We start from the raw sequence: 115343 nt of genomic DNA, 5'->3' as shown, positions 1-115343 counted from the left end.
TGTTGTGGATTTTGGAATGTCTCCTGTCGAGGCTGTGACTGTGCCTCGCATTCATTGCGAAGGTTTAGGTATTCATACAGAGGCGACCGTGCCACGTTCGGTCATCAGAGAGTTGCGCGCGCTGGGCCATGTCGTACATCAGAGTGCGCATAGTTTCGAGCCCAGTATGTCGCGCGCGCACGTGATTTCAACAATTGGTGGTCGCATGCGGGGCGGTGCGGATCCAAGAGGTGGAGCAGGTGTGGTGGTGGCGAGGTCGTGAGTCAAGATCTTGTTAGACAATTGCTTTAAACAGCGTGGTCAAAATTTTGAGTAATGGAATCTGAGTGGCCGCCACAATAATCATCGGCAGCGCAATTGGAACAATGATCGGCATGATGCAGCTTTTTCCGATCGGAATCAGACTCATTTTTTTGACGGCAGCATAAATCGTTTCAATATCAGCCGAAGGTCCAAGCTCTGGAGAATCAAGGATGCCACGTTCGCCAATATTCTGGCCGAGAATCCATTTATGGTGAACGAGTCGCCCGTGCTCTGACAGAAGCGCACTATATTGCCGCATGGCTTTCTTGCGGGTTGAAATCATTTTTGCAGTAAATACAAATAGTGGCGCGACGACTGTGAGCCCCCAAAGTACGGCAAAAGAAAGAAGGGGGAGCTTGAGTGTGTCGAGTGCGATCTGATGATAGAGCGAGTCATGTACCCAGCGTGAGGCCAAGACGGCCGACATGGCGAGCGTCACGAGAATAAAAGCCTTTGGCAATTTTTGCAGAAAGCCCAAGCCGCCCATTGCATCAGGGTGTGCGGGAACCAGTGCGAGATCCAGTTTTGAAATTAAATAAAATAAGCGGAATATCAGGCCGATTCGCCATAGCCATCCAAGTAACAGAATAGTAAAGATGGGTCTCACGACATAGAGAAACCACCAGCCTCCAAAACCCATGCCTGTCTCGAGCGTTGCCCAAGAGAGCTCATGCTCATGCACGTTTTCTGGTACGCCGACTAACCAGAGCAGCGTGAGCGCAAAGACGATGGCCCAGGGAAAAGCTTTGTCACGCAGTTGCGTTGTGTCTTGGATGATCTTGAAAAAACGGTCACGCTGACTGTCGATAATCAGGCCATTTTCAATAAACTGTGACACGATAGTGCGTACGACTCTGAGCGCCATACTTTCGGCGAGAATCAAAAGCGGAATCGCGACCAGGCAGCGAACATGCACGCCATAATGCGCTAACAACGGCTCCCCTGCGGCCCGGTCGAGCAGCCTACTTTCAAGCGCAGCCCAAATCACGATGGGTAACCAAGTAAACATCGCAAAAAACAATGCGCGTCTTGTCACGCCTAAACCGTTGTCAGGCGCCAGTCCAACCTTGCGTTGCCACCGGATCGGCAGATCATTTCTCACGATGATGAAGTCAATCGGATCTTTAGAGGGTGTGGCTTTAGAGGGTGTGGCTTTAGAGGGTGTGGCGTGTGATTCTTTCATTGAGCTGTGTTTGATTGCAGGTTGAGCAGTGCGGAGCACAGCAGAGCACCTAGATGTCGGGCTGTCTCAATATGTTCGGGCTGTATGCGAGGGTGCTTCATCAAAATATTGAGCGTACCCAAGCATGCTGAATTGCTCGTGATAGGAATATTGATGACGGATTGCAGACCTAAGCGAACAATCGTTTCGTGGTCATCAAACGATTGCTTGATCGCTTCAGTTCCTTCACCAATAAAGATCTCTTTGTCGATGAGGACATGTTGCCCCCATGACGTACCCTTTTTTTTCTTTCGTCCGCCAGGCGGGTAAGCCTCAGGGTTTGAGCTGAACAGTCGCTCAAGCTCCATTTGTTGTGGATGAAAGATGTTGATGGTCAGCAGTTCGCGATCCAACAATGCCATGGCGATCTGATCGATGCCATGGCAAAGCTGCTGCACTTTCTTGTGGTGTGCGTGGTTCAAACTCGCCTCGCGTTTTACTCAGCTGAAATGTTCAGCTCTTTGATGAGCTTGGTATAGCGATCGGTATCCGCCTTGAGGGTTTTAGAGAAACCTTCTGGGGTGGACTGAACGACTTCGACGCCAATGCCGCGCATTTTTTCAATCACGGCGGCTTGGGCGAGCGTTTTGTTGATCTCTGCATTCAGTTTGGCAGTGATGTCCGCAGGTAAGTTTTTCGGGCCAAACACACCATACCAAACGACCATTTCGTAACCGGGCAGTGTTTCCGCAACAGTTGGTGTGTTGGGCAATAACTCTGCACGTTTATCTTCAGTGACGGCAACGAGGTTGAGCTTGCCCGTCTTGACATGAGGCAAAGTCTGCGTGCCTGCGCTAAAAAGCACCTGAGTTTGGCCAGAGACTGTATCGAGCACTGCTGGTGCGCCACCTTTGTACGGTACGTGATTCATCGTGATGCCAGCGGCTTTCTCAAACATGGCGGCGCTAATGTGATTTGTGGAGCCGACGCCAGCGGAGGCGTAATTGAGTTTGCCAGGATTGGCTTTTGCGTAGGCAATCAGGTCAGGCACGGTTTTGGCGGGGACGGCAGCATTGGTCACCATGGTGTTGGTGACCAGAGCGATCAGAGCAATGGGCGTGAAATCATCGACAGGATGAAAAGGCATTTTTGAAAACAGTGCGCCGTTCATGGCATGGGTACTCATCGAGCCCACGAGCAAGGTGTAGCCGTCGGGCTTGGCTTTGGCAACCGTGTTGGAGCCAATGTTGCCGGAGGCACCGGGCTTGTTTTCAACGACAAATGTTTGACCCAGTGTTTTTGTCAAATTTTCTGACAACATACGCGCCAAAATGTCTGTAGAGCCGCCCGGTGCCCAGGGCACCACAACGGATACGGTCTTGTCTGGGTATGCTGCATAAGCGGTCGTGAGGGCTGCGCAAGAAAATACGCTTGCAGCGAACAGGCGAGTGAGATGTTTGTTCATATGTAACTCCGTCTTTAACTAAATTTAAAAAATAAGTACTGCAATGTTTGTGCGTGTCAGCGACCGACTGCATAGCCTTGCATACCGCGAGGATTGGCGCCTGCGCGTAATAGGAGTTGACCATTCAACCCCGGCTCGCGTGTGCAAGCTGAAATACGACCTTCGGACCATGCCGCACCGACCTTGACGTCGTGGCCAGCTTGTTTGAGTTGTGCAATCGTCGCTTCGGGCATGCGCGCTTCGAGCGTGATTTTGTTGAGTGTAGTGGTGCGCGGCCAAAATGACGAGGGGTAGTGATCCAAATGCCACGATGGCGCCTCAATGGCTTCTTGCAGATTCATGCCATAGAGTGCATGACGCAAAAAGAAAATCAATGTCCACTGGTCTTGTTGGTCTCCGCCTGGCGTACCAAACGCCATATAGGGTTTGCCATCGCGTAAAGCCATTGAGGGTGACAGCGTGGTGGTGGGGCGCTTGCCGGGCTGGAGCTGGCTTGCGAGGCCTTCATCAATCCAGGTCATCTGTAGTCGAGTATTGATGGAAAATCCCAGCTCTGGAATGACCGGGCTGGAGGAAAGCCACCCTCCAGAGGGCGTGGACGAAACCATATTGCCCTGTTGATCGATCACACTTAAATGACAGGTGTCACCGACGAAAATTTCTTTGTCTGCCCATTCGCGCACGGGTGGCAGAGCTGCAAAGGTGGGCTCGCCAATGCCATAGCGTGTATCCGAGATTGCCAGGATGCGTTCGCCGAGTTCCAGGTCAGGCATCGCGGGCTGACGACCGTCAGGCTGGCCAGGTCGTAAGTCTTTAGATGCAAGTGCCGCAATTTGCGCAAAGCGTTGCTTGCCATAGTCCGTGCTCAGCATTGTTGCAAGCGGGACGTCAACAAAATCCGGATCACCGAGCCAGACCATTCTGTCTGCCAGTGCGAGTTTGGCTGCTTCGGCGACATGGTGCACAAACTCGAAAGAGTCTGGCGCATGTTTTTGTAACTCTGCATTTCGCAGGATCGTGAGCTGTTGCAAGAAGGTCGCGCCTTGCGACCATACGCCGCATTTCGCGACGGTATAGCGACCAAACTCGACAGTGATCGGCTCATCATAGGTGGCTTGCCAGTTGGCGAGATCGTCATAACGCAAAAGACCTTTGTTGCGTTCGCCGGTGGTATCTCTGATTTCTGCATACGTGTAGTAATCGTCGATCGCCCGCGCCACAAAACCGCGATACCAAATGTCTAGCGCAGCCTCGATTTGTTTGACGCGATCTGTGCCGCCTTGCGTTTCAGCTTGTTCGATTATTTTCCGGTACGTCTTGGCAAGTGCAGTGGACTGAAAGAGTGAACCAGGTGCGGGCACCTTGTCCTTGGGAAGCCAGACATCGCGGGAACTATGCCATTCGGAGCGAAAGAGATCTTGCACCGCAGTGATGGCTTGAACGACGCGCGGGACAAGTGGAAATCCTTTTTCCGCATAACCAATGGCGGGTGCCAGCACCTCGGCAAGAGACATGCTGCCGTAGTCGCGCAGCATCGTCATCCAGGCACCCCAGGCACCCGGAACGGTTGCGGGCAATAGACCGATTCCTGGAATGAGTCCCAGTCCCTTTTTCCGAAAGTACTCGGGCGTTGCCAGTGCAGGCGCGCACCCTTGGCCGCAAATCACCCGCATCCGCTGTTCTTTTTCACTCCACAGCATTAAAGGGACTTCACCACCTGGTCCGTTGAGGTGGGGCTCGACGACCTGCAGGACAAATCCACCGGCCACGGCTGCATCGAAGGCATTGCCGCCACGCTCCAAGATTGACATCGCAGTTTGAGAAGCCAGCCAGTGTGTCGATGAGACCACACCAAAAGTGCCAACAATTTCCGGACGGGTGGTAAATGAATCCATAAGGCAGTATCACTTGATTTCGACGGTGGATATATAGCGGTCGATGCGACCGATCATAGTTCTTGGTAACTGCAGTCCGAAGTATAGAGTCTGAAGTGTGTGTCTAGATAGGTTTTTGCATAGCTCTTTAGAGATAGGGAAAAGCATCCCGCTGTTGAATTTTCATATTTAACTCTGCGGCTCACAATGAATCGACTGTTACGACATTGTCGCGGTCAGCTTCGATTGAAATCAAGGAGATATCGAATGAAAAAGCAAATGAATTCGCTGAAAGGTCATCACAACGGTTCAGCGAAGGAGCCTGGTGATTTGGAATATGTGTCACCTTACGAAAGTGTGAGCATTGCCGCCCGAGGTCCAGGTAGCGGAGGTGGTGGAGGCGGCGGCGGTGGAAGTGGAAGTGGCGGTGGCGGTGGTGGTGGCGGTGAGGGGGGTGGTGGTGGGATGGGGGGCGGAAAGCCACCTGGTGCAGGAACTAAAAAAGGAGATCTTTTTGGGGATCAGTATGTGCTGCTCAGAGACGTTGATCCCGCGAATGGGGGTGGAAGTGGTGAGCCAGTCTTGGATGAAAATGGTCAGTTCATTCTCGTAGGTAGCAATGGAAGTTTGATTTACTTCGAACAAAACGTTGATGGAGATTATGAAATTCCCGCAGCTTCATTACCCTATGTGCAAGAGGTGGAGCTTGAGCGAGCAAACGTTGCGAGAGCTCCAGACAAAGTCATGGATAAATCTCTCGCTGCCGCCTTGGAAAAAATTGAGGCCGCAGCTGTGATTGATACCGATCCTGCAGGTCGGATTGTCTGTGATGGCACAACAATTGATTCACCCCTTGAAAATCTTGCCCTTTACAAATATTTGATGACTGCGGGTGGTGAGTCATCTTGGCCGGATGTAGTGGAGTTTTGGCCAGAGGAGTTTCAAGCATTGGCAGGACCAAACTTGCTCGACCCGGCTTGGGATCCCTCTAGTTTGTTAGGCGCCGCATTTTCTAAATCTCTGCCAGTATCTCTGGATGCAGTGCTGTATGAGAATACAACGCTTGGGGTAAACGAAGTGACTCAAGTCGGCGGACAAATTGCCGTGGACTATTTCGATTTTTCAAATGTATCGGGTGAAACTTATCACTATGACCGCGTGGCACAGTACGAAAACATTTGGTTGCAGTGGTATGAGGATACCGATGGTGACCCAAGCAACCTTGAACGTGTACAGGCGACAGTCATGGATGCGGTGTTTGCGAATGCGGATTGGTTGGATCAGTATATTCAGGCTTCTGCAGACCCAGCAGTGTTTGAGATAGCAGATGCAACTTCTTCAGGCGTGAATGATTTTGCTCAGGCTGTTGATGATGCGCGAGCAGTCATTAATTTCATGCACGAGATGGTTGCCGTCGAGATCGACCCTCCTGTCACGCTCGCGTCTCCTGAACTTTCTCTGGCGTCCTCAGAGGTGTTGGCTTCTGCAGTGACGGATGATGGCGGTGATGAGCATGAGGATCATGAAGATCATGAAGATCATGAAGATCATGAGACACAGATCATTTATGGCACCAATCAAGCTGATACGATCATCGCCGGTGGTGGCGCTCAGACCGTTATTGCAAGTAACGGAAAAGACACCGTGTCCGGCGGTGGGGGGCCAGATATCTTATTTGGTGAAAATGGCAAAGACACGCTGATGGGTGATGGTGGTCCAGATATCTTGAATGGAGGTAATGGTCAGGACATCCTGACAGGTGGAGCAGGTCCTGACATGCTGATAGGCGGAAATGGTCCGGACACCTTTGTGTACACCTCACGTTCTGATGCGCCTGCACGTGGTGGTGAGGGTGGTGGTGATCATGGAGACGACCACGATGATCATGAGCATGATGAGGGCAGCGAGAGCGATGTACAGCTCGCATCATCAGAGCAGAGAATTGAGACGATTGCCGATTTTCAAAGCTGTGAGGACGTCATCGACTTGGTATCTCTTGGTTCTGTTTTGCAGTTTGCTCAAGAGCCGACAGCTTTTTCAGTTTGGGCAGAGTCTGATGCCAATGGCACCATGGTGATGATTGACCTAGACGGAAATGTTTCTGGAGGTCATCCTGCCGAAATGGCGATTGCCTTGCCGGGTGTCGATCCGGTGACACTGACATCGGGTGACTTTGCCTTGTCCTAAACCCCTTGATTGGAGTGAGGCAAATTGTTGTTCCCCCCGCCTGCCAATTGGTATGCGGGGGGAATGTAAATAGTACTTTCCGTCCAAAACCTAGGGTTTTCCTAGGTTTTGCTTTAATCAAGCGCAATATAATGACGGTTGATTAATCATTCCTTTTTACATTTTTGGGACGACGGAGATACCGCCATGATGAACCGCAGATCATTTATTACTAAAGCAGGTATTGCCGGCGCTGCCGGTCTTTCAACGGTTGCAGCACCTGCAGTCGCACAACGTAAAATCACATGGCGCATGGTCACCACATGGCCCAAGAACTTCCCCGGCATGGGCGTCGGTGCCCAGCGTTTGGCTGATCGGATTACCGCAGCCTCGGGTGGTCAACTGACTGTACAGGTGTATTCAGCTGGTGAATTGGTTCCCGCACTGCAATCCATTGACGCTGTCATTGATGGTGGTGCCGAGATGTCACACGGCGCGGCTTACTACTGGCAAAACAAGAGTGTTGGTCTGTCTTTTTTTACAGGCGTGCCCTTCGGTATGACCAGCCGCGAACTCGCAGCGTGGATTCGTTATTTGGGCGGCCAGCAAATTTGGGATGAGGTCTATGACCAGTTCGGTCTCCAGGGCTTTTTGTCCGGCGATACGGGCACCCAAGCAGGCGGCTGGTTCCCTAAAGAGATCCAGAGCTTGGATGACATCAAAGGTTTGCGTTTCCGTACTCCGGGCCTAGGTGGTCAGGTGTGGGGCAAGTTGGGTGCTTCTGTCACGAACATGGCGGCTGGTGAAATTTTCCAGGCCCTGCAGTCTGGCGCCTTGGACGCCGCTGAGTTTGTGGGCCCCTATAACGATCTCGCGCTTGGTTTTTACAAAGCACGCAAGATTTATTACACCTCAAGCTTCATTGAGCCAGGTCTGGCAACAGAGTTGGTGGTGAACAAAAAGAAATACCAAGCTTTGCCAAAGAGCTTGCAAGACTTGGTGCGTGACGTATGCCAGGCCGAATACGATCAAGTCGCATCGGACTTTGCTGCAAATGATCCGCGTGCGCTCGAGGTGCTGATTAAAGAGCACGGCGTGAAAGCGATTCCCCAGTTTCCTGACAGCGTTGTTGAGGCGGCTGCAAAAGCTTCTGCAGAGCTGATGACATCGATTCGCGACAAGGGTGACGCCTTGACCAAGAAGACAGCTGAAAGCTACGTAAAGGCGCTGAATACTGTCCGCATTAAGACTGAAGGTACGGACGCGCAGTTCATTGCAGCTCGCAGCAAGTACTTTAAGATTTAATATCGTTAAATTAGTAACAAAAAGCCCTGCGATCTGTTGGATCGCAGGGCTTTTTGTTGTCGTGCGCGAGCTTGAGGGCTCGCGCAAAACCTGACTAGTAGAGCAGCTTAGGGAGCCAGGTGACAAGCTCGGGAAAGATGAACAGTAGGGCGACAGCCACCACCTGCAAACAAACAAAGGGGATCACACCTTTGTAAATCATGCCGGTCGATACGCTATTGGGCGCAACACCTCTCAGGTAAAAAAGCGAGAAACCGAACGGAGGTGTCAGAAAGCTTGTTTGCAAGTTGACACCGACCATCACACCCAGCCAGATAGGATCGAGTCCCAGCATGAGCAGGATTGGGGCTGTAATTGGAATCACGATAAAGATGATTTCAAATGTGTCCAAGATGAAGCCGAGGACGAACATGATGAGCATCACAACGACCATTGCGCCAATCGCACCGCCGGGCAGTCCTGAGAGAAACTCATGCACCAGATTGTCACCGCCCATTTGACGGAAAACAATCGAAAATACAGAGGCACCGAACAAGATGATGAAAATCATCGAGGTAATGGTGGCCGTTGAGATCGCGGCCTCTCGCAACACTGTCCAGGATAAGCGCCAACGAAGTGCTGCTAAGAGCGTTGCACCAACAGCACCAACAGATGCCGCTTCCGTTGGTGTTGCGATACCCGCAAGAATGGAGCCCAGCACTGCAATGATGAGCATCAGTGGCGGCACCATCGCCGTCATGACTTCTTTGAAAATGCCTTTTTTCTCTTCGTCACTGAATGGAGTGGCGGGGCAAGATTTTGGGTCGGTGATGGCTTTAAAAATCATCCATCCGAGGTAAAGCAACACAAGCATCATGCCTGGGATAAACGCGCCTGCGAACAGATCGCCGACTGAGACGGGATTGGGTGCAAAGTTACCTTTCGCCATCTGTACTTGAGAATTGATCCCTGCCAACATGTCGGCCATAAAGATCAGCACGGTCGAGGGCGGAATGATCTGGCCTAAGGTGCCTGAGGCACAAATCACGCCACTTGCGAGCTTGGGGTCATATCCCGCTCTAAGCATGGCGGGCAAAGAGATCAGGCCCATCGTCACGACAGTTGCGCCGACGACACCTGTTGAGGCCGCCAGCAGTGCACCCACCAAAATGACTGAAATTCCTAGGCCGCCGCGAATATTGCCAAACAGTTTGCCCATTGTCAGCAGTAATTGTTCAGCAATTTTTGACCGCTCAAGCATCACGCCCATGAAAACAAAAAGCGGGACGGACACCAGCACTTCGTTGGTCATAAAGCCAATATAGCGTCCAGCAAGGGACGCGAGGTTTGAAAAATCAAAAACCTCAAAGTAGTAGCCGACTGCGCCAAAAATAAGGGAAGTGCCAGCAAGTGAAAAAGCGACAGGAAAGCCGAGCATCAGCATGCCAATCACGCCGAAAAACATCAGTCCTGCAAGAATCTCGCCAATGAGTACGTAATCCATTTCCATTACTCCTTGCCTGTCGCTTGCGCGATCGTGGGGTAACGGAAATCTTGAGGAATGAGATCCTCACGTTTGGCCAGTACAAGTATTGATCGGATCGCCATGGCAAGACCTTGCAGGGCGACTAGCGCCACAAAAACGAGAATAAAAGTTTTCAAGACGTAGAGCCCTGGCATGCCGCCAACGTTGGCTGAATTTTCCATGAGGCGCCAAGAGCGCTGTACGTATGGCATACCGATGAAGTAAACCGCGAACATAAATGGAAAAAGAAAAAAGCAAACTCCGACTAAGTCGGCAATGGCTTTTTTCTTCGGGGCGGCGGGACGATAAAAAATATCAACCCTGACGTGATCTTCTCTAAATAATGCAAAGCCTGCTACTGCGGTGAACATGACACCATTGAGCCAGACATATAAGTCTTGCATCCAGAGTCGGGTCGTTGAAAAAAAGTAGCGTTCAACGACAACTGCAAAGCAGACCAAGACGACTGCAACAGAGAGCCAGGCAAAAATGTTGCCCACGGCTTTGTTCACAGTATTAATGGACCGCATCATCGCTGCTAGGATCGTTAGCATGCGGAATCTCCAATTGGACTTTCGAACTGTTAATTTTAAAGCAGCCCGAGACAGGACGCTGTCCTATCGGGTATGTCCTAGGTTTTAAACAAGAAAAAGCGCCAGGAGGTAAGAAACTCCTGGCGCGCATACTTGGACGTTCAGGCTATTTTATTGAGCCTCGACGCCTGCTTTCTTGAACAACTCAGCCCATTGTGGGACTTGCTGCTTCACTTTTGCATCCAGTGCGGCTGGGTTGGCATCTTTGGTCAAGACCTGTGCACCCAGACCGGACATGCGTTCCTGGAACTTTGGATCAGCCAATCCGGCTTGGAGGGCTTCGAGCAGCTTGGCACGAACGGGAGCGGGGGTGTTTTTAGGTACCCACATACCGTGCCAGATACCGACTTGGAAGTCTTTAAAGCCTGACTCATCCATGGTGGGCAGGTCTGGCAATGTTGCCACACGCTCTTTGCTGGTGACAGCATATGCTTTGATTGTTTTGGCTTTGATTTGCTGAGTGGTGTTGGTCGTCTGGTCGCACAACAAATCAACTTGCTTGCCCACCAGGTCGTTCATTGCTGGGCCCGTGCCTTTGTAAGGAACCGTCAACAAATCGACGCCCACGCCGTTGGCAAACATCACGCCGCACAAATGTGAGGCAGCACCAATACCGGCATTCGCCAGCGACACTTTGTCTTTGTTCTTTTTGACGTACTCAACCAACTCTTTAATGTTGTTGGCGGGGAAGTCTGAACGTCCGACGATTGTCATCGGGACGTCCACGACCAAACCGATTGGCTCAAAACCGTCGATAGGGTTGTAGTTAGGCTTTTTGTAGAGCGAAGGCGCTGTGGTGAAGCCTACGTGCATCAGCAAAACGGTATAGCCGTCTGGATTGGCACGGGAAACGTAGGAGCTGCCCACTGTGCCGCCGGCACCGGCTTTGTTCTCAACGACCACGCTTTGCTTAAGTGTCGGGCGCATCGCTTCAGCGAGTGAACGGGCAACACTGTCAGTCGGGCCGCCAGCGGCGAAGGGCACCACCATGTTGATGGGCTTGCTTGGATAGTTGTCAGCATTTTGTGCCACGGCGGAGAACGCCAGTGTGGACAACAAAGCGCCAATTGAAAGACTGAACGTTTTCATGGTTTCTCCGGGGTCAATGTTAAATCTTGGGAAGTGAGTGCTCTAAGTCAATCTAAGCATTTGTTCACTGGCAAAAGTTACCAATTTGGTATTAAAAGCCTATTGAAACTGGCACTTAATTGTTAAAAATTATAACGAATGTGTGACAAATGTTGATTTAAGTACGCAAAAAGTAGGGTTTTAGTCTTGTTTGTGTCCATTAGTCATGAAGATAGGTATATTTGCCTGCTTGCAATTCAAACATTCCAATAAAGAGACTTTTGCTTATGACGATCCAGTTTTTTTCGTTTGACACCCCCAATGGGCGCAAAATTTCCGTGGCACTCGAGGAAATGGGTTTGCCCTATACCGTGAGTCCAATCGACATCGGGAAGGATGAGCAGTTCAAACCGGCTTTTTTGAAAATCAGCCCGAACAACAAAATCCCCGCCATCATTGATAGTGATGGTCCGGAGGGTCAACCAATCAGTGTCTTTGAATCTGGCGCGATTTTGATTTATTTGGCTGAAAAAACAGGCAAATTCTTGCCTGCAAAAGGGGCGGCACGCGTTTCTGTTCTGGAGTGGCTAATGTTTCAGATGGCTGGCTTTGGTCCGATTCCAGGTCAAGTCCACCATTTCTTGGGTCTGGCCAATGAGGATGACAAGCGTTATGGCGTCCAACGGTTTATGAATGAGACGCGCCGTTTGTACGGCGTGATGGATCGTCGTTTGGCCGAACAGACGTATTTTGCGGGTGAGATCTCAATCGCTGATTTTGCGATCTTGGGCTGGGTCTGGAGACATCCGCGCCACCAAGTGGATTTGGCTGATTTCCCGAACGTTAAACGCTGGTACGAAATGATCATGGCGCGCCCCGCTGTTGAGCGTGGTTTTGCTGTTGCATTGAAATAAAAATTTGTTGAGGAGACAAAATTGAAGCTGCAATCTTTTAACATCAAAAAAATCTGTGTCGCGATGCTGGCAATGACTGGCGCGATGCTGACGAATGGCCATGCGCTTGCTCAAGCGACAGACGCTTACCCAACCAAAACGATCAAGCTTGTCGTGCCCTTTGCGCCAGGTGGTGTGACGGACACGAGCGGCCGCATCTTGGCGGAGGGTTTGTCCAAGAGACTCGGGCAGCAAGTCATCGTTGAAAACAAGCCGGGTGCTTCGGGCAACATCGGCGCGCAACAGGTGGCGACTGCGGCTCCTGACGGCTATACGCTTTTCTTGGCCTTGGATGGTACCTTGGTCATTAATCCGCATGCGTATTCAAAAATTGGTTTTGATACCCTGAAAGATTTTGAACCTGTTGCCAAAATTGGTAACTCGGTCATCATCTTGGCGGCTAATCCAAGTGTCAACGCTAAAAATCTGAAAGAGCTCGCGGCGCTAGCTAACTCAACGCCGGGCGGTATGTCGTACGGCACGTCAGGCAATGCAAGTATTGTTCATTTGGCGGGTGAGTTACTCAAGCAACAGTCGAATTCCAACTTTGTGCACGTCCCTTACAAAGGCGGTGGTCCAGCCGTTGCGGATGCTTTGGCGGGACATATTCCTTTGACGTTTGCATCTGCGGCGTCGATTAATCAGCATTTGAAAGCAGGCAAGCTTGTGGCGATAGGTGTACCAAGTGCGACGCGATCTGCTGCCTATCCTGATATTCCAACCTTTAAAGAGTCGGGTATTCCCGGTATCGAGTTGAACTCATGGGTGGGTATCATGGCTCCAGCAAAAACACCTGCTGCGATTGTCGCGAAACTGAACAAAGAAATTAATGCTGTGCTGCAAGATCCTGCAGTCAAGGCCAAACTGCTTGGCTCTGGTATCGAGGCGGCGAACGCAACGTCTGCGCAATTTGGCGATGAGATCAAGCGTGATTTGGCAATGTACAAGCCAGTCGTTGAAAAAGCTGGCATCAAAGTCAATTAAAAAATTGAACGGATGCAGTATCAATAGGAGACAAAAGAATGAAAAGAAAGACACTCAAACCTTTATCCACATTTAAAAATGTTGGACGTGGCATTGCAGCATTGGTCGCGGGAGGCATGTTTGTTGCGATGCCGATGACTGCGAGTGCGCAGGACTTTCCAAATAAACCGATCAAAATTGTGGTGGGTTTCCCGCCGGGTGGTGGATCGGATTTGATGGCGCGATCGGTTGGAGATAAGCTTTCGATTGCCTTAAATCAGCCAGTCATTGTCGAAAATAAGCCTGGCGCAGGATCTTCAATTGCAGCTTCGTATGTGGCGCAATCAAAGCCTGATGGCTACACCATCCTGTTTGGCCAAGCTGCGAATCTAGGAATTGCGCCTGCACTGAGAAGCGGTTTGAACTATGACCCCATTAAAAGCTTTGCACCGATTACGCGTTTAGTTTCAGCGCCACTTGTGATCGTTGGTCCGGCAACGCTTCAAGCCAAAACGCTGAAAGAGTTAATCGCCATGGCTGCGGCAAAACCAGGTGCATTGAGTTATGGTTCACCTGGCGCAGGAACGGCAGGTCATTTGGCGGGTGAAATGTTTGGCTCAGAAGCCAAAATCAAAATTGTGCATGTGCCCTACAAAGGTCAATCTGCTGCGATTACAGACATGATCGGTGGTCGTATTGAGATGTACTTCAGCACACTGGCTGTGATTAAACCTCATGTCGAGGGCGGCAAAATACGTGCGTTTGCGGTGACCTCTGGTCAGAGATCGCCAGCGTTTCCAAACGTACCCACCGTGGCTGAGGCTGGAGTACCGGGCTTTGAAATTGAGAACTGGTATGGCTTGGTGGCTCCTGCAGGCACACCACCTGCCATCATCAGTCGCCTCAACACAGAAGTTGTCAAAATCCTGAAAGATCCAAAGCTTGTTGAGGAGCTTTCCAAGGAGGGCGGGAATATCAAGACCGATACGCCTGAGCAGTTCGCTAAATTCCTCGAAGTCGATGTGCCGCGCTGGAAAAAAATCGTCAAAGATGCAAATCTGCAGACGAACTGATCAAGCGACATCTCTCGCATGATTGTTCGCCAGCCGCTGTCCTATTTTGGGTATAGTTCACTTTTTTCACGGAGACACTAATGAAAAGCAATTGTTCGACTCCCTTTGCTAGGACAGCTAAATGGGCCGTTGGCGCCTTGTCCGCGGTTGCGTTGACCTTCGGTATGTCAGGTGCACACGCCCAACAAGCTTATCCAAATGGCCCGATCCGTTTGGTGGTCGGCTATGCCGCAGGCGGTACGACCGACATTTTGGCGCGCTCACTGGGTGAACAGTTGGGTAAGATTTTGGGTCAAACCATCATCGTTGACAATAAGCCAGGTGCCGCGAGCAACATTGGTGCAGCGTTTGTCGCTCAATCAAAGCCAGATGGCTACACCCTTTACATGGCAACAGTGGCCAGCCACGGGATTAATCCCGCGTTGTATCGCGGAAAAATGACGTTTGACCCGATTAAGGATTTTGCGCCGGTTTCATTGGTTGCCTCTATTCCTTTGATGTTGGTCATCAATCCAAGCTTGCCCGTGAAGTCAATCAAAGAGTTGATTGAGTACGCGAAAAAGAACCCAGGCAAGCTGAATTACGCATCAAGCGGTAATGGTTCACCTGGACACTTGGCTGCAGCAGTGTTTAACGACGCCACAAAAATCCAGATTGAGCATATTCCCTTCAAGGGCGGTAATCCTGCCAACACGTCCGTGCTAGCAGGCGAAACACAAATGACGTTCGCAACAGTGCCGGGTGCGTTGCCGCATGTTGTGGGTGGAAAACTGATCGCGCTGGGTGTGACCACCAAGCAGCGTTCGAGCGAGTTGCCGAATGTACCGACGATTGCCGAGGCTGCTAATTTGCCAACGTATGACATCAGTACTTGGAACGCAATCCTCGCACCAAAGGGCACACCTGAGGCCATCGTGGCAAAATTAAATGCAGCGATTGGCCAGGCAATGAAGTCGCCTGAGTTGCGTCAGCGTTTTGAGAAAGAAGGTGCGATGCCGCAGACTAGCACCCCCCAAGAGCTCAATAACTTTATCGTGGCAGAAGTAGAACGTTGGGGCAAGGTTGTCGACAAAACCCCCATGAGCACCAATTAAACAAACTTGCCCGTCAGTCCGCCGTCGACGACTATTTCTGTACCGGTGATGTAAGACGCATCATCTGAAGCCAGAAAAGTCGCGACGGATGCGATTTCCCAGGGCGTTCCCATACGCCCCATCGGGACCTGTTGGTCGCGCGCCCGACGTGTTTTGTCCATGTCGGCGTTGGCATCAAAGACCTTGGCCACGTTTTTTTGAATACGTGGCGTATCGATCAGCCCCGGAACAATCGTGTTGGCACGAATCCCATCACTCGCGTACTGTTGCGCGAGCATCTTGATGAAGTGAATGACGGCTGCTTTTGTGACACTGTAAGCAAGATGGGGATAGCCAAGATAGCGCATGCCCGCGACCGATGACACACCAATAATCGAGCCAGAGCCTTGCTTGACCATAATAGGGGCCACGAGCTTGGCAGCGATCAGGATACTTTCAACGTTGACCTTTTGAATGCGATCCCAATCTTCGAGCGAAGTTTCGGCGGGACCACCCACGCGTCCAATGCCCGCATTGATTTGCAAGATATCGATACGACCAAAATCCTGCATGACTCGCTCGATGGCCGTTTGCATCGCAACGAAGTCCGCGACGTCTGCCTGATAAGCGATGGCCTTGCCACCGAAAGCATAAATCTCTTGGGTGACGTCCTGAGCAGTGTCAACATTGAAGTCGAGCGCGGCCACTGAAGCACCCGCGCAGGCCATTGCGATTGAGCTGGCTTTCCCAATGCTGATCCCCGGCGCGCTTGTACCAGCCCCAAGTATCAAGGCGACACGACCTTTGAGTCTTTCTGTACGCTCGGGTCGCATGGCGGCCGTGGTGTTTGCATTCATGCGACTTGTCCGAGTCCGACTGTCATGCCACCACAGACGTAGAGCACTTGGCCCGTGATGAAACCTGCACGATCGTCAAGCAGTGAGGCCACTGCGTGCGCGATGTCTTCTGGTTCGCCCATGCGTTTGACCGGAATCGATTCCAGAATTTTTTTCGTTTTGGGCGATTCGGGAGGATTGCCGGAGAGGAACAGTTCGGTAGCAATGGGTCCTGGACCAATGGCATTGACTGTCACGCCAAAGGGTGCAAGCTCAAGCGCCCATGTACGCGTCATGCCAAGCAGACCAGCTTTAGTCGCTGAATAGACCGTGCGTAGTTCTTTACCAAGGGCAGCGCGGCTCGAGATATTGATGATTCGACCAAAGCGAGCTGCCTGCATCAAGGGTTGGAGACCTTGAGCCACCAGCATGGGGGCACGCAGATTGAGCGCGCAGACCGCATCAAAGTCCTCAAGGGTCGCGTCTTCGAGCGTGCCGGGACGAATAAAGCCAGCATTGTTGATGACACGCAGCACATTGTGATCGCGCGTGATCCTTTGCAAGACGTCACGCGTTGCCTGCGCATCCGTGAGGTCCGCTTGATAATGCGTTTCACCGGTGAGTAAAGTGGCGGGGGCGACGCGGTCGAGGTTGATGATCTGATAGCCATCCTCAAGGCATCTGCGAATGATGGCGCGACCAATACCGCCGCTGCCGCCTGTGACAAGAACGCTACGCTCAGCCATGTGATTTGTCTCCTGTACCTGGACCGTTTCCGACATAGGGAATCATTTCATCAATGGTGTCCCAGATAAAGCGACCTGCTGGATCTTGTTGCTCTTCGGCAATGTGTGACACCAGGCCTGCCGCGCGAGAAATCACGGCAAAACCTCGCATCAGTTTTGGGGGGATGCCGATTTCACCCAGCATCGCAGCGACAGCGCCTGTCGCATTGATCGTGATGTGGCGACCATAGACGCGATCGACCGTCGCGGATAACAAACGCAAGGCGCGAACATGCTTTTGCTCCAGATCGGGCTCGGCTTCAGTGAGCGCGAGTAACTTGATAGAACGTGGATCATCTGGCTTGTGCAAGTGATGCCCAAAGCCAGGAAGGTTTTGCTTGTTTTTGCGAATCTCAAGCACTAAGGCTTCTGTGAATTTTTCTGGCTCGGCAGCGTCGACAATCTGTTGAAGAATGACGGCGTTATTTTCCATGGTGCCGACGAACTGACTGCCCACAGCCATCAAGCCTGCAGCCACCGCACCTTGCAGGTTTTCAGGTGCACTCATATAAATCATTCGGGTCGCGATCGCGCTGGGTGTAAAGCCGTGTTCCATCAGTGTGATGAGTACAGCATCCATGATGCGCATATCGACGGGACGTGGTTCGCGCCCCAGGATCTGCATGAACATCACTTCTGAGAATGTTTTTTTACCAATCAGATCTTCAACAAGATCTGCATCGCGGTAATTCATGCTCGTCAAAGTGTGTGTGCACAACTTTGTTGTTGGGGTCGGCTTGTTGGATGAGGAGGACATGTTGAGTTCTTCTTTTAGTGAAAGAGATGAAATTAGTTTAAATGTTCACGGATGGCTGTCTTGAGGACTTTTCCAACCGAAGAGCGCGGAAGCTGATCAAAAAAGTGAATCTTTTTAGGCGCGTGTACTGAACCGAGTAAATGTTTGACATGCGCAATCAAGACTTCGGGTTCACAAGTTACACCAGGGTGCAGTTGAACCGCGGCATGGACCGCTTCACCCCATTTTTCGTCAGGCATACCAAACACCGCACACTCGTATACAACTGCGTGTTGTGACAATACATTTTCAACATCAGTCGGGTAGATGTTAAAGCCGCCGGTGATGATCACATCGCGAATACGATCCTTTAGAAATAGATAGCCTCGCTCATCGACTAGGCCCACATCGCCAGTATGCAACCAGCCATCAATGATTGTTTCCGCAGTCTTTTCAGGTAGGCGCCAGTAGCCTGCCATCACGAGATGTCCACGCACGACGACTTCGCCGACCTCGCCGTTTGGCAATAGTTTGCCCTCGGGCGACATGATCGCCATGTCGGTGAGCCAAGTGCAGCGACCGACAGAGCCACGATTGAGCGGATCTTTAAAGCCACTTGGACGCATCATTGTGACGATCTGAGGTGCTTCTGTTTGGCCGTAGGTGGTGCCCACCACGTCGCCAAAGAACGCTCTGAGTTGATCGACTTTTTCTGCGGGCATTGGTGCGCCGCCATAGATCAAGTTGCGCAACTTTGGAAAATCAGAACGCGACACGCCCGGATGCGCCATCACCATATAGATCAAGGTGGGTGGCATAAAGCTCATCGTCCCCTCTTGTTCACGGAATGCTTGAATGACAGAAGCAGGATCTGTCTTGTCCAAGAACAAGAGTTTCGCGCCTTCTGCCAACAAGGGAAGCAAATAAGTAGAGGTGCCATGCGTCACCGGAGCGGTCACCACAAAGCAATCGTCTTGGGTAATCTGCCAGCCACTGACCTGATTGATGATGCCAGCTGTCCATGCGCGATATGGCTGCATAACGCCTTTTGGAAGACCCGTGGTGCCACCAGTAAATTTAATGGCTTGCGTAGCGTTTTCACCTGCTTCATTGGCGCTCGGTGTTTGACCGGCATAACGAGAAATGAGGTGTTCGACATTGTGTTCAGGCTCGGTGCCAGTGTCGTCGAGTCGTAACCAGCAAGCTGCGCTGGCTTCGAGTAGCTCCGCTCCTTTTGCATCTGAGATGACGATGGAGGGCTCGATGATGTCCGTGATGCGTTTGAGCTCAGATTGCGTGCTGCGAGCGTTGAGCGGTACCCAAATCTTGCCAGAAGCGAGAACCGCCAGAATTACAGTCGCATGATCGACAGTATTGGCGGCACAAATTGCCACACGCGTTTGAGGGTGTGGATCAATGGCCTGTAGGGCGGTTGCGAGAGCGTTGACTTTTTCTGCTAGTGCTTGATAGGTGAGCGTGCACGAGCGACTTTGCAGGGCAATGCGTTCAGGGTAGAGTTTTGCGGATCTAAAAAAGAAGTCAATTGGATACACCAGAGTTTCCTGTCACGTACTTAAAGCGTACATATTAAATGAATCAAAAAAGCGGGTCGGCATATGCTTTTACAAACGGTATGCCTAGTGCAGCTTGACGGCAGTCATGACTGTTGTTGGTGATTCTTTGAGACTGGCATGTATTTTCTTGCCAGCGACGTCACCGATAAAGGTTTGTTCTTTGTCGTTGGCATCCTTGAAGGTCAATGTGAGTTGAGCGCCATTGAGTTTTCCGATTACGCGTTGCGAACGATTGTCACCAAAAGTCAGAGTGCCTTCTGTTTTTTGAAATTTTTGCTGAAGGCTCAAGTGTGCGGTGGTGATGCCCGGCAGGCCGGTGAGAGACCATTCGCCCTGAACTTTGGCTGGCACGATCCAATAATAGCCACGCCCGCCGGTTGCGGGACTGATGACGCCGCGTCCGCCTACCTCAGGGTTGATAATCAGGTCGGGTTCCCAGGCCCCCATCATGAAGGAATTCGACACAACGCGTGTGCCGGGTTTCATATTTAATAGCGTGGGTTTGAGCTTGAGGTTCAAGCTCGTTAATAAATAAAGCGTGACAACGGTCGCATTTGAAAAGTCCTCTTCGAAAATATCGCCCGTGACGATGGTGACCTTGTCGGCAACACCAGTGCGCTGTGCGTGTTGTCGTGCCAAATTTGCCATGTCGGGATTGAACTCAATGCCAACCGCTCTTGCACCTAATTGACGGGCGGCTTGGATAGGAATTTTTCCATCACCCGCACCGAGGTCATAGACCAAGTCATTCGGCGTAACCTTGGCGGTCTCGAGCATTTTGACGACCAGATCATTGGGTGTCGGGACCCAAATCACATCCTTGCCTGCCTGAGCAATCGTCGGCTCATAGGTTTTTTTGTCGGCTTGCGCATGTGCGCCATTAGATAAGAAAAAGCCAAGCGCAAAGGAGGAGAGGAGTAGTCGTCCTAAAGTATGGCGGAGCTTAAAATCTTGGCGCATCGACATTACTCCTGAAAAGGTTGCCATTATTCATATTAATCATGATTATGCTATGTTTTAACAAGTAACATTGTCTAGCAGATTTGTTTGATTTTATGGGGTTTTATATGCGTATTGGTTTGCGTTTCCTTGTTGCGGCGTTTGCTGCACTCACGATTGTTGGTACTGCTCAGGCACAAGTTTTTCCTTCGAAGTCTCTTTCTTTTATTGTGCCCTTTGCTGCAGGCGGACCTGCTGATCTCGTGGCGCGGGAAGTGGCTCGGTTATTGGGCGAGGACCTTGGTAAGCCAGTAGTGGTGGAAAATCAGCCTGGTGGATCTGGTGTGGTCGCACTCAACAGCATGAACCGTGCGACGGCTGACGGCCATACGCTTTTGTTTGCGGCTTCTGGAACAGTGGTGATTCATCCCTTGTTGACCGGAAAATTTGACGAGGTCACCAAGCAATTGGCACCCGTAAGTCTGATTTCAACGAGCCCACATGTGCTGGTCGTGACCTCAAAAATTGGCGTCAAATCGGTGAAGGGACTGATCGAGTATGCGAAAGCCAATCCTGGTAAGTTGAATTTTGGTTCAGCTGGTACAGGTGGCGCAGCGCACTTGGGTATGGAAATGTTCAAGTCACAAGCCAACATTGATGCCGTTCATATTCCTTACAAAGGAACTTCGCAGGTGATCGCCGATCTGGCTTCTGGTGAAGTGCAGGCTTTGTTCAGCAGCATGCCCTCGCTCAAGCCGTTGATTGATCGTGGCGCGGTGGTTGCGATCGGGATGAGTGGTCCCAGTGCAGGTGCTGAAAAAATGGGTATTCCCGAGATCTCCAAGGCAGGTCTGGCTGAGTTTGGTTACACCACTTGGTATGGATTGTTTGCACCAGCAGGCACGCCTCAGGAAACAGTCAACAAGCTCAACGAAGTATTGAAAAAAGTGTTGGCCAATCCTGCGCTTGCTGAGAAACTCAGTCCTCAAGGACTCGATGTGCGCTACAGCACCCCCGCTGCTTTGGGTGAGCTCGTTCAGTCCGAGGCTGCGGCCTGGTCAAAGATTATCAAAGCAGCAGCCATCAGCATTAAGTAGTCAATGAATCAATGCTCGTGCTCAGTCGTCATTGCGCTTTCGTGGCAATGACGACGCTGCCGGGAATCTGTTTGATCGTCCCATGTATTTTCTTTGCGCTGACGATCCCGACAAACGTTTGTGGCTGCTCGCGATCATCTTTGAAATCAAAGCTGATTTGAGCGCCTCGTAAATGGCCTTCAATACGCTGTGAGAGCGTTTGATCAAGGACCATGTCAGCATCAAATTTTTGACTTTTTTGCTTGATGCGGACTTGCGCTTCTGGCCAGTCAGGGAAACCTGAGAATGTCCAGGTACCTTCAACTTTTGCTGGCACCACCCAGAAGAATCCCGAGACCTCACCGTCTGCAAGGATGGTGGCATCTGGCTCCCACGAGCCCATCGCAAAGGTGTTGGAAACAATGCGCGTCCCGGGCTTCATTGCAAGCAATGTGGGTTTGAGCTTGATATTCAGTTGTGTCAGTAAATAGAGCGTGACAACAGTCGCGTGAGAAAAATCTTCTTGGAATATGTCGCCAGTCACAATGGTGACGCGATCAGAAACACCTGCTTGCTGAGCATTGCGCCTCGCCAATGCAGCGAGGTCGGGATTGAACTCGATCCCGACAGCGCGGGCACCAAAGCGTCTAGCCGCTTCAATGGGTATTTTGCCATCGCCCGCGCCGAGGTCAACCACCACATCGGTGGAAGTGACCTGGGCTGCCTCGAGCATTTCGGTGACAAGATTGTTGGCGGTTGGCATCCACATGACGTCTTTGCCACCCTGCGCCATCAGAGGTTGGTACTGCTCCGTTCCTGCATGTTGGGTTGCGCAGCCGCTAACAAGAACGATCAATACGCTCGCGGCTACGCTAATCCTGAACATGGACGTGAATTACTGCTTTGAAGCGGCGTTCGAATCCTCAACTACTTTTTTCCATTTGGCAGTTTCTTTTGCCATGAATTCGCCGAAGAACGCTGGTGTTTTACCAACGGGATCTGCACCTGCAACGATGAAACGTTGCTCGAGGTTTGGCATAATGGCATTGACTTCTGCATTCAGTTTGTCAACGATCGCTTGTGGTGTGCCCTTGGGCGCGAGCAAGCCGAACCATGAGCCAGAGGAGTAGCCTGGAAAGCCGCTTTCGGCAATAGTGGGGACCTCAGGCATGGAGCGTGAACGCTCTAAGCTAGACACAGCGATTGGGATGAGTTTGCCTGATTTGATGGGCGCAATAACAGAGGGAATTGTTGCAAACATAAAGTCTGTGCGACCCGCTAACAAGTCGTTGAGTGCCTCGGCACCCTTATAAGGAATATGTTGCGCGTCAATGCCCATGCGTTGCATCAACATAAAGCTCGACAGGTGTGCAGAGGTACCGACACCGGTTGAGGCGTAGTTGAGTTTGCCTGAGTTGGCTTTTGCATAAGCCTCAAACTCTTTAAAGTTTTTGATACCTTTTTCAGGATTGACCACCAAGACATTCGGGACGTCCGCAACCAAGATGATTGGCACTAAGTCCTTCATTGGGTCATAGGCAAGCTTTTGCAAAGAAGGGTTGATGGTCAAAGGACCCACGGAAGCCATCAAAATGCTGTAGCCATCAGGGGCTGCTTTGACGATATCGGCCGTACCAATGTTGCCGCCTGCGCCTGGCTTGTTTTCAACGATGAAATTGGCGCCTTTCATGCGGCTTGGCAGTTCGTTGGCGATTGCACGTGCGATCACGTCTGTTGTGCCGCCAGCAGTAAAACCAACCATGATCTTGACTGGACGATCAGGATAAGTGGCTGCTGTTTGTGCCTGCGCGAAAAGGGCAGTGCTGGCAGTTACAACGCCTAGTGCAACTGTCGTGGCGATGCGCTTAAATGTTGAGTGGGTCAAAAGAATCTCCTTCGTGCGTAATTTGTATGAAAAGCATTGTTTAAATAGTCAGCCTAATGAGTATACGTGAGGATGGCTGGGGTGTTTAAGAGGTTTTTTGAGCTGTAATGGGCGAGGAGGGCTGACCCTTCAAAAATCCCTTGAGTTCACCGTTCTTCAATGTCGCCTCCACTGTACGAAGCATCCCTGTTTGATCACGATACTCAAACGATAAGCTGGAGCCGTTGAGTCGACCTGAGATGGGTTGACTGGATTTGCCATCATTTGAGAGCAGGGTGCCGTTGAGTGCTTGGAACTGTTGTCGGATGGTGAGTTGAACCGGCGATGATCCGAGGTCGGGTAGCCCCGTGATCGACCATTGCCCTTCAACGTTTGCAGGGACGATCCACAAGTATCCAATATTGCCATTGTCCCCTTGGATGGTCTGGTCGGCCATCCACAATCCCATCGTAAAGGTATTGGAAACCACGCGTGTGCCTGGCTTCATTGCAAGCAATGTTGGCCTGAGCTTGAGGTTAAGCGCAGGTAAGAGATAGAGCGTCACTACAGATGCTTTGGAGAAATCTTCTTTGAAAATATCGCCTGTAATGATGGTGACTTTGTCAGAGACTCCGGCTCGTTGAACATTTTTCCTCGCATATTCAGCCATATCCGGGTTGAATTCAACACCCACTGCAGTCGCTTTAAATTGTTGCGCAGCTATGATCGCAATTTTCCCATCCCCGGCACCAAGGTCGTAAACGAGGTCATTGGGAGTGACCTTAGCGGCCTTCAGTAGGCGTTCAGCTAGGTCCGTAGGTGTTGGAATCCAAACAACGTCTTTACCTTCTTGTGCGATGGTTGGCTGATAGGCCTCGACGACGGGAGTGGGGGCTCCGCATCCTGCTAACAAGAGAGACAGAACCGAGCTAGCGAAGAGTCTCTGCGTCAATGTCCGACTATGCATGATGTGATCCCGTGGCCTGAGTTAAGCCGTAACAAATCTGAGTTCCTGCGCAGGAATGCGCAAATGAATCTGAGCGCCAATCTGTAAAGGCGCTGCGCCGCGCGCATGAGGAATATCTGCTTTGACCATCGCCTGACCAACACGCACCTCGTAGCGGATAAATTCGCCGAGAAACTCAGAGTCTTCAATCACGCCTTGTAGGGCAAGATTATCTTGTAATTGAGTATGTGCATCCTCCACAAAGCGAACAGCGTGGGGTCTAAAGGCAAGATCCATTTCAGTGCTTTGCAACTCTAAGCCTTTTGGCAGAGTGAGAAGACCAATTGTTGGAGAGTCAAACCGTAGGTGATCGCCTTCAGTAATAAAACGTCCAGAAAACAGATTGACCGAGCCCACAAACTGAGCCACAAACCGATTAACCGGAAAATCGAAAAGATCCATCGGAGAACCGACTTGCTGAATCACACCTTGATCCATGACTGCGATGCGGTGGCATGTCGTCAAGGCTTCTTCTTGATCGTGTGTCACAAAAATCGTGGTGATCCCCAAACGCCGCTGCAAGAGAACAAGCTCTTGACGCGTTTGCGTACGAAGCTTAGCGTCAAGGTTAGAGAGTGGCTCGTCGAGTAATAAAACCTGAGGTTCAATCGCGAGGGTTCTAGCGATGGCGACACGCTGTTGCTGACCACCGGACAGTTGACCAGGTCTGCGATTAGCAAGACTTCCCATATCAACGAGGTCAAGTGCACTCGCCACCTTGGTACGAATTTCTGCTGCAGGGAGTTTGCGCGCTTCGAGACCAAAGGCTACGTTTTGAGCAACCGTCATGTGGGGCCATAGCGCATAGTTTTGAAACACCATGCCAACGTTTCGCAACCAAGGTTGAGTACCCGTCACATCTTTGCCGTCAATCAACAGCTCTCCATGCTGATGTTGGTTAAAGCCAGCGATTAGACGCAAGAGCGTTGATTTACCAGAACCAGATGGCCCCAAGAGTGCAAAAAATTCTCCTGGCTGAATGCTCAGAGAGATGTCTTTTAACACTGCAGTAGAGCCAAACGACAGCGCAATATTTTTAATCTCGATACCGACCGATTTCATGTTCGATTTCCAACGTTTTGATGAGGGGTAGCGGCGGCCGCCAGTCGATGTGTCATGTAGGTGCCGAGCGCAACGATTGAGATGGCGACCACGCTCAGCGCAGCGCCGGGTCCCCGTCCTGCGATGGACTGAAAATATAAATAAATTCCATAGGACATGGGCGCCAGGCTTTCTCTGCTAGTCAGCAAAATAGTTTCTGAAATTTCAGCTGCCGCAGTAATAAAACTGGTGACAAAGCCTGCGAGTAGACCGCCCATCATTAAGGGGATGACGATCTTACGAATCGTGCGCCAACGACCCGCACCGATATTTTCAGCGGCCTCTTCGAGCGCAGGATGGACTTGGGTGAGTGCTGCCATACAAGATCGGAGCGCATAAGGAAGGCGTCGCACAGAATATGCCACCACAAAAATTAACCAGCTTGCGGTAAATGCTCCGGCGCCGAAAGGTAACTCGATGCCACGGAAGGCCCGTAGATAGCCGATACCAAGCACTAGGCCTGGCATGGCTAAGGCAACGGTCACCAAGTGATCGAGAATCTGCCGACCTGGAATGGTGGTTCTGATGACGATATAGGCGATCGCGCCACCAATGATGATGTCGACAAACGCGGCCAGGCCACAATACAAAATTGTGTTCCAGATCATTTGTTTTGCATCGGTAAAGATGGTGGCGTAGTGCACAAGCGTGAATTGTTCGGGCAGTACGCTAAAGCTCCAGACTTTAAAGAGCGACATCAACAAGATACCTAAATGCGGTGACAGAACAAGCATCAGAATGCCAATAATCCAGCCATAGGCCAGAGCTGTTTGCCAGTTGGTGAGTTTGCGTTTGGGGGCTTGCGCACCTCCTCGTGAAACCAAGGCGTAGTCACGACGTTTGACAAACCACCAAGAGCCGGCCATCGCCGCGATCGAAAATATTACAAGGATCACACAGATCACATAGCCGATAGGATCTTCGATACCAATGGACGTGACGCGCAGATAGGCCTGTGGGGCCAGCATATTGGTGACATTGAGCACGAGTGGCGTGCCGAGATCATCGAATACCTTGATAAATACAAGAGAGGCTCCGGCGATATAGCCAGGTAGCGCAAGTGGAAAAATGACTTTTCTAAATAGACGCCAACCAGAGGCGCCCAGATTTTGACCTGCCTCTTCCATGGAGGAGTCGATCGTCGCCAGTGAAGCAGAAAGATTCAGCAAGATAAAAGGGAAGTAATGCAGGGTTTCAACAAAAATAATGCCACTTAACCCTTCCATGACGGGAATGCTGATCCCGAAGTTGTCCATCAGAATCAGATTGACCGCACCCGAACGTCCGAAGATCAATTGCATGGCAGCTGCACCCACAAAGGCGGGCATGACTAAGGGCAGTACACCGAGTGTCTGGATCAAGACCGCGCCCCGGAATTGAAAGCGCATCGTCAAATAGGCAAGCGGAATGGCAATGACTGTTGCGCACGCAACGGTGGTGCCGGCTACAAACAGGCTGTTAGCAAAAGATTCCCGCATGAGAGAAATTTCAGCGAACGCGAGAAAGTGGGAGAGCGTAAAGCCGCCTTGACCATCCGTAAACGCCGTGTATATGACGCTTAGAATCGGACCAATTAAAAAGAGGAATAAAAATAAAGCAATGGCGATTGCAATCGCAATCAAACCCGGATGGTTGCGCTTCACGGTGATCGAGTACCTTTAAAAAAGGCCCCGAAGGGCCTTGTCTGAATTACTTAGCCGAGTTTGCGAGCGTGACTGCGCGCGCGTAATTGTCTTTTGCTCGGTTGGCCCATTCTTCTTCGACCTTTGCTTTAGCGCGTGTGGCATCGGCATCAGATTTTTTGGCTTTAAATAATTGGAGCAATTGTGGATCTTTAATTTGGTTTTCATCGACAGCGGGTGAAAAAGCAAGTTGACGTGCTTGATCGAGTTGCGCGTTTGGTTTGCCGGCCAAACGTTTTTCAGCTTCGTGGATGGCCTTGGTCGCGGCGACTAATTCTTTATGACGGAAGGTGATCATTTGGTCGAACATCGATCGAACAACCATGTAGCGCGACTCAGAAAGTTCAGAGTCGAAATTCACTTTTGCCTGAATCTTGCCGCTAAAGGGATTGGGGTAGTCTGCGGGCGCCTGTTTATAGATGGCTGGCAGCACTGGCAGTCGGCTGATGTCTTTTTGCAGTAGTAGTTTTTGACCTTCTTCAGAGAGCGTAAATTCGATAAAACGTTTGCCGGCTTCTGGTGATTTGGCGCCGTCAATCAATGCGATATTGGCTGGGACGATTGAGGTCACGGAGGGGTAAACAAAGTCTACGGGCATGCCAGAGTTTTTAGCCGCCAGTCCAAAAAAGTCGATGACCAGGCCAATGCCAAACTGACCGTTTGAGACGCCGTCAGGCACGCCAAAGCTGCGTTCTGTGATGGCAGCGCTATTGCCACCAATTTTTAATACTTGTTCCCAACCTTTCGTCCAGCCTTCACCCTGCAGGATGGTTTCAACCGTCAGATGGGTCGTGCCGGAGCGCGAAGGGCTTGAGATTGCAAGATGGCTAAAGTAGATGGGTTTGACCAAGTCTGCCCATTCTTTTGGGGCAGGTAACTTGTTGGCTTTCATATAGCGTGTGTTCCACATCATGCCGTAGCCAGCAAGGGCTTGGCCACGATAGAAACCTTGTGGATCGTTGACGGGATAGTTCCCCACCTTGGCTGGAATATCTGGATTGCCCGGGCCGATGTTGACTAACAATTTTTGATTAGAGAGGACCTCAAACGCATCTGGAGCTGAGGCCCAAAAGATTTCTGGACGTGCGCCTGCAGTTTGTTCACGCACATAGGCAATACCCGCCGAGGTGTTTTTGTTCAGAATCTCAACCTTGTCGTTCGGATACTTGGCCTCATATGCTTTTTTGTAGGCCGTCGTGAGCTCCTTGGGGAAGGAGGTCACGACTGAAATGGTTTCTGCGTGCGCGGCGATCGGCATAAAAAGAGCGATTAGGGCAGACACGACTGAAGTGCGAGCGAAGGTGAGATGCATGATTGCCTCTTTGTTATTGGGGTGACACACGAATAAATCTTAACAGGACGCTAGCGGTAATTAATACAAATTTCAGTTGTTTAGCGTATCCCAACTGGCGTATTGAGAATTATTGTTAAACATTCTACCGTTTCGCCATTGTTAAAGGAGTATTAAATCAATGGAAAAAGCGGACTTCGCACGTTATCAAGAGCTGATCATTTCGACAGCAACGAACGTGGGTATTAAGGTGTTGGCAGCGATCGTTTTTTGGGTATTGGGTCGTTGGTTGATCGGGACGGCGGTCTCTTTGGTGAGACGCTCGCTTGAAAAACAAAAGATGGATCCAACTGTTTTGCGCTATGTAGGTTCCGTCATCACGGTCACGCTCAACGTATTGTTAGTGATTGGCATTCTGGGATACTTTGGAATTCAGACGACCACCTTCGCGGCCTTGATCGCGGCGGCTGGTGTGGCCATCGGTGTGGCCTGGTCTGGCTTGTTGGCAAACTTTGCTGCGGGTGCGTTCATGGTGGTGCTGCGTCCACTCAAGGTCGGTGACTTTGTGACGGTGGCGGGTGTGACCGGTACAGTGATGGAATTGGGCTTGTTTACGACCACGATCAATACGCCTGACAATGTGCAGGTGATGGTGGGTAACAACAAGGTATTTGCTGACAATATTCAAAACTTTAGTCACAACGCGTACCGTCGCGTGGATTTAAAGTGTCAATTGTCGGGTGCGGCGGACCACAATGCGGCCATGCAGCTGTTGCGTGAAAAGGTCGCTGCTATTCCAAATGTGTTGGCCGAGCCCGGTGTGGTGGTCGAGATTTTGGAGTTCAGTCCGCTGGGGCCTGTTCTGGCTGTGCGTCCGTTTTGTAGCAACAATGATTATTGGCAAGTTTATTTTGATACGAACCGTGTGATTCGTGAGAGCCTGATTGCGGCTGGTTTTCCAGCGCCTATGCCTGCCCAAACGGTGTTTGTTTCGCAGCAGAGTTAAGTGGTTTTAGTTTTTTTTGAGGTTTGAACGTTCTTGTTGAGTTTTGAACGTTCTTTTTGAGTTTTGAACGTTCTTGTTGAGTTTTGAAAACTGGAGTGTTTGATTTTGCTGAGCAAAATTCAAATCACTCCATTTTCTATGGGTTCTAAGCACCGAGATCTAATTAAGTTTTTTATTTAACTTGATCTGATGAGATTGGTTAGAGACGACTCTTTCAATGACTCTAATCTTGATTAAGAAGTGACAAAAGGGGTGCTTTGAATTTTGCTCAGCAAAATCAAACACCCCTTTCGTCACCTCACCTCAAAGCTATACAGACTCACCTCAAAGCTATACAGCCTTCAAAGCTATACAGCTCAACCTAACTCTTTAGAAACAATCTCAGCACCCGCCACAAGCGACTGGAGCTTGGCATTGGCAATCGCGCGCGAAAGAGGGACCATTCCGCAGTTGGTGCAACCATACAAATGCTCAGGCTTCACGAACTTTAGAGCGCGACGCAACACGTCTGCCACCTGTTCTGGCGTCTCGACCTTGTTGGATGCCACGTCAATCGCGCCGACCAACACATCCTTGCCACGCAGCAACTCAATCAAGTCCATTGGGACGCGTGAGTTTTGACATTCAAGACTGACTTGGCTGATGGTGCTTTGCGCCAAAAGAGGAAAAACTTTTTCGTACTGACGCCACTCGTCGCCCAAGCTTTCTTTCCATTTGATATTGGCTTCGATGCCATAGCCATAGCAAATATGGACCGCACTCTTGCAGGTCAGGCCTTGCGCGGCACGCTCTAGAGTTTTGACACCCCAGTCACGCACTTCATCAAAGTAAACGTTGAAAGCAGGCTCGTCGAACTGCACAACATCGACGCCGACTGCAGCAAGTTCTTTGGCCTCTTCATTCAAAATTTCCGCAAACGTCCAGGCCAGTTTTTCACGGCTGTGATAGTAGTCATCGTAAAGTGTGTCGATCATGGTCATAGGACCAGGAAGGGTGAACTTGATAGGTCCCTTAGTCAGCATACGAAGACGCTTAGCATCCTCGACAAAGACAGGTCCCCCGCGGCTGACACGATCCACCACGACAGGGACGTCTGCGTCATAACGGTTACGGATACGCACTGTTTTGCGGTTGACGAAATCGACGCCTTTTAGGCTGTCGATAAAGGTCGTCACAAAATGCTGGCGAGTTTGTTCACCATCACCAATCACTGTAATGCCCGCGCGCAATTGGTCATCAACAGATAAGCGCATGGCGTCAACTTTTGCTTGCGCGAGGGCTTCGCCTTGCAGCTGCCAAGGAGCCCAGAGCTTTTCTGGTTCGGCGAGCCATGCGGGTTTGGGTAAGCTGCCAGCGATGGCGGTATTGATTATTTTGGACATGGTGTGATGAGGACAAAAGTGTTAAGTGAATATTGCCGCAATTAGACAATAACTTGACCACTTAAATCGTAGAGTCACACCATGTCTAGGGTAATCCCTTTGTCTTTACTTTGGGAACAGGAACGTCATGCTCAAACGACCGCCCCAACCGGAAGGTCCGCCTGGAACAGAACTGGCGTAATAGCGCGCACCAGCGGAGAGAGAAACAGGTGTATCCCCAAATTTGACGATTTTGGAAACAGTTGCATTGACAGGGTTTTCTGCGCGTCTGGCATCCCAGTTAAAGGTTGACTGTGTATTGATTGAAAAGGTCCAAGCTGTTGGTGTGACGTAAGACACAAAAGGCTGATAGAAAAGATTGTTCGCCGTACCGTAGGTGGAATTGCCACCTGCATCCCAGGTGTTATAGGTCAGTAAGCCAGCAGTCCAAGGTTTTTTCATCACTAAGGCCACTGCGCTAACTCCCACACCGGTCTGTGCCGTGCCGAAATTGTTGCCGGATAAAGACGGCGTACTGACGATAGGACCCACACCCCAAATAAAATCACCCGTGTTGCTTGGCGAGAAAAAGGTTTCAATCAATATTGGACCAGCGCCCGTTCCGCTGAATCCATTGATGTTGTTCTGCTGCTGAAGCGTGACAACAGGTCTTAGGATGTAATTCCAGCTGCTATTGAGCTTGACGGGTATAACAGGTTGCACCACAAAGGAATTGCTTGTGCCCTTTTTGTCGAGGCCGATATTGGCGTCGTAATTGTATTGAAAGGGTACGGAAATCAAATCGGCGACCGGGTTGGTCAGCTTTGCAGCGAGTTCAGAAGCGCTTGCTTTAGCAGCGGCTGAGGTCGCTGCGGTGGGTGCGGGCTGGGTGGGTTGCGCAAAAGCACTAGCCGCACACAGACTGAGTGCAAGACTTGCAGATATCGACCAAGCCGTGTGTGTGTTCTTGAGCGATGCGTGTGTGATTTTCATTCAGTTAACCGTCATATTTAAAAAAGTTAAAGCGACTATAAGTTCAATTTCCCAGTCGGTCTACGTCATTAAATATGTAGGCCCGCGCGGGGTGGCGCTATTGGTGGTTGAAAGTCAACGGCTTGAGCGCGTACCTGTGGGTCGGCCCTCAAGGCGGATTTTAATATTTTATGGGTGGGTGTGAGTGGTAATTCCGTTAAGAAACTCACAAATCGGGGAACTTTGACGGCCGTCAGGCGTGTGCGACACCAGTCAACCACATCTTGTTCAGTGAGGCTGGCATCTGATTTTTTTACGGCGGCAATCAGAATCTCGTCCTCGCCAAGTTCCGAGGGTACGGCAATGGCTGCGACCTGATAGATACCCGGAAGCTCAGCAATCACCATTTCAAGTTCAGCGGCGGCGATATTTTCACCACGTCTGCGGATGATGTCTTTTTTGCGAGACAGATGATAGTAGTACCCATCTTCGTCGCATTTGACGAGATCGCCGGTTTTGAGCCAACCATCGTGCAACGCCTGTTCAGTCTGTTCCGGATCTCTAAAATAACCTTGCATCACGATGGGGGTCTTGACCCATAGCTCGCCCGCGACGCCGACAGGAACATCCAGGCCCTCATCATCGACAATGCGGCAGGTTGCCCAAGGGCGGTTTGGGTCAGGATGTTTGCCCGGTAAGCCCATGCTGCCGGGTTTGTCCGGACCTTCCCAAGGGTTGCATGTGACGCCAGGAATCTCGGTCATCCCGAAGCCTGAAAAGAGTTTGTGAATACCGAACGCTTGACGAAAGACTGGTGCGGCACCTTTACGCACGCCGTATGCCACCCGGATTTTGTGATCAGGTCGGTATTCGCTGCGATCACGCGCGCACAGTATGGTACCGATGGCCTCAATGACATTCACAACGGTTGCGCCGTGATCGGCAGCACTGTGCCAGAAGTTGGAGGCGGAAAAGCGTGGAATCAGGATCATGCAGGCACCACTCGCGAGCACGCCACTTAAAGAATAAAACACTGCATTGACATGGAAGAACGGCAGAATAATCATGACCCGATCTTCAGGCTGTAAGTGGAGGCGTTCAACATTGGCTTCGCCTGCAGTCACCAGATTGAATTGGCTGTGCATGACACCCTTAGGAAAGCCTGTGGTGCCGGAGGTATAGATAATGATGCAGGTATCGCTGGGTTTGCCCTGAGGGGATTGCTGCGTCGCACAAGATTGATTGATGGCGCCTGACAAAGAGTCTGCGTCCTCAGTTGCCGCGTCAAGTTTGAGGATCCAGGAGGAGCTCTCGATATTTTTCAACGCGCTTTCAACGACTGGCATGGCTGCAATGTCTGCGATCACACCACAGACCTCTGCATGTTTGAAGACATAACCCGCTTCGCGTTCACCAAAATCTGGATTGACCGGCACCATAATGGCGCCTAGGTAGGCGAGCGCAAACAGAGTCAGCGCATGTGCCGCGTCGTTGCGTCCCATGATCGCTACGCGCATGCCATGACGCACACCCCGAAGATGTAATGCCTGCGCGAGTTTTTTATATTTTTGATCAAACTCAGACCAAGAAAGCGTATTGCCCTCTTTGATGATGAAAGGCGCACCGCCCTTGACATCTAAGCGGCTCGCAAAGGCATCGTGCAAACTTCCATCGTGGGGGCGAAAGGTGTTGAGTACGGCGAGCGGTGTTTTCATATTGGCGTAAAGACTTCGTTGTGTTCTGGTCTGCAGTTGCGTAAGCTTATTACAGATCGTGCAGACGTTAATCGTCAAAACCAATATCAGAATACGTATCAGGAGATAAGAATGTATCGAAAGGTCTCGGCTTTGCTATGCGGCATGTTGCTTGGGTGTAGCGCAGTGTTCGCAAGCCCTGCAGACAATTATCCCGAGCGCCCCATCCGCATTGTGGTGCCTTTTGTAGCAGGCGGGGGCGGTGACTTTATCGCCAGGGCATGGTCTGACAAGTTTTCCGATACGCTCAAACAACCTGTGATTGTCGAGAATCGAGGCGGTGGCAATACCGTTGTGGGAACCGAGCTTGTCACCAAGGCCGCGCCTGATGGCTACACGTTGTTGTTAGTCAGTCCGACGATTTCCACAAATCCAACCTTGTTGCCAAATCTCCCCTACAAAACACCAGAGGCCTTTGCTCCAGTGGGTCAGGTGATTACCTACGCGATGGGTGTTGCGGTGAGCAGTGCTCTGCCCATGAACAACATTGCAGAGCTCGTGGCGTTTGCCAAGAAAAATCCTGGCAAGTTGACCACTGCGACCTCAGGTGAAGGTTCAGCGACCGATCTAGCCGCTGAACTATTTATGGCGGCAACAGACACAAAAATCACTAAGATTCCCTATAAAGGTGCGGGACAAGGCGTGCTGGATGTTGCGAGTGGACACGTAGATATGTTGTTTACTGGCATGTCTCAGCTCAAACCTCATCTTGATAGCAAGCGGATCAAGTTGATCGCAACCTCGGGCTTAGAGCGCTTAAAGTCAGCGCCTGATACGCCGACCATCGCAGAGCAAGGCTATCCTGGATTTCAAGCCGTGGTGTGGTGGGGCGTGTTAGCGCCTGCTGGCACTCCTAAGGAGATTGTCGCCAAGATCAATGAGGCGCTTCGAGTCAGTTTGTCTCAACCCGAGGTCGCGAAACGCCTGGCGGTGATTGATGGTGTGGTGGCTGTGTCGTCTCCCGCAGAGTTTGAAGCCTTTCTTCAAAAAGAGATTGCCACTTGGAGCAAGCTGTTGAAGCCATCGGATTCCAACAAAGCTAAAAAATAAACTGAATACGTATCATCAGGAGTCGGACATGAAGTTAGGTCTAATTGGCTTAGGAAACATGGGTGTGCATTTTGGGTCGCGTCTGTTGGCGGCGCAATATGATTTGACGGTTTTTGATATCAATCCCGCGATGGTCAAGCGTCTGGCTGATAAGGGAGCGAAAGTCGCTCACAGTCCCGTTGAGATGGCCAATACTTGCGAAGTGGTTTTGTTGTGTTTGCCCATGCCTGAAGCGGTCGCAGTTGTCGCAACAGGTGGTCCAGGTGCGCAGGGTGTGATGCATGGTTCCGCTGTGAAGGTGATTGTCGACTTGTCCACAACAGGACCCTCTGTCACGAGCGAAGTTGCTCCGCTTGTGCAAGCCAAGGGGATCGAATTTCTGGGCGCTCCAGTCAGTGGTGGAACGGTGGCTGCCGAAAAGGGAACCTTGACGATTATGGTTTCCGGCAAGGAGAGCTTGGTCCAGGCGCTTGATCCAGTTTTTAAAACACTAGGTAAAAATTTGTTTTACCTCGGCGAAGATCCAAGCCTGGGTCAAACAATGAAGATTATTAACAACACCTTGTGTGCGGTGGGCATGGTCGCGAGCTGCGAGGCGCTGGTGTACGGCGCAAAAGCTGGTCTGGATTCAAAATTGATGCTCGATGTGCTGAACGTCTCAAGTGGGCGTTCGTTTGCAACACTTGAAAAAATACCTCAATGCATTTTGAATCGCGAGTTTCCGACGCGATTTACGACAGAGTTGATTCACAAAGACATCAAGCTTTGTATCGAGGAGGCTGAAAAGTTGGGGGCGCCCATGATGGTGAGTCAGGCAGCTCGTGCTTTTCTAGCGTTTGCCATCACGCAAGGAGATGGCAAAAAGGATTACGCGCACACCATCAAGCATTTTGAAGGCTGGGCTGGCGTGGAATTTGGTCAGGCAAGTGAGTCACCTCAGTAAGGGTGCGCTTGACAGGTTCAAGGCACAAACCTAAGATCGCCGCGGGTGTGTGTTGGCAGAAGCTTGTCGATGAATGCACAGTAAAAAACTTGGAGAACTGTAGGACATGAAAAATATCAAACGCGTGGCTCAGCTTGCCTTGGTGGCTTCGCTGGCATGGGCAGCAGCCCCAGTGTCTGCTTTAGCGCAAAGCTTTCCTGACAAACCCATTCGTATTTTGATTCCATTCCCCCCTGGTGGCGGTACAGATTTTGTTTCCCGTATGGTCGGTACAAAGCTTGCTGAGCAGACAGGCTGGCAGGTCATTTTGGAAAACCGTCCCGGTGCGGGTGGAAACCTGGCCATTGAGGCGGCTTCCAAAGCGCCCGCTGACGGTTACACGTTGGTGATGGGGCAGACGGACAATATGATGCTCGGGCCATGGCTGTATCCATCATTGACCTATGACAGCGTCAAGAGCTTTGCGCCTGTCGTCCAGGTTTCGGTGACACCCGCCGCCATCGGTAGTGCAGCGAACTCTTCAATCAAAACACCGATGGATATGATTGCCAAGGGCAAGACCCCAGAGGGATTGCGCTGGGCCACGGCCGGTGCTGGTACGCTCGGCCATTTGGTGGGCGAAGATTTCAAAAAACGCGCTGATATCAATTTATTGCAGGTCCCTTATAAAGGTGCATCACCTGCTATGACGGATGTGATGGGTGGTCAGGTTGATGTTTACATTGGCTCACTGGCTTCTTTATTGCCTCACGTCAAAAGTGGCAAACTGACAGCCGTTGCCGTGACCACAGCAAAGCGTGCTTCACAAGCACCCGACACCATGACCATGCAAGAAGGTGGCGTCAAGGATATGGATGCCAGCATTTGGGTGGGATTGTTTGCGCCCGCCGGTACACCTCCTGCGGTGATTGAGCGTCTCAACAAGGAAGTGAATCGAGTGTTGAAGACGCCTGAGGTCGCCCAAAAGATTGAAGCAGGTGGCGTCAATGTTGTCGGTGGAAGCTCCAAGGAGTTTGGCGAGTTCGTGAAAAAGGATTACGCGAACTGGGGCCGTATCGTCAAGGAATCTGGCGTCAAGCTCAACTAAGCTGTTGTCAGCAATTGGGTCAGTGGCGTCACCGAGGGCAATGTTCTAAAGTGATGCACTGACTCGCAAATCTGTTGGATTCTTTTTGAGTCGAGTCCTGATAGTGGCATGAGGTGGTTGAATTTACTGTCCACTTCGTCCCACGTCACGCCGGTTGGGCCTGAGCCTCGGGCAGCTCGACAGGTATTTGAAATTTTCCGGCCGTCCTTGAGTGTAATGATCACCGTACCGCCATGGCGATGGGTGAAGCGATCAGGAAGTGGCGCTGGGTGTGGATCGAACACGACCTTGTCTTGAAGTGCGGCTATTTTAGGGTCCATCATGGACTCTTTATTGATGTGCTTCCATGTAAAGCCTCGATCAACGATGGCTGCCGCGACAAAATAAACAACGCTATGCGCAGCGGAAATCAGATCTGTTGGATGATGTGGTGCCATCCAGTCTTTCATTTGTGCCGCTGAAATCATGACTTCTTTGATGTCGTCTGGATGAATGTTGCCCTCAATTGCAGCATTCGCAGCAGCTTCGGCCACCGCATGAAAAGGGTGGGCGCCCGGCATGAGCTTGATCGCCATGTCGGTACAGATGTCCCATGAGTTTCCAAAGTCCTTGGTGATGTCTTCGATCGCCGTGCCGCCCAAGGCACTGAGAAACCCTCGAGGGGCTTCGAGAACAGCGGTCTCTGATCTGAAACCACGTTTTGCCGCCAAGGCAGCTTGAACGCCAGAGCTTGCCGCCATGCCAGCGTGATATTCACGGGCACAGCTTGTGTCCGCGGCAATGGCCATTCCGCCGATCGACGTGGCGGCAATGGCAATGGCGTGGGTCATTTGCTCTTCGTTGAGTTGAAGCAATTTGCCAACGGCGACTGTGCCACCAAAGACGGTTGAAAAACTTCCGTGAAAGCCGTTTTTCATGCGACCTGGTGTGAGGGACTCATCAATGCGACCTGCAATCTCGTACCCAATCACCATGGCTTCCAATACTTGCATGCCAGAAGCCCCCGTGTGCTCGGCCATTGCAATCGAGGCTGTCGAAATGATCGTACCGATGTGAGCAATGCTGCGCATGTCGCTGTCATCAGAGGCGGCGGCATCGCTTGCGAGCGCATTGACTTTGGCCGCTGCGGTGACGGGTAGTTTGCGATTTTTAAACCAAACGGTCGATTGCGCTGCGCCACCATCGTCTAAAGCGAGTTCTCTGATGATCCGTGCGGAGTCGATTTCAATACCAGCTGCAACGCTCGCAAGTGTGCTGGAAATGCACATCTCGGCTCGCTCTAGCGCAAGAGGGGGAAGATCCACTATATGAGTTTGCACTGCAAATCGTGCCAGTGTGCCGGCGATAGTCATTTGTGTCCTTCGTTTTATTTGTTAGGATGACAGGCTAGTCGTGAAAATCACGCACTGCAAGTTAAAGAATAATTAAATTACGAGACTCAATCAAGGAAGTGGTTATGAATACCTCGCAATTATTGTGCGCGAATGTCCATGGAAATCGTTGGGACAATATCACCCAAACGGTTCGTCACGAAGCCAAGCGTTCGTTACTCAACTATTTCGCAGTGGGTTGTGCCGGGGCACATGACCCTACGATTGAAAAACTCGTGAGTACCTACACGTCATTTTCCGCCAATCAGCGGGCGTCGATCATTGGGCGTCCAGAGCGCACAGACATGCTCAATGCCGCAGCGCTGAATGCGATGAGTGCAAATGTATTTGATTACGATGATACCCATTTGCGCACGGTCATCCATCCGACGGCACCGATTGCGGCGGCCTTGCTCGCGTATGCCGAAGTCAACCGTGTGTCCGGTCGCGACTTCCTGCAGGCATTGATTCTTGGCATGGAGGTTGAGTGCCGAATCGGTAATGCAATTTCCCCTTACCACTATGGTCGCGGATGGCACATCACATCAACCTGTGGCGCTTTGGGTGCGGCGATCGCTGTCGGTTGTTTGTTGCGCTTGACACCTATACAGTTGAACTGGGCGTTGGGTGGGGCCGCTAATCAAGCCTGCGGAATTGTGGAAACTTTGGGGACAATGGCCAAGAGCTTGAGCGTCGGCAACGCCGCGCGCAATGGGATGTTATCTGCACTATTAGCGGCTCAAAATTTTGATGGTCCATTAGCGCCACTCGATGGTGTGCGGGGGTTTTTAAATGTAATGGGTGAAAAGCCTGATCTTGCTGGGATCAATGCACAGTTTGGCGAGCATTGGGAAATGGCGCTCAACACCTATAAGCCATACCCCTGTGGCATTGTGCTCAATCCAGTGATTGAAGCGTGCTTGCAGCTGTCCGCGCGTAAAGAGCTTGTTCATAACCTTTTACAGCGTGTGCAAAGCGTCGAGGTGACTGGACAAAAACTCTTGCGTGATCGCACTGACCGTCCGGGTGTGCAAACCGGACGCGAGTCACAGGTGAGTGCGCAGCATGCGGTGGCAGTGTCACTCTTGAGTGGGCGTGCAGGACTCGCGGAGTTTAGCGATGCGGCGGTTCAAGATCCCGCAAACAGGAAGCTAGGCGAAAAGTTGAAATTTACTGTGGACGACAGCTTTTCTATTGATGCGGCAAAGGTGACGTTGCATTTTATTTCAGAGCCCTCTGTTACGGTCGTAGTCGAGCAGGCAAGGGGCTCGACAGGTCGCCCACTCACCGACGAGGATCTTGAAAAAAAATTCAAAATCTTAAGCGCTCAAGCCAATACAGGTTGTGATCAGAAGGCGCTGATTCAGGCGGTTTGGGGGATTGAAGCCCTTGATGATGTCGGCGCCTTGATGGCGCTGGCCCGTCAGTCTTGAGAGGGAGTTCGCGATGAAGGCACAACCAATGAATGCATCGTCCGTCGTTCATTTTATTGGCGTGGGGGCGATGGGAGGGCCCATGGCACAACGCCTACTTGAGGGAGGACATACAGTACGTGTCTTTGACACTAACGTACAGCGTATCGAAGCCTTTAGTGCGCAACATGGGGAGCAGACCGCCCTGACATCCGATCAACTTGGCGTAGGTGCCGACTATGTGGTGATGATTTTGCCAAACAGCATCGTCGTCGAGGAGGTGTTGTTCGGCAAAAATGGTTTAGCGAGTCGTTTAAATAAGAACGCAATGGTCATCGACATGACCTCTGGGCAGCCAGAGATGACTTTGTCGATGGGCGAGCGGTTGGCAGCTCTGAATATTTTGTTGATTGACGCCCCGGTGTCTGGTGCGGTGCCTCGGGCACAAAATGGCACGCTCACTATCATGACGGGAGGTGAGGGAGCTGTCATTGATCGGGCTGAACCGCTGCTGTCACTCATGGGGACTGTTACACGGACGGGTGCGCTTGGTTCTGGCCACGCAATGAAGGCGCTTAATAATTTAGTGTCGTGCGCGGGCTACCTCATCGGCATCGAAGCACTGATTATTGGTTCGAAATTTGGTTTGGATCCCGAGGTCATGGTCGATGTGCTGAATAGTTCAACGGGAATGAACAACAGTACGCAGAAAAAATTTAAGCAGTATGTCTTGTCCAGAAAATTTGATTCTGGTTTTCCCTTGCATATGATGGTCAAGGACATCGCGATTGCGATGGGTTTGGCAAGAAATCTCGGTGTATCTGCGCCCTTTGGTCATTTATGTCTTGACCTATGGAGTGGTGCCAAGGGAGTATTGGGACCCAATGTGGACCACACAGCAGTCGCCCGTCTGAGTGAACAATTAGCAGGTTGGCAAATACCTGAGTCTAAGTCTTCAGGCTCGGAGTCTTAATTTAAAAATTTGGTTCTCGCGCATTTCTAATAATTACTCTATAAAGTAAAAAAAAATACATCAGGAGACAGCAATGAAAAAAGTAATCTATGCACTCGCACTCTCAGCATTGACGGTATTGCCATTGGCAGTTAAAGCGGATGTGACGGAGCTCAAGGTGCCTCTCGGTGCGGGTGGGTTTGGATTTTTGCCCCTGCACATCATGAAAGAACACAACCTGATTGAAAAGCATTCGCAAAAGCTTGGCCATACCGTAAAGGTGAATTGGTCAAACATTGGCGGTCCTTCTGCCATGATTGACGCCTTGCTGTCTGGTTCCGCACATTTCATTGCAGCAGGCCCACCATCCTTTCTGATTTTGTGGGATCGCACCAAAGGAAATGCCAACGTAAAGGGTGTTGCAGCAATGAGCTCGATGCCGATGAATCTCAACACCAAGGCTGAGCACCTCAAGTCGATCGATGATCTGCGTCCAACCGATAAGATTGCAGTCACTTCAGTGAAGTCATCCATCCCTTCAATCATCATGCAAATGTATGCTGTTCAAAAGTATGGCAAGGATCAAGCTTTCCGTTTTGATCCGTTTACCGTAACGATGAATCACGGTGATGCTGCGGCCGCACTGTTGTCGGGTAGCGGCGGCATTACTGGTCACTACGCCTCGGCACCACTGGATCAACTTGAAAGAAAATCTCCTGGTGTGCGTTCAATCATGAACACGGATCAGGTGATGGGTGGATCGACCACGTTCACGATGATTTCGGCGCGCTCGGATTTCCAACAAAAAAATCCTAAAGTCTATGCAGCATTTGTAAGTGCCTTAAAAGAAGCGCAGGAAATGATTGCCAAAGATAAAGGCGCGGCAGCGGATGTCTTGATTGCCTCAATGGGTGGTTCGAGCAAGTGGTCTAGAGACGACATGATTGCACAGCTCAATGACCCAACAATTAAATACAGCACCAAACCCGAAAACGTCATGAAGTATGCAACTTTCATGAATCAGATTGGATCGCTTAAAAATAATCCAAAATCTATTGATGAGTTGTTTTTCGCGGGTTCTGATGTGGCTGGCGGAAACTAATGATGGATGTGTCTGTGTTGTCGCAGTCTTCCCAAGCGCCTTTGCTGTCCGTGCAGGGCGTGACGCTTCGCTATCGCACGAAAGAGCACCTCGTTACGGCAACCTATCGGGTGAGCTTTGATGTGCTCAAGTCTGACCGTTACGTGATTTTGGGACCCTCTGGTTGCGGAAAGTCGACCTTGTTAAAGGCAGTAGGCGGGTTTTTAAATCCTGTCGAAGGTCAAATCAAACTCAACAATGTCGAGATCCACAAGCCTGGGCCGGATCGCGTGATGGTGTTTCAAGAGTTTGATCAACTCTTGCCTTGGAAAACGGTCAAGCAAAATGTGGTGTTCGCTCTGACTGCAAGTGGCAAGCTCGGACGTAAAGAAGCCGAAGATCGTGCCATGCATTACATCGACAAGGTCAATTTGACGGGCTTTGCTGATAGTTTGCCTCATACGCTGTCAGGTGGCATGAAGCAACGCGTTGCGATTGCGCGCGGCATGGCAATGGAGCCAGAGATTTTGCTGATGGACGAACCCTTCGCGGCACTGGATGCATTGACGCGAGGAAAGATGCAAGAGGAGCTTTTGCAGCTTTGGGAGGATACGAAGTTCACCGTTTTGTTTGTGACACATTCGATTCCCGAGGCAGTTCGTATTGGGAGCAGGATTTTGTTGCTGAGTCCTCATCCTGGTCAGGTAAGAGCTGAGTTGAATTGTCATGGGATTGATACGTTGAGCCCGACAGGACAGCCCTTGGCGAAACACATTGAAGAATTGCTTTTTCACGATCATGAAAGGATTGCACATGCGTGAGCACAAGATAGAAGGCGCTCAAAGCGTTCGTCCTGAAAGAATCAGTGAAATTGAATTGACCGGATTTGGTGTGATTGAAAAGCCGCTCAGCACCTTTGAGCGTCTCATGGCGAATGGTTTGCTGAGAAAGACTCTCGTGCTGCTGTTTTTGGCAGGTGTTTGGGAGGTTTATGCAGTGTGGTTGAACAACCCACTCTTGTTCCCAACCTTTTCTGCGACGGTTCAGGCCTTTTTTGCTGGTTTGATTTCGGGCAAGATCATCTTGGCGACGTGGTCCTCGCTCACGGTGCTGTTACAAGGTTATGCCGTGGGCCTTGCGATTGCTGCGCTCTTTACAGCGTTTGCCAGTGCCACGCGAATTGGCTCAGATATTTTGGAGACCTTGACCTCGATGTTTAATCCCTTGCCTTCGATTGCCTTGTTGCCTTTGGCAATGATTTGGTTTGGACTGGGTGAGGGCAGCATCATCTTTGTGTTGATTCATGCTGTGCTCTGGGCGGTCGCGCTCAATACGCATGCTGGCTTTAAAGCTGTCAGTCCCACGTGGCGCATGGTGGGTAAAAATTATGGTCTTTCCAACATCGCCTATGTCACCAAGATCCTGATTCCTGGAGCCTTTCCAAGCATTCTGACAGGGATGAAAATTGGCTGGGCTTTTGCCTGGCGTACGTTGATTGCGGCCGAGTTGGTGTTCGGTGCGAGTTCTGGTTCGGGGGGTTTGGGTTGGTATATCTTTCAAAATAAAAATATGCTGGATATTCCAAATGTGTTTGCCGGGTTGTTGACCGTCATCATTTTTGGTTTGCTGGTTGAAAATTTAATTTTCAAAACCGTTGAGAAGAAAACGATCAGTCGCTGGGGAATGCAGTCCTGATCTGTGGTCAGGCTGTTTGATAAATTTTGGAGACAAACATGAAAAAAATAGTGGCTTTACTTGCGGTGTGCTTGGGAATATCAGCGCCTGTTTGGGCGGATTCAGCCTTTAATCCAACTAAACCCGTCAAGATTGTCGTGCCCTTTCCACCTGGTGGCGGAACAGATGCTGTCTCACGTATTCTGGCAGAAAAATTAGGTCAGATTTGGAAGCAACAAGTCATTGTTGAAAACCGAGCAGGCGCCCAAGGTAACGTCGGCACGGCTTATGGGGCTAAAGCCCCGCCTGATGGCTATACGATCGTTCTTGCGCATCAGGGCGCTTTCACCGTCAATCCACACATTTACAAAGATCCGGGCTTTGATCCGATCAAGGATTTCATTCCAATTACACGTGGGACACAGCAACCCTTCGTGTTGGTCGCCAATCCAGGTTTGAATGTCAAGAATCTCAAAGAATTTATTGCGCTTGCAAAAACACAGCCTGGCAAATTGTCATACGGTTCGAGCGCTTCGGGACCTCAATTGACAGGTGAAATGTTCAAAGCAGTGACAGGCCTCGATATGATGCATGTGGCTTACAAGGGTGCAGGTCCAGGCATCGTTGATGTGCTTGCAGGTCATATCAATTTGTTCGTTGCGAATCCTACTTCCGTCGCACCCCACGTCCGTGCTGGCAAGCTCGTGGGTCTGGTGATGTTTGGACCCGATGGGGTGTCGGTGTTGCCTGACACACCCACTGCGGCTCAAGCGGGCTTTCCTGAACTGGGGAAAATGCCTGAGTGGTACGGTTATGCCGTCCCGGCAGGTACGCCCGCCAAGGTTGTTGAGCAACTCAACAAGGACCTAACCATGGCATTAAAAGACCCTGCTGTGAAAGCACGGCTGGATGGTTTGGGACTGAACGCATCTCCTAGTACCTCTAAGGAGTTTGCAGATCAAATCCAGCGAGATCTGACGGCATCTAAAGACCTCGTTAAAAAATCGGGTATGACTGCACAGTAAGTATTGGCGAGATTGATTGACTAAGGAATCTGAAATGCTCAAAGGGAAAACGGCGCTTGTCACAGGCTCAAGCGGCGGTATCGGTTTAGCGATTGCGCAGGAGCTTGCGACCGCAGGATGCAATGTGGTGTTGCATGGTCTTGAGGATCCTCGCATCGTGGCCGATTCACTCGCGGCTCTTCGAGCAAACGGTGTGACGGCCGTCTATCACCAAAAGGATTTACAAAGTCCCAAGGAGATTGAACAGCTTTCAGTACAGACTCTTGAGCAATTCGGTTGTGTAGATATCTTGGTCAACAATGCGGTGACTCGACATTTTTCACCGATTGAGTCGTTTCCCGCTGAGCGCTGGGATCAGGCTCTCGCTGTCAATCTCAGTGCACCGTTTCATTTCGTTAAAGCTTTTTTACCAGGTATGCGTCAAGCAGGATGGGGTCGCGTGATCAACATGACTTCAGTCTATGGATCACGAGGCACACCTAATCGTATTGACTATGTGACCACAAAAAGTGCCTTGATTGGAATGACCCGTGCGATTGCCGCAGAGGTTGTCGGTCAGAACATTACTTGCAATGCCTTGTGTCCAGGGTCGGTGCTGACACCAAATATCGAGAGTCGAATCCGTGCATTGATGCAAGAAAAAAATCTGAACTGGGACGTTGCGACCGCAGAGTTTTTACACGGTAAACAACCCGGCGGAAAGTTGATTCCAGCTAAACATCTTGCGGAGTTGGCACTGTTTTTGTGCACGCCTGCAGGCGGGCAAATGAATGGAGCAGTGCTGCCGATGGAAAATGGCTGGTTAGCGCTTTAGTCCTGTAGTTTTTTGCCATTTATCCACCAGTCAGCACAAGTCGGGTTTTATTTAATCGTTTTCAGTCCCTGAGCAAACAAGGCTTTTTGTTCTTGTAAAAAGCTTGCGTACTCTTTTGGTCCCAGTACTTTTATTTCAGCGCCCAAGACATCAAGGTTGGCGGTGATTTGAGGACCGTATTTAGCGACTACTTTTTGAGCGGCGCCATAAATCGCGTCAATCACTTCTTTTGGTGTACCTTTTGGAGCCAGAATGCCATATAGGCCGGCGCTACTGGTTTTATAGCCGAGCTCTTTAAGCGTAGGAACGTTTGGAAAAGCTTTCAGGCGCGTATCCCCAAACACGGCGAGCGGACGAAGTGTGCCGGCAGCGATATGCGCTTGGGCTGGGCCGACGGCTGTCGACGCGAGTTCTACATGTCCACCGAGTAAGGCCGTAATGGCCGGACCGCTACCTTGGTAGGGAATGTGATTCCATTTGACGCCCGCTTCACTTGCAAAGATTTCCGCCAGCAAATGGGTAATCCCCATGGCACCCGAGGTTCCATAGGTGACTTTGTCAGGGTTCTTTTTAGAGTAAGCCACCAAGTCTTTTAAAGAAGTAATGGGTGATTTACTGGAGCCAACAATCATGAACCCGCCCTCGGAAAGCGCGGCGATCGGTTCAAAGGAGTCGGTGGAATATTTGACATCTTTGTTAGCAAGCGGCACGACAACGATTGATCCAGGTGAGGTTCCCACAAGGGTGTAACCGTCAGGCGCACTGCCGGCGACAAAACCAGCTCCAACGGCTCCGCCGGCTCCGGGTTTGTAATTCAGGATAAAGGGATTGGGTAAAAACTCGCCCATCCTGTCCATGAAGGGGCGCAGCATTTTGTCTGTATCACCCGGAGCGAAGGGAATCACAACTTGCACAGGTTTGTTGGGATAGGCTTGTGCGTTAGCTTGTGTAGATACCGAAAATCCCGCGACACAGGTTATCGCAGCTGCAAAAATCGATAGGTGTTTCTTGATTGTCATTGTTAAAGTCTCCGAATGTTTTATTTGATACGTGTTTAAGCATCGGCTTGTCTGCTCTGTGGCAGATCATGGCACGTGACCATGATACGACTTTCCAGTGAAGCTGTACCAACCTAAACGCTGTTATCAGGTATTCTGCGGAAAATATTGATCAGATTAAGGATTGAAAATGACCCTGACCCTTTGGCGCTGGATTGATCGCAATATCCTGGAGCTTGGAAGGGAAGTGCGCCTGTCTTATTTGCCTCCACTCATGGTCTATATGGCTGCGGGCATCTCAAGTCTTACAGGTATTGTCGGAACGTTTTTTGTTAAGGATTACCTGAACCTCTCTGTTGCCTTTTTAGCAGCCCTGAGTTTTTGGGTCGTGATTCCTTGGTCGCTCAAAATGGTGCTTGGTCACCTGATTGATTTGTTATGGCGCTTCAAGCGGGGCTTATTGTTTCTCGGCGCGAGTTTGATTGCGGCCAGTTTGTTGATTATGGTCGGACTGATCGGCAGTCGGGAGACGATGGCCGCTCTGATGCCGGTTGAGAGTTGGTATGTGCTGAGTGCTTTGCTAGCACCGATCGGCTATGTACTGCAGGATGCGGTCGCGGATGCGATGACTGTAGAAGCGGTGCCCCGAGTGGATGATCAAGGCCAGCCGATTGATCCTGAGCGACGCAAGTTGATGCACACCACGATGCAGACACTTGGTCGTGTTGCGATTATTGGTGGCTCAGTGTTTGTGGCGGTGATCAACTTGTACGTATTTGCGGGTGTTCAGCAACTCGACGAGGCGCAAAAAGTAGAAAAATATCTGCAGGTCTATTTAATCTCTATGGCGATTCCGTTGATCTCTGTGCTGGGCGTGATCTTGGCGTCGGTATTGCAAGCGCGTGCACATAAAAAACTATTAGCGCGTGGCATGACAGCTGAACAAGCGCATTCGCTTCTTTCAGGAGACATTGAAGTCACCAAGCCAAACTGGGTGATTTTGGGTGGGAGCTTGGTCTTTGTCGTCTTTACGATGACGATGGGCTTGACGCAAGTGCCCTATGGACAGGAAATTATCTTTCTGGGTTCTATGTCGATCGTTACATTTTTAATTGTTCGGTTGACGCGCGACCTTGAGCCTCAGGCAAGGTCGACCTTGGTCGGCACTGCGATCGTCATCTTTGTATTTCGCGCGATACCAAGCCCCGGGCCGGGCGTGACATGGTGGATGATCGATGACTTAAAGTTCGACCAACATTTTTTTTCGATGCTGTCTTTGATCGCAAGTACCTTGTCGTTACTCGGTATGTTTATTTTTCGCCGCTTTATGGCCGAACGCTCGATCGCCTATGTGGTCGGAACGCTGACCTTGTTTGGCACAGTCCTGTCTTTACCAACGCTGGGAATGTTTTATGGCTTGCATCATTGGACCAGCGCGATGACAGGTGGGGTAGTCGATGCGCGATTTATCGCGTTGGTGGATGCTGCGCTTGAGTCACCACTTGGTCAGGTCGCGATGATCCCGATGCTAGCTTGGATTGCGCGCTCGGCACCTGAAAATCTCAAGGCAACCTATTTTGCTGTGATGGCATCTTTTACCAATCTCGCGTTGTCCTTGAGTCAACTCGGCACTAAATACCTCAATCAAATTTTTACGGTGACGCGTGAAGTCCGCAATCCAACGACTGGTGTTGTTGAAGTCGCAGCCAATTACTCTAGCTTAGGCTCGATGTTGACGATTTCAATTTTGATCGGGCTCAGTCTGCCGTTTCTAGCAATTGCTTTTGTGAAGCTGACACGTTTCAGGACGGCTTGATTGATCGTAACGTTTTTTCAAAAAGATTAATTCTTAGCAATTTTTTTAGGCGTGAGCGCTGCGAAATCCTGTGCGTAGCCACGCAGTTTTTTTTGTAGATATTTCTTTTGTTCTGAACTGGCGGCGTTGAGCACCTCAGCGGTTGCCTGTGCCCACTCCAGACGAAGCTTGTCACGTTGAGTGTTCAGTATCGGTTCTCTGTAGCGATTGAGGCTCTGGAGGTAATCTTCGAAGGCTTGCCGGGCTTGTGCGGGTGGCGCGTTGCGTTGAGTTTGAATCAGTTGAATCAACGCTTGTTGTCGGAGTTTTCTCTCGGAATACCAAGCTTCAATGATAGGTGCGCGGTTGTCTGAGACGGTAATCAAAATTTTTCGTTGCTGCGGACTCAGTGTTCCAAGCCAATCTTCAAATCGTTTGGTCAAGCGTGCGTGTCGTTTTTTAATATTGGAAGGGCTGTCTGAATTTTTAAGGTAGTCAGAGTAATACTCTTCATTGCCATCGGTAAATTTTGACTGGAGTTGTTTGACCTGTTGCGGTCCAAGCGTCACAAGAAGAGGGGCGAGTTGTGACGCCGCGCGTGTGCCGATCGTTTGTAATTGCTGCTCGATGGTTTCTTGCATCGCTAAAATTTCTGGCCCCGTGAAAGGCTCAGAGTTGGATAGACGGGATGCCCACGCATTGAGCGTCGCGGTGTAGCGCGGTAATGTTTCGTCGTGCCAAGCCGTAAATGTCACCAACTCCTGATCAAGCAACGCTTGCTGCGTTTCGTCAAGATTGAGGTATGCGTTGGCCCGGTAGGCGATCAAACCAGGCGCATAGTTGTAGGCCAACTGCAGGGAGCTGCAGGCGGTCAGTAATAGGCTTGTGGCGACTATCACACCCGATTTCAGGAGTCGCATCAGGGAATTTGGGGCACGCATCAGAGTTGCCAGCTAGTATTGAAGCTTCATTTTGCCACTGAATGGCGTTTTTTGATTGATCATATGGAGCGGAGTAGGTGATATGGACGCGTTTTATGCGGATCACTTTGTATTGCCACTGCCAGAGGGGCATCGATTTCCGATGTCTAAGTATCGCTTGCTGCGCGATGGGCTTTTGGGTACACCAGGTTTAGTGCTTCGTGAAGCTCCTGCGGCGACCGATACTCAACTGCTTCTGGCCCATGATCCTGTATACGTTCAAAAAGTAGTGAATGGCACACTTGACTCCAAAGAACAACGTGAAATTGGTTTCCCATGGACGCCTGGCATGGTTGAGCGTTCGCGACGTTCAGTTGGCGCGACGATCGCTGCCTGTGAGTCTGCTATGAAGGAAGGCATGGCCGTTAATCTTGCAGGCGGCACCCACCATGCCTATCGAGATAAAGGTAGCGGGTTCTGTGTGTTTAATGATGCAGCGGTGGCGGCTCGTGTCATGCAACGACAGTCTGCAGCAAGTCTGTCTGTCGCCATCATTGATTTGGATGTTCATCAAGGTAATGGAACTGCCGCAATCTTTAAAAACGATTCAAGCGTATTCACGCTTTCCTTGCATGGTGATAAAAACTTTCCTTTTAGAAAAGAGCCAAGCGATTTGGATGTGCCGCTCGCAGATGGTGTGACCGATAATGTCTACCTGCAAGCATTGAATCAGGCGCTTGAGCATTTGGAACAAATATTTCGTCCACAATTGATCATCTATCTGGCCGGTGCGGACCCGCATGAGGGAGACCGGTTGGGCCGACTCAAGCTTACGAATGTGGGTATGCTGGAACGTGACAGGGCGGTGTTTGACTATGCCAAGCGCTTGAGTATCCCTGTTGCGATCTCAATGGCAGGTGGGTATGGCACCAAGATCGAGACGACTGTCGCAGTGCATCGGCAAACAGTGCTCGAAGCGCTCCAATACCAGCGGTTAAAGAAGCCTTTGTCTGTTGAGGCTAAACCTTGATCTCAATCAACTAAATAATGGCTTGAACGAGGGTAGAATCGAAAAAACAGTCGCTGCATCGCAGCGTGTCATTCACAATTTGGAGGACGACTCACCATGGCTCACACACTTCAGCAGTTTGCCAGTCAATGTCACGATTTATTAAAAGCGCAACCTGGTCCAGCAGGTCGTCAAAAAGTGGCAGATCTCTTGAAAGAAGTATTGGTTGACCAACAGTTTATCGAGGCGAATCTGGGTTCCAATATTGGTGAGCGTGAGGTCGTGTACGAAGATCCCGAACTTGGTTTTTGTATCGTGGCGCACAATTACCAGGGTGCAAAGAGCTCGACACCCCATGATCACGCACATTCATGGGCGATCTACGGTCAAGCGCGTGGTGAAACTGAAATGCGCGATTACGCCTTGATCGAAGCCGCTGCTGGCGACAAGCCTGGCAAAGTCCGCCAAACAAAAACCTACTCACTCACGCCGGGTGTCGCGCACGTTTATAACGAAGGTGACTTGCATGCCCCAGAGCGCAAGGCGTCGACGAGTTTGCTGCGTATCGAAGGCACCAATATGTCAAAGGTTAAACGTGCGGCGTATGAGGTAGTGTGAAAGAGTAAGATTATTCGCGCTAATTTAGGTGAAGGCTTAATTGGACTCCGGTGTCTTAACGACTCCGGAGTCTTTGTCTCACTAATTAGAGAGCGCCAACTTCTTTAAAGTACTTGGCTGCACCAGGGTGCATGGGGATACCAGCATCCGCCGCCATCATCTTTGGTGTCAATGAACCGATCGCTTTGTTAACGGCTGCCATGGCAGGAACGTTTTCAGCCATAGTTTTCACCATCTTGTAGACCACATCGTCAGGCATGTCGCAACGCACGATCAAGTGTGTTTGATAGCCGATGACGGGTACGTCCTTGTCTTGCTTTGGATAGGTGCCAGCTTTAATGATGAGTTTGCTGTAGCCAGCATTCATTTTGCGCATGCCATCCATCGTTTTGTCATCGACAGGGACCAGCTTGATATCACGACCGCTGGCCAGATCCATCACAGCAGAGGCTGGAGCCGTTGTGCCAAGGGTAAAGACATCCACGTGTCCGTCTTTCATCATGGACACTGCGTCGGTATAGCTCGCCTGGAAGTTCATGCGTGACAGACCGCTATAGTCAAAGCCATTCAGTTTGAGAATGGCGGCTGTAATGGCTTCGGCTGTATTACCTTTTGACTGAGCAACTAAACGTTTGCCTTTGATGTCAGCATATGAATTGATGTTCGAGGAGTTGGTGGCGACAACCTGGAAATATTGGGGGTAGATATTGGCCATCTGACAAACTTTGGTCGACTTTTGCTTGAAGGGTGGAACACCCATTGCGCCATCTACCGCGCTGCTCGAGTTTGAAAAACCAATCTGTGCCTTGCCTTGTTCAACGCCGATGACGTTGGCCACGCCCGCACCTGGTTGAGCTGTGATTTGAAGGCCGGGAATCGCTTTTTCCCACATGCCTTTGAGTGCACCACCAAGCGGTACCCAAACACCGCCCTGTGGACCAGTCATCAGGGTGATTTGCTGAGCAGATGCGGGTGCTGTTGCTAGCAGAGCTGCACCGATTGCGACGGCTGACAGTGCAATTTTTGCGGATTGTTTCATGACATCTCCAAATAATTTTTATGCTGAGAACGGGCAGCCTGCTAAACATCAGACCGACGTCTGATTCTATACAAGCAAGGCTGAAATGTGAATGCACCTAAACCCACCCCTCTCAAGGGTTAAACCTAGGGTTTACCATGGGTTATTGTGGGATTAGGCTTTTTTATTTTCGTTAAAAAACAGCTGCGTGATCAGATTGCCGTCAATGACTTCACCGGTCAGTGCTCTGGTCAAAATTTCACTCCCTAATTTTTGAGGTGAAAAAATGATGTCAGGATGGACGCGTTGAATTTTAGACAGGTGTATCGATTCATTCACGACCGAAACAGTTTTGGCGCTGCTGTCACCGGTACCGTCACCAATGAACTCTTTTGCCGCCAAAATAATAAAGGCATTCTCTGCGTCATCTTCTTTAAGTGCCAGAATATATTGAGCATCTTGAAGCCCCGCTTCTTTGAGGACCTCAAGTGTTGTGGCATCACCCACAAGTACATCTGTATGCGCAGGAAATTGGTGCGTGTCATTTGGCAAAATAATCGCAGTCACATGCTGACCGCGCTCCAAAAGACCGGTCACGACATTCATGGCGAGAGGCGTGGTTCCACAAACGATGACATGATTTTTTCTCATAGAATTCACTGCTCTCTTTTGAATGAACTTTCTTAGGTTTCCGCCAATGACGGGACCCGCGAGGGCACTAATTGCTGTCGCAAAAACTGTCACACCAAAAATGACAATCGAAACAACAAATAACCGCGAAGTAGGTTCGACGGGCAGAATATCACCATAGCCCACAGTGGCCATCGTAATCACGGAAAAGTAGAAAGCGGAAACTGGGTCTTCGATGGGCGGCTTGAATTGGTCGCCCAAGTAAAGTGTCCCGAACACAGCATAAAACAACAGCCAGCTCACACTAACAATGGTGTACATACTACTGGCGGCAAAACTCGAACGGTTAAATGTCTGCCAATGCCGCAATAGCAAAATAAACAATACGATGCCAAAAACGATAGTGCTGAAATGGCTCTTTGAGGTGTAAAGATCAAGAATTAGTGCAAATGTCAGCAAAATAAGCGAGAGCATCCACGCAATGCGTGCGCGCCATAGCAACCCAATTGACATGATCATCATGCCAAGACCCAGTGCGAGTCGAGGCAACTCGATCAGACCAATGGCGTCAATCAGATCTTGCCAGTTTTCATTCAACAGCCAGCCGTGGTGCTCGGAGGCTAAGATGCGTACGGTCAACGGCCAGATAAAGAGCCAGGCGTCTAGAAAAACAAGTAGTCCCAGCCAGATGTTGGCTGGTAAAAGCAGACTAAGCTTGTGCGCTGGATGTTTCTTAAGCAAGGCGTCACCGAAGAATTGTTGAAAATGAAAGTTAACTAGCAAACTTTCGCGCAAACTAAAATTTCACGAAAATAAACATAACGCATATCTTAATGGTAGCCTATTCTTTTTGAATAGCACCCTCACTCGATTACAGCGAGAAATAGCCATGTCCCCTTGGAAAGCCGCGCATCCCGGTGATGCCTTCGATGATATTGATACCCCTGCACTGGTTTTGGATCTGGATGCGTTTGAACGCAACCTTGCCCGTATGACACAGGCGCTTGCCGGAACCAAGATGCGTCTGCGACCGCACGCCAAAAGCCACAAATGCCCAGAGATTGCACTCAGGCAGATTCAGCAAGGTGCGATTGGTATTTGTTGTCAAAAAGTGAGCGAGGCCGCCCGGTTTGTCGAGGCGGGCGTTCAAGATGTGCTGATTACCAATCAAATCGTCGGTGCAAAAAAAGTAGCGCATGCGGTTGATCTGGCTGCGCGGGCAACGATTGGTGTGCTGGTGGATCATCCAAATCAAGTCGCGGCCTTTGCACAGGAAAGTGAGTCACGCAAAACAATGATTGACGTCTACATCGAAGTTGACGTTGGTATGGGGCGTTGTGGTGTTGCGTCGGTCCAAGACGTCACCAGCCTCGCGCAACAAATCACCGCCGCACCGTATTTGCGCTTTATGGGCTTGCAGTGCTATCACGGCAGCGCACAACATTATCGTCAGCCTGAGCAAAGACAGACAGCGATTAAACAAACGAGCGATATCGCGGTCACGATGCGCGCTGCATTAGAAAAACTTGGTATCAAAGTCGAGCGTATCACTGGTGCAGGAACGGGCTCGGTCGCTCTTGAGCGTGATTCAGGTGTCTTTAATGAAGTGCAATCCGGCTCCTATATCTTTATGGATGCGGATTACGCAAAAAATCAGCAAGGTCCCCAAGATATTCAATTTGAACATGCATTGTTTGTGAAAACCGCCGTCCTCAGCCGTCCAACTGCTGACCGCGCAGTCGTGGATGCCGGTCTGAAAGCCTCCAGTGTCGACTCTGGTTTGCCGGTTGTGTGGAATAAACCTGGCGTGCAATATACCAAGGCGAGTGATGAACATGGTGTCTTGCAGACAGAGCAGGCGAATGATCCTGCATTGGGAGATGCGTTATTGCTTGTCCCCGGTCATTGCGATCCAACGGTGAATTTGTACGACGAATTGATTTGTTATCGCGGTGGAAAGGTCGAAGCTGTCTGGCCAATCGCTGCAAGAGGTGCCTCGTTGTAAGTGCCACGCTGTAAATTAAGAAAATAAAACCAATATCAGGAGACAACAATGACTATAAAAAAGACAGGCGTTCGTGTTGTATTAGTTGCTGCGGCTGCAATCGCGCTCGCAGCGCCTCACCTCGCAACCGCTCAATCGGCAGCGGCCTATCCGCAAGAGCCGATTAAATTCGTAGTGCCTTATCCGGCCGGTGGGGTGAGTGATGTGTCGAGTCGTGCGATCGCCATGGCGCTTGGCCAAAAGCTTGGCGCCAATATGGTGATCGAGAATAAAGCGGGTGCGGCATCGACTGTGGCGAGCACTTACGTTGCGGGCCAAAAGCCCAACGGTTATACGCTGTACGCAGCACCAGTCTCAATCGTGATTAATCCTGCTCTACAGGGAGCGGTGAGCTACAAACCGTATGAGAGTTTTACGCCGATCTCCATGATGATGAAGGCACCTTTTGTGCTGCAAACAAATAAAGATCTCCCTGTTAAAAATGCCAAGGAATTGGTGGAACTCATCAAGAACAATCCTGACAAATACGCAATTGGTACTTCGGGTGTGGGCTCCATTAACCATCTGGCGGCTGAGTACTTTATCAAGCAGTTTGGTTTAAAGATGGTGGTGGCGCATTACAAAGGTGGGATGCCCGCAGCGCAAGACATGATAGGCGGTCAGGTGCAAATGATGTTCTCGGCCGCGAGTGAAGCCATGCCTTTTATTAGTAGTGGCAAGACGCGTGGATTAGCGGTGACTTCGATGGAGAGGATGTCTACGTTGCCAGACTTGCCAACGATGAACCAAGCCTTGGGCACCAAAGATTTTGAAGCGACGTTTTGGTTGGCCTTGATGTCACCAGCTGGACTAGACAAAGGCCTGCAGACAAAGCTCTCCAGCGCCATGCAAGCCTTGGGTCAAGATGCAGAGTTACGCCAGAAGCTGAGCCAGCTGGGTATTGAGCTTAATACGTCCACACCAGAAGTTGTTACGGCAAACCTCAAGCGAGATGAAGCTAAGTGGACGACCTTGATTAAAGACTTGAATATAAAATAATTTACACAGGACTTTTAAAAAGTTTCTGTATGAATGTGAAGTGAAAAGACCGTGCCTGAGCACGGTCTTTTTTTTACTGAGGCGCTTTTACTTTGCGGCTCTCAAACGCCTGTAAAGAGTCGGGCCGACCACCACAATGATTGCCGCAGCCCACAAACCGATGCTGATGGGGCTTTGAAACAAAATACCCAACTCACCGTTGGTGATCGAAAGTGCTCGGCGCAGGTTTTGTTCCATCATTTCTCCAAGCACAACACCCAATACTAGAGGTGGCATGGGAAGTCCCATTTTGCGCAATAGATATCCAATCACGCCGATCGCAACCACCATTCCCAAATCGAAAGTGGCGGAGTGCAGGGCAAACACGCCTACAAAACTAATCGTGAGGATGCCGGGTACGAGCAGCCATGGTGGAACCTTGAGCATCGACGCAAAGATGCGCACCATAGGAATGTTCATAAACAGCAACATCAGGTTCGCGACAAAGAGTGACGCAATCAGACCCCAAACAAGCTGAGGCTGCTGGTCAAAGAGGACAGGTCCGGGCGTAATGTTGTAGAGAGACAGCGCACCCATCATCACGGCGGTTGTGCCTGAGCCTGGTACACCAAGTGTCAGCATAGGAATAAATGAGCCGGTCGCTGCGCTGTTGTTGGCGGCTTCTGGCGCAGCCAGTCCACGCAAATCACCTCGTCCAAATTTAGCGTCGGGATCTTTGTTTTCGTAATGTTTCTTTTCGTAGGCATAACTGACAGCCGAGGCCACGCTAGCACCGGCACCAGGCAACACGCCAATAAAAAATCCCATGACGGAAGCCCTGAAAGTGCTCCACCATGTGAACTTCAACTCCACAAAGTTAAACATTTTCCGAACACTTGGCGGGACGTTGATAGACACCCCAGTCAACGTGTTTTCCAGCATTTGCAGCATTTCAGCGACGGCAAAGAGTCCAATCACCACCACCACAAAGGCGATGCCATCAGAAAGGTTCGGATGGTCAAAGGTGTAGCGATAGACACCAGAGTTAGCATCGACGCCAACCGTGGAGATTGCCAAGCCAATCATGGCAGCGAGCACGCCTTTGACGGGCTGGTCACCCAGTAGACTCGTGAGCGCGCAAAAGGCAAACACCATTAAGACAAAATACTCGGCTGGACCAAAGGCGAGCGCCCACGTCGCCAAAACTGGCGCAAAAAACACGATGCCAATAATGCCGATGAGCGAACCGACAAAGGACGACCAGGCAGAAATGGACAGCGCCACGTTGGCCAAACCTTGGCGCGCAAGAGGGTAGCCATCTAGTGTGGTCATCACTGCGGCTGCTTCGCCAGGGACGTTTAGCAAGATCGAGGTGATGCGTCCACCGTACTCTGCACCGACATATACCGCCGCGAGCAAAATAAGCGAGGTCTCAGGCGGAAGATTCATGGCAAACGCGATTGGAATCAGCATCGCGACGCCATTGATCGGGCCGAGGCCGGGCAGGACGCCTACGATTGTTCCGAAAAACGAACCAATCGCCGCGACCAGTAAATTTAGGGGCGTAAACGCGACGCCAAAGCCAATGCCGAGTTGATCAAAAATGCCGTTCATAAGAAAGCTCCGAGGACACCAATAGGTAGAACGACATCAAGTAAGCGATCAAACAATACAAAAAACAAAATACCCATCCCCACGCCACCAATCAGTGCTTTGAGCCATGTCCCGCCAAATAAACGGGCCACTAGGGTCGTCATGAGAGCAGTGGAAATAATGAAGCCTAGCAATTGAAATGTCACTGCATAACCACTCAATATGGCGATCATGAGCCAAATGCGTGCATTGGCACCGTTGCTGTTCGGTTCGACGCGATTACCACCTTTGATGATGAGGATCAGGCCACACAACGCGATGATCGAGGCAATGGCGAGAGGGAAGGCGCGAGGCCCAATCGGCTCATAAGAGAACGCCGCCTCAAGGCTGTATCCATACCACGCTAAAAATGCCGCCAGTGCCAGCGCGAATGCCCCCAGTTTGCGATCGTCAAGAACCATTTTTTCCCTCTTTCTTCCATGCAATAAAAAATACGCTGGGCAGACACGAGGTCTGCCCAGCGTATTCATGTCAATTACTTCTTGATCAAACCAAAAGTGTCTGCAAGTTCTGCATATTCTTTGACTTGTTGCTTGACGTAGCGATCAAGTTCAGAACCGGTCAAATCAAAGGGGAACAGTCCTTGTTGTGTGCGCAGTTTGGCGTACTCAGGTGAGGCCATCGTCTTTTTGAAAGCCGTCACCCACCAGTCGTAGTCTTTATCGGAGACCTTTGGTCCGAGATAAAAGCCACGAATGATTGGCCAGTTAATTTTGTAGCCCTGTTCAGTCGCGGTAGGAACATCCGCCAGCTTACCGGGCAAACGCTTGTCGTGATAAATGGCCAACACGCGAATCGGTGCGCCGCTATCTAACATCGTGGCCGCTTCGGCTGCATCACCCATCATGACCTGAATATGGCCACCGCGCAGAGCCGTTGCTGTTTCTCCACCACCTTCGAAAGCAACAAAGCGCATTTTCTTGTAGTCCACGCCTGCGGCTTTCGCAGTCAGCGCGGCTTTCATCCAGTCTTGGCTACCGACTGAGCCACCGGCACCGAACACCACTTTGGTGGGGTCCTGTTGCAAGGCGGTCATGACACTTTTCAGGTCTTTGAATGGTGAATCATTGCGCACGACAATCACGCCGAAATCAGCGCCAATCGCAGCAAGCCAGCGCACGTCGTTGACGTTGTACTTACCAAACTTGCCTTGAGCCAGATTGAGCAGGGAGCCACCTGAGTAGGCAACGATCGTGCCGCCCTCACCGGGACGTTGCGTCACGATTGTGTTGTAAGCGACGGCACCGATGCCACCAGGCATGTAAGAGATGCGCAAGGGGTCTTTGAGTACTTGCGAATCTTTCAGTGCAGCTTGCGCGAGTTTGCAGGTCAAGTCAAAGCCCCCACCAGGCTTGGCAGGCGCGATACATTCTGGTTTGGCCGGTTGCGCGATGGCGCTAGTAGACGCGATCGAGAGTGCGGCTGTCAGGGCAAGAGCACCCATCGTTGTCATCGTTTTTTTGAGCACGAAAGTCTCCGTATAAAGAAATTTGAACGCTCATTATCTCGCAAGTTGCCTGGCGGATGGGGCAAAGTGTTCTAGGGCTTAACCCGAGTACGGATGGTGCGCCGCAACATCCTTGTGCGTTCAAAGGGTTTACCCACGCAGACGTCAGCGCTCTCTCCTATACTGACTGTCTTTAAAACCGTTTTCAGGTGAATCCCTTGTTTAAAACTATCTTTTCGCGCGGACTCACGCGCACGATTGCCAGCACCTTGCTGGCAGCAACAGCTTTGATTTCCAGCGCTGCATACTCCCAACAAGTGTTGCGCGTGACAACGATTCCTGAAGAGGCGGCGACAGAACAGATGCGTAAGTTTGGTCCGTTGACCAAGTATCTGGAGCGCACGCTTGGCATGAAAGTCAGTTTTGTCCCAGTCAACGACTATCCCGCCGCCGTAGAAGCGTTGGTAAACAAGCAAGTTGACTTGGTGTGGTTCGGTGGCTTTACCTACGTGCAGGCTCAGATTCGATCGGGTGGAAAGGTGGTGCCTCTCGCACAACGTGAGGAAGACACTAAGTTTCGCTCGGTATTCATTACACAAAAGAACTCCGGTATCACCAAGTTAGCGGACCTCAAAGGCAAACAAGTGAGTTTCGGTTCACAGTCGAGCACCTCAGGTCATTTGATGCCGCGTTCGTTCCTGTTGGATGCGGGCATTGATCCCGATCGCGACTTTAAACGCGTCGCCTATTCAGGTGCGCACGACGCAACCATCGCCTCTGTTGTCAGTGGTCGCGTCGATGCGGCAGCCTTGGACATCACCGTCTGGAACAAGTTTGTGAATGACAAGAAGGTCGACACCAACAAGGTAGATGTGTTTTTCACGACGCCTCCTTATTACAATTACAACTGGTCGGTCAACGCAGATATGCCAGTCGCTTTACAAGAAAAAATCGCTAAGGCGTTTTTCGCACTCGATATGAGCAATGCAGAAGGCAAAGAGATTTTGACCCTGAATCGCGCTAGCAAATACATCCCTACGACACCAGACAACTACAAGGGTCTGGAGTCTGCCGGTCGAAGTGCGGGTCTGATTAAATAATGCCAGGCTTGCAAGTTGCGTTGACGGGCGTCACAGCCCGTCACCCCGCTGCCAGTCTCCGGTCGAGACCGGCAATCGATCAACTGTCTTTGACGATTGAGCCAGGTGAGCACGTCGCCGTGATCGGTCCTTCGGGGGCGGGCAAGACTACTTTTTTGCAGATCTTGGCTGCAGCGCTTAAGCCTTCGCAAGGGACGGTTTCAATCGATGAGCAGTCGGTGTGGACACTTTCTACTAAAAATCTGCAACGCCAGCGTGGTCGACTTTTTTATGCGCCACAAAGTCCGCCCCTACCGCCACGTCAGCGCGTCATCGTTTCTCTTCTCGCCGCGAAATTGCCTGCTTTGTCGCTTTGGCGAAGTTTGAAAAATCTCGTTTACCCTCAAGATGTGTCTGAGGTTGCCCAAGCCTTGTCTCAGTTTGATTTGCAAGACAAACTATGGGAGCGCGTGGATCGTCTTTCTGGTGGAGAGCGCCAGCGTGTTGGGCTCGCACGTGCGCTGCTTGCGCCGGCAGGCTTATGGCTTGTGGATGAGCCCCTCTCTGCGCTGGATCCGACGCGTGCCCGTCAGGCGATTGCCACACTCTTGAGAGAAGCGCGTGCACGCGATGTGACACTCGTCACCACCTTGCACCAAGTCAATGTCGCGACATCCGAATTTCCCCGCGTGCTTGGGTTTCGAGAAGGAAAGCTTGTTTTTGATCTGCCTGGTCATGCTGTGACGGCAGAGCACCTTGCTGACTTGTACGCACAGTTCGAGTTTGAACTTGCGCAGGTAGAGGGCCCGGTGGGGGTTGAAGACGTCCCGTTGGCCAAAAGAGAGATCCGAGTTGGCTGCGCTTAAGTCAAACGACCCTTCGTTGCGTGATCCTGCGTGGTCACGTCGGCTCTTTTGGTTTGTAGTGGCCTGTTTGATCTTGTGGCCCGCACTCGTGACGACTGAGTTTAGGCCGTGGGTGTTTTTTGAAACCGAAAATCTCAAGGTGACTGGTCGTTTTTTAGGTGAGTTTTTCCCGCCGGCCCTGAGTCCCGAGTTTTTGCATCTGGTGGCGCGGGAGGCATGGCGTACGGTTGCGATTGCTACGGCTGGAACCTTTCTGGCCCTCCTGCTTGCAATTCCTTTGACCCTGCTCTCAACAACGGTACTGTCGGTTTCGTCGTTATCGGGACGGATGCAGGCGATCCCTTTTATTTTTAGGCAGCTCATTAGGTGGCTGTTGATTTTGATGCGCAGTGTGCCCGAGCTGATCTGGGCACTCGTGTTTGTGCGTGTCGTTGGGTTAGGGCCTGCAGCGGGTGTGCTGGCGATTGGTCTCACGTATGCCGGCATGCTTGGCAAGGTGTACGGAGAAATTCTCGAAAGTGGTGAGAGAGAGCCCGCGACCGCACTGCTGCGAAATGGAGCGGGAAGATTGCAGACATTTTTTTATAGCGTCTTGCCTGGTAATGCAACGGAATTAACGAGTTATACGATTTATCGCTGGGAGTGCGCGATCCGTGCCTCGACGGTGTTGGGTTTTGTCGGTGCAGGTGGTTTAGGCCAACAGATGGATAACTCCATGCGGATGTTCAATGGCTCCGAAGTGGCGACGATGCTGATTGTCTTTATCTTGCTGGTGGGTCTTGCTGACTTGCTGAGCACTTGGATGCGACGGGCGTTGCAATGACTCAGCTTACTCGCCCTAAACACTGGCTTCGCCTAGACTCGACTGTTTTTTGGGTGTTGATGGGGACCGTCAGTCTGATCGTCCTGAGTTTTTGGACGTTGGACTTGCAGCTTGCGCGCGTGCTCTCGTTTGAAAGTCTGGGTCGCATGGGTAAGTTTTTAGGTGAACTAGTGTCGCCTAACCTCGAACCCGTGTTTTTAAATAAATTATTGCGCGCCAGCCTTGAGACCTTGGCTATGTCTGCCGTGGGTACGCTGATCGCCACTATTTTTGGCATACTCCTGGCAGTGCCAGCCAGCCGCAGCTACGTCGGTGATCCAGCGAAGTGGCGCTTCCTGACGCGGCTGTTACTGAATGCTTTACGTGCGATTCCGGAACTAGTGTGGGCGGCGTTATTGCTGATTTCTGCCGGGTTGGGTCCCTTTGCTGGAACACTCGCGCTAGCCTTGCACACGACGGGCGTTTTGGGTCGTCTCTTTGCAGAGTCGATTGAAAACTCACCACAAAATGCCGCCACTGCCTTACGCGTTCAAGGGGTGGGGGAAGGGCGGGTGTTCCTGTATGCAACACTTCCGACAGTTTCTCCCCAGTTAATGTCCTATGCGTTGTATCGTTGGGAAAACAACATTCGGGCGGCGGCCGTACTAGGCGTTGTCGGCGGTGGTGGTCTCGGTCAGATGCTGTCTTTTCATATGGGTTTGTTTCAAATGCAAGAAACAAGCAGCGTATTGGCCGCCATGATTGTGTTGGTGATTCTTGTGGATACGCTCTCCTATTTTGCGCGACGCTTGTTGTCTCGCTGATGCGCATGAGGACTGTGGGTCTTTCGGTTTGCGGTATAAATGGATAAATAAATATGCTGAATATGCCTGGCTCTTTTCGTATTGGCGTTGCCTTCGCCTTGACAACGTTGTGTGCTGCGGTGATGGCCCAGCCCCGTCAAGCTCCTGGCGAGACGAGTGTTTCCGTTGGTGTCACGGGTTTAAGTCAGTTCAATACCCGCATCGTCGATAGCGGCAGTTTTAATTGGCAAGATGCTTCGGCAAACGTGAATGTCACGCGTCAGGTCACTAGTGCATTTTCAGCGGGTGTCAGCGCCAAATACAATTATCAAAACTGGTCTTGGAGCAATCTTCAGTCATTTGGAGGTCAAGCGCCTTGGACTGCGATCAACACTCCCGCTTTGGGGATGAATTTTGCATATACGCCTAGTCCAGAGTGGCGTTTCGGTTTTGCACCTACTGTGGAGTGGTCAGGTGAGACGGGCACAGGTACCGGCGGCACGGCAACCTACGGCGCAGTCATGAGTGTTGCGCGGACCTTCTCCAAAGATCTGACACTTGGCGTGGGTGCGGGTGTTTTCCGTCAAATCGATGAGACCAAGGTCTTTCCCTATTTGTTGGTGAACTGGAACATCACCGACAAATTGCGACTCGCGAATTCACTGCCTGCTGGCCCAGCAGGCGGTGCAGGACTTGAACTCGCCTATGCCCTGACTGAGCGTTGGACGATCGCAGGCGGTGGTGCTTATCGCTCGTATCGCTTTCGTCTAAATCAGAATAGTCCAGTGGCTAATGGCATTGGTCAAAATAGTTTTATCCCTGTGTTTGCCCGATTGTCCTATGCGCTTGATCGCACCTCACGTATTGACTTGTACGGCGCGGCGACGACAGGAGGACGTTTGTCTGCGACAGACACTTTTGGAACAACGCAATACAGCACCAATTACCAGACTGGCTTCGCACTTGCGTTGTCGTTCTCAAAGAGGTTTTAAAAGCCTAGCCCGCAGCAAATACCTGTTGAGGGTCGGGCATGCCCTTCACCTCAACAGCATTACCTGAGTAGTCAAAGACAAGAAAAACCGACTGCTCGCGCGGGGTGCCAATAAATATGCGGTCCGGCGCCATGGCGAACTCGACCTTGGCCGCGATCAGATTGGCCAGCATGCGATCGTAGATGTCAGGGGTCACAATCACCCCAAAGTGTCGCAAAGGATAATTGCCACGACCGATGGTGATTGATTTGTGCGAGGACTCGAGCTCTGAAAGTTGAGCGACGAGATGATGGCCATAAAAATCAATATCGAGTCGATCTGTCTGTTGACGCGTAATCGTACAACCCAAAATGTCCCGATAAAAGCGCACCGTGGATGCGATGTCTTTAATCGGGACAGACAGGTGGATCATGGCCATGCTCATGATGGTGTTCCTAAATTTCCAGATGCCGCACTTTTGCCAACTCTGGCAAGAACAACAGAGGTTGCCGCTAAGCTGATGCCAAAAATGGCAAGTTGCGTATTACTCAAGCCGAGTCCGTCTCCGCCAGGTAATGCCATACATAGTCCTGCTGCAAACATGATCAAGCGACATGGAATAGCAAGTGCGCCTTGACCCAAACGACCAAATCCGACCAGATATCCTTCGAGTGCTGCGGCAATAAAAATGATTCCAATAAACGCGGTGACCACGACTGTCAAAATTTCCATTGGTTCACCACGCATAATTAACGCGGGGTTGAGCACAAAAAAGAAAGGTACAAAATACATCGTGCTACCTAAGCGCATCGATTGCATACCCACTTTGATAGGTGCCGCACCTGCGAGCCCCGCTGCAACAAAGGAAGCAAGAGCGACGGGAGGGGTGATAAATGACACCATGCCCCAATACATCATAAAGAGGTGAACCGCGACCGGATCAAAACCGGCGGCAATCAATGGAGGCGCCAACACAATCGCTAAAAAGATATAGCAAGCCGTAATCGTCATGCCCATCCCAAAGATAAAGCTGGTGATCGCACCCATCACAAGTAAGACGTAGATATTGTTACCGGCAAGGTACACAAGATCGTTCGCGAGCGTGCCAGCCAGGCCTGTGACCGACATTGCTCCAATGATTAATCCAACACCCGCCAAGAGTGCGGCGAGTTCGGCGAGAGATGCAGTCACACCTTGCATTAATTTACTGAGCTTCGCCAGATTTAAGCGATATTTTGGCGTGCATTGATTGATCACCAAGAGCAAGGCTGTCGCGTAAAAGGGCGCGAGAGATTCAATTTGTTCAAACAGCAGCAACCAAATCAAAAAAACAAAAACAAGGATGTATTGCCAGCCTTGTGCAAAGGTTCGCGAAATAGAGGGAAGTTCTTCTTTGGGTAGGCCACGTAAATTCTTTTTTGCGGCATAGCCATCGATCTGCATAAAGAGACCGAAGTAGAACAAGAGTGAGGGGATGAGTGCCGATAGCGCAATTTGACCGTATGGAATCCCGAGGAATGAGGCCATGACAAATGCAGTCGCCCCCATGATAGGAGGCATCAATACGCCGCCGGTTGAGGCACACGCCTCAACGCCCCCAGCATAGGCCGGAGAGAACCCGGTCCGCTTCATCGCAGGAATTGTGACAACGCCTGTTGTTAGGACATTTGAAACGACACTGCCAGATACTGAGCCCATCAGACCACTTGCAAAAATTGAAACTTTCGCAGGGCCGCCACGCACTCTGCCAAAGAGTGCGAATGCAATATTATTGAAAAACTCAGCCGCACCTGTGAATTGCAGGACAGCTCCAAACATGACAAACCCGATGACTAACTCACCAAAAGCGCGCATAGGGATTCCCATGACACTCTCGCTACTCGTGAAGTGATAGCCCATCGTGGTGGCAAAGCTTTGTGGCAGCCCAGAAATGGGTCCTGGCATCAGATCCGCATAAACGGGGTAGAGGGAAATGATGGCCACGACGACAAAGACTGCCGTCCCTCCGGCGCGACGTGTCGCCTCAAGCAGTAACAACCACCCAATCGTGGAGATCACGATCGCAGTAGGTGGCGCCATGAACTCCCATGCTTCGGAAATAATCCTGTGGCCATTGAAAGCAAAGTATGCAAAAACGCCGGCGCACAGGAGAAACATCAGTACATCGTACCAAGGCACGCTATTTCGGCTTGCATTGGCGTGACCAGGCAGAATCAGAAAAACCAGACCAACAAGCAGCGCACCAATTGCGTAAAGATAAGAGGTATCTAAAAGCGTGACACCTACAAAAAACCCCAAGTTCATGAGCTGATTTAGTGCAAGCAAAATCGTCAAGCTGCCGCACAAGACGATGATGGTTTGCCAAACAGGGCCAAGCTGACGCATCCGAGCTTCTGAGCTCACTGCGTCTACATTTTTTGGTGTCGCTGCGTGTGTTGGTTGCTGCATGATTACCAGCTTTTCAGGACGGGGTCCATACCAGCTTTGGTGAGAGCTGCTGCACGGCTTGCCATCCAGTCTTGAGCAAAGGTCTTGTCATCAGCATGTTTGCGCGCTTGGACTTGTGCCCACGTATCTGCGAGGATTTGTTGGCGTTTGATCAGCATATTATTGTTGAGTTCGTGTTCGGCAGTCCACACGCCCTTTTCCTTAAAGACGGCAATGGCGCCAGGGTGATAGGGAATAACCCATCCAAATTTCTGTCGATCGAGTGCCCAGCCGATATTGCCAGGTGCAGCTGATTTGTATTCATCAAAAGTAGCCAACATGGCTTCGGTCATCGACTTGACGAGCTTGGCGTCTTGTTTTGCATAGGTCATCAGCACAGGGTAGGGGTAGGACGCGGATTCGGCTGGTTTTGCCGGACTGAGGTCTGCACCTTCCGTTCCATTAAAAGGAAAAAAGAAGGGGGCGAGATTTTGCAATCGTTTCCAGCCTTCTTTATCTGAATGGGCAATGGTGGGGTAGTTGGCGCCACGCGGTGATTTGGCCAACTGATAGGCTTTGCCAGAAATTGAAGAAGTGAAGGCAACATCAGCTTGATTGTTGATCAAACCATCCAAGGCTGCACCGAATCCACCAAACTCAACTTTCTTGACGTCATCCCAAGTGAGATTGGCGAAGGCAAGAATGGCGGTGATGTTTTGATTGAGAGACGGGGCGCCAATGACCCAGGCGACACGTTTGCCTTTCATGTCTGCAATGGTTTTGATGCCGGCGTCTTTAGCCGCGATCACTGAGAGAATCTGATCTGAGTTATTTAGCAAGAGCGCGCGAACAGGTTGCGGCCCCCAGTTTTTAGCGCCGAATTCGTAGATGCCTTCTTGTGCCATGTAGCTTCCACCCACGCCATTTGCAGAAAACTGCACTTGACCTTCGCGGATTGGCAGTGTGCGGGAGACATCGTTTTTACCTGGCAATACGCGCAGATTAATGCCGTACTTTTGTTTAAGCGCATTACCAATGGCGACGGCTTGGTTGTAGCCGCCTGAGCCTACGTCGTAAGCGCTCCAAGCTAAGGTAGAGGGCAAGCCGCTGGTGTTGCTCTGCGCAAATGCAGCGCCTGAGAGAGCGAGTGCGGCGGCAGTCAGTGCAAGCCGGCGTATTGTTGCATTCATTTTTTTCTCCTTGGAGATTCTTTACGTTGTAATTTTTTTAGTAACACAATGCAGTTTAAGTGAATCTCGGCGGCAAACGTTATGGGGTTGTCCCGATGTTTTGGCATGTAAAAAGGCGGAAAAAAGGCGGAATCCAGAGGACCCCGCCTTAAGATACTCGTCAATATTTTTAGATGAGGTTCAGACCGTTGCGGTCTTTTTATTTTGATACCACTGCGTGATCGCGACAAAGGCGAGCAAGCCAAAGCCAATCGTGTCAGTAATGATGCCTGGTTTAATCAAACAAACCGCTGCAACAAATAGTAGGACGCGATGCAGTGTGGTGGCGTAGCCCACCAGCCATCCAAAAAATCCACCGGCCAGTGCAATCACGCCAATCATCGCAGTGACGACTGACCAAAAGACGGTGAGGTAAGAGGTATCGTCTTTAAAGATCAACAGCAAGGATGGCTCGTATACAAACATGAAGGGTACGATGTAAGCGGGGGCCGCTGCGCGCATCGCAGCAAAGCCTGACTCCCACATATTCGCTTTCGCTAAGCTCGCAGCTGCAAAGACGGCCAATGCGACCGGCGGTGTAATGGCAGACAAAATCGCGAAGTAGAGTGCAAACATGTGTGCGGCAGGCACTTCAACACCGAGCTTGATGATCGCTGGAATCAATAAGGACACCATCACGATGTAAGCCGGTGTCGTCGGCATTCCCATACCCAAAATAATGCCAGCCACCGCTGTCAACAGAAGTGCGAGGAATAAAGAGTTGTTCGCCAGCTCGATCACCACCTGAGTGAACACAATGCCCAGACCCGTAATCGTGACGCAGCCGATCACGATGCCTGCGCAGGCACACGCCATCGCAACGGACAAGGCATTACGCGCGCCTTCTTCGAGAGCGTTGATCACCGTCATCCAAGTGATGCCTTGACGTGTCAGTTTGCGTGCGAGTGCGACAGGCAGGCAGCTAATGGCCGCGACCAAGGCGCAAAGCGGTGCTGAAAAGCCCATAAATAAACCAATCAAGATAATCAGGATTGGAATAAACAGATGACCGCGTTGCATCATCACTTGGCCAAATTTGGGCAACTCGCTTTCAGGGACTCCGCCCAGACCGTGTCGTTTTGCTTCAAAGTGGACAGCAAAGAACACTGATGCGTAATAAAGCAGAGCAGGAATCACCGCCCACAAGGCAACCTGTGCATAGGGCACCGATAAGAACTCTGCCATCACGAAGGCCGCTGCACCCATGACTGGTGGCATCAGCTGTCCGCCCGTGGAGGCCACGGATTCAACGGCTGCCGCAAAAGGAGGTCTGAAGCCAGTACGCTTCATCAAGGGGATCGTGATGGGACCATCCACCATCACGTTCGCCACGGCACTGCCTGAGACCGTACCAAACAGTGAGGAGCTCACAACCGCAACTTTGCCTGGGCCTCCCGCGCTGCGGCCAGTCAGTGCCATGGCGAAATCCATAAACAATTGGCCCGTTCCGCTCTTTTCCATGAATGCGCCAAAGATCACGAACAGCATGACATAGGACGCAGAAACGCCGAGCGTTGAGCCAAAGATGCCCTCGGTAGAGAGATAAAGCTGCTCTAAAAGCACAGGCAGTTTGATCTGCGTAAAGAAGGCTGCGTACATCACAAACAAAATGGCAGTGATCGGCAGGGCCCAGCCAATCACGCGTCGCGTGCCCTCAAGGACAACAATCACCATCACAAAGGAATAAAACACATCCGCTTTGGTGAGTTCGTCGATATAAATGATTCGGTTGGTAAAGTTTTCGTAGTCAATAAAGATATGCGCGATCGCCGCCAAACCGAGTGCCAAAATCAGCATGTCGTAAGAGCGAGGAATCAAACCACCTTCAGCTTTTGAGGGATACAGCAAAAAGACCAACGCCAACGCAAACATCAAGTGCGTGCCACGGAAAATTACGGCCTCTGGAGGTCCAAAGCCCGCAACATACATGTGATACAGCGACATCGCTACGGCGATGATGGTGATCAGCTTCTTGAGGATCTTCGAACTTGGATCGACCGCAATGCTTTCGTCGGAAATAACCTGCTGCATATCAATATCCTTGGGTTTGCTCTGTCTCGGTGACTGCCTCTTGTCGATTTAAATTTTTCGAGGCCGTAAATTGTCTGCAATACCATTAAAGGCAAAGCGATTCTACACAGGCAGATACATGGAATGGGGCACTTTTGCCCGAATGCAGGGTTTTCCTTGAGAAGGTTTTATGCGGAGTGGTGGCTAAATCAAGCTTTGTCTGAGAAGGTCACGACGTGGTCGACACCGAGTCTGATACCAATTTTTTCTCCGAGGGAATGGTCGTGGTGACTCGGGACATAACACAATACTTCCTGCCCCGACGGCAGCCTTAGGGTATACAGAAAATCGGCGCCCCTGAAGGTTTTGCGCACAACTTCGGCGAGTTGGTGGCTGGCATCGTCATGCTGAATGTCGTCGGCGCGCAAAAGCACATCCACCTCAGTGTCCAGCGGATCGTGGTGATCGTGATCGAGCTGCAGTTCGCCGAGTTCGATTTTGACCATCGCATTGGGCTGGATGCGGCCTTTGACAAACACACCACGGCCGATAAAGTCGGCGACATAGCGATTAATGGGTTCGTGATAGAGATCGTAGGGTGTGTCCCACTGCACAATGCGACCTTCGGACATCACGCCGATCTGATCGGCAATGGCAAAGGCTTCAAACTGATCGTGCGTGACAAGGAGTGCGGTCACGCCATTCACTTTCAAAATGTCTCGCATTTCGCTCGCGAGTCGTTCGCGTAAATCAATGTCGAGGCTTGAAAAGGGCTCATCCAGCAAAATCAGATCTGGCTCTGGTGCCATGGCGCGTGCTAGAGCGACGCGTTGTTGCTGTCCACCACTCAGCTCATGTGGATAGGCATCCGCTTTATCCGCGAGAGAGACGCGCTCAAGCCATTGGAGGCCTACTTCGCGGCGTTTGGCAGGCCTTAGCGCACGCAAACCGAACATCACGTTTTCCAGCACACTCAGGTGAGGGAACAAGGCGAAATCCTGAAAGACCATGCCGACTTTACGCAGATTGGGGGCAACTTGGATCTCGGGTGCGCTGACAATCTTGCCATGCAAGCTAATCGAGCCTTGCTGGAGGGATTCAAAGCCGCAAATTGCCCTCAAAATCGTCGATTTCCCGCAACCAGAAGGCCCCAGCAAACACGCAATGCTGCCTCGGGCTAGACTGAGGGTTAAATCTCGGACAATTGGGACCCAGCCTGGACCGTCCAGACGTGGGTAGCCGATCTCAACGTGATCGAGGGAAAGCAAAGGTGGGCTGGTATTCATCTTTATAATTTTCTCATTAACCGCATTTTGATTCCAGAATCCTTTTTATCTTGAGCCGAGCGCATCGCGAATGAGTCGAGTTGTTGTCCTGATCGCAGTATTGTTGTCCTTACCGCTGCTGGGCCTGTTTATTCCCTTTTTTACAGAAGGGAGTGGCGAGGCTGCTCAAGAACTCGGTCGCCAAGGCACCTTGTTGCATCTTTGGCAAACCGTATTGGGAGAGTATGTCACGTCCACCTTATTACTGCTGTTTGGGGTGGGGGCGGGTGTATTTGTACTGGGGGTGGGTAACGCCTGGTTAGTGGCCAATTATCAATTTCCCGGTAAAAAGATTTTTGAATGGGCGCTTATTTTGCCGCTGGCCATCCCAACCTATGTGATGGCTTATCTGTTTGTCGACATTTTGCAGTTTTCGGGTCCGATCCAGACCATGCTGCGCAATGTGCTGGGGCTGGAACAGCTTTGGTTTTTCCCCGATCCGCGCTCTTTGGGTGGGGCGATGTGGTCGTTTTCCTTTTGTCTCTTCCCCTATGTATATTTGATTGCACGCACGTCTTTCCTGGATCGAAGCGGTCGCTTATCCGAGGCGGCTGAAACATTGGGCTATAGCGGCTTCCAGGCTTTTTATCGCCTAGTGCTGCCGATGGCACGCCCCGCGATTTTTGCCGGTATGGCGCTCGCATTGATGGAGGTGATGGCCGATTACGGTGCTGTGGCCTATTTTGGCGTCGAGACTTTTGCAACGGGTATTTTCAGGGCTTGGCTGTCCTTTAGCGACCGCTTGGCAGCAGTTCAGCTTTCTTTGGGATTGCTGGTCTTTGTGATCTTGATTTTCTATATCGAGCAGACCAACCGATCGCGGATGCGCTATGTCAGCTCTGGTGTCGTGCAGCGCGCAGCGATTCCCCGCCTGTTGCGAGGTAAAAAGGCATTTTTGGCCTTTGCAGTGTGTGGTTCAACCTTGCTGTGCTCGTTTTTATTACCCGTTGCCGCATTGCTTAAGCTGCTGTGGGAGCAGGGGCTCACCCTAGATGCGCGCTATCTGGATTGGCTACAAAACTCGTTTGGTTTATCGGCCACCACGGCCCTGATTTCTGTCGCGTGTGCATTGTTACTGGCGTACGGGGCGCGTCTGACCAAAAGCGCCACGCTGCAGTGGGTTAACCGCTTGCTAGGCTTAGGTTACGCGCTTCCAGGTGCTGTATTGGCCGTCGGCATTTTGTCTGTATTGGGCCTGTTTCAGTTGGCTTGGATCATGTCCGCCACGGTGTCGGTACTGATTTACGCGTATTTGATTCGTTTTCTTTCCTCGAGTTTACAGAGCGTGGAGGCGGGTCTGTCGAGGATTACCCCTTCAATGGATGGCACTGCGGCCCTGTTGGGGGCGACCCCCTGGCAAACCATGCGATCTATTCATTTCCCGTTGCTCAAGCGCAGTGTGCTGACGGCTGGTTTGTTTGTGTTTGTGGATGTCATGAAAGAGTTGCCTGCAACGCTTTTGCTGCGTCCTTTTAACTTCGACACCCTGGCGGTCGCCACCTATCAGCTCGCAGCAGATGAGCGTTTGTCGGAGTTGGCATTGCCTTCCCTGACGATCGTGATTGCTGGACTGATCCCAGTCATTATTCTTTCCCGTGCCATGTCTAAAGCAAATCGGTATTGATAATGATTCGCATTTAGTGTTATAATGAATATTCTAGCTATTCGGCTATCTACGGATCATTCTCTGATGAAAATGCAATTGGCTTTAAAAACTCTGACCACCGGTTTGCTGTCGATGGCTGTTGTCGGGGGAGTTTGCGCACAGACAGCTCAGCCCGCAAAAGAGCTCAACATCTACTCTGCGCGTCACTATCAAACTGACGAGCAACTATACGGTGGCTTTACCAAGGAAACGGGAATCAAGATCAATCGTATCGAAGCCAGCGACAATGCTTTGATTGAGAGACTGAAAAGCGAGGGTGCAAAAAGCCCGGCTGACGTGATTTTGCTGGTGGATGCCGCCCGTCTATGGCGTGCAGAAAAAGACGGCATGTTTCAGCCGGTCAAATCTACCTTCATTGACGAGCGCATTCCTGCAAATTTGAGAGCAAAAGCCGACGGCGGTGGCAGTACGTGGGTCGGTTACTCCACACGTGCCCGCGTGATTGTTTACAACAAGGCACGCGTCAAGCCCGAGGATGTCAATACCTACGAAAAATTGGCCGATCCGGTGAACAAAGGACAGGTTTGCACACGCTCAGGCTCACATCCTTATATGTTGTCTTTGGTCGGTGCAATGATTGATCGCAGTGGAGAGGCCGCGACTGAAGCATGGGCCAAGGGCATGGTGGCCAACCAAGCGCGTGCGCCTCGTGGTGGTGATACAGATCAAATCAAAGCTGTGGCAGCAGGAGAGTGTGGCGTAGCGCTGACGAACTCTTACTATTTAGTGCGGATGATGCGTTCAACCAAGCCAGAGGATCAAGCACTCATGGCCAAGGTGGGTTTCATTTGGCCTAACCAAGCCACGAGCGGAACACACATCAATATCGCGGGTGGTGGCATTGCCAAAAATGCGCCACATCCAGAGGCAGCCAAAAAGTTTCTCGAGTACCTGGCGACTGATGCCGCGCAGGTTTATTTCGCGGACGGCAATAACGAATGGCCAGCAGTGGCTTCAGTTCAGGTTGAAAATCCTGGTTTGAAAGCACTCGGTAACTTTAAGGCCGAAGACGTTTCTGTCGCTGCAATGGGGAGAAACCAAATTACCGCGCAGAAGATTTTAGACCGTGCGCGATTCAAATAAATTGAAAGATTTTGCAGTGAAAATGAAGTGAAAATGAAGTGAAGAAGAAGTGAAGAAGAAGTAAAAAAAATCCCGCGAGCTTGAGCACTCGCGGGATTTTTTCTATTTCATTTTTCAATCACTGGGCCTTTCAAGAGCCCAGGAACTGATTCAAAACTTAGGCGCCCCAAGGACGGATCGCAGCTTTGAGTTTCTTGTAACCGTCGATGTAACGTGGGCGATCGCCCGCGTAGATCTTGTCGAAGGTCGCGAGCTGCTCGTCGAGCCACTTGGCCAACTCTTTGTTATCTGGGTTCGCGGCTTTGTAAGCCTCGTTGATCAGAACAAAGTGGATGCGTGGATCGTAGGGCTGCTTTTCGCCGCCGACAGTTTCGTCGCCGTCCAGCAAACGCAACAACATGGCATCTGCTGAGCCGAGTGTTTGTTCGTAGATTGGGGCGCCATGCACGCGATACATCACGCTGGTCATGTCTTTGCCGTTGGTCATGGTGAAACCCATGTCCACCCACAGTTTCTTCATGTCGACTTTGGCGCCAACCTTGTCCAGCACGATCTGGCCCCAGTCACGCAAGACGTCAGGCGCGTCGGCCATCAAGTCGGTCAGACGGTCGCCGTCCAAGTCTGTTGCATACACGATGCAAGGACGCTGACGAATCATGTCATGCAACAACAAACCAAAGTTGGTGTCGGAAATGTGTTCGTAGATGTCACCCGTCCAGTTTTCCATGCCGTCTTTGAAGTCCTTGGGGAGCAAGGCGACAATGGCGTCCACGCTGGCGCGGTGCTCTTCGTATGCATCAACAGTGTATTGACGCTTGAGCTTGAACTTAGTGCCCTGCATCAACCAGCGCATGATGCCAGCGTTGATGGCGTCTTCTTGAGCTTGTGTGGGCTTGGTGGCGACGCGGCCGATCTGACCTGTCTCATGCACCATTTTCAAGAACAAACGTGCGGCATAAGCCATACGGATGCCGGGGGTGTTCATTTCAGAGTGAATCACGCCAGTGGTGTGATCGACGTTGAATTTCTTTTTGTCCTGTGAGTAGGGCAGGCCTGGCATAAAGCGAATGCTGGTGATGCCACCGTAAGGGCGCACGTTGCAATACACGCCTGCTGCGGTACGCAGGGGGGCGTTTGCGGACTTGCCGTTCACCACAACTTTTTTGCCGCCTTCGTTGACCATAAAGTCACCGGCTGTTGACCATTTCAGTGCGGTGTAGTCCAGCTTGCCGAACCACTCAAGTGACTGGAGTTTGCTGTCATGACGGAACTGAGCCATCATCGGAACGCCGAGGAAAGGCAGACCCAGCACGTCAAGTGCCATCAGTGTGCCGTTCAAAGCGAACATGTCTGTGAACGCGTGTGCGACGGGCTTGACGCCACCTTGGGCGTTACCGCCTTCCCAGATGATTGCGTCAGGGCAACCGACGGGTTTGACCGATGAACGCTTGTAAATGCCGTCGAGCATTTTGAAAAGATCGCCGTTTTGTTCTTCTTGGGCGATTTTTAGCAAATCCAATTCTTGTGCCATGAGCGGAAAGCCTCAAATTTTGAAGTGAGTAAAAGACATCTGTGCAACTAGGGATTATCGCATTAGTGGCCAATGTCACCAAGTTGCTTGAATGGCGTGCGCATTTGATCTAGATCAACACCCAACAAAATCAATAAAATTATTATATATATAAATAAATTGTTTAAAAGTATATTGATTTTGAGCAGTATTCAGTCCATCAAATACCGTCATCAAAGGAGAATCTTCATGGCACAACAACAAGCGGTTCACTCAGGAGGGCGCCTTGCTGGCAGGTGGTCACCCTATATCGTGGGCGTAGGGATCGGCGTACTAAGTTGGGTGGTGTTTGTCGTGGTGGCCGCACCACTAGGCATCACGACTGCAATCGGGCAAATCGCTGGCGGTGTGGTTTCACCGATCGTGGGTGCGGATACCGTAGCGGCAAATGCCTACTGGAAAACCAATGCGATGAAACTGGACTACGGCACCTTGTTTTTAATCGGTACATTTTTTGGAGCCTTAGCCTCGGCACTTGTGTCACGCACCTTTAAGTTCGAATCTATTCCGAGTGTTTGGCAAGAGCGCTTTGGTGCTTCGAAAACACGACGCTTCATTGTGGCTTTTATCGGTGGCGCGCTCGCCATGTATGGCGCACGGATGGCAGGGGGATGCACCAGCGGAAACGGGATCTCTCAGTCTTTGCAACTCGCCGTGGTGGGTTGGACATTTTTGGCAGTGATGTTCGTGTCAGGTGCGATCACTGCAGCAATCGTATATCGCGGTTCACGTTCAAACAGTTCAGGAGAATAAACATGTTCCCAATTAAAGGTGAAAGCGCATTGCTGTTGGCGGTTGTGTTTGGTTTTGTATTTGGCTGGCTGTTGCAGCGTGGCAAGGTCACCAACTACAACGTGATCGTGAATCAGTTTCGCTTCAAAGACTTCACTGTACTCAAGGTGATGTTTCCAGCCATCATTGTGGGAGGGATCGGCGTACTGGTGCTGACCAATATGGAGTTGGCAAAATGGCATGTCCGTGACGCCAATATGCTGGGCACTATTATTGGTGCTGTAATTTTTGGAATTGGTATGGTGTTGTACGGTTACTGTCCTGGAACGGGCGTCGCCGCGATTGGCACGGGGAGTATCCATGCGCTTGTCGGCGCGGCAGGAATGATTGTTGGAGCGGTTCTTTACGCTTTTTCTTTCGAATGGGTGCGCGCCAATATTTTGTCAGTCGGCAAGCTTGGCAAGGTGACATTACCTCAGCTCATGCATGTGCCGGCATGGACAATTTATGGCGCATTGATTGTGATCGCGATCGCTCTCTTCGCCTGGGTTGAAAAGAGCGGCAAGTAAATCAACGTTAACGCGCAGCTTGAAACTCAAAGCCGCGATAGTTGTCCTGGATGATCTCCTCGCAAATATCGCGGTAGTGACTCAAGCCGCCTGCGTAAGGCATAAACACTTGCGGCTTGCCAGGAACGTTCGCACCGAGATACCAAGAGTGCTTGACCTTGGGTAAAAGGGTCGCATTGGCCGCCGCATCGACTTCGGCTTGCCAAAGATCACCAGAGGATTCCGGAACCTCGATAGAAGCCAGGCCCTTGTCGCGCATATGCTTGATGCATCGCGTGATCCAGTCAACATGTTGCTCGATCGCTGGAGGCATGTTGCACAGAACGGAAGGGCTACCCGGGCCCGTGATCGTAAACATATTGGGAAAGCCAGGGATCTGCAGACCCAGATAGGTGCGTGGACCCGCGTACCAGTAGTCTTTGAGTGTTCGTCCATCCCGACCTGTCACATCGAGCTTGACCAAGGAACCCGTCATGGCATCAAAGCCTGTCGCGAACACGATGATGTCGAGAGGATATTCCTGATCGGCAGTTTTGATGCCGTTTTCTGTGATGCACTCGATCGGCGCTTTACGGATGTCGACCAATGAGACGTTATCGCGGTTATAGGTTTCGAAATAATGTGAGTCCACAGGTGGACGCTTAGCCGCAAACGGATGGTCGATGTCGGCCAATAACGCTGCAACTTCAGGATTTTTAACGACCTGTTTGATTTTGTTGCGGATGAAGCTGGCTGCGGTTTCGTTGGCCTCGGCGCTCGTCAGAATGTCACGATAAAGTGCGCGGAACTGAAAGCCACCTTGCTCCCATTTTTTTTCGTAGGCTTGCAGACGATCAGCCTCGGCGACATCGAGAGCGGATTTGTCCTCGATGTAAAACCCATGACCATTGGTGTTGTTGGTCATGATGGTACGAATGTCTTCTGCGTGTTCTTTGGCGTATTTTTTAAACTCAGGCGTGAGCGGCGCATTGCGTGCGGGCAAGCTGTAGTTGGGAGTGCGCTGAAACACTGTCAGATGTCCGGCACTCGCAGCGATCACAGGAATCGCCTGAATACCGGTCGAACCCGTGCCAATCACACCAACGCGTTTGCCGGTAAAGTCCACACCTTCATGCGGCCACTGGCCCGTGTGAAACCACTGGCCTTTAAAGTCAGACAAACCTTTGATTTTTGGCATGTTGGCCGAAGACAGGCAACCGACCGCAGTGATCAGGTATTGAGCGCTGTACTCCTTGCCGTTTTCTGTTTTGACGTGCCAACGATTAGTTGCTGCATCAAAATGGGCCTGCGACATGCGCGTATCCAGCTCGATATCCGAACGAAGCTTGAGCTTGTCCGCGACAAAGTTTAGATAGCGCAGGATTTCTGGTTGTTGGGGATAGCGCTCCGACCATTCCCATTCCTGAATGATTTCTTTGGAAAAATAATACATGTAGGTGTGGCTCTCGGAGTCGCACCGCGCGCCCGGATACCGATTCCAGAACCAGGTACCTCCTACTCCGCTTCCCGCTTCGAGGACCTTGGCCGTCATGCCAAGCTTGTCTCGTAAGCTATAGAGTTGATACATGCCCGAAAAGCCAGAGCCTATGATGATGGCGTCTAATGTTTGCATGGAATGTTCTGCTGTCTCGTCTGTTTGAATGAATCAAATTTTCTTGTGATTGTGCAGAAATAGTACATCAAACTCCACAAAATGCCTCCTGCGAGAATTTGATTTTCCTCAAAGTTTGCACAAGTCATTCCGAGTTATGCTGAACGCCAGTTAAAAAAACCGTAACGACAGATGAAAAATGGGGAAATCATGACAAAAGAACTCGGAAAAGGAACCGTACTGTGCGACGTTGACGCGCGCGGGGTTGTCACCGTGACCTTAAATCGCCCGCAGGTCAATAACGCCTATAACGGCGATATGATTGAAGGACTGCACGAAGCCTTGGATTTATTGGGCCCTAAGCCAGATGCGCGCGTAGTGGTGATCAAGGGCAACGGCCGCCATTTTCAAGCCGGTGCCGACTTGGCTTGGATCTCGAGCGTGTCGCAGACGTCACCAGCTGAAAACGAACGCGCGTCGCGTTTAACTGCCGAGGCAGTGCGCCGGCTCGATATCGTCCCGATCCCGACAGTTGCGTTGATTCAGGGTGGTTGTTTTGGGGGCGGCACAGGCGTGGCATCGGTATGCGACATCGTCGTGGCGGCCGACAATGCGGTGTTTGCGATTACCGAGGCACGTTGGGGCTTGATGGCCGGAGTGATTTTGCCGCAGCTCTGTCAAGCGATGGGCGTGCGTAACGTGCGTCGTTATGCTTTGTCATCCGAGCGCTTTGGTCCCGATGTTGCGTTGCGGATCGGCTTTGTGCATGAGGTCTGCAAGCTCGATGAGCTGGAGGCTACGGGCGCTCGCATTGTTGATGCCTTGTTGATGAACGCCCCGGGGGCCGTGACGGCCACCAAGATGCGCACAATGGAAGTCGCTGGATCTTTTCTGAGTGATGCGTTGTTTGATGATTTGGTCAAACAGCATTCGGATGTGCGTCAGAAAGCCGAAGCCGCCGAAGGCACTGCTTCGTTTATCGAGAAACGTTTACCAAAGTGGTATCCGGGGCCGTTACAAAAATAAGCGAGATGGATACCGAGTCAAGATCAAGCTTTTGTGGACTGGAGCGACTGATAAACAGCCGTCTCAAAGTCTGTAAAGAGCTTGATCGCCGAGGTGTCGACAAAAGGCAAAATTTGCATCATCAAGACACCTGCGATTTTACGCACTGGATCAATCCAGAAATAAGCATTGGGCAAACCCGCCCAAGCTAGACTGCCTGTAGAACGTCCTGTGGGGGCTGGGGCTTCATTAATCATGAAGGTCAGTCCCCACGTTTTTTCAACGCCAGGAAAAAACTCTGCATCGAGCGACATGTTGGTGTTGATCGTGCTAAGCATCTTGACGCGCAAAGGACCCATTGCATTCTTTGACATCAGGGCAACCGTTTCAGGCTTGAGAATCTGCTGTCCATTGACGCGACCATGGTTGAGCATCATGCGGGTAAAACGCAGATAGTCGCTTGCGGTGGAGTACATGCCGCCGCCGCCCGGGTCGACTTCGGCATGTTGCGGGACCTCAAAGTCCAGCAGACTCAGCGATTGATCGTCATGATTGCGCAGATGGACTTTGGCTAGGCGCGCCCGCATCGAGGGGGTGATTTCAAAACCCGTGCTGTGCATCGCGAGAGGTCCGGTGATATTTTTTTGCAAATACTCACCCAGGCGCATGCCGGTGACCGCAGAGATGGCCAGGCCAATCCAGTCGATATTGATGCCATATTCCCAGCGTTCACCAGGATCAAAAGACAGCGGGATATTGAGCGCATCGCGTCGCCCGGAGCCTGCGCGCGGCAATTTGTTGAGTTTGAGAAAACGCGCTGAATTTTCGCTCCAGATATCTGAGGTAAAGCCAGCGGTATGCGTCATCAGGTGACGCAGCGTGATCGGTGTTTTGGGTGGACGCAGCATGGGCTGCCCCAGGGCATCCCAGCCTGTTACGACTTGAATGGCATTGATCTCGGGCAAGACATGGGCAATCGGGTCATCAAGGGAAAGTTTGCCTTGTTCAACCAGTTGCATGGCGGCTGCCCCAACGAGGGGTTTGGTCATAGAAGCAATCCACATGACCGTGTCTGGAGTCATCTGCGTCTCCAGGCCCTGTGCACGCACGCCAAAAGCCCCTTCGTAAAGCGTTTCTTCGAGACTGGTCACCGCGGCCGCAACTCCAGGAATGCGACCACTCGCGATGACTTCGCTCAGGACAGCGTTAATGCGCGTCTTGAGTTGAAATTGTGTGCCGGAGTCGGAAGTCGCAGACGAGGGACTGGCTGAGGTGCTGGCAAGCTGGGGAGCGGTCATGGAGAGGTGAAAGACAGTGGGATGAAAGAGAATTTATACACGAAGGTCTATTCGGACGTCCAAGGTGTTTCGGCGATAGAATCCTTAAATGAGACATTCCAGCCGCCGTTCCCCTGAATTTGTGCACGATCCTCACCGCCCAAATGCCCCGCGTCAGCGCAGCGATTGGCGCATCATTGGTGATTTACTGCCATATTTGATGCAATACAAGCTCCGGGTGGCCTTGGCTGTCGCCTGTTTGCTCGCAGCCAAATTTGCCAATTTGGGCATTCCGATCATGCTCAAGCACATGGTCGATGCGCTGGATGTCCGCAACAACACACCTGGCGCATTGTTGGTTGTACCGATTGCCCTCATCATCGGCTACGGTTTGCTGAGATTTTCATCCTCGCTGTTCACCGAGCTGCGAGAGTTATTTTTTGCGCGTGTCACGCAGCATGCGGTGAGACAAATCGCGCTTGAGGTGTTCCAACATCTACATGCGCTTTCGTTGAGATTTCATCTCGCCAGACAAACAGGTGGAGTCAGTCGAGACATTGAGCGCGGCACACGTGCGATTCAGTCCTTGGTGTCGTTTTCTCTCTACAGCATTGTGCCCACGCTGCTGGAGTTCTTGCTGGTGCTGGGCTATTTTGCCTACAACTACGACATTTGGTTTGCAGGGATCACGCTCAGTGCTTTGGTCATCTACATTGTCTTTACTATTTATGTGACTGAATGGCGCACTCACTTGCGTCGCACCATGAATGACATGGACTCGCGTGCCAACCAAAAAGCGATTGACTCGTTACTGAACTTTGAGACGGTCAAGTACTTTGGCAACGAGTCTTTTGAAGCCAATCGCTATGATGAAAACCTGTTGCGCTATCAGGCTGCTGCGATTAAGTCTCAGAAATCGCTGTCGTTGTTGAATGTAGGTCAACAAGCGATTATCGCAACAGGTTTGGTGTTGATTTTGTGGCGAGCGACCTTGGGTGTGTCAGATGGTTCGATGACGCTGGGTGATCTGGTGCTGGTCAATACCCTGATGATTCAGCTCTACATTCCACTGAATTTTCTAGGTGTGATTTATCGGGAAATCAAACAGTCCTTGACCGATCTTGATCGGATGTTTACGTTGTTAGAGTCGGACCGTGAGATTGCTGATGCGCCCAATGCCCCTGCCTTGCGGATTGCTGACCAGACCAACGGTCCAGAGGTCCGCTTTGAGAATGTGTCGTTTCACTACGAGTCGAACCGTGAAATCTTGCATGACCTCAGCTTTGTAATTCCTGCGGGCACGACCACGGCTGTCGTTGGACGCAGTGGCGCAGGCAAGAGCACCTTGGCGCGACTACTGTTTCGTTTTTACGATGTGCAACAGGGTCGTATTTTGCTGGACGGACAGGACTTGCGCAGCGTTCAGCAAAGCAGTTTGCGGCAGGCGCTTGGCATCGTCCCACAAGATACGGTTTTGTTTAACGACACGATTGGCTACAACATTGCCTATGGCCGTCCCGGCGCGACAGAGCAAGAGGTCCAGGCAGCAGCCCGCGCGGCGCAAATGGATCAGTTTATCGAGCATTTGCCCGAGGGGTATCAAACGCAGGTGGGTGAGCGCGGCTTAAAGCTCTCGGGTGGTGAAAAGCAGCGTGTGGCGATTGCGCGAACCTTGTTGAAAAAACCGGCGATGCTGATTTTTGATGAGGCGACTTCGGCATTGGATTCCAAAACAGAGCGGGCGCTTCAAGATGAGCTTGCGAGTCTCGCGCGCAATCACACGACGCTGATCATTGCCCATCGTTTATCGACGATTGTGCATGCCGATCAGATTTTGGTGATGGAGCACGGTCGTGTCATCGAGCGTGGCACGCATCAGCTGTTGATTGCCGCTAATGGCGCCTACGCTCAGATGTGGCAGATGCAGAAAAGAGAAGAGGGTGAGGGCTAACGCCCATCACCCCCTTTGATCGCAACGCGGCTTGAGACCTTATTTCATGTCAAAGCCGAGCTGTTTGAGCGCATCGACCAACAGATCGCGCCCAGCCATCGCATCTGGTCCGCGTACGCGATTGAGGGACTGAATGTGCCATGGGCCGAGCGGCTTCATGCCCTGCTCGGCGTAAAATTTTTCCATCGTCGCGTTATAGGCGTCGACAGCTTCGTTTTTAGCTTTGACGTCGTAAGTCTCTTTGTGGAGGACTGCACGCTGTGGCAAACGTGGTTTGACCACGTTCTTGGCCGTCGCGGCCGGGTCGATATTACCCACGCACATGCCAAAGGTCGCAAAGCTCATCGGTGGCAGGCCGAGTTCTTTGGCGACCTCAAGGGGTTTGTTGCGGATACCGCCGATGTAGACGATGCCGAGGTCTAGCGACTCGGCTGCAGTGGCTGCGTTTTGAGCGGCTAAGGCAGAATCAATCGTACCCATCAGGAGCATTTCAAGATAGTTGAGACTCTCATGCGGGAGCTGATGCTCTTCGCCCAGTTCTTTAAGGCGGGCGAGATCGGCAACCCAGACCAGAAACAAAGGACAGGCACTGATCCATTTTTGATTGCCAGCCATCGCGGCCAGACGGTCTTTACGACCTTGGTCTTCGACAGCGACGACGCTCCAGGTTTGGAGATTGGAGGAGGTCGACGCGGACTGGGCAGCTGCAATAAGCAGCTCGGCTGTGTTGGGTGCCAGGGGCTTGTCAGTAAAGGCTCGAACGGATTTGTGTTGAAACAGTGTCTCAAGCGTTGGGTTTAAAACGTCGAGGACTTCTGGACCGTGGCCGTAACGTGCTTTTAGGAGGGTGGCGAGGTCTTTTTTGGCTTGCGTAGTCATTTGCAGGTGATCCGTCAGTTCGTGGAGATGGCATAGCATACATTGGGTTACAGTCAATGCCAAAATGTCTTTTGGAATCCGAGTGACAACTTCCGTCAGTCCTTCAGCAGAGAAATCTTCTCAGGCAAGCCTTCTGGTTGAGCAGACACGTCGCCGACGCGCCATCGTGCTGTTAGTGCTACTGGTGATCGCGTGGGGATTTAATTGGGTGATTGCCAAAATGAGTTTGCAATATGTCACCCCTGTCTGGGTGACCGCTCTGCGACTCCTCCCGGCCTGTGCCTTGTTCTTTGTGCTTTGTCTGGCGACTGGCAGATTGCGCGTGCCAGTCAAAGCCGATCTCCCCGTGATCTTTAGTGTCGGATTACTGCACATGGTGGGATTTTCTGTTTTAGTCAGTGTGGGTTTGCAATATCTGCCGGCAGGGAAGTCGATTGTTTTAGCCTACACCTCGCCGCTTTGGGTGCTGCCCGCTGCCTGGTTTTTTTTGCGTGAGCCCCTGACCCTGAGGCGGCTACTTGGGCTATTGATTGGCTTGTCCGGAATTGTATTGATCATGCAGCCTGGGCAGATGGATTGGAGCGACTCTAATATCGTTCTCGGTCATGCGCTTGTTTTAGCCGCGGCACTCTTCTGGGCCATTTCTATTGTGTATGGACGCGCGCACAAATGGGTGACACCACCGTTTTCGCTGCTGCCTTGGCAAATGCTGGTGGGGGGCTTGGTTCAGCTCGCGCTTGCCTGGATAATTGAGGGCGTTCCACATATTGAATGGTCGCTCGAACTCTTCTTGCTGATTGGCTTTAATTGTCTGATCGGTAATGGCGTGGCGTACTGGCTGATGAATCTCGTGAGCCGAGATTTACCAGCAGGGATGGTCTCCATGGGACTGTTGGGCGTACCTGTGATTGGTTTGTTGTGTGCCAGCGTATTTTTAGGCGAAACCCTCGGCGTTCCCTTGTTGATTTCTGCCGCCCTGATTATTGTGGGTATTGTGCTGGGTACCACGGCAAGTAAAAAACACACTTAAAAAGAATCAATATTGGCATCCTCTTTGGGAGAAACACATCATGAGTCAGACAGAAATCGATTTAGGCTTTGCCTCCGACGAGGACGTCCCAGTTCCTTATATGACACGCACGAGAGACTGGTATCTCGCGTTAGGTTACGGTAACCCTTATCGCTGGGCGCATTACACCGAGGTGCCGTTTACGCCACTGGCCAAGCCGCTTGGTCATGCCACCGTCGCTTTGCTCACAACTGCTTCGCCTTTTGATCCGAGCAAGGGTGAACAAGGTATTGGCGCGCCCTATAACGCTGAGGCCAAGTTTTACAAGGTCTACTCAGGTGATGTGACACTTGAGCACGATGTGCGGATTTCTCATGTCGCGATTGATCGTAAGAACACCACCATGGAAGACAGCAACACCTGGTTTCCTTTGCCTGCTTTAAGGGCGGCAGCGGCTGCCGGTCGTATTGGTCGTTTGGCGCCCCGTTTCCATGGGATTCCGACCAATCGTAGCCAACGTCATACCCTTGAGGTGGACTGCCCGGAGGTTCTGAGACGCTGCAGGGAGGATGGTGTCGATGCCGTAGTGATGGTGCCCAATTGTCCCGTCTGTCATCAGACACTGAGCCTAGTCGCGCGGTATCTCGAAGCCGCGGGCATTTCAACGGTGCTACTCGCGTGCGCCAAAGACATTGTGGAGCACTGCGGTGTTCCGCGTGTGATGTTTAGTGATTTCCCGTTGGGTAATGCCGCAGGCAAGCCTAACGATCCCGACTCTCAGGCGGCGACACTCGAGTTGGCATTTCGTACGCTTGAGTCGGCACCTGCAGCGCGTACGACGGTGCAGTCGCCTCAGCGCTGGAGTACGTCGCATGCATGGAAACAAGATTATTCAAATGTCGCACTAGTCAGCGAACAAGAATTGGCCCGGTTGCGTTCGGAGAACGACCGGGCCAAAGAGGCTGCTAAAGCGTTACGCGCCGATCAGCTGGCTTAGTTTGCCTCAACGCCTGCTTTCTTGAGCAAAGGACCAAGCGTATTGATTTCTTTTTGCAGGTGCTCGGCAAGTTTTGCGGGCACAGCGAGGTCAGGCGAGACCGGTGAAGTCCCCATGGTTGCCAAGCGCGCCTTAACGTCAGGATCTTGCACGGCCTTAGCCAAAGAGGCTGACAGCTTGTCAATCACGGGCTTGGGTGTGCCTTTTGGGGCATAGATACCAAACCAGATGCTCAGGTCAAAACCTTTGACGCCTGCTTCGCTGATCGCGGGCAGGTCTGGTAAGGAGTCGATTCGATTTGTGCCAGCGATGGCGTAGGCCTTGATGCGATTACCCTTGATATGTCCCACGGTGCTGGTTGTCTGGTCACACAAAATATCGATCTGACCACCCATCAAGTCGTTCATGGCGGGGGCTGTGCCCTTGTAGGGGATGTTGTTGAGCTTGACGCCTAAGGCTTCCATGAACATCAGGCTGCACATGTGTGAAGCAGAGCCCACACCCGCATTACCCATGCTGATTTTGTCTTGATTCTTTTTGACGTACTCGACAAATTCCTTGGTGTTCGCAGGTGGGAAGTCTTTGCGTGCGACCACGACCATGGGACCCACCGTCGCCAGTCCCACCGGCTCAAAGTCTTTGACGGGGCTATATGAAAGATTTTTGATCATCATGGGGTTGGTGGCATGACTGATATGTGTCATCAGCAAGGTATAGCCATCAGGATTGGAACGGGCAACTTTCGCTGTACCAATGCTGCCACTGGCGCCCGCAGGATTATCAACGATGATCTGTTGACCGATATTCTTTTGCATGGCACCCGCAAACAATCGGGTGATCGTGTCGCCAGGGCCGCCCGGTGCATAAGGCATGATCATGGTGATCGTGCGGTTGGGGTAGTCTTGAGCGATCGCCGTGAAAGAGGTCGCGCTTAACAATAACGATGCGCAGAGCGAGCGCAAGAGAGTTTTTTTCATTTTGACGATCTCCGAGTATTTTTTGAATCCCTGGTCGCTGCGACTGAGACTTGCGGATGATATTACTATGGTGAAATGTTGACGGGGCATAGGGCCACCCCTAATATTGGCGCCTACTAATTTATGTTGAGTTTTTCCATATGCCTATTTCAATGATCGAATCCTCCATTTTTAAAGACATGTTCGGCACGGCTGCCATGCGTGAAGTGTTTGATGATGCGGCGACCTTACGCCGCTACACGGATACTGAAATCGCCTTGGCAAAAGTGCAGGGCGAGCTGGGCGTGATTCCAAAGGCGGCGGCAGACGCAATCATTGCGCGTGCCGACTCAAGCAAGCTGGATATGGTTGAACTCAAGCGTGAAACTGAAATCGTGGGTTATCCGATTTTGCCGCTCGTGCATCAGATTTCAAAAATGTGTGGCCCTGAAGGCGAGTACCTGCACTGGGGGGCAACCACCCAGGACATCATGGATACCGCGACTGTGCTTCAGGTGCGCGATGGTCTGGCGATTATCGAGCGGGATCTCGACGAGCTTGATGCGATTTTGGATCAAATGTCTTTGCAATATCGTGATTCACCGATGGCAGGACGTACACACTTACAGCACGCCTTACCCATCACGTTTGGCTACAAAGCTGCTGTCTGGTTATTGATGGTGCGCCGTCATCGCGAGCGCTTGGCGCAACTCAAGCCACGTGTGTTGATTGGTCAATTCGGTGGTGCAGCTGGCACACTCGCCTCGCTCGGCGATCAAGGCTTGGCCGTGCAAGAAGCGCTGATGAAAGAATTGGGTCTGGGCTCTGCGCCTGTCACCTGGCACGTTGCCCGTGATGGCTTGGTTGAAACCATCCAGTTTTTAGCGCTTGTCACAGGCTCGCTTGGCAAAATTGCACTCGACATCATGTTGATGATGACCAATGAGTTAGGCGAGGCGTTCGAGCCTTTTGTCAAAGGTCGTGGTGCTTCGAGCACCATGCCACAAAAGCGTAATCCCATTTCTTGTGAACTCATGCTCAGCGCTTCCAAGGCTGTGCGTCAACACGCAGGTTTGGCCTTGGACGCCATGGTGCAAGACTTTGAGCGTGCAACGGGTCCTTGGCATATCGAGTGGTCAGCGATTCCTGAGTCATTCATTTTGACCGCCGGCGCACTCAAGCAAGCAAAGTTTATGCTCAGCGGCTTGGAAGTTGATACCAAGCGTATGCTCAAGAATCTCGACTTATCCGGTGGATTGATTGTTGCAGAGGCTGTGATGATGGGCCTCGCGCCACACATCGGACGACAGACTGCACATGACGTGGTGTATGACGCCTGTCGCATCACTTCGATTCAGGGTAAAAAACTTGCCGAAGTTCTCTATCAGGACAAGACTGTGAGCGATAAGCTTGACCGGGCGACGATTGATCGACTGTGCGATCCCGCCAACTATCTGGGTGCCGCACCACAAATGGTGGATCGTATGCGTGCGTGGAACAAGGCGTAAGTATGCGAGTGATTCAGGCACGTGACATCGTCACCAGTATCGCAGATGCGTTGCAGTATGTGAGCTATTACCATCCGACCGATTTTGTCCAAGCACTCAAAGAGGCGTATCAAAAAGAAACCTCAGCGCCTGCCCGCAACGCTTTGCTGCAGTTGCTGGTCAACAGCAAAATGAGTGCGCAAGCGCAACGGCCCGTTTGTCAGGATACTGGTGTCGCGCATGTATTTTTTAAGCTTGGAATGGATGTCCGGATTGAGGCGCCCGAGTGTGCTGCGACGCCAAGTTTACAAACGCTCGCCAATGAGGGCGTCGCGAAAGCCTATTTGTTTGCGGACAACCCACTACGTGCGTCGATGATCCGACATCCGCTCGGACAAAGAAAAAATACCGGTGACAACACCCCTGCGATCGTGCACGTTGAATTGGTTGAGGGGGATGGTTTAGAGATCATCGCAGTGGCCAAGGGTGGTGGGGGCGATGTCAAAGCACGCTACGCCATGCTCAATCCCAGCGATTCAATCGCGGACTGGGTGGTCAGTCAGTTGCCTGGTATGGGGGCGGGCTGGTGTCCGCCGGGTGTGCTGGGTCTTGGCATTGGGGGGACGCCAGAGCAAGCCATGCTGATGGCCAAGCGCGCGTTGTTTACACCCATTGATATCCAGTCTGTTCGCGCGAAGACGACAACAGACGAAGTTGAGAAGCTTCGTTTAGAGGTCTTTGATCGTGTCAATGCTTTAGGTATTGGTGCGCAGGGTTTGGGCGGAGACGCGACGATCCTAGATGTCAAAATTGAAACCGCTGCATCGCATGCCGCGTTATTGCCCGTGGCGTTGATGCCCAATTGTGCCGCGACGCGGTTTATTTCCTTTTCACTGGATGGCTCGGGACCTGCGATGTTTACGCCTCCTGACAGTTCTGTGTGGGAGGGTATTCCTGATGCGATGCCAACAGCTGACGGACGTCGCGTGAATTTGGATACGCTCACACCACAAGAAGTCCAGAGCTGGAAAGCTGGCGAGTTGTTGTTGTTATCCGGCAAGTTATTGACAGGTCGAGATGCCGCGCACAAGCGCATGGTTGAAACCCTTGCGCTGGGCGAGCCCCTGCCTGTTTCATTGAAAAATCGGGCGATTTATTATGTAGGACCTGTCGATCCAGTCAAGGGAGAGGCGGTTGGTCCAGCCGGCCCGACAACGTCGACGCGCATGGATAAGTTCATGCCCACACTGCTTGAGCAAACAGGGCTATTGGTTTCTGTGGGTAAGGCTGAGAGAGGTCCCGTTGCCATCGAAGCCATCAAGAAAGCAGGGGTCGCTTATTTGGTCGCTGTCGGTGGGGCTGCGTATCTCGTCTCCAAAGCAATCGAGTCTGCTCGCGTCTTAGCATATGAGGACCTAGGCATGGAGGCGATTTACGAGTTTGTAGTGCGCGACATGCCTGTGACGGTCGGTGTCGACGCACGTGGTCAAACGATTCACTGGATCAGTTCAGTTCGTACCAATCGCGAATAGCGGTCCAGGCTTGTTCAGCCGTGTCGACAATCTTGACGATCTTGAGATCGTCAGGCTCGATCAAGCCTGACTCGATTAGCAAATCAAAGCGAATCATCTGAGTCCAGAATCCATGGCCGACCAATACGATGGGCATGGGTTCTACCTTTTTAGTCTGTACCAGAGTCAGAACCTCGAAGAGCTCATCAAACGAGCCGAAACCACCTGGATACACGACAATGGCGCGCGCGCGCAGCATAAAGTGCATCTTACGCAACGCAAAGTAGTGAAAGCGAAAGCAAAAATCAGGTGTGATGTAGGGGTTGGGCACTTGTTCGCGCGGTAGGCTGATATTGAAGCCGATGGAGACATCACCTGCCTCAAAAGCGCCTCGGTTGGCGGCCTCCATGATGCCAGGTCCGCCGCCTGTGCAAATGTGCAAGCGAAAGTCTTTGGCTGCTTGCTTAAGATTGTACTGACCCACCAGTTGGCCAAAAGTACGCGCGGACTCGTAATGCATACTGGTGTTGAGCGCAATCGCGGCTTTCGCACGTTCAGCGTCAGTGGTAGCGGTTTTTTCTTTTTCGAGGGCTGCCTCTTGGCTCATAAAACGAGCAGAGCCAAACACGACGATCGTGTGGTCAATGCCATGTTCGCGCAGGCTCAGATCAGGCTTGAGAAGCTCAAGCTGAAAGCGGATTCCCCGCACTTCGGGACTATTGAGAAAATCCTGATCGGCGAAAGCTAGCTTGTAGGCATCGTCGGTGGCGGGGGGCGTGAATTTTTCCTCGAGCTCAACCGTCAGCTCGGCTGCAGTCTTGGCGTTATCGATGGGAAGTTTTGGTGTCATACAGTGACCTGATAAAAATCAATAAAAAATAAGTCTCTGTGCGCGTAAGTCAGACGTGCAGTAACTTTCTAGCCTAATATATTCTAAAAGCAACATCTCTATTTTTTAAAGGATTGACGCATGAAGTTGGTGAGTTACACCCATGAAGGGAAAAGTTCTTATGGTGTCTTGCGTGCCGATGGCGGCATTGTGGACCTTGCTTCCCGCATCGGCCAGGCGTATCCAACGCTCTTGCAGCTGGTTCAAAAAAATGGCTACGCCGAGGCACAGCAGGTGCTGACCGGTGTCACGCAGGCGGATCTGCAAGAGTCTGCGATTCGTTATTTGCCTCTGTTTTTAGAGCCTGTCACGATTCACTGTGTCGGATTGAATTACGCGGCTCACGCAGCCGAAGCTGGTCACAAGCTTCCCGAGTTTCCTAGGACTTTCATCAAAATACCTGCAGCGTTAGTCGCGCACAACGAAGATTTTGAAAAGCCAACGCTTTCGCCCGAGTTCGATTTCGAAGGTGAAATCGCCGTCGTGATCAGCAAAACCGCGCGCAAGGTCCGTGCTGAAGATGCGGCGCAATACATCGCGGGCTACACATGCTTTATGGATGGTTCGGTTAGAGACTATCAATTTCAGCGGACGCTCGACCAGGGTAAAAACTTTTATCGCTCAAGCTCGATTGGCCCCGCCTTGGTCACCCTTGACGAGGTCGGAGAACTGGATCATTTGACGCTGACGACGATTGTGTCGGGTGAAACCATGCAGCACACCGCGTTCGACAACATGATTTTCACGATTCCTAAGTTAATCGAGTACATCTCTGGTTTTACCGAGCTCCATGCGGGCGATGTGATTGCGACCGGTACACCTGAGGGTGTAGGCTTTAGTCGCACGCCGCCCAGATTCTTGCAAAAGGGCGATTATGTAGAGGTCATCATTGATAAAATAGGGACTCTGCGTAATCAGGTTTCTTAGCAAAATGACAATCAGCGATCCACAGTACTCGCAGTCAAGCATTCTGGCTCCGGTTGCTGTCGCAGCCAGCCAAGAAAAGCACGGTTCAATGCAAGTGCTGATGCTGGCTGCCATTGGAGTCGTATTTGGGGATATCGGGACCAGTCCTTTATATGCCCTAAAGGAATGTTTTAGCCCGACTCACGGTATTCCATTCTCGACCGAAGCTGTGTTTGGTATTTTGTCTATGTTGTTTTGGGCATTCATGCTTGTGGTCACGCTCAAGTATGTCGTCATCGTGATGCGCGCAGATAACCGAGGCGAAGGTGGAGTGCTGTCTTTAATGGCGCTTGGTCTACGCTCCCTCAAAGGAACAGGTAAACCTCACCTCGCAGTCATGATGATCGGCATGTTTGGTGCGTGTATGTTGGTGGGAGAGTCTGTGATCACTCCCGCCATCTCAGTGTTATCTGCAGTCGAAGGGCTGGAAATTATTGCGCCGGAACTCAAGCGTTTTATTATTCCTCTCACCATCGGTATTTTGATTGCACTTTTTGTCATTCAAAAGCGCGGTACAGCTGCAGTCGGCAAGCTGTTCGGCCCCATCACCTTGCTTTGGTTCATCTCGCTCGCTGCTCTTGGTGTGTTAAATATTTTTAAACATCCAGAAATCTTTGCGGCCATTAATCCACTCTATGCCATCAACTTTATTGTTGAACACACATTCATGGCATTTATTGTGTTGGGTTCGGTCGTGCTGGTCGTGACAGGCGTCGAAGCGCTGTATCTCGATATGGGACATTTCGGTAAAAAACCAGTGCGTTACGCCTGGGTCTTTATTGTGATGCCGAGCTTATTGCTCTGTTATTTTGGTCAGGGTGCTTTGTTAATCTTAAATCCCGAAGCCATCAAGAATCCTTTTTATTTAATGGCACCTAGTTGGGCCTTGGTTCCTCTGGTGATCCTCGCCACGAGTGCGACGGTGATTGCTTCTCAGGCAGTCATTTCTGGTGCGTACTCATTGGCCAATCAAGCAACCTTGCTGGGATTTTTACCCAGAATGAGCATCAACCATACTTCTGCTGCTGAGCGCGGTCAGATTTACATTCCAGTGGTGAACTGGGCATTGTTAGCGATGGTGCTGTTTACGGTGATCCAGTTTCGCGAGTCAAGCAATCTTGCCGCTGCCTACGGTATTTCTGTCACGACTACGATGTTGATTACGACCTTGTTGATGTCCGTCGTGATGGTGCGCGAGTGGAAGCTCAATCCAATCATTGCTGCAATATTTCTCGTTGTATTTCTGGTGATTGATTTTTCGTTTTGGGCGGCAACATTGATGAAGCTCAAAGACGGCGGTTGGTACCCGCTGTTACTAGGCATTGTGTGCTTTACCTGCTTGATGACTTGGTACACGGGTAGACGACTGTTGAGGGAAAAACTGATTGACGGCTCGATTCCGTTACAGGATTTTGTGACAAGCATCTTGTCCTATCCTCCCCACCGCGTGGAGGGGACAGCAGTATTTTTAACCGCTCACGTTGACCACACGCCTGCGACGATGTTGCACAATCTCAAGCACAACAAGGTTTTGCACAAGAGGGTGTTTTTCATCAAGCTGAGTACTTGGGATGTGCCTTTTGTGAACGACAATGAAAGGTTGCAGCTCAAAGAGCTCGGCAAAGACATTTACGTTGTGCGAGCCGTGCATGGTTTTAAAGAGACGCCTGATATCAACTCGGTCTTGGACTTGATCACGCTAAAACACGGGCTAGAGTTTGACGCGATGGACACGTCTTTCTTTTTGGCGCGCGACACCATTGTTCCCAGCAAGTTGCCGGGAATGGCCTTATGGCGTGAAAAGCTATTTTCCTGGATGTATCAGAATGCGGCCAAGCCTTCTGACTTTTTCAAGATCCCACCCAACCGTGTGGTCGAGTTAGGCGCAAAAATCGAAATTTAAAACTGACGGGGTCGTGCATACAAATCGGTATGTCCGATCTCGCACGTGGTCGCCTGACAGCGACTTCGTTGCCAAGCCTCTACGTTTTCTCGCGATACCAAGCCGGTGTCTCGCACAGCACCTGCGCTACCTGTGGCAAGTTGCTCGATCAAAGAGCGATCCTTTGAGTCGAGTTGCCACGGACTTGAGGCGTTGGACACGGCAAAGCCACGCGCGCGCAACAGCTTTTCCATGACGCCTGCAGCAGTCGGTCCTGCCGCTGCGCCAAAACCTTTATCTGTTTGTTGATGCGCATGAAAGGCTTTGAGCATCGCTGCATCGCTTGGCTCAGGTGGTGTCCAATGCTCAATGCCGTTATAGGTCAAAACTGTGTAGAGAGGCGTGGAGAGTAGGCCACAAAAGCGTTCAAGCCACTGCTCGGCGACCAGATCAAAAAAAGCGGCAGCCGTGATGAGATCCGCAGACTCGGCCAGTACAGCTTCAATGTTGCTCGAGAGATCTTCACAACGAAAATGAATCGTGATGTGCTTGTTGTTTTTGATGAGTTTGAGTGAGTCATCGTTGGAGATCACTTGATCTGCCCAAAGGATGCATGCCGCGCGCGCAGCCTCTAATAATGCAGGATCGTAATCGACCAGCGTCCAGTGTTGAGTCTCGGGTAAAAGTGGCGCCAAGGCCCGCAAGTTTGAACCGGAACCAGAACCAAGATCGACAAGCTTGAGCGGCCCTGCACGCATGCGCGCGAGACGTTCAAGGTCGTGTATGACGATTGACTGCAGCGCGATGTCGCGCGCACGGTGATCCGCGGGTTCGCGGAGAGCCAGCCATTGTGCAGAAAATCCAGTCATCGCAGTTCCATCTGTATGTTGGGTTGTAAGGGATGTTCAATCGGTGCGTTGAACTGTTGCTTGACGATTTCGGTAAAACGTCCGCCTTGTGCATAGAGCATGTCGAACGTGCCGACTTCGATCACTTGACCGGCATCCATCACCAAAATCATATCGGCTTGTCTGATGGTGCTGAGTCGGTGTGCGATCACAAGCGTGCTGCGTTGACGCGTCACTTCTTCCATTGCTTTGAGCAAACTCGTTTCCGTTGAGCTGTCCAGCGCGCTGGTCGCTTCGTCCAAGATCAAGATCGGCGGATTTTTCAAGAGGACCCGCGCAATCGATAAGCGTTGACGTTCACCGCCTGAAAGGCTGCGTCCACGTTCGCCAATAATTGTGTCAAACCCTTGGGGTTGTCGGGAAATAAAGTCCAACGCTTGAGCGCGCGCACTGGCTTCGCGCAGATCGGACTCGCTGGCTTCCGGTGAGCCGATGCGTAAGTTTTCAGCGATCGAACGATTAAATAAAAGTGGTTCTTGAAATACTACGCCGATATTGCGGCGCAGGGCGGTCAACTGAAATTCGCGGATATCGCGACCGTCAATGGTAATGGCGCCAGACTGAGGATCAAACGCGCGATACAGCAAACTGAGGGCTGTGGATTTTCCTGCGCCGGAGGTGCCCACTAAGGCGATTGTTTGACCAGGCGCGACTTTGAAACTGAGGTTCTGAACGGCAGGACGTTGGCCATCATAAGAAAAACTCACGTTGTGAAATTCGATAATGCCTTCGCAACGACCGGGATCGATCGCATCAGGCGCATCCTGAATCTCTGGAGCCGTATCGAGCACACCAAAAAACTCTCTCAGGCGCGGGGCATCCATGGCGAGCTTGTTGAAAAAGGCGACGATTTGTTCGAGTCGCCCAATCACCATGCCTGCAAAAGCAATAAACGTCACAATTTCGCCGATCGAGATCAGTGACTTGGTATAGAGCCAAGCGCCTAAAATCACGATGCATAAAATGCTCAATGTCGTGGCAGAGCGCGTGAGTACCGTGACGATCGCCCACCACGACAGCACAGGCAGTTGCGCCCCGAGGACGCGTTGACTGATGTTGCGTAACGCGCTCACTTCAGTCTGTATGCGTGAAAAACTCTGCACTAAAGCGATGTTGCCAAGGGTATCTGAGGCGAGTTCAGCAAGATCAGAGTGATGGCTTTCAACTTGCATCTGAAGTTTTTGTGTTTTGCGCAAAATGTAATTTGTCAGCACACCAAACAAGAGGCATAAGACAATCAGTACGAGCGCGAGTCGCCAGTTAATGTAGAGTGCCAGCGGCACCAGTACGACCAAAGAAACAAATGCCGCGAGGTGTTCACGGAAAAAGCTTAACCATAGCCACCAGAGGGTATCGGTTCCTTGCAGCATGATTTTCATCAAACGGCCGGAGTGCGTACGAGACTGTTGTGCGAGCGGCAGATGCAGCACATGTTCAAAATACTCACCAAATACGGCGTGTCGACGGCGATGCGCGAGTCGATCCGAAAAAAGTGCGACTAGGGTTGAACAGATAATCGTGAACAATCCAAAGCCAGTCCAGAGCAAGAGCAAAGGCCAGACGCCTTCCCATATTGCAGCTGGCTGATTGCTCGGGATGCTTGAAAGCGTATCGATCACACGGCCAAAGAGAACAGGCTCCGCGAATAACGCCATGGCAAGTGCGACGTTGGCCAAGGCCAAGAGCCAACCGAGTCGCCGATCCGAGCCCAGTTTTTCAAGCACGCGCAAATAGAGGCGGAATAATTTCATATTTGCTTAAGGTTGATGTGGTGGTCGAACGGTTTGCAGGATGTTCAAGGCCTTGAGGTCGAGCGCGAGGAGTGCCTCGGGCGGATTAATTTCTTCGGGTAAGGAAAGCAAGCGATTCGCGATCATCCAACGCCCAAGGCCAGGCAGGGAAGTGAGAACTGCCAAGGGAATTGAAAGCAATAGGCCACTAAAAAATATGAGTGCATAGGGCAGCACCGCAGGATGCGTCGCGAGCAACAGTCCCGAAAGCACTAGACCCAGAAGTGTATGTGGCCAAAACTGTCTGACGGCATCTGATAGTGCAATTGTATGGTCGTCGCGTGACTGTGCAGTCCAGCCTGCCTTTTTACCCAAGACAAGACCCACGATAAAAATGGTGTGGTTGAGCCAAGTGATAGGTGTCATCAAAATTGAAAAGAGCATTTCCAGCGTCAGGCTCAGTCCAAAGCGCCAGCCACCACCAAAGCGTGCACGCTCTTCTTTGCGCAACAACACATCCACTGCACCTGCAATTTTAGGCAAGTACCACATCAAGAGTGCAACGATTAGCAGCGTGAGTGACTCTGCGCTTTTCGCGAAATCAGCAGCATTCGGTGTCAGACTTAAAGCAAGCGTGCCAAGGATCAACATTGCTATCCAGGCGGGTGAGCCCAGAAACATAAAAATCGCCAGCGCGAGCTGATAGCGATTCATGAATTTGAGACCGGGTAAGGTGAGCAAATGGATGTATTGCAAATTACCCGCGCACCAACGTAAATCTCGGCCAATGTATTCGGTCAAGGTCGTTGGATTTTCTTCCCAGCTTTCGTCTTCTTGGGGAAACACACGTACCTCAAAGCCTGCACGTCTCATCAGCACCGCTTCGACCTGATCATGGCTCAGAATATGGCGTGTGGTGCCATCGCGGCTGGTGAGGGCGGGGAGTTCGCAGTGCTCGATGAAAGGCGCCAGACGGATCACCGCATTGTGTCCCCAGTAGGGGCCGCAGTCCGCTTGCCACCAGGCCGAGCCCATGGTGAAGGAGCGCATCCCTAAGCGCATGCCGTATTGAAATAAGCGAGTAAAGGCGCTTGTAGAAGGCAGGCCCACGACCAAGCCTTGCAAAATGCCTAAGCGCGGGCTGGCTTGCATCATGCGTACAAGTCGAACGATTGCGCCGCTTGTCATAAAGCTGTCAACGTCCAGCGTCAAAGCGAAGTCATGCTGAGCGCCCCAACGCTGACAAAATTCGGCGATGTTGCCAGCTTTGTAACCGGTATTGTCTGTGCGACATCGGTACGTGATGCCGACACGATTATTCCAGCGTCGTTGCATCGAGTCGAAACAGGCTTGCTCTTGTTCGGCAATCCTGCTGTCGCTAGTGTCACTCAATACATATAGATGAAAGTGTTCGCCGATGCCGGGTACAGCGAGTCCCTTGAGCATGGTTTCAAGGTTGCGTTCGATGCGCTCGGGCGTTTCATTGCGGATGCAGAGCAAAATGGCTGTTGACGTGGTCAAGGGCTCTGTGTCAGTGATGTCCATCTCACGAGGCAAAACAGAGGCCGTGGGCTCGGTCGACAATTGGCAAAGCAACAAGCCAATGACAGCATTCCAAAAGCCCACCACCATCCAGGGTAAGGTGAAACCAAGCAACACCATCAGCGCGACGTAAAGGGTGGTTGGAGTCTCGGGGGAGAGGGCTTCGTGCATCAACCAAAGCATGAACGCTGCGGTACAGACGGCTAGTGCGCAAAAAACGCTGCGACGAGCGGTCAGTGCCCGCGAAGAAGGGTTATTGATGAAGGTATTCAAGGGAAGGCCTCTGACTCACTTATACTCTGCAACATGCGCTATCAGTATAGGGCAGAGAGGTTAGATAACTTTCAAAAACCTAGGATTCATTTGTGTTGAAAGACCAACCCCCATCATCTTTAGCACGGTCTGCTCAGGCGCTTTGGTATGTCGCCCCTGAGCAAGCTGAATGCCGCACTGAGAGCCTTCCGACTTTGATAGAAGGCGATGTGCAGGTGCGTTCGGTTTTCGGTGCGTTGAGTCGCGGCACTGAGTCTCTGGTTTATCGTGGCCAGGTGCCGGAGACTGAATACGACCGTATGCGCGCACCGTTCATGGGCGGAGCCTTTCCTTTTCCCGTGAAGTACGGTTATTCGAACGTTGGACGAGTCGAGCAAGGACCCGCCTCCTTGCTTGGGCAGCTCGTCTACAGCTTGATGCCGCATCAGACCGTCTTTCAGGCCGCCTCAGACGCCGTTATTGTCGTCCCAGAGGGCGTGGAAGCCTCGCGCGCTGTGCTGGGCGCCAATATGGAAACCGCATTGAATGCTGTTTGGGACGCCTCGCCCGGGCCCGGCGACCGTATCGCGATCATCGGGGGTGGGGTGGTGGGATGTCTGGTCGCTTACCTGTGCGGACATCTGCCAGGCGCAGAAGTGACCCTAGTGGATATCAATGCTGAGCGCGCTGCCACTGCGCGTGCACTCGGTGTGCAGTTTGCCTTGCCCCAAGCCGCGCCGCAGGAGTGTGATGTGGTGATTCATTGCAGCGCTAATGCTGCTGGACTGACCACCGCGTTGGGCTGTGCGGGAGAAGAAGCGACTGTATTGGAGCTCAGCTGGTATGGGTCGGGTATGGTCGCAGCCCCTCTTGGCGGTGCCTTTCATAGTCGCCAGATTAGATTGCAATCCAGTCAGGTCGGCCATATTTCCGCCTCGCGCAGACCGCGCTGGACCTATCGTCGTCGCCTGAGTGCTGCCCTGAATATGCTCAAAGATCCACGTCTGGACGTGTTGTTAGCGCCTGCTGTCGATTTTGCAAGTTTGCCTATTCGCTTGCCAGAAATTTTAGGTCGTCAAAGCACCGTGCTTTGTCAGCTGATTCGTTATCCCTAAGGAGTTTTCATGTTTACAGTTGAAGTGCGTGACCACATTATGATTGCCCATTCTTTCCGCGGTGATGTGTTTGGACCTGCTCAAGCTTTGCATGGCGCGACGTTCGTCGTGGATGCAGCCTTTATTTCAAAAGAGTTGGATGCCAACGGCATCGTGGTCGATATTGGACGCGCGCTTGACGTGCTCAAGGCCACCCTCAAACCCTTGAACTACACCAACTTGGACGAACGCCCAGAGTTTAAAGGCGTCAATACGACGACCGAGTTTTTGACCAAGTACATTTTTGATCAGCTCGCTGCTGCGGCGCGTAGCGGCGGTCTGGGTCGTGACGGCAAACAATTGCATGCCATCCGTGTGACGATTTCCGAGTCCCACGTTGCGCGCGCGTGGTACGAAGCAGCCATTCACTGAGCGTGTTGACGATGAAGCGGGTGATCTTTGCTTATCCCGGCGAGCTTGATACGCCGACGGGAGGTTATATCTATGATCGTCGCATCATCGAGGGTTTGCAGACACTCGGCTGGCAGGTCGAGTTGCTGAGTTTGGGGGACGGATTTCCCTATCCTTCTCAGCGCACCTGTGACGAGGCTGCTGAGCGGTTAACGTCAATCGCTCCTGGCACCTTGATCGTGATGGATGGCTTGGCCTTGGGCGTGTTGCCAGAGGCTGTCGCTCAATGCGCCAAACATCATCCTGTGATCGCCCTGATTCACCATCCTCTCGCTTTTGAGGCGGGGATCAGTCCAGAACAGGCTGAGGTGTTTCGCAAGACGGAAACTCAGGCGCTACGTCATGCGAAATATGTGATTACGACTGGACCTGCGACCGCCCGGGATCTTGTGAAGCATTTTGATGTCAAGCCTGACGTCATTGATGTGGTGTGTCCGGGCACTGCCCGCGCGCCCTTGGCGACAGGGAGTGGTTCGGACGCCTTGCATTTGTTATCGGTGGGTTCGGTCACGCCTCGCAAGGGTTTTGACGTGTTGCTCGCAGCATTGCAGCCACTGGCGGATTTGCCTTGGAGCTTGTCGATTGCGGGCGATCTGTCGCGTGACGCCCATGCGCCTGTCCAGCTCAAGCAGGACATCGCACGGTTTGGTTTTGAGAGTCGTGTGCGTCTTTTGGGTGTTGTGGACGACACGCAACTGGACTCGCTTTATCAAACGGCCGATGTGTTTGTGTTGGCTTCATTGTTTGAAGGGTATGGCATGGCGTATGCCGAGGCCTTGGCGCGCGGATTGCCGGTCATTGGCACGACTGGAGGCGCCATACCGGATACGGTTCCCGCAGGTGCAGGCTTGTTAGTGCCCCCCGGCGATGTAGAAAGCTTGACCCAAGCGTTACGCAGTGTGATACAGGATTCAGCGTTGCGTGCAACACTTTCGCAAGGCGCCAAAAAGGCGGCCGCTTTACAGCCAACTTGGAAAGAGTCAGCCAAGCGGTTTGGGGATATTTTGTCCCGTCAGGCGATCTTGACTCGCTGAGGGCTCAGGTCACAGTCAAACAACACCTCGTTGCCAAGCATGTGTGTCTGAACATTTAAACGCAAGGCCTGATCCATATGCTCGATAGCAGGGAGATTCAGGCTGGCACGTCCCGAGCCCATCAGTATCGGAGCAACGATCAAATGCAGACGATCTAGACAGCCGGCCTGTAAAAAGCGCGATATCGTTTCCGCACCGCCTTCGATCAAAATGCGCTTAAGTCCGCGTTGCTGAAGGCTCGCTAAAATGTCCTGAGGTGTGATGCGTCCGTCTGTTGCTGGTAAAGCAATCACTTCAACACCCTCGGGCGCTAAGACCTCAACACCTTCGGTGACGATCCATAGACGCCTCGCGCCATCAGCACTCCATACCCGCGCGTTGGCGCCGAGTTTGCCCTTTGGGTCAATCACGACACGAGCAGGGTGCTTGCCATTCACTAGACGAACGTTTAGGAGCGGATCATCCGCAAGTGCCGTCCCGACGCCTACAACGACCGTATCCAGGAGTGCACGGATTTGGTGCAAATGCATCAACCCGGTTGGACCATTAATGTATTTTGACTGTCCGGTCACTGTCGCGATACGACCATCCATGGTTTGTCCAAGCTGTCCGACCACCATCATGCTGTCGACCGTGGCAGTCCGTATAGGCTCAAAAATCGCTTGTAGCGGTGAGGCTGCCAGGGAACCATTGGCGAAAAATTCCGTCAAAAATCTATCCCAATCATTTTTAGCCTCATGCGACGAAGAGGTCTCTTGGGCGATCGGGTGTTGTTTAGATGAAACCAAAGCTTATGACGCCCCAAAACAGGTTACGGAGTAAGTGTATTCCACTAGGGATTTACCTTAAGTTGTCATAATATTCGCTTGTGTGACTTTTTGCGTAAGCTTTTATTTTTAAAGCTTCTTTTCTCCTCTCACCTTTCTGATTCTTTCATCTTGTCGATTCCAGATCCTCTCATCGCAGTAGACCGTGCCATTTCAGAGTTGCGCCGCGGAGCACTCGTGCGCGTGCACGACGGCGAGACTAGCCTATTGATGCTGGCGGCTGAGGCACTCACCCCTGAGCACCTTGGTTTGCTCATCCGTTCAGGGACAAGCGCGCCTCGACTCGTCATGACAGGAACCCGAGCCAATGTGCTCGGTATTGACAAGACAGATCGTGCGGCTTGTGTGGTGACGCATCCACAAGGGTTGGATTTGGCGACAATTGAATTTTTAGCCAATCCGCTCGCGGCTCTCATGCAACGTCCTCCATTGACCGGACTGGTGTTAAACGATGCCGATGCGTTAGCGCAGGCCTGCGTGACGCTGTCTAAGTTGTCACGCCTGTTGCCCGCGGCATTGATTGTCGAAGGCATTGGCTCTGCTGATATCTCTTCTGTCGAGGCGATACACATTCAGCATTACATGCAAAACGCAGCCAATGCACTGACCCTAGTCAGCCAAGCGCGTGTGCCGCTAGAAAATGCTGAGAATGCGCGCGTGGTGGCGTTTCGTCCACGCGACGGTGGCATTGAACATTTGGCTGTGATGGTGGGAGATGTTGATCCCACAGCGCCAGTGCTCGTGCGCCTGCACTCTGAATGTTTTACCGGCGATCTGATTGGCTCGTTGCGCTGTGATTGTGGCAATCAGCTGCGTGGCGCGATTGCTGAAATGTCCAAGGCCGGCAGCGGCATTTTGCTGTATCTCGCCCAAGAAGGGCGTGGAATCGGATTGGTCAACAAACTGCGTGCCTACCAATTACAAGACAATGGCTTTGATACGGTGGATGCCAACTTGCATCTCGGATTTGATTCGGACGAGCGCAATTATCTGCCGGCCGCGCAAATGCTGCGTCTGTTGGGGGTGAGCCGCGTCAAGCTCATGACCAACAATCCGATCAAAGTCGCAGCGCTCGCACAACACGACATCGAGGTGGTTGAGCGTGTTCCACATATTTATCCGTCGAATCAACACAATGACGGATACCTTCGAACAAAGGCCGCAAAGAGCGGTCACATGTTCGAGTTTTGATTTTTTAGGATGGTTGTCGTGATTAAAAAAGTAGCACTGCGTGTCAGCACATTGCCTGCTAAGGCTAAAGCACTCGCTGGAATATCAGCAGGTCTTGCTGCGCTGATGCTGGCGGGTTGCGCCAACGTTTCCAGCGTTCAACCTGGTACGCCCGTTACCCAAGTGATTAAACAATACGGCAATCCTGATATCAATTGTCCCTCCAGAGACGGAGGGAAACGCATGGTGTGGACCCAGCAACCTGCTGGTGAGACCGCCTATGCGCTGCACGTTAACAAACAAGGCCTGGTGGGTGCACCCCAGCAGATACTGACTGAAAAGAGCTTTAGTATTTTGAGCAATGGCGAGGTCTGGACACGCGAGCGTGTGCATTGTGAGTTTGGTCCGCCCGCCAATATCACGCGCGATGACTGGGGTGATGATCACCAGTGGATCTGGGGTTACCGCTACATGCGCGACGGCGGTGATGCTGAAATCATGTATGTGTATCTCGGCAATGATGGTGCTCGGGTGACCAAGTACCGTTCATTGCCGGATGAAGTCAACAACCCAGATATTGGCGGTGGTATCGCACTATACAGCTGGTGAGGTAGGGTGGTCGGTCACTAATCCCTCATATACAGGCGGATGCGTGACGATTGATTTGAGTTCAGGACGCGCCTCAAGGAGCTGAGTCATATCAGGCTTGGGGCGTTTGAGTTCTGAGTCAAAACTAAATGCCTGCTCCAGTGCATGCGCCGCGGCCATGAGTCGACCATCCTCAAAAAGCTTGCCCGTGATCTGTAAACCAAAGGGCATGCCATGCTCGTCACGACCACAAGGGAGCGCGATTGTTGGATTGGTTGCCAAGGTCACGACATAGGTGAGCGCGAGCCAGTGGTAGTAGTTTCTCATCTTTTGTCCGTCCACCTCAGCCGCATATAGCTGTGTCCAAGGGAAGGCTGTGACAGGCACAACAGGTGACAAAATCAAATCGTACTTTTCTGTTGCTGCTGCAAACTGACGCGCGATACGCGTTTGTTCGAGGTGTGCGCGGGCGCGATCTTCGAGCGTAATCGCTGCAGCTAATTCCATGTTTGCGCAAATGTTTGGACCGAGATTTTCTGGCTTGCTGCGCCACATATCTGCAAACCCCGCGACAAAATTTTCAGCCCGCAATACATCGAACGCGCGATCTGCTTCCGTGCAGCGTAGATCAACCGGCTCGCACACCTGTACAAGAGGCGCAATGGCTGCCAGACGTTTACGAAACAGCTTGCGAGTTTCTTGATCAACGATACAGACACCAAAGTCTTCGGTGTAACCAATGCGCAAGGTTGATAAATCAATGTGACGCATTGGCCAGATCGAGGCAGGGTCAACGGGGTAAGCCAGAGGATCCATCGGGTCTCGGCCAATGCAGCCAGCCATCATAAAGGCCGTATCGGCAACGGTACGACCCATTGGTCCAAGGACCGAGATCACGGACCATCCTAAGGCGCGTGTATCGTTCCCGACCGTACCAGGCGAGGGTCGCATGCCAACCACGCCGCATAACGCAGCAGGAATACGCAAGGAACCACCGGTGTCCGAACCTGTGCAAATCGGCAGCATATCTGTCGCAAGTGCAGCAGCAGAGCCGCCCGAGGACCCGCCTGCATTGAGGGTTGGATTGAACGGGTTGCCTGTGGCGCCCCACACTGCATTGCGCGTATTGGCACCTGCGCCCATATCCGGTGTGTTTGTTTTTGCGGTCACGATCGCACCCGCCTGGCGCAGTCGCGCAACAAGACTGTTGTCGCGCGAGGGGATGTTGCCACGCAAGCCGACGTTGCCGTAAGTCGTCAATAAGCCTGCCGTGTCCTGAAGATCTTTGACGCCGAGCGGCAAGCCATGCAACAGGCCTAGCGGCTCGCCTCGCATCACAGCACTTTCAGCCTGCTTGGCGGTCGCGCGTGCGCGATCGAAATCCGTCGCAGTTACAGCATTGATCGCGGGATTGAATTGCTCGATCCGGGCGATACAGGCCTCCATCAACTCAACCGGGGAAATCTGTCTGGTACCGATCAAACGGCGTAGTTCAAGGGCAGAAAGTTCAGGAAGGTTCATGGCGCCTGCGATCCTTTGGCTAGAGATTTAGTGGATATTCATCAGCGTCTTTTGCAGTTCGTTGATGGCCATGTGAGTATAGTCCTTGCTGATTTCATTGACGACAAGCTTGGCAACACTTGCGGGCAGTTGCTTACGCATCTCGCCGAGCGCATGCGGGGGAGCAATCAATACAAGCTCTTTACACTGGCCATCTTGCACATCATGCGACAAATGCTCAATCATGGCCTTTAAAAACTTGTCCTCGGCCACCTGATGCAAGTCAGTCGATTCCAGTGCGGATTTAGCATGTCCGGAGTTCCCGCTGAGTCGGCCAGGTTGATCGCGTCCGATTTCATGCGTGTGCTCAGTGTGCTGATTGGTGCTGCGCACAAGAACAAGTTTGACTTCGCCGATTTCGCCGACATTTTTGTAGATATTCGCGCGTCCACCGTCTGCCACGACAACCCAGGCTTGTCTGTTGATGATCATCTGTTTGCTCCTTGAGTAGTTGATAACTGCTAATTTATTCTAAGAGTCAGACCCACTATTTGGTGCGTCCTCGCGTTCCTGATGAGCACTTGAGTTGAGATAGATCAAGTGTCGAACACATACCCCTATAATCAACGAGTCATTTAAGTGTTGCTACTGACCATTCGGTCTGCGGCAGCTACACCTACTGATCAATGGCCAACCCACCTATGATTGCTTTAGTAGAAGGATATCGTGCGGGACTCTTTGCCCGTAGCCAGTGGATGCCAAATATTTTGGCCGGGCTGATTGTCGGTATTGTGGCGCTGCCCCTTTCAATGGCCTTTGCCATTGCCTCGGGTGCCCGTCCGGAACAGGGCATTTACACCGCAATTATTGGCGGCGGACTTGTGACCCTTTTGGGTGGCAGCCGCCTCCAGATCTCAGGTCCGACCGGTGCGTTTATCGTCATCCTCGCGGGCATCACAGCCAAGTACGGTATTGCGGGCTTGCAGATTGCCACACTGATGGCCGGTTTGATTTTGCTGGTGATGGGTTTGGCCAAAATGGGTGGACTGATCAAGTTCATTCCAACCCCAGTGATTATTGGTTTCACGACAGGAATCGGAGTCATTATTTTTGTGGGGCAGTGGGCGTACTTCCTGGGTTTACCCAAGCCTGAAGGCGAACACTTTCATGAAAAGGTCTGGTCGCTTTTGCAGTCGCTGCCACAGACACATTGGCCAACTGTGCTGATCGCCTTGCTGAGTCTTGTCGTTGTGCTGTTTGCCAACAAAATTAAACTATTCAAACGCGTTCCAGGTCCCTTGCTTGCAATGGTGATCGCTACGGTAATCCAAGCGGTATTTCAGTTGCCTGGCGTCGCGACCATTGGCTCGATGTTTGGAGGGGTGCCCCAAGGGCTTCCCTCTTTTGCCTGGCCGGATATGAACGTGTCGCAAGTGTTGAGCTTGGTGGGGCCCGCTTTCACTATTGCCATGCTGGGTGCGATCGAGTCTCTACTCTCCGCTGTCGTGGCGGATCGGATGGCAGGAACACATCACAATTCAAACCAAGAGCTGATTGGACAGGGCGTTGCCAATATCGTGACCCCTTTGTTTGGGGGGTTTGCCGCTACAGGTGCGATTGCGCGTACCGCGACCAATATTAGAAATGGCGGTACAGGACCGCTCGCTGGACTTGTGCATGTATTGACGCTAGTGTTGATTTTGTTGGTGTTGGCACCACTCGCCTCCAGTATCCCCCTTGCCGCCCTTGCTGCGATTTTGTTTGTGGTGGCGTGGAATATGAGCGAGTTGCACAACTTTGGACGACTCTTGTTGCGTGCGCCCAATGCGGATCGTGTCGTTTTGGTTGTGACGTTCGTGTTGACCGTTTTTGTTGATTTAGTCGTCGCCGTCAATGTCGGTGTGATGTTGGCGATTTTCCATTTTCTCAGGCGAATGGCGGCTTCAGTGGATACCCACGAAGTCGCAGACCACGCGCTTGAAAAGGAGTTTGCAGGCGAGCAGGGGCTCAAGCGGCCAGACGGTGTCATGATTTATGAAATTGACGGTCCGATGTTTTTTGCGGCGATTGAAAGCTTTGAGCGAGCGCTCAAGCATACGGCCTCCGATCCTGAAACACTGGTGATTCGTCTGCGGCGCGTTCCGTTTATCGATGCGACAGGGCTTCAGTCCATCGAAGAGGTTGTTCTGGATCTGCACCGCCGGGGTGTTCAGGTCTTATTATGCGAAGCAAATACAAAAGTTTTAGAAAAAATGCGAAGATCTGGTCTAGTCAATGAACACTCTATTGCCCAGTACTGCGACAATCTCGAGCAGGCGTTTCATCAAGCGCGCCTTGCAACCGAAGCCACTTAGTTCCTAAAAGAAAATCACATGAAGCCTGTCACGCCACTCGATAAGAAAATCACCAATCGAGAGTTCAAACTGTTACTCAAACCGGATGGTCTGGATCGCTACAGTCGGATCACTCAGCTGAGTCATTGGATTGTTTCTTTCTGTCAGAAAGAAGGCGTTGATTTTTTTCATCTTGATAATGCCAACACCGGACTGCGGAGTGTTTATTTTTACGACACCCCTGGGCAAGATTTCAGGAGAAACAATCTCATTTTGCGTGTGCGTGAGTCGAGACAAAACGTATGGGTCGACGATTGGTGTGAGGTGACATTGAAGTGCCGAGCCAAGTCCCTGCAAGGATCACTCGCCTACGATCCCGCTCCTGACGCTCCCTATAAAACAAAACTGCGTCTCAAAGAGGAAATTTTACGAGGCGAGACGCCCGGTAGCACGCGCATGATTTATTCCAACAACTCGATCATGGACTCTGTCCCTGTCGATCAAATTTTTGAGCGGTCGATGGGAAGTCTTGTGCGGACCTTTCCTGACCTCAGTCGTTTAGAGCTCAAGCCTGATGTCCCTGTTGCTGTGGTGGGCGGAACAGCCAACAAGATTCTTGAGGCTTGTCTGCCACTCGGCAATATCGTGTTTGGCCCTAATGTCAGCGCCCATTGCGATGTGGCGATCTGGATGCGTAGCGTGGGAGAGCCGATTGTGGGTGAGTTGGCGTTTTCCTATCGTGTCAATAAAACCAATCGCGATGACGTCGCAGCCCATCAACTCGCAGACAAATTCTTCAAGAACTTGCAGCTCGCCATCCCAGATTGGTTGATGAAAGGTAGTACCAAGACTGCACTGGTGTACGGGAGTGAAGAATGACACCAACGCTTTGGGTGATTTTCAGAGAGTTCCTCTTGATCGGTGCGGTCAGTTTTGGCGGCGGCATCGTGGCCTATGAGCGAATCCTGTTGGTGGACAAGCGCAAGTGGCTGACAGCCGATGATTTCATGGCGACGCTTGCCATCAGTCAAACCATGCCTGGTTTGAACTCAGTCAATCTCGCACTCCTTGCGGGTGACCGTCTGCGTGGCTTTTTGGGGGCGTGCGCCGCGGCGGCTGGTTTGATGTTGCCGGGTGGCTTGTTTGTGTTGATCGCAGGGGTGGCCTATAGCGAGGGTGCGGATCACCCGATCATGAACATTTTGCTCGCCGGAGTGGCTGCAGGTGCGACGGGTCTGCTGGCCTCCATTACCTACAAAATCGGCGACCAACATTTTCGGCATATGCGTTCATTGTTGATGATTGTGGCGACGTTTGTCTTGATGAGCGTGCTCAAGCTTTCTCTCGTCATCGTATTACTCATCATGGCACCTATCGGTTTGTACCTGTTCCGGCCACGCGCCGAGGAAGTGCGTAAATGAGTGCCCTGATTCAACTTGCCATGACGTTTGGCATGTTGTCCGTGCTCGCGGTGGGAGGCGGCACGGCTGTGCTCCCGGAAATGCAGACAATTCTTGCGCAGCGTTTCGATATCGATCACACGGCATTTGTCCATATTTACAGCTTGGGACAACTTGCACCCGGACCCAACATGATGATGGTGTTGGTCTTTGGTTTTCAAATCGCCGGTTTGTTGGGTGCGGGGGTGGTGTTACTCGCTTTCTTTATCCCGTCGAGTGTGTTGTGTTTGGCGGTGGGTCGACTGTGGAACAAAATCGGTGAACGCCCTTGGCGGCGTGCGGTACAAAGCGCTTTGGAACCGATCGCGATTGGCTTGATGTGCTCAGGCGTGTACGCGGTGGCAAAAGCTGCTTTTGTTGGACCTCTGACAATCGGTTTGGGTGTAGTGGTTTTTGTTGTATTGCTGCGCTCGAAAGTGAATCCTGTTTATCTGATCTTGGGCGCGGGTGCGCTTGGCGCCTTGATGATGCATCTGACAGGAGCGCGATGAGCTGGTTGACGCAGCAGACTGGCGGTGTGGCGTTGCTGTTGCATTGCCAGCCCGGCGCGAAAGTTTCTCGTATCGTGGGTGAGCATGACGGACGCTTAAAGGTCGCTCTCAACGCACCAGCCGTAGAAAATCGTGCCAACGAGGTGCTCGTGGCGTGGCTGGCTGAACATTTGAAGGTGCCGCGTAGACAAGTCCAGCTTGTCTCTGGGCAGACCAGCCGCAAAAAACGCGTACTGGTCGAGGGCGTCACGCTCAATCAAGTGCGTGACGCTTTAGATCTTGCGTCTTACTCTACCAGTCCGGGTACGATATTTGAAAAGCCCGAGTCCACGTGAATGATCTCGCCCGTTACGCCGGCGGACAGCTCTGACAGCAAAAAGGCAGCAACGTTACCGACCTGTTCGATCGTGACATTGCGGCGAAGCGGAGCATTGGCTTCGACAATCTTGAGGATGCTTGAAAAATCCTTAATGCCGCTTGCAGCCAGAGTTTTGATCGGACCTGCTGAAATACCGTTAGAGCGAATGCCTTCGGGACCAAGATTGGCGGCCAAGTAACGCACAGAGGCTTCAAGTGACGCTTTGGCTAGGCCCATGGTGTTGTAGTTGGACATCGCTTTTTCTGCTCCCAGATAGGTCAAGGTCAGCAGTGCGCCATTGCGTCCCTGCATCATGGGGCGAGCAGCCTTGGCGAGCGCGGGAAAGCTATAGGAAGAAATGTCATGGGCGATCCGGAAGGCCTCGCGTGAGAGTCCGTCAAGAAACTCACCTGCGATGGCTTCGCGTGGCGCAAAACCAATCGAGTGCACCAGACCATCGAGTCCGTCCCAATGTTTGGCCAGTTCTGTAAACGTGGCTTCAATCTGACCGTCATCGCCCACATCACAGGGGAGGACGATTTTGCTGCCAAACTCAGCGGCGTACTCGGTCACGCGCTCTTGAAAGCGTTCGCCGACAAACGTAAAGGCAAGCTCTGCGCCTTGTTCATGACAAGCTTTTGCGATGCCATAGGCGATCGAGCGGTTGGAGATCACGCCAGTAATCAGAATACGTTTGCCGGAAAGAAAGCCCATGGACCAATCCTAGAAATAAAAGTAAAAGAAAAATTAATTGCTGCTAACAGTACTTGGAATGCGCAATTTAGCACCTGCTCGCAGAGTATCCGATTTTAAGTTGTTCAGTGAACGAATGGAGGAAATGGATGCCCCGTATTGCTGCGCGATGCTGCTAAGCGTCTCCCCTGAGCGCACCGTGTGCAAGCGGACTGTCGAGCGCGCCGTAGCTGGCGCGCTGGTGGCGGGGCCACGCCCCGGACTTGCGACAGGCGGGCGAGCTGCCACTCGCGCATTGGTTGTTTGCGGCGGGCTACCTCTGCCAGCTTGCGCCAATGAAGTCTTGTCGGCGGGGTTCAGACGGATACCCTCGCCACTTGGTCCAGGGATGATCAAGGTTTCCGCGCTCGTCAAACGGACGTTTGTGGGAATGCGGTTGGCTTGTCGCAATCGAGCTTCGGGAACCCCAAACTTGCTCGCGATCGCCGTAATGCTTTCACCCTCGTCTGCATCGTAAGTTTTCCACGAGGTGAGGTCGCCCCGGTATTGGGCGATATTCTTGTTGTAAATGGCGACGCGGTCGCGCGGCAAGATAATGGCGTGGTTTTCCTTGACGGAGATCACTGGCTGATTAAAGGAGGGGTTCAGTGCTTGGAAATCCTCCAAGGGCATTTCTGCAAATTTTGCAGCCAGCACGTAGTCGATGTTGACGGTTTTCTTGATGGAAACAAAGTAAGGCGAATTGTCGACGTTCGGCAGGACAACTGAGTATTTCTTTGGGTCGGCAACAATATTTTTAATCGCCTGAAGTTTAGGCAGGTAGTTCTGTGTTTCTGCAGGCATATTGAGCGACAAGTAGTCGGTTGGTTTGCCTGACGCAGCATTCTTTTTGACGGCTCTCTGAACAGCGCCTTCTCCCCAGTTGTAAGAGGCAAGCGCCAGATACCAGTCCCCTTGAAACTCAAACAAATACTCTAAGTAATCCAGCGCGGCATTGGTCGAGGCGATCGGGTCACGTCGCTGGTCGTGCCACCAGTCTTGTTTGAGTTTGAACTGTGTGCCGGTGCTGGGAATAAATTGCCACAAGCCTGAAGCGTTGGCGTGAGAATAGGCGATCGGGTTGAAAGCACTCTCTACAAACGGCAGAAGTGCCAGTTCGGTAGGCAAACCTCGGCGATTGATTTCCTCGACGATGTAATACAGGTATTTGCCCGCTCGATTGGCCATGCGGTTCATCGACTCAGGATGTCGGGCGTAGTAGGCCGTCCATTTGTCGACGAGCGGTGTGTTGAGGTTGGGTATGGCAAAGCCGCGCCGAATACGCTCCCATGCGTCTGGCGCAGGAATGGTGAGGTCGATGGTTTGGGACGTATCCTGAGCACCATCTCGACCGTCTGAGCCAGACATGCCGGCGCAACCTGCCAAAATCAGCACTGCCACCAAGGCGAGAATACGTGTCACGAGAGTTTGAATATTAGGCATCAACATCAACGAAAATTGTTTTTCCACTCTCTGAGCGCGGCAAAGACTTCGACCGGGTTGTTGAGGGTGCGCTCAGCCCATTGGGCCGCGGCGTGAGCCACAGCAGGCTGTCGAGCGCGTAAAAACGGATTGCAGGATAACTCTTGCCCGATTGAGCTAGGCAAAGTCGGTTGACCCTCGGCGCGCTGCTGTTCAGCACGTGCTTGCCAGCTCTGGAGGGTCTGATTGTCGGGCTCGACGGCGCGAGCCCAACGCATATTAGAGAGGGTGTATTCGTGCGCGCAGTAAACAGCCGTCGCAGCGGGCAGGGCGGCGAGCTTGGCCAGCGACTCGTCCATCTGGGCAGGTGTGCCCTCAAACAAACGGCCACAGCCTGCGGCAAACAGTGTGTCGCCACAGAACAAGACAGGCAGGCCTGCGATTTCACCTGCAAAAGCAATATGACCCGCGGTATGTCCTGGCACCTCAAGGACGGAGAGGGACAGCTGTAAGTCCTGATCGGTGATTTGATCGCCTTGAATCAAGGCGATGTCACAGATCGGCAAGACCTCGCCAGCAGGACCGTATACCTTGGCGCCAGTTTGGGCGACAAGCTCAGCAACACCGCCGACATGGTCTTGATGGTGATGGGTGAGTAAAATGGCGACGAGCGATAATTTTCGCTCAGCGAGTGCATGTTGAACGGGCGCAGCCTGACCGGGGTCCACCACCATGGCATGGGTGCCGTTCGTGATGAGCCAGATGTAGTTATCGCTAAACGCGTGGAGGGGAATAATCCCTGTCGTTTGTACAAGCGTATGACTGTCTCGAGCGGAGCTAGGCAGGTTTGAATCAGCAGGCATTTATATTTTTTCAGGAACAGCGTGTCAACACAACAATCCGCCATTGTAAGTCTGAGTGCGTGGTTAAACACCGATCCGGGTCAATATGTCCGAAATTGGGAACATGCGCGCTTTGATGCCATGGTCGATAACGTCTTCGGTTATCGGGCACTTCAGGTGGGTTTGCCGGAGCTGGATCTGCTGCGCGCCAACAGAATGCCCTTTAAAGCTTTCGTCGGACCGGATTTGCCGGTGTCTGCACCTGTCAATGACTGGGCCGGCATGGTTCAGGCTGAGCCGGAGTTTCTGCCTTTTGACAGCGAAAGCATGGACTTAGTGGTTTTACCGCACACGTTAGAGACAGCTGACAATCCCCATCAAGTCCTGCGTGAGGTCGATCGGATCCTTGTTCCTGAGGGGCGAGTCGTCATTGCGGGCTTCAATCCCTGGAGTTTGTGGGGGGTGCGCCAGCGTGCGCCGCTTCTCAAGCCTTGGTTGCCTGCAGAGGTTGGGCAGCAAGTTTCCCTGTCACGGCTCAAGGATTGGTTGAAATTGCTGTCATTTGAGATCGAACTTGGTCACTTCGGCTGTTATGTTCCGCCATCTTACACAAAAAAGTGGCTAGATCGTACGGCGTTCTTTGAGGCGGCGGGCGATCGTTGGTGGCCGTCTTGCGGCGCAGTCTACGTCGTTTCAGCCGTCAAACGCGTCCACGGTATGACCTTACTCAAGCCCAACTGGAAAACCAAGTCCCTCAAGCAAGGTGCAAGACGCGCCGCAGGCGTGGCCATGCGACACAATTCAACCCCCACAAAAAAATCAATCACGAAGTGAACAACGAAGCAAACGATGCAAACTGAAGAAAACGTAGAGATTTGGACCGACGGCGCCTGCAAAGGCAATCCTGGCTTAGGCGGTTGGGGGGCATTACTCAAGTTTGGACAGGTCGAGAAAACCCTCCACGGGGGAGAGCCCTTGACCACAAACAATCGCATGGAAATGATGGCTGTGATTGAGGCGCTGCGCGCACTCAAGCGCCCCTGCGCGGTGACACTTCATGTCGACTCTCAGTACGTCATGAAAGGCATGACTGAGTGGATTCACGGGTGGAAACTACGCGGCTGGAAAACCGCCGATAAAAAACCCGTTAAAAATGCCGATCTCTGGCAGTTGATGTCAGATGAGGTCGCCAAACACGAGATCCGCTGGCACTGGGTCAAAGGCCATGCCGGCGATCCGGGCAATGAACGCGCCGACCTGCTCGCCAATCGCGGCGTCGAAGAAGCCCGCGCTAAAATGAAAAACTAAACTCACACCTTTTTGACGGCGACTGCACCCATGCGTTGGATCATTCTTGACACAGAAACGACCGGACTCGATCCTGCTCAGGGGCATCGCATCGTCGAGATCGGTGCTGTTGAGGTACTCAATCGTGGCGTAACAGGCAATCATTACCATACTTACCTCAATCCAGATCGTGACAGCGATCCGGGCGCGTTAGGTGTGCACGGACTGACAACGGATTTCCTGTCCGATAAGCCTCGCTTTAAAGAACAGGCTGACGAATTTTTAAAATTTATCGAAGGCGCCGAGCTGATTATTCACAACGCGCCTTTTGATTTGAAATTTTTGAACGCTGAGCTTGCGAAAGTTGGACGTGAGCCGGTCACTGAGTTTTGCAGCGGCGTGACCGACTCACTCGTTCACGCCAAAACACTGCATCCCGGCAAACGCAACTCGCTTGATGCCTTGTGCGAACGTTATGGCGTGTCCAACGCGCATCGCGCGCTTCATGGCGCGTTGCTTGACTCGCGCTTACTTGCCGAGGTCTGGCTCGCCATGACGCGTGGTCAAGATAGCTTGATGATCGATACCTACGACGAGCCAGAGACAGAGAGCGCCGAGGCCCGGGGTCATCAACAGGATGCACTTGGGCTGCCCGTGATATTGCCAAGCGCCGAAGACCTGCTCGCGCACGAGCAATATCTCGCGACGCTCGATAAGTCGGTCAAGGGCAGTTGCTTGTGGCGACAGTTTGAGCCTGGGAAGGTTTAAAGCGCTTGCCTACAACGCTTGTTTAAAACTTCACCACGTAGCCAGGTCCGTCGATCAGTGGATACTTTTTAAAGATCGATTCGTCCACCTCGATCCCGATGCCCGGTTTGTCTAGGGGCTCGACACAGCCGTCCGCCCCGATTTCAAAACTGACACCAAACATATCCCTCAGCGGGTTGTAGTGCGACACGCAGGCTTCAAAGTACTGTGTGTTTTCAATTGCAGCTGCAAAATGAATCGTCGCGGCATGATTTAAGCCCGTCGCCGAGCTATGCGTATTCATGGGAATCCGATGGGCCGATGCCATGGCCGCAATCGCAAGCCCCTCAGTGATACCGCCACACTTAGACAAATCTGGCTGCCACACCCTGATGTCACCAGCCTCCAGTAGTTGGGCAAACTCAAAACGACTGTAGTGATTTTCACCGGCTGCGATGGGAACGAGCGAGGTGATTTTGGCGGCTTCACGATACGAAGCAAAGTCACTGCACGCAAACGGCTCCTCGAGCCAGCCTGCCTGAATCTCGGCCAAAACGGGCAGTACGCGCCGCACATCTGCAATCGTATAGGCCGTATTCGCATCCGTCAGGATATCAATGTCATCGCCCAAGACCTTGCGGACATGCAAGACACGTTCGATATCGCGCGCCGCTGTGTCACCCAAACGCAGCTTGATCGCCTTGTAGCCGCGCGCGACATATTCCTGTGCCTCCTCAGCTAGCGATTCCTTGGGCTGATAGCCCATAGAAATACCGCCCGCGTAAGCCGGCAGGCGTCGCTTGCTCCCACCCAGCAATTCATACAAAGGCATGTTGGCCGCTTTGCCGCGGATGTCCCACAGCGCCATGTCGATTCCGGCCAAGCCGAGTGAGGCCCCCGAGCCCACCCCATGGCTCGACAGCTGCATACGATGGACGCGTTTCCAGACACCGACACAATCCTTTGCCTGCATGCCGATCAGCATGGGGGCGAGTGTGTTGTGAATCAAACTGACCACTGCGCCAGGACTGCGCCCAGGGTGCGCCTCACCATAGCCCGTAATGCCCTCAGAGGTTTCTACTTTCACAATGATTGCATCGCGCTTGGTCGTCGCGCCGATGCCCATGACTACGGTCTTGCCCTGGTCTAAGCGAAACGAAAGCGGAAAGGCAGTGATAGCAGTGATCTTCAACAGTGTCCCCGGTTTGTAAATGTCTGTAATAGTCTAGCGCAACCTATTGAGTTTGCCGTGTTTAGAGTTCAGAGTAGAGGCTATAGAAAATTGAATCAAAGCATTAATGAAAAGGGAAGTGTGATGGGTATTTTGCATAGGCATAGTCAGTACGCGACGAAAGCGGACTTTAAAGTTTTGAGTCACGAAGTCAAAACGCACATTAATCATCTCGAGGAAAAAACGAATCGTCTTGAAATGAAGACGGATCGGTTGGAGGAAGCAACCGTTCATCTAAATGCCAGGACTGGTCGTCTAGAAGAAAAGGTCGATCATCTGGATCAAAAACTCACCCAGTTCGAAGCCCGAATGTCATCGGAATTGTCAGATATAAAGTCAACGATGAATACCAACATGGACCAATGTAAGGCTGAATTTTCAAGATTACGCGCGGATATTGCAGTGTTGACCAATTCTCATAAGTACGTCCTTTGGATTGGAGGCGGACTGGCCACTATGTGCATGGGGGTCTTTGGTTTATGCATTTCCATCCTCTTACCCTCTTTAACGTAATCGACATGATCGTTTTTGTATTTACCAGCAGATGCTCTCAATACCTGTCAATCGAATAAGTAAGTGTGGGTTTTTTCTTTATGAGCAGTCTATGACAGCTAAGATGAAAACTATTAATAACGATTTGAGATTATTTAATAGAATGTCTATCTAACATTCAAGCAAAGCACCTTCACCCGTACTTTAGTAAAGATTTACTTTTTTGACTTAACTATACGGGTGCTTTGATGAGTATTGTCCAACTACGTCGCTGGCGCGTAGTAATCGGTTTTGCGACATTGGCCTTGCTTCATTTGTCGGCTGTGGGTGCGTGTCTATCGCCCGACCCATATGCTGTGAGCTCCACTACCACCCTTAATTTATTGCAGCCGACTGAATGTAGCCTCGGAAGTATTACGGTCGGAGCAGGGATCACTCTTTCAGATGTTGGTAATCCGAATGCCACCATTCAAAATGATGGCACGATCACAACCATTACTAACAGTGGCACTATTTCTGGAAGTAATGGTGTCATCTACAACAGCGAGTCCTCTAGTGTCATCACGACAATCATTAATACAGGAACGCTTTCCTCAACGAACTTTGCGATAGCGAATAGCGGCACGATTCAGCTTCTGAACAACTCAGGCACGATCCGTGGTCGGCTCAATATTTTGAATCAATCGGGAACCATCACTACACTCACCAATACAGGCAATATCGTCACAACGCAGGTTGGAATTATCAATCAATCTGGCTTTCCTCCTTTCATGCCTCACAGCGTGATCGGTACGCTCAATAATTTGCAAGGCGCGAGTGGTACTGCTTTAACTTATCAGGGGAGGCTACCCGATCGCTACAACATCATCATTAATAGCCCGAGTGACTTCGGCAGGTTAAGCGTCTTGAGCCCTTCAGGTACAACGATTTTTGGTATTTATGCGGGCTCCACTGTTGCCAATGGTACCTACAGCTCTGTTTTATCTGGTTTGACGCTTAGTCATCTGAGTGTGACCTCTGGAACATATGGTGCGGGTACTTGGTCTCTAATGAATAGCTCGGGAAGTATCTGGGATCTTGTTTTATCTGGATTGACTATTCCACCTTCTGATCCTCCACCTTCTGATCCCCCATACTCGGATCCTCCACCTACTAATATTAGCGCTGGTAATACCGTTGCCTTGAGTTCAGTTGGCACGACAGCCAATCCTGTGTTGAGTGGTGGCACCCTGACCACCTTAAATGGAGAGGCATCAAGTTTGGCCTTCTCTGTTCCAGTGTCGAGCACGATTATGGC

106 protein-coding genes (1 of these 106 running past the window's edge) are annotated in these 115343 nt (G+C 51.6%); 56 read left to right on the top strand and 50 right to left on the bottom strand.

Annotation, left to right across the window (positions count from 1 at the left end; genetic code table 11):
* A protein-coding gene (ggt, locus tag WBJ47_RS03640; RefSeq protein WP_422245882.1) for a gamma-glutamyltransferase crosses the window boundary here: on the top strand, window positions 1-262 show its 3' end. 1346 nt of this gene lie to the left of the window's left edge; only the last 262 of its 1608 coding nucleotides appear in the window; its start codon lies beyond the left edge, outside the window; it ends in the stop codon at window positions 260-262.
* A gap of 12 nt (window positions 263-274) precedes the next feature.
* Here the strand turns inward: ggt and WBJ47_RS03635 are convergent, their stop codons facing one another.
* From WBJ47_RS03635 to WBJ47_RS03620, 4 genes are read right to left on the bottom strand one after another with little or no spacing between them, the layout of a single operon-like run.
* The gene (locus WBJ47_RS03635) at window positions 275-1486 is read right to left on the bottom strand and encodes a hypothetical protein (RefSeq protein ID WP_422245884.1); all 1212 of its coding nucleotides are present in this window, start codon (window positions 1484-1486) and stop codon (window positions 275-277) included.
* Window positions 1483-1947: a GAF domain-containing protein gene (locus WBJ47_RS03630; RefSeq protein WP_422245886.1), complete on the bottom strand. Its 465-nt coding sequence runs from the start codon at window positions 1945-1947 to the stop codon at window positions 1483-1485. Before WBJ47_RS03630 ends, WBJ47_RS03635 begins: the two co-directional genes overlap by 4 nt.
* Before the next feature lie 14 nt (window positions 1948-1961).
* The gene (locus tag WBJ47_RS03625; protein ID WP_422245888.1) at window positions 1962-2930 is read right to left on the bottom strand and encodes a Bug family tripartite tricarboxylate transporter substrate binding protein; all 969 of its coding nucleotides are present in this window, start codon (window positions 2928-2930) and stop codon (window positions 1962-1964) included.
* A 56-nt stretch (window positions 2931-2986) separates the two neighbouring features.
* Window positions 2987-4825: a gamma-glutamyltransferase family protein gene (locus WBJ47_RS03620; protein WP_422245889.1), complete on the bottom strand. Its 1839-nt coding sequence runs from the start codon at window positions 4823-4825 to the stop codon at window positions 2987-2989.
* A 246-nt stretch (window positions 4826-5071) separates the two neighbouring features.
* On the opposite strand from WBJ47_RS03620, the gene WBJ47_RS03615 reads away from it, so the two are divergent.
* Together WBJ47_RS03615 and WBJ47_RS03610 are read left to right on the top strand one after the other, a co-directional pair.
* A complete protein-coding gene (locus WBJ47_RS03615) occupies window positions 5072-6991 on the top strand; it encodes a calcium-binding protein (protein WP_422245891.1) in 1920 nt (639 codons plus the stop codon).
* 186 nt (window positions 6992-7177) lie between these two features.
* Window positions 7178-8275, top strand: a complete 1098-nt coding sequence (locus WBJ47_RS03610) for a TRAP transporter substrate-binding protein (protein WP_422245892.1) — start codon at window positions 7178-7180, stop codon at window positions 8273-8275.
* Between the two features lie 94 nt (window positions 8276-8369).
* On the opposite strand, the gene WBJ47_RS03605 is transcribed toward WBJ47_RS03610, so the two are convergent.
* The 3 genes from WBJ47_RS03605 to WBJ47_RS03595 all read right to left on the bottom strand — a co-directional run bounded on the left by WBJ47_RS03605 (window position 8370) and on the right by WBJ47_RS03595 (window position 11461).
* Window positions 8370-9758 (bottom strand): TRAP transporter large permease, encoded by a 1389-nt coding sequence (locus tag WBJ47_RS03605; protein WP_424585303.1) that lies wholly within the window; start codon window positions 9756-9758, stop codon window positions 8370-8372.
* Window positions 9759-9763: 5 nt separating this feature from the next.
* Window positions 9764-10333: a TRAP transporter small permease subunit gene (locus WBJ47_RS03600; RefSeq protein ID WP_422245425.1), complete on the bottom strand. Its 570-nt coding sequence runs from the start codon at window positions 10331-10333 to the stop codon at window positions 9764-9766.
* A gap of 150 nt (window positions 10334-10483) precedes the next feature.
* A complete protein-coding gene (locus WBJ47_RS03595) occupies window positions 10484-11461 on the bottom strand; it encodes a tripartite tricarboxylate transporter substrate binding protein BugD (RefSeq protein WP_422245426.1) in 978 nt (325 codons plus the stop codon).
* Between the two features lie 266 nt (window positions 11462-11727).
* Here WBJ47_RS03595 and WBJ47_RS03590 point away from each other — a divergent pair, with 266 nt between their 5' ends.
* From WBJ47_RS03590 to WBJ47_RS03575, 4 genes are all read left to right on the top strand, one after another.
* The gene (locus WBJ47_RS03590) at window positions 11728-12354 is read left to right on the top strand and encodes a glutathione S-transferase family protein (RefSeq protein WP_422245427.1); all 627 of its coding nucleotides are present in this window, start codon (window positions 11728-11730) and stop codon (window positions 12352-12354) included.
* Between the two features lie 21 nt (window positions 12355-12375).
* Entirely contained in the window at window positions 12376-13377 is a 1002-nt protein-coding gene (locus WBJ47_RS03585) for a Bug family tripartite tricarboxylate transporter substrate binding protein (protein WP_422245428.1), read from the top strand.
* Window positions 13378-13415: 38 nt separating this feature from the next.
* The gene (locus WBJ47_RS03580) at window positions 13416-14429 is read left to right on the top strand and encodes a Bug family tripartite tricarboxylate transporter substrate binding protein (protein ID WP_422245429.1); all 1014 of its coding nucleotides are present in this window, start codon (window positions 13416-13418) and stop codon (window positions 14427-14429) included.
* A gap of 80 nt (window positions 14430-14509) precedes the next feature.
* Window positions 14510-15523: a Bug family tripartite tricarboxylate transporter substrate binding protein gene (locus tag WBJ47_RS03575; protein WP_422245431.1), complete on the top strand. Its 1014-nt coding sequence runs from the start codon at window positions 14510-14512 to the stop codon at window positions 15521-15523.
* Here the strand turns inward: WBJ47_RS03575 and WBJ47_RS03570 are convergent.
* The 5 genes from WBJ47_RS03570 to WBJ47_RS03550 form a co-directional block, all read right to left on the bottom strand.
* Window positions 15520-16359 carry an SDR family NAD(P)-dependent oxidoreductase gene (locus tag WBJ47_RS03570; RefSeq protein ID WP_422245433.1) on the bottom strand — a complete coding sequence of 280 codons (840 nt, stop codon included), beginning with the start codon at window positions 16357-16359 and terminating at the stop codon, window positions 15520-15522. The genes WBJ47_RS03575 and WBJ47_RS03570 overlap by 4 nt on opposite strands.
* Window positions 16356-17084: an SDR family oxidoreductase gene (locus WBJ47_RS03565; protein WP_422245434.1), complete on the bottom strand. Its 729-nt coding sequence runs from the start codon at window positions 17082-17084 to the stop codon at window positions 16356-16358. The genes WBJ47_RS03570 and WBJ47_RS03565 overlap by 4 nt, the downstream gene beginning before the upstream one ends.
* Window positions 17077-17880 carry a citryl-CoA lyase gene (locus WBJ47_RS03560; protein ID WP_424585302.1) on the bottom strand — a complete coding sequence of 268 codons (804 nt, stop codon included), beginning with the start codon at window positions 17878-17880 and terminating at the stop codon, window positions 17077-17079. The genes WBJ47_RS03565 and WBJ47_RS03560 overlap by 8 nt, the downstream gene beginning before the upstream one ends.
* Before the next feature lie 32 nt (window positions 17881-17912).
* Window positions 17913-19412, bottom strand: a complete 1500-nt coding sequence (locus WBJ47_RS03555; RefSeq protein ID WP_422245437.1) for a class I adenylate-forming enzyme family protein — start codon at window positions 19410-19412, stop codon at window positions 17913-17915.
* Between the two features lie 84 nt (window positions 19413-19496).
* Window positions 19497-20393 carry a methyltransferase domain-containing protein gene (locus tag WBJ47_RS03550; protein WP_422245438.1) on the bottom strand — a complete coding sequence of 299 codons (897 nt, stop codon included), beginning with the start codon at window positions 20391-20393 and terminating at the stop codon, window positions 19497-19499.
* A 107-nt stretch (window positions 20394-20500) separates the two neighbouring features.
* On the opposite strand from WBJ47_RS03550, the gene WBJ47_RS03545 reads away from it, so the two are divergent.
* Window positions 20501-21469, top strand: a complete 969-nt coding sequence (locus tag WBJ47_RS03545; protein WP_422245439.1) for a Bug family tripartite tricarboxylate transporter substrate binding protein — start codon at window positions 20501-20503, stop codon at window positions 21467-21469.
* Window positions 21470-21497: 28 nt separating this feature from the next.
* Here the strand turns inward: WBJ47_RS03545 and WBJ47_RS03540 are convergent, their stop codons facing one another.
* The 6 genes from WBJ47_RS03540 to WBJ47_RS03515 form a co-directional block, all read right to left on the bottom strand.
* Complete coding sequence (locus WBJ47_RS03540) at window positions 21498-22334, bottom strand: SAM-dependent methyltransferase (RefSeq protein WP_422245441.1); 837 nt, start codon at window positions 22332-22334, stop codon at window positions 21498-21500.
* Window positions 22335-22343: 9 nt separating this feature from the next.
* Window positions 22344-23333 carry a Bug family tripartite tricarboxylate transporter substrate binding protein gene (locus WBJ47_RS03535; protein ID WP_422245443.1) on the bottom strand — a complete coding sequence of 330 codons (990 nt, stop codon included), beginning with the start codon at window positions 23331-23333 and terminating at the stop codon, window positions 22344-22346.
* Window positions 23334-23418: 85 nt separating this feature from the next.
* A complete protein-coding gene (locus WBJ47_RS03530; protein ID WP_422245445.1) occupies window positions 23419-24279 on the bottom strand; it encodes a methyltransferase domain-containing protein in 861 nt (286 codons plus the stop codon).
* A 21-nt stretch (window positions 24280-24300) separates the two neighbouring features.
* Complete coding sequence (locus WBJ47_RS03525; protein WP_422245447.1) at window positions 24301-25380, bottom strand: ABC transporter ATP-binding protein; 1080 nt, start codon at window positions 25378-25380, stop codon at window positions 24301-24303.
* A complete protein-coding gene (locus WBJ47_RS03520; protein WP_422245449.1) occupies window positions 25377-27062 on the bottom strand; it encodes an ABC transporter permease in 1686 nt (561 codons plus the stop codon). Before WBJ47_RS03520 ends, WBJ47_RS03525 begins: the two co-directional genes overlap by 4 nt.
* A gap of 46 nt (window positions 27063-27108) precedes the next feature.
* Window positions 27109-28413: an ABC transporter substrate-binding protein gene (locus WBJ47_RS03515; protein WP_422245450.1), complete on the bottom strand. Its 1305-nt coding sequence runs from the start codon at window positions 28411-28413 to the stop codon at window positions 27109-27111.
* Window positions 28414-28573: 160 nt separating this feature from the next.
* Between WBJ47_RS03515 and WBJ47_RS03510 the strand changes: the two genes are divergently transcribed.
* Entirely contained in the window at window positions 28574-29398 is an 825-nt protein-coding gene (locus WBJ47_RS03510; RefSeq protein WP_422245452.1) for a mechanosensitive ion channel family protein, read from the top strand.
* A gap of 356 nt (window positions 29399-29754) precedes the next feature.
* On the opposite strand, the gene WBJ47_RS03505 is transcribed toward WBJ47_RS03510, so the two are convergent.
* From WBJ47_RS03505 to WBJ47_RS03495, 3 genes are all read right to left on the bottom strand, one after another.
* Entirely contained in the window at window positions 29755-30780 is a 1026-nt protein-coding gene (locus tag WBJ47_RS03505; RefSeq protein ID WP_422245454.1) for a methionine synthase, read from the bottom strand.
* Window positions 30781-30885: 105 nt separating this feature from the next.
* A complete protein-coding gene (locus WBJ47_RS03500) occupies window positions 30886-31752 on the bottom strand; it encodes a transporter (RefSeq protein ID WP_422245455.1) in 867 nt (288 codons plus the stop codon).
* Window positions 31753-31820: 68 nt separating this feature from the next.
* Window positions 31821-33446, bottom strand: coding sequence for a class I adenylate-forming enzyme family protein (locus tag WBJ47_RS03495; RefSeq protein ID WP_422245456.1), 1626 nt, complete (start codon window positions 33444-33446; stop codon window positions 31821-31823).
* 111 nt (window positions 33447-33557) lie between these two features.
* Here WBJ47_RS03495 and WBJ47_RS03490 point away from each other — a divergent pair, with 111 nt between their 5' ends.
* The 3 genes from WBJ47_RS03490 (at window position 33558) to WBJ47_RS03480 (ending at window position 36565) form a co-directional block, all read left to right on the top strand.
* Window positions 33558-34535 carry a Bug family tripartite tricarboxylate transporter substrate binding protein gene (locus WBJ47_RS03490; RefSeq protein WP_422245458.1) on the top strand — a complete coding sequence of 326 codons (978 nt, stop codon included), beginning with the start codon at window positions 33558-33560 and terminating at the stop codon, window positions 34533-34535.
* A gap of 28 nt (window positions 34536-34563) precedes the next feature.
* Window positions 34564-35478, top strand: coding sequence for an NAD(P)-dependent oxidoreductase (locus WBJ47_RS03485; protein ID WP_422245460.1), 915 nt, complete (start codon window positions 34564-34566; stop codon window positions 35476-35478).
* A 106-nt stretch (window positions 35479-35584) separates the two neighbouring features.
* Entirely contained in the window at window positions 35585-36565 is a 981-nt protein-coding gene (locus tag WBJ47_RS03480; RefSeq protein WP_422245462.1) for a Bug family tripartite tricarboxylate transporter substrate binding protein, read from the top strand.
* Here WBJ47_RS03480 and WBJ47_RS03475 read toward each other — a convergent pair.
* Window positions 36562-37917: an MmgE/PrpD family protein gene (locus tag WBJ47_RS03475; protein ID WP_422245464.1), complete on the bottom strand. Its 1356-nt coding sequence runs from the start codon at window positions 37915-37917 to the stop codon at window positions 36562-36564. The two genes, WBJ47_RS03480 and WBJ47_RS03475, sit on opposite strands and share 4 nt — an antisense overlap.
* A 104-nt stretch (window positions 37918-38021) precedes the next feature.
* Between WBJ47_RS03475 and WBJ47_RS03470 the strand changes: the two genes are divergently transcribed.
* The 7 genes from WBJ47_RS03470 to WBJ47_RS03440 all read left to right on the top strand — a co-directional run bounded on the left by WBJ47_RS03470 (window position 38022) and on the right by WBJ47_RS03440 (window position 44893).
* On the top strand, window positions 38022-39368 hold the full coding sequence (locus WBJ47_RS03470) for an MmgE/PrpD family protein (RefSeq protein WP_422245466.1): 1347 nt from the start codon (window positions 38022-38024) through the stop codon (window positions 39366-39368).
* A gap of 13 nt (window positions 39369-39381) precedes the next feature.
* Complete coding sequence (locus WBJ47_RS03465) at window positions 39382-40320, top strand: NAD(P)-dependent oxidoreductase (RefSeq protein WP_422245468.1); 939 nt, start codon at window positions 39382-39384, stop codon at window positions 40318-40320.
* 73 nt (window positions 40321-40393) lie between these two features.
* Window positions 40394-41401, top strand: coding sequence for an ABC transporter substrate-binding protein (locus tag WBJ47_RS03460; protein ID WP_422245469.1), 1008 nt, complete (start codon window positions 40394-40396; stop codon window positions 41399-41401).
* Complete coding sequence (locus WBJ47_RS03455) at window positions 41401-42201, top strand: ABC transporter ATP-binding protein (RefSeq protein WP_422245471.1); 801 nt, start codon at window positions 41401-41403, stop codon at window positions 42199-42201. The genes WBJ47_RS03460 and WBJ47_RS03455 overlap by 1 nt, the downstream gene beginning before the upstream one ends.
* The gene (locus WBJ47_RS03450; RefSeq protein WP_422245473.1) at window positions 42194-43075 is read left to right on the top strand and encodes an ABC transporter permease; all 882 of its coding nucleotides are present in this window, start codon (window positions 42194-42196) and stop codon (window positions 43073-43075) included. The genes WBJ47_RS03455 and WBJ47_RS03450 overlap by 8 nt, the downstream gene beginning before the upstream one ends.
* 38 nt (window positions 43076-43113) lie before the next feature.
* Window positions 43114-44079 (top strand): Bug family tripartite tricarboxylate transporter substrate binding protein, encoded by a 966-nt coding sequence (locus WBJ47_RS03445; RefSeq protein WP_422245475.1) that lies wholly within the window; start codon window positions 43114-43116, stop codon window positions 44077-44079.
* Window positions 44080-44113: 34 nt separating this feature from the next.
* Window positions 44114-44893, top strand: coding sequence for an SDR family NAD(P)-dependent oxidoreductase (locus WBJ47_RS03440; RefSeq protein WP_424585301.1), 780 nt, complete (start codon window positions 44114-44116; stop codon window positions 44891-44893).
* 47 nt (window positions 44894-44940) lie between these two features.
* Here WBJ47_RS03440 and WBJ47_RS03435 read toward each other — a convergent pair whose 3' ends face one another.
* A complete protein-coding gene (locus WBJ47_RS03435) occupies window positions 44941-45912 on the bottom strand; it encodes a Bug family tripartite tricarboxylate transporter substrate binding protein (protein ID WP_422245479.1) in 972 nt (323 codons plus the stop codon).
* A 169-nt stretch (window positions 45913-46081) separates the two neighbouring features.
* Between WBJ47_RS03435 and WBJ47_RS03430 the strand changes: the two genes are divergently transcribed.
* Window positions 46082-47707, top strand: coding sequence for a hypothetical protein (locus tag WBJ47_RS03430; RefSeq protein ID WP_422245481.1), 1626 nt, complete (start codon window positions 46082-46084; stop codon window positions 47705-47707).
* A gap of 26 nt (window positions 47708-47733) precedes the next feature.
* Here the strand turns inward: WBJ47_RS03430 and WBJ47_RS03425 are convergent, their stop codons facing one another.
* Complete coding sequence (locus WBJ47_RS03425; protein WP_422245483.1) at window positions 47734-48627, bottom strand: DUF6279 family lipoprotein; 894 nt, start codon at window positions 48625-48627, stop codon at window positions 47734-47736.
* Window positions 48628-48709: 82 nt separating this feature from the next.
* Here WBJ47_RS03425 and WBJ47_RS03420 point away from each other — a divergent pair, with 82 nt between their 5' ends.
* Entirely contained in the window at window positions 48710-49636 is a 927-nt protein-coding gene (locus WBJ47_RS03420; RefSeq protein ID WP_422245484.1) for a histone deacetylase, read from the top strand.
* A 96-nt stretch (window positions 49637-49732) separates the two neighbouring features.
* Complete coding sequence (locus WBJ47_RS03415; protein WP_422245486.1) at window positions 49733-50233, top strand: hypothetical protein; 501 nt, start codon at window positions 49733-49735, stop codon at window positions 50231-50233.
* A gap of 85 nt (window positions 50234-50318) precedes the next feature.
* Here the strand turns inward: WBJ47_RS03415 and WBJ47_RS03410 are convergent, their stop codons facing one another.
* On the bottom strand, window positions 50319-51272 hold the full coding sequence (locus tag WBJ47_RS03410) for a TAXI family TRAP transporter solute-binding subunit (RefSeq protein WP_422245488.1): 954 nt from the start codon (window positions 51270-51272) through the stop codon (window positions 50319-50321).
* A gap of 153 nt (window positions 51273-51425) precedes the next feature.
* Complete coding sequence (gene kch, locus WBJ47_RS03405) at window positions 51426-52622, bottom strand: voltage-gated potassium channel protein (protein WP_422245490.1); 1197 nt, start codon at window positions 52620-52622, stop codon at window positions 51426-51428.
* Between the two features lie 148 nt (window positions 52623-52770).
* Between kch and WBJ47_RS03400 the strand changes: the two genes are divergently transcribed.
* Together WBJ47_RS03400 and WBJ47_RS03395 are read left to right on the top strand one after the other, a co-directional pair.
* Complete coding sequence (locus WBJ47_RS03400) at window positions 52771-53886, top strand: DSD1 family PLP-dependent enzyme (protein ID WP_422245492.1); 1116 nt, start codon at window positions 52771-52773, stop codon at window positions 53884-53886.
* A 48-nt stretch (window positions 53887-53934) separates the two neighbouring features.
* Entirely contained in the window at window positions 53935-54924 is a 990-nt protein-coding gene (locus WBJ47_RS03395) for a Bug family tripartite tricarboxylate transporter substrate binding protein (RefSeq protein ID WP_422245494.1), read from the top strand.
* Between the two features lie 87 nt (window positions 54925-55011).
* Here the strand turns inward: WBJ47_RS03395 and WBJ47_RS03390 are convergent, their stop codons facing one another.
* The 3 genes from WBJ47_RS03390 to WBJ47_RS03380 all read right to left on the bottom strand — a co-directional run bounded on the left by WBJ47_RS03390 (window position 55012) and on the right by WBJ47_RS03380 (window position 58000).
* Entirely contained in the window at window positions 55012-56517 is a 1506-nt protein-coding gene (locus WBJ47_RS03390) for a tripartite tricarboxylate transporter permease (protein ID WP_422245496.1), read from the bottom strand.
* Window positions 56514-56957, bottom strand: a complete 444-nt coding sequence (locus tag WBJ47_RS03385; RefSeq protein WP_422245497.1) for a tripartite tricarboxylate transporter TctB family protein — start codon at window positions 56955-56957, stop codon at window positions 56514-56516. The genes WBJ47_RS03390 and WBJ47_RS03385 overlap by 4 nt, the downstream gene beginning before the upstream one ends.
* Window positions 56958-57031: 74 nt before the next feature.
* Window positions 57032-58000 (bottom strand): Bug family tripartite tricarboxylate transporter substrate binding protein, encoded by a 969-nt coding sequence (locus WBJ47_RS03380; RefSeq protein ID WP_422245582.1) that lies wholly within the window; start codon window positions 57998-58000, stop codon window positions 57032-57034.
* 233 nt (window positions 58001-58233) lie between these two features.
* On the opposite strand from WBJ47_RS03380, the gene WBJ47_RS03375 reads away from it, so the two are divergent.
* Genes WBJ47_RS03375 through WBJ47_RS03355 form a run of 5 tightly spaced genes read left to right on the top strand, consistent with a single transcriptional unit; the run spans window position 58234 to window position 62545 of the window.
* Window positions 58234-59103, top strand: coding sequence for a putative selenate ABC transporter substrate-binding protein (locus WBJ47_RS03375; RefSeq protein ID WP_422245583.1), 870 nt, complete (start codon window positions 58234-58236; stop codon window positions 59101-59103).
* Window positions 59103-59948, top strand: a complete 846-nt coding sequence (locus WBJ47_RS03370) for a phosphonate ABC transporter ATP-binding protein (RefSeq protein WP_422245499.1) — start codon at window positions 59103-59105, stop codon at window positions 59946-59948. Before WBJ47_RS03375 ends, WBJ47_RS03370 begins: the two co-directional genes overlap by 1 nt.
* Window positions 59935-60771 carry a PhnE/PtxC family ABC transporter permease gene (locus tag WBJ47_RS03365; protein WP_422245501.1) on the top strand — a complete coding sequence of 279 codons (837 nt, stop codon included), beginning with the start codon at window positions 59935-59937 and terminating at the stop codon, window positions 60769-60771. The genes WBJ47_RS03370 and WBJ47_RS03365 overlap by 14 nt, the downstream gene beginning before the upstream one ends.
* Window positions 60772-60830: 59 nt before the next feature.
* A complete protein-coding gene (phnE, locus tag WBJ47_RS03360; protein ID WP_422245585.1) occupies window positions 60831-61574 on the top strand; it encodes a phosphonate ABC transporter, permease protein PhnE in 744 nt (247 codons plus the stop codon).
* Window positions 61575-61627: 53 nt separating this feature from the next.
* Window positions 61628-62545 (top strand): DUF6268 family outer membrane beta-barrel protein, encoded by a 918-nt coding sequence (locus WBJ47_RS03355; RefSeq protein ID WP_422245503.1) that lies wholly within the window; start codon window positions 61628-61630, stop codon window positions 62543-62545.
* Window positions 62546-62549: 4 nt separating this feature from the next.
* Here WBJ47_RS03355 and WBJ47_RS03350 read toward each other — a convergent pair whose 3' ends face one another.
* The 5 genes from WBJ47_RS03350 to WBJ47_RS03330 all read right to left on the bottom strand — a co-directional run bounded on the left by WBJ47_RS03350 (window position 62550) and on the right by WBJ47_RS03330 (window position 69476).
* Complete coding sequence (locus WBJ47_RS03350) at window positions 62550-62969, bottom strand: VOC family protein (protein WP_422245505.1); 420 nt, start codon at window positions 62967-62969, stop codon at window positions 62550-62552.
* The gene (locus WBJ47_RS03345) at window positions 62966-64972 is read right to left on the bottom strand and encodes a TRAP transporter permease (RefSeq protein WP_422245507.1); all 2007 of its coding nucleotides are present in this window, start codon (window positions 64970-64972) and stop codon (window positions 62966-62968) included. Before WBJ47_RS03345 ends, WBJ47_RS03350 begins: the two co-directional genes overlap by 4 nt.
* A 2-nt stretch (window positions 64973-64974) precedes the next feature.
* Window positions 64975-66141 carry a TAXI family TRAP transporter solute-binding subunit gene (locus WBJ47_RS03340; RefSeq protein ID WP_422245509.1) on the bottom strand — a complete coding sequence of 389 codons (1167 nt, stop codon included), beginning with the start codon at window positions 66139-66141 and terminating at the stop codon, window positions 64975-64977.
* Window positions 66142-66321: 180 nt separating this feature from the next.
* Window positions 66322-68211: a TRAP transporter permease gene (locus tag WBJ47_RS03335; RefSeq protein WP_422245510.1), complete on the bottom strand. Its 1890-nt coding sequence runs from the start codon at window positions 68209-68211 to the stop codon at window positions 66322-66324.
* Between the two features lie 188 nt (window positions 68212-68399).
* Entirely contained in the window at window positions 68400-69476 is a 1077-nt protein-coding gene (locus WBJ47_RS03330; RefSeq protein WP_422245511.1) for an ABC transporter ATP-binding protein, read from the bottom strand.
* A gap of 70 nt (window positions 69477-69546) precedes the next feature.
* Between WBJ47_RS03330 and WBJ47_RS03325 the strand changes: the two genes are divergently transcribed.
* Both WBJ47_RS03325 and WBJ47_RS03320 read left to right on the top strand, forming a co-directional pair.
* Window positions 69547-71139, top strand: coding sequence for an ABC transporter permease (locus WBJ47_RS03325; RefSeq protein WP_422245513.1), 1593 nt, complete (start codon window positions 69547-69549; stop codon window positions 71137-71139).
* 114 nt (window positions 71140-71253) lie between these two features.
* Window positions 71254-72264: an extracellular solute-binding protein gene (locus WBJ47_RS03320; protein ID WP_422245587.1), complete on the top strand. Its 1011-nt coding sequence runs from the start codon at window positions 71254-71256 to the stop codon at window positions 72262-72264.
* Window positions 72265-72421: 157 nt separating this feature from the next.
* On the opposite strand, the gene WBJ47_RS03315 is transcribed toward WBJ47_RS03320, so the two are convergent.
* Complete coding sequence (locus WBJ47_RS03315) at window positions 72422-73795, bottom strand: hypothetical protein (RefSeq protein ID WP_422245515.1); 1374 nt, start codon at window positions 73793-73795, stop codon at window positions 72422-72424.
* Window positions 73796-73954: 159 nt separating this feature from the next.
* Between WBJ47_RS03315 and WBJ47_RS03310 the strand changes: the two genes are divergently transcribed.
* On the top strand, window positions 73955-74587 hold the full coding sequence (locus WBJ47_RS03310; protein WP_424585300.1) for a YeeE/YedE thiosulfate transporter family protein: 633 nt from the start codon (window positions 73955-73957) through the stop codon (window positions 74585-74587).
* A 2-nt stretch (window positions 74588-74589) separates the two neighbouring features.
* Window positions 74590-75135 carry a YeeE/YedE thiosulfate transporter family protein gene (locus tag WBJ47_RS03305; protein ID WP_422245517.1) on the top strand — a complete coding sequence of 182 codons (546 nt, stop codon included), beginning with the start codon at window positions 74590-74592 and terminating at the stop codon, window positions 75133-75135.
* 7 nt (window positions 75136-75142) lie between these two features.
* On the opposite strand, the gene WBJ47_RS03300 is transcribed toward WBJ47_RS03305, so the two are convergent.
* The gene (locus WBJ47_RS03300; protein ID WP_422245519.1) at window positions 75143-76747 is read right to left on the bottom strand and encodes a flavin-containing monooxygenase; all 1605 of its coding nucleotides are present in this window, start codon (window positions 76745-76747) and stop codon (window positions 75143-75145) included.
* 189 nt (window positions 76748-76936) lie between these two features.
* Here WBJ47_RS03300 and WBJ47_RS03295 point away from each other — a divergent pair, with 189 nt between their 5' ends.
* Window positions 76937-77752 carry an enoyl-CoA hydratase-related protein gene (locus tag WBJ47_RS03295; RefSeq protein ID WP_422245520.1) on the top strand — a complete coding sequence of 272 codons (816 nt, stop codon included), beginning with the start codon at window positions 76937-76939 and terminating at the stop codon, window positions 77750-77752.
* 23 nt (window positions 77753-77775) lie between these two features.
* Here WBJ47_RS03295 and WBJ47_RS03290 read toward each other — a convergent pair whose 3' ends face one another.
* On the bottom strand, window positions 77776-79029 hold the full coding sequence (locus tag WBJ47_RS03290; RefSeq protein ID WP_422245522.1) for a serine hydrolase domain-containing protein: 1254 nt from the start codon (window positions 79027-79029) through the stop codon (window positions 77776-77778).
* A gap of 88 nt (window positions 79030-79117) precedes the next feature.
* Here WBJ47_RS03290 and WBJ47_RS03285 point away from each other — a divergent pair, with 88 nt between their 5' ends.
* Complete coding sequence (locus WBJ47_RS03285; protein ID WP_422245524.1) at window positions 79118-80959, top strand: ABCB family ABC transporter ATP-binding protein/permease; 1842 nt, start codon at window positions 79118-79120, stop codon at window positions 80957-80959.
* Window positions 80960-80998: 39 nt separating this feature from the next.
* On the opposite strand, the gene WBJ47_RS03280 is transcribed toward WBJ47_RS03285, so the two are convergent.
* Window positions 80999-81838, bottom strand: a complete 840-nt coding sequence (locus tag WBJ47_RS03280; RefSeq protein ID WP_422245526.1) for an NADPH-dependent oxidoreductase — start codon at window positions 81836-81838, stop codon at window positions 80999-81001.
* A gap of 82 nt (window positions 81839-81920) precedes the next feature.
* Between WBJ47_RS03280 and WBJ47_RS03275 the strand changes: the two genes are divergently transcribed.
* Complete coding sequence (locus WBJ47_RS03275; RefSeq protein ID WP_422245528.1) at window positions 81921-82868, top strand: DMT family transporter; 948 nt, start codon at window positions 81921-81923, stop codon at window positions 82866-82868.
* A 40-nt stretch (window positions 82869-82908) separates the two neighbouring features.
* Window positions 82909-83844 carry a glycine/sarcosine/betaine reductase selenoprotein B family protein gene (locus WBJ47_RS03270; RefSeq protein WP_422245530.1) on the top strand — a complete coding sequence of 312 codons (936 nt, stop codon included), beginning with the start codon at window positions 82909-82911 and terminating at the stop codon, window positions 83842-83844.
* On the opposite strand, the gene WBJ47_RS03265 is transcribed toward WBJ47_RS03270, so the two are convergent.
* Window positions 83841-84821: a tripartite tricarboxylate transporter substrate-binding protein gene (locus WBJ47_RS03265; protein WP_422245531.1), complete on the bottom strand. Its 981-nt coding sequence runs from the start codon at window positions 84819-84821 to the stop codon at window positions 83841-83843. The genes WBJ47_RS03270 and WBJ47_RS03265 overlap by 4 nt on opposite strands.
* Window positions 84822-84961: 140 nt before the next feature.
* Here WBJ47_RS03265 and WBJ47_RS03260 point away from each other — a divergent pair, with 140 nt between their 5' ends.
* Both WBJ47_RS03260 and WBJ47_RS03255 read left to right on the top strand, forming a co-directional pair.
* On the top strand, window positions 84962-86308 hold the full coding sequence (locus WBJ47_RS03260) for a class-II fumarase/aspartase family protein (protein ID WP_422245533.1): 1347 nt from the start codon (window positions 84962-84964) through the stop codon (window positions 86306-86308).
* 2 nt (window positions 86309-86310) lie between these two features.
* Complete coding sequence (locus tag WBJ47_RS03255) at window positions 86311-87819, top strand: fumarate hydratase (RefSeq protein WP_422245535.1); 1509 nt, start codon at window positions 86311-86313, stop codon at window positions 87817-87819.
* Here the strand turns inward: WBJ47_RS03255 and WBJ47_RS03250 are convergent.
* Window positions 87791-88648, bottom strand: coding sequence for a TIGR00730 family Rossman fold protein (locus WBJ47_RS03250; RefSeq protein ID WP_422245537.1), 858 nt, complete (start codon window positions 88646-88648; stop codon window positions 87791-87793). The two genes, WBJ47_RS03255 and WBJ47_RS03250, sit on opposite strands and share 29 nt — an antisense overlap.
* 120 nt (window positions 88649-88768) lie before the next feature.
* On the opposite strand from WBJ47_RS03250, the gene WBJ47_RS03245 reads away from it, so the two are divergent.
* Together WBJ47_RS03245 and WBJ47_RS03240 are read left to right on the top strand one after the other, a co-directional pair.
* The gene (locus WBJ47_RS03245; protein ID WP_422245539.1) at window positions 88769-89614 is read left to right on the top strand and encodes a fumarylacetoacetate hydrolase family protein; all 846 of its coding nucleotides are present in this window, start codon (window positions 88769-88771) and stop codon (window positions 89612-89614) included.
* Window positions 89615-89702: 88 nt separating this feature from the next.
* Window positions 89703-91556, top strand: a complete 1854-nt coding sequence (locus WBJ47_RS03240) for a potassium transporter Kup (protein WP_422245589.1) — start codon at window positions 89703-89705, stop codon at window positions 91554-91556.
* Here WBJ47_RS03240 and WBJ47_RS03235 read toward each other — a convergent pair.
* From WBJ47_RS03235 to mdoH, 3 genes are read right to left on the bottom strand one after another with little or no spacing between them, the layout of a single operon-like run.
* Complete coding sequence (locus WBJ47_RS03235) at window positions 91553-92404, bottom strand: class I SAM-dependent methyltransferase (RefSeq protein ID WP_422245541.1); 852 nt, start codon at window positions 92402-92404, stop codon at window positions 91553-91555. The genes WBJ47_RS03240 and WBJ47_RS03235 overlap by 4 nt on opposite strands.
* On the bottom strand, window positions 92401-94194 hold the full coding sequence (locus WBJ47_RS03230; protein ID WP_422245542.1) for a glucan ABC transporter ATP-binding protein/ permease: 1794 nt from the start codon (window positions 94192-94194) through the stop codon (window positions 92401-92403). Before WBJ47_RS03230 ends, WBJ47_RS03235 begins: the two co-directional genes overlap by 4 nt.
* Window positions 94195-94200: 6 nt before the next feature.
* Complete coding sequence (gene mdoH, locus WBJ47_RS03225) at window positions 94201-95988, bottom strand: glucans biosynthesis glucosyltransferase MdoH (protein ID WP_422245544.1); 1788 nt, start codon at window positions 95986-95988, stop codon at window positions 94201-94203.
* Window positions 95989-96080: 92 nt separating this feature from the next.
* Here mdoH and WBJ47_RS03220 point away from each other — a divergent pair, with 92 nt between their 5' ends.
* The 3 genes from WBJ47_RS03220 to WBJ47_RS03210 are packed head-to-tail and all read left to right on the top strand — an operon-like array spanning window position 96081 to window position 98566.
* Complete coding sequence (locus tag WBJ47_RS03220; protein ID WP_422245545.1) at window positions 96081-97082, top strand: zinc-dependent alcohol dehydrogenase; 1002 nt, start codon at window positions 96081-96083, stop codon at window positions 97080-97082.
* 9 nt (window positions 97083-97091) lie between these two features.
* Window positions 97092-97493: a 6-pyruvoyl trahydropterin synthase family protein gene (locus WBJ47_RS03215; RefSeq protein WP_422245547.1), complete on the top strand. Its 402-nt coding sequence runs from the start codon at window positions 97092-97094 to the stop codon at window positions 97491-97493.
* A gap of 11 nt (window positions 97494-97504) precedes the next feature.
* Complete coding sequence (locus WBJ47_RS03210; RefSeq protein ID WP_422245549.1) at window positions 97505-98566, top strand: glycosyltransferase family 4 protein; 1062 nt, start codon at window positions 97505-97507, stop codon at window positions 98564-98566.
* Here WBJ47_RS03210 and WBJ47_RS03205 read toward each other — a convergent pair.
* Window positions 98545-99276: a RibD family protein gene (locus tag WBJ47_RS03205; protein WP_422245551.1), complete on the bottom strand. Its 732-nt coding sequence runs from the start codon at window positions 99274-99276 to the stop codon at window positions 98545-98547. The genes WBJ47_RS03210 and WBJ47_RS03205 overlap by 22 nt on opposite strands.
* A 228-nt stretch (window positions 99277-99504) precedes the next feature.
* On the opposite strand from WBJ47_RS03205, the gene ribA reads away from it, so the two are divergent.
* Both ribA and WBJ47_RS03195 read left to right on the top strand, forming a co-directional pair.
* The gene (gene ribA, locus WBJ47_RS03200) at window positions 99505-100584 is read left to right on the top strand and encodes a GTP cyclohydrolase II (protein WP_422245553.1); all 1080 of its coding nucleotides are present in this window, start codon (window positions 99505-99507) and stop codon (window positions 100582-100584) included.
* An 18-nt stretch (window positions 100585-100602) separates the two neighbouring features.
* Window positions 100603-101172: a hypothetical protein gene (locus tag WBJ47_RS03195; RefSeq protein WP_422245555.1), complete on the top strand. Its 570-nt coding sequence runs from the start codon at window positions 100603-100605 to the stop codon at window positions 101170-101172.
* Here the strand turns inward: WBJ47_RS03195 and WBJ47_RS03190 are convergent.
* Window positions 101158-102672 (bottom strand): amidase, encoded by a 1515-nt coding sequence (locus WBJ47_RS03190; RefSeq protein WP_422245556.1) that lies wholly within the window; start codon window positions 102670-102672, stop codon window positions 101158-101160. The two genes, WBJ47_RS03195 and WBJ47_RS03190, sit on opposite strands and share 15 nt — an antisense overlap.
* Window positions 102673-102699: 27 nt before the next feature.
* Complete coding sequence (locus WBJ47_RS03185) at window positions 102700-103143, bottom strand: host attachment protein (protein ID WP_422245557.1); 444 nt, start codon at window positions 103141-103143, stop codon at window positions 102700-102702.
* Between the two features lie 209 nt (window positions 103144-103352).
* On the opposite strand from WBJ47_RS03185, the gene WBJ47_RS03180 reads away from it, so the two are divergent.
* Genes WBJ47_RS03180 through WBJ47_RS03160 form a run of 5 tightly spaced genes read left to right on the top strand, consistent with a single transcriptional unit; the run spans window position 103353 to window position 107270 of the window.
* The gene (locus WBJ47_RS03180) at window positions 103353-105005 is read left to right on the top strand and encodes a SulP family inorganic anion transporter (RefSeq protein ID WP_422245558.1); all 1653 of its coding nucleotides are present in this window, start codon (window positions 103353-103355) and stop codon (window positions 105003-105005) included.
* An 18-nt stretch (window positions 105006-105023) separates the two neighbouring features.
* Window positions 105024-105863, top strand: a complete 840-nt coding sequence (locus WBJ47_RS03175; protein ID WP_422245559.1) for a hypothetical protein — start codon at window positions 105024-105026, stop codon at window positions 105861-105863.
* Window positions 105860-106405, top strand: coding sequence for a chromate transporter (locus tag WBJ47_RS03170; RefSeq protein WP_422245561.1), 546 nt, complete (start codon window positions 105860-105862; stop codon window positions 106403-106405). Before WBJ47_RS03175 ends, WBJ47_RS03170 begins: the two co-directional genes overlap by 4 nt.
* Window positions 106402-106935, top strand: coding sequence for a chromate transporter (locus tag WBJ47_RS03165; protein WP_422245562.1), 534 nt, complete (start codon window positions 106402-106404; stop codon window positions 106933-106935). The genes WBJ47_RS03170 and WBJ47_RS03165 overlap by 4 nt, the downstream gene beginning before the upstream one ends.
* Window positions 106932-107270, top strand: coding sequence for a DUF167 domain-containing protein (locus tag WBJ47_RS03160; RefSeq protein ID WP_422245564.1), 339 nt, complete (start codon window positions 106932-106934; stop codon window positions 107268-107270). The genes WBJ47_RS03165 and WBJ47_RS03160 overlap by 4 nt, the downstream gene beginning before the upstream one ends.
* Here WBJ47_RS03160 and fabI read toward each other — a convergent pair.
* Genes fabI through gloB form a run of 3 tightly spaced genes read right to left on the bottom strand, consistent with a single transcriptional unit; the run spans window position 107222 to window position 110310 of the window.
* A complete protein-coding gene (gene fabI, locus WBJ47_RS03155; protein ID WP_422245565.1) occupies window positions 107222-108007 on the bottom strand; it encodes an enoyl-ACP reductase FabI in 786 nt (261 codons plus the stop codon). The two genes, WBJ47_RS03160 and fabI, sit on opposite strands and share 49 nt — an antisense overlap.
* A gap of 33 nt (window positions 108008-108040) precedes the next feature.
* On the bottom strand, window positions 108041-109468 hold the full coding sequence (locus WBJ47_RS03150) for a transglycosylase SLT domain-containing protein (protein WP_422245566.1): 1428 nt from the start codon (window positions 109466-109468) through the stop codon (window positions 108041-108043).
* A 5-nt stretch (window positions 109469-109473) separates the two neighbouring features.
* Window positions 109474-110310, bottom strand: coding sequence for a hydroxyacylglutathione hydrolase (gloB, locus tag WBJ47_RS03145; RefSeq protein ID WP_424585299.1), 837 nt, complete (start codon window positions 110308-110310; stop codon window positions 109474-109476).
* Window positions 110311-110331: 21 nt separating this feature from the next.
* Between gloB and WBJ47_RS03140 the strand changes: the two genes are divergently transcribed.
* Genes WBJ47_RS03140 through dnaQ form a run of 3 tightly spaced genes read left to right on the top strand, consistent with a single transcriptional unit; the run spans window position 110332 to window position 112344 of the window.
* The gene (locus WBJ47_RS03140; protein WP_422245570.1) at window positions 110332-111123 is read left to right on the top strand and encodes a class I SAM-dependent methyltransferase; all 792 of its coding nucleotides are present in this window, start codon (window positions 110332-110334) and stop codon (window positions 111121-111123) included.
* 15 nt (window positions 111124-111138) lie between these two features.
* A complete protein-coding gene (gene rnhA, locus WBJ47_RS03135) occupies window positions 111139-111597 on the top strand; it encodes a ribonuclease HI (protein ID WP_422245572.1) in 459 nt (152 codons plus the stop codon).
* A gap of 30 nt (window positions 111598-111627) precedes the next feature.
* Window positions 111628-112344 carry a DNA polymerase III subunit epsilon gene (dnaQ, locus tag WBJ47_RS03130; RefSeq protein ID WP_422245574.1) on the top strand — a complete coding sequence of 239 codons (717 nt, stop codon included), beginning with the start codon at window positions 111628-111630 and terminating at the stop codon, window positions 112342-112344.
* A 22-nt stretch (window positions 112345-112366) separates the two neighbouring features.
* Here the strand turns inward: dnaQ and WBJ47_RS03125 are convergent, their stop codons facing one another.
* Entirely contained in the window at window positions 112367-113515 is a 1149-nt protein-coding gene (locus WBJ47_RS03125) for a mandelate racemase/muconate lactonizing enzyme family protein (protein ID WP_422245576.1), read from the bottom strand.
* Window positions 113516-113605: 90 nt separating this feature from the next.
* Here WBJ47_RS03125 and WBJ47_RS03120 point away from each other — a divergent pair, with 90 nt between their 5' ends.
* Entirely contained in the window at window positions 113606-114067 is a 462-nt protein-coding gene (locus WBJ47_RS03120; RefSeq protein ID WP_422245578.1) for a hypothetical protein, read from the top strand.
* Window positions 114068-114294: 227 nt separating this feature from the next.
* On the top strand, window positions 114295-115343 hold a 1049-nt coding region (locus WBJ47_RS03115; protein ID WP_422245580.1), incomplete at its 3' end, for a hypothetical protein.

It is taken from the genome of Zwartia sp. (assembly GCF_049655405.1).
Taxonomy (GTDB): domain Bacteria; phylum Pseudomonadota; class Gammaproteobacteria; order Burkholderiales; family Burkholderiaceae_B; genus Zwartia.
Note: the sequence above shows the minus strand (reverse complement) of the source record. Positions and strands in the feature narration are given on the sequence as shown.

Bases quoted from the DNA above. Each gene is read 5' to 3' on its own strand.
- WBJ47_RS03235 (WP_422245541.1), bottom strand. From the start codon at position 92,404: ATGACTGGATTTTCTGCACAATGGCTGGCTCTCCGCGAACCCGCGGAT.
- WBJ47_RS03385 (WP_422245497.1), bottom strand. From the start codon at position 56,957: ATGGTTCTTGACGATCGCAAACTGGGGGCATTCGCGCTGGCACTGGCG.
- WBJ47_RS03210 (WP_422245549.1), top strand. From the start codon at position 97,505: ATGAAGCGGGTGATCTTTGCTTATCCCGGCGAGCTTGATACGCCGACG.
- WBJ47_RS03300 (WP_422245519.1), bottom strand. From the start codon at position 76,747: ATGCAAACATTAGACGCCATCATCATAGGCTCTGGCTTTTCGGGCATG.
- WBJ47_RS03590 (WP_422245427.1), top strand. From the start codon at position 11,728: ATGACGATCCAGTTTTTTTCGTTTGACACCCCCAATGGGCGCAAAATT.
- WBJ47_RS03400 (WP_422245492.1), top strand. From the start codon at position 52,771: ATGTCCCCTTGGAAAGCCGCGCATCCCGGTGATGCCTTCGATGATATT.
- WBJ47_RS03595 (WP_422245426.1), bottom strand. From the start codon at position 11,461: ATGAAAACGTTCAGTCTTTCAATTGGCGCTTTGTTGTCCACACTGGCG.
- WBJ47_RS03305 (WP_422245517.1), top strand. From the start codon at position 74,590: ATGTTCCCAATTAAAGGTGAAAGCGCATTGCTGTTGGCGGTTGTGTTT.
- WBJ47_RS03600 (WP_422245425.1), bottom strand. From the start codon at position 10,333: ATGCTAACGATCCTAGCAGCGATGATGCGGTCCATTAATACTGTGAAC.
- fabI (WP_422245565.1), bottom strand. From the start codon at position 108,007: ATGGGCTTTCTTTCCGGCAAACGTATTCTGATTACTGGCGTGATCTCC.
- WBJ47_RS03505 (WP_422245454.1), bottom strand. From the start codon at position 30,780: ATGTCCAAAATAATCAATACCGCCATCGCTGGCAGCTTACCCAAACCC.
- WBJ47_RS03445 (WP_422245475.1), top strand. From the start codon at position 43,114: ATGAAAAAAATAGTGGCTTTACTTGCGGTGTGCTTGGGAATATCAGCG.
- WBJ47_RS03495 (WP_422245456.1), bottom strand. From the start codon at position 33,446: ATGAAAACACCGCTCGCCGTACTCAACACCTTTCGCCCCCACGATGGA.
- WBJ47_RS03610 (WP_422245892.1), top strand. From the start codon at position 7,178: ATGATGAACCGCAGATCATTTATTACTAAAGCAGGTATTGCCGGCGCT.
- WBJ47_RS03550 (WP_422245438.1), bottom strand. From the start codon at position 20,393: ATGCGCCAAGATTTTAAGCTCCGCCATACTTTAGGACGACTACTCCTC.
- WBJ47_RS03255 (WP_422245535.1), top strand. From the start codon at position 86,311: ATGCGAGTGATTCAGGCACGTGACATCGTCACCAGTATCGCAGATGCG.
- WBJ47_RS03540 (WP_422245441.1), bottom strand. From the start codon at position 22,334: ATGTTCAGGATTAGCGTAGCCGCGAGCGTATTGATCGTTCTTGTTAGC.
- WBJ47_RS03565 (WP_422245434.1), bottom strand. From the start codon at position 17,084: ATGGCTGAGCGTAGCGTTCTTGTCACAGGCGGCAGCGGCGGTATTGGT.
- WBJ47_RS03525 (WP_422245447.1), bottom strand. From the start codon at position 25,380: ATGAAATCGGTCGGTATCGAGATTAAAAATATTGCGCTGTCGTTTGGC.
- WBJ47_RS03615 (WP_422245891.1), top strand. From the start codon at position 5,072: ATGAAAAAGCAAATGAATTCGCTGAAAGGTCATCACAACGGTTCAGCG.
- WBJ47_RS03280 (WP_422245526.1), bottom strand. From the start codon at position 81,838: ATGACTACGCAAGCCAAAAAAGACCTCGCCACCCTCCTAAAAGCACGT.
- gloB (WP_424585299.1), bottom strand. From the start codon at position 110,310: ATGCCTGCTGATTCAAACCTGCCTAGCTCCGCTCGAGACAGTCATACG.
- WBJ47_RS03470 (WP_422245466.1), top strand. From the start codon at position 38,022: ATGAATACCTCGCAATTATTGTGCGCGAATGTCCATGGAAATCGTTGG.
- WBJ47_RS03530 (WP_422245445.1), bottom strand. From the start codon at position 24,279: ATGCATAGTCGGACATTGACGCAGAGACTCTTCGCTAGCTCGGTTCTG.
- WBJ47_RS03455 (WP_422245471.1), top strand. From the start codon at position 41,401: ATGATGGATGTGTCTGTGTTGTCGCAGTCTTCCCAAGCGCCTTTGCTG.
- WBJ47_RS03325 (WP_422245513.1), top strand. From the start codon at position 69,547: ATGAGTCGAGTTGTTGTCCTGATCGCAGTATTGTTGTCCTTACCGCTG.
- WBJ47_RS03345 (WP_422245507.1), bottom strand. From the start codon at position 64,972: ATGCAGCAACCAACACACGCAGCGACACCAAAAAATGTAGACGCAGTG.
- WBJ47_RS03420 (WP_422245484.1), top strand. From the start codon at position 48,710: ATGGACGCGTTTTATGCGGATCACTTTGTATTGCCACTGCCAGAGGGG.
- WBJ47_RS03250 (WP_422245537.1), bottom strand. From the start codon at position 88,648: ATGACACCAAAACTTCCCATCGATAACGCCAAGACTGCAGCCGAGCTG.
- WBJ47_RS03575 (WP_422245431.1), top strand. From the start codon at position 14,510: ATGAAAAGCAATTGTTCGACTCCCTTTGCTAGGACAGCTAAATGGGCC.
- WBJ47_RS03490 (WP_422245458.1), top strand. From the start codon at position 33,558: ATGTATCGAAAGGTCTCGGCTTTGCTATGCGGCATGTTGCTTGGGTGT.
- WBJ47_RS03545 (WP_422245439.1), top strand. From the start codon at position 20,501: ATGCGTATTGGTTTGCGTTTCCTTGTTGCGGCGTTTGCTGCACTCACG.
- WBJ47_RS03625 (WP_422245888.1), bottom strand. From the start codon at position 2,930: ATGAACAAACATCTCACTCGCCTGTTCGCTGCAAGCGTATTTTCTTGC.
- WBJ47_RS03465 (WP_422245468.1), top strand. From the start codon at position 39,382: ATGAAGGCACAACCAATGAATGCATCGTCCGTCGTTCATTTTATTGGC.
- WBJ47_RS03270 (WP_422245530.1), top strand. From the start codon at position 82,909: ATGAGTCAGACAGAAATCGATTTAGGCTTTGCCTCCGACGAGGACGTC.
- WBJ47_RS03265 (WP_422245531.1), bottom strand. From the start codon at position 84,821: ATGAAAAAAACTCTCTTGCGCTCGCTCTGCGCATCGTTATTGTTAAGC.
- WBJ47_RS03240 (WP_422245589.1), top strand. From the start codon at position 89,703: ATGCAAGTGCTGATGCTGGCTGCCATTGGAGTCGTATTTGGGGATATC.
- WBJ47_RS03560 (WP_424585302.1), bottom strand. From the start codon at position 17,880: ATGTCCTCCTCATCCAACAAGCCGACCCCAACAACAAAGTTGTGCACA.
- WBJ47_RS03290 (WP_422245522.1), bottom strand. From the start codon at position 79,029: ATGACCGCTCCCCAGCTTGCCAGCACCTCAGCCAGTCCCTCGTCTGCG.
- WBJ47_RS03480 (WP_422245462.1), top strand. From the start codon at position 35,585: ATGAAAAATATCAAACGCGTGGCTCAGCTTGCCTTGGTGGCTTCGCTG.
- WBJ47_RS03370 (WP_422245499.1), top strand. From the start codon at position 59,103: ATGCCAGGCTTGCAAGTTGCGTTGACGGGCGTCACAGCCCGTCACCCC.
- WBJ47_RS03635 (WP_422245884.1), bottom strand. From the start codon at position 1,486: ATGAAAGAATCACACGCCACACCCTCTAAAGCCACACCCTCTAAAGCC.
- WBJ47_RS03605 (WP_424585303.1), bottom strand. From the start codon at position 9,758: ATGGATTACGTACTCATTGGCGAGATTCTTGCAGGACTGATGTTTTTC.
- WBJ47_RS03460 (WP_422245469.1), top strand. From the start codon at position 40,394: ATGAAAAAAGTAATCTATGCACTCGCACTCTCAGCATTGACGGTATTG.
- WBJ47_RS03340 (WP_422245509.1), bottom strand. From the start codon at position 66,141: ATGAATGCAACAATACGCCGGCTTGCACTGACTGCCGCCGCACTCGCT.
- WBJ47_RS03335 (WP_422245510.1), bottom strand. From the start codon at position 68,211: ATGCAGCAGGTTATTTCCGACGAAAGCATTGCGGTCGATCCAAGTTCG.
- WBJ47_RS03500 (WP_422245455.1), bottom strand. From the start codon at position 31,752: ATGAAAATCACACACGCATCGCTCAAGAACACACACACGGCTTGGTCG.
- WBJ47_RS03150 (WP_422245566.1), bottom strand. From the start codon at position 109,468: ATGCCTAATATTCAAACTCTCGTGACACGTATTCTCGCCTTGGTGGCA.
- WBJ47_RS03165 (WP_422245562.1), top strand. From the start codon at position 106,402: ATGAGTGCCCTGATTCAACTTGCCATGACGTTTGGCATGTTGTCCGTG.
- WBJ47_RS03620 (WP_422245889.1), bottom strand. From the start codon at position 4,825: ATGGATTCATTTACCACCCGTCCGGAAATTGTTGGCACTTTTGGTGTG.
- WBJ47_RS03430 (WP_422245481.1), top strand. From the start codon at position 46,082: ATGACCCTGACCCTTTGGCGCTGGATTGATCGCAATATCCTGGAGCTT.
- WBJ47_RS03315 (WP_422245515.1), bottom strand. From the start codon at position 73,795: ATGGCACAAGAATTGGATTTGCTAAAAATCGCCCAAGAAGAACAAAAC.
- dnaQ (WP_422245574.1), top strand. From the start codon at position 111,628: ATGCGTTGGATCATTCTTGACACAGAAACGACCGGACTCGATCCTGCT.
- WBJ47_RS03580 (WP_422245429.1), top strand. From the start codon at position 13,416: ATGAAAAGAAAGACACTCAAACCTTTATCCACATTTAAAAATGTTGGA.
- WBJ47_RS03515 (WP_422245450.1), bottom strand. From the start codon at position 28,413: ATGCATCTCACCTTCGCTCGCACTTCAGTCGTGTCTGCCCTAATCGCT.
- WBJ47_RS03390 (WP_422245496.1), bottom strand. From the start codon at position 56,517: ATGAACGGCATTTTTGATCAACTCGGCATTGGCTTTGGCGTCGCGTTT.
- WBJ47_RS03395 (WP_422245494.1), top strand. From the start codon at position 53,935: ATGACTATAAAAAAGACAGGCGTTCGTGTTGTATTAGTTGCTGCGGCT.
- WBJ47_RS03450 (WP_422245473.1), top strand. From the start codon at position 42,194: ATGCGTGAGCACAAGATAGAAGGCGCTCAAAGCGTTCGTCCTGAAAGA.
- WBJ47_RS03330 (WP_422245511.1), bottom strand. From the start codon at position 69,476: ATGAATACCAGCCCACCTTTGCTTTCCCTCGATCACGTTGAGATCGGC.
- WBJ47_RS03435 (WP_422245479.1), bottom strand. From the start codon at position 45,912: ATGACAATCAAGAAACACCTATCGATTTTTGCAGCTGCGATAACCTGT.
- WBJ47_RS03415 (WP_422245486.1), top strand. From the start codon at position 49,733: ATGGCTCACACACTTCAGCAGTTTGCCAGTCAATGTCACGATTTATTA.
- WBJ47_RS03215 (WP_422245547.1), top strand. From the start codon at position 97,092: ATGTTTACAGTTGAAGTGCGTGACCACATTATGATTGCCCATTCTTTC.
- WBJ47_RS03180 (WP_422245558.1), top strand. From the start codon at position 103,353: ATGATTGCTTTAGTAGAAGGATATCGTGCGGGACTCTTTGCCCGTAGC.
- rnhA (WP_422245572.1), top strand. From the start codon at position 111,139: ATGCAAACTGAAGAAAACGTAGAGATTTGGACCGACGGCGCCTGCAAA.
- WBJ47_RS03410 (WP_422245488.1), bottom strand. From the start codon at position 51,272: ATGAAACAATCCGCAAAAATTGCACTGTCAGCCGTCGCAATCGGTGCA.
- WBJ47_RS03230 (WP_422245542.1), bottom strand. From the start codon at position 94,194: ATGAAATTATTCCGCCTCTATTTGCGCGTGCTTGAAAAACTGGGCTCG.
- WBJ47_RS03350 (WP_422245505.1), bottom strand. From the start codon at position 62,969: ATGAGCATGGCCATGATCCACCTGTCTGTCCCGATTAAAGACATCGCA.
- WBJ47_RS03260 (WP_422245533.1), top strand. From the start codon at position 84,962: ATGCCTATTTCAATGATCGAATCCTCCATTTTTAAAGACATGTTCGGC.
- WBJ47_RS03425 (WP_422245483.1), bottom strand. From the start codon at position 48,627: ATGCGTGCCCCAAATTCCCTGATGCGACTCCTGAAATCGGGTGTGATA.
- WBJ47_RS03320 (WP_422245587.1), top strand. From the start codon at position 71,254: ATGGCTGTTGTCGGGGGAGTTTGCGCACAGACAGCTCAGCCCGCAAAA.
- WBJ47_RS03380 (WP_422245582.1), bottom strand. From the start codon at position 58,000: ATGGGTGCTCTTGCCCTGACAGCCGCACTCTCGATCGCGTCTACTAGC.
- WBJ47_RS03485 (WP_422245460.1), top strand. From the start codon at position 34,564: ATGAAGTTAGGTCTAATTGGCTTAGGAAACATGGGTGTGCATTTTGGG.
- WBJ47_RS03170 (WP_422245561.1), top strand. From the start codon at position 105,860: ATGACACCAACGCTTTGGGTGATTTTCAGAGAGTTCCTCTTGATCGGT.
- WBJ47_RS03510 (WP_422245452.1), top strand. From the start codon at position 28,574: ATGGAAAAAGCGGACTTCGCACGTTATCAAGAGCTGATCATTTCGACA.
- WBJ47_RS03355 (WP_422245503.1), top strand. From the start codon at position 61,628: ATGCTGAATATGCCTGGCTCTTTTCGTATTGGCGTTGCCTTCGCCTTG.
- WBJ47_RS03185 (WP_422245557.1), bottom strand. From the start codon at position 103,143: ATGATCATCAACAGACAAGCCTGGGTTGTCGTGGCAGACGGTGGACGC.
- WBJ47_RS03475 (WP_422245464.1), bottom strand. From the start codon at position 37,917: ATGACTATCGCCGGCACACTGGCACGATTTGCAGTGCAAACTCATATA.
- WBJ47_RS03190 (WP_422245556.1), bottom strand. From the start codon at position 102,672: ATGAACCTTCCTGAACTTTCTGCCCTTGAACTACGCCGTTTGATCGGT.
- WBJ47_RS03440 (WP_424585301.1), top strand. From the start codon at position 44,114: ATGCTCAAAGGGAAAACGGCGCTTGTCACAGGCTCAAGCGGCGGTATC.
- WBJ47_RS03160 (WP_422245564.1), top strand. From the start codon at position 106,932: ATGAGCTGGTTGACGCAGCAGACTGGCGGTGTGGCGTTGCTGTTGCAT.
- WBJ47_RS03285 (WP_422245524.1), top strand. From the start codon at position 79,118: ATGAGACATTCCAGCCGCCGTTCCCCTGAATTTGTGCACGATCCTCAC.
- WBJ47_RS03570 (WP_422245433.1), bottom strand. From the start codon at position 16,359: ATGAATGCAAACACCACGGCCGCCATGCGACCCGAGCGTACAGAAAGA.
- phnE (WP_422245585.1), top strand. From the start codon at position 60,831: ATGGGGACCGTCAGTCTGATCGTCCTGAGTTTTTGGACGTTGGACTTG.
- WBJ47_RS03295 (WP_422245520.1), top strand. From the start codon at position 76,937: ATGACAAAAGAACTCGGAAAAGGAACCGTACTGTGCGACGTTGACGCG.
- WBJ47_RS03245 (WP_422245539.1), top strand. From the start codon at position 88,769: ATGAAGTTGGTGAGTTACACCCATGAAGGGAAAAGTTCTTATGGTGTC.
- WBJ47_RS03175 (WP_422245559.1), top strand. From the start codon at position 105,024: ATGAAGCCTGTCACGCCACTCGATAAGAAAATCACCAATCGAGAGTTC.